The organism is Kitasatospora sp. NPDC057965 (genome assembly GCF_042887135.1).
Taxonomy (GTDB): domain Bacteria; phylum Actinomycetota; class Actinomycetes; order Streptomycetales; family Streptomycetaceae; genus Kitasatospora.
Map to the genome: position 1 here is coordinate 110,562 of NZ_JBHVPZ010000007.1, position 114,106 is coordinate 224,667.

General features: G+C 73.0%; 99 protein-coding genes and 1 pseudogene (2 of these 100 only partly in view). 42 read left to right on the top strand and 58 right to left on the bottom strand.

The features are described 5' to 3' along the window. From ACFVVU_RS11155 to ACFVVU_RS11165, 3 genes are all read left to right on the top strand, one after another. Positions 1-6, top strand: partial view of a BlaI/MecI/CopY family transcriptional regulator gene (locus ACFVVU_RS11155; RefSeq protein ID WP_380684577.1) — the 3' end only. Its footprint begins 375 nt before the window's first position; 6 of the gene's 381 nt are visible here — the last part of the coding sequence; the start codon falls outside the window, past its left edge; the stop codon is at positions 4-6. Then, positions 3-1,163: a M48 family metalloprotease gene (locus ACFVVU_RS11160; RefSeq protein WP_387789369.1), complete on the top strand. Its 1,161-nt coding sequence runs from the start codon at positions 3-5 to the stop codon at positions 1,161-1,163. Before ACFVVU_RS11155 ends, ACFVVU_RS11160 begins: the two co-directional genes overlap by 4 nt. 154 nt (positions 1,164-1,317) lie before the next feature. After that, on the top strand, positions 1,318-2,853 hold the full coding sequence (locus ACFVVU_RS11165; RefSeq protein ID WP_380684575.1) for a GAF domain-containing protein: 1,536 nt from the start codon (positions 1,318-1,320) through the stop codon (positions 2,851-2,853). An 83-nt stretch (positions 2,854-2,936) separates the two neighbouring features. Here the strand turns inward: ACFVVU_RS11165 and ACFVVU_RS11170 are convergent, their stop codons facing one another. Then, a complete protein-coding gene (locus ACFVVU_RS11170; RefSeq protein WP_380684574.1) occupies positions 2,937-3,332 on the bottom strand; it encodes an SsgA family sporulation/cell division regulator in 396 nt (131 codons plus the stop codon). Positions 3,333-3,954: 622 nt separating this feature from the next. Between ACFVVU_RS11170 and ACFVVU_RS11175 the strand changes: the two genes are divergently transcribed. Both ACFVVU_RS11175 and ACFVVU_RS11180 read left to right on the top strand, forming a co-directional pair. Beyond that, positions 3,955-5,370, top strand: coding sequence for a hypothetical protein (locus tag ACFVVU_RS11175; RefSeq protein WP_387789372.1), 1,416 nt, complete (start codon positions 3,955-3,957; stop codon positions 5,368-5,370). 183 nt (positions 5,371-5,553) lie between these two features. Further along, positions 5,554-6,828: a TerD family protein gene (locus tag ACFVVU_RS11180; protein WP_387789373.1), complete on the top strand. Its 1,275-nt coding sequence runs from the start codon at positions 5,554-5,556 to the stop codon at positions 6,826-6,828. Between the two features lie 52 nt (positions 6,829-6,880). On the opposite strand, the gene ACFVVU_RS11185 is transcribed toward ACFVVU_RS11180, so the two are convergent. Then, positions 6,881-7,489, bottom strand: a complete 609-nt coding sequence (locus ACFVVU_RS11185; protein ID WP_387789577.1) for an RraA family protein — start codon at positions 7,487-7,489, stop codon at positions 6,881-6,883. Positions 7,490-7,723: 234 nt separating this feature from the next. Between ACFVVU_RS11185 and ACFVVU_RS11190 the strand changes: the two genes are divergently transcribed. Further along, the gene (locus ACFVVU_RS11190) at positions 7,724-8,317 is read left to right on the top strand and encodes a Uma2 family endonuclease (protein WP_387789375.1); all 594 of its coding nucleotides are present in this window, start codon (positions 7,724-7,726) and stop codon (positions 8,315-8,317) included. 63 nt (positions 8,318-8,380) lie between these two features. Here the strand turns inward: ACFVVU_RS11190 and ACFVVU_RS11195 are convergent, their stop codons facing one another. After that, positions 8,381-9,310: a proline dehydrogenase family protein gene (locus ACFVVU_RS11195; RefSeq protein ID WP_380686780.1), complete on the bottom strand. Its 930-nt coding sequence runs from the start codon at positions 9,308-9,310 to the stop codon at positions 8,381-8,383. A gap of 142 nt (positions 9,311-9,452) precedes the next feature. After that, positions 9,453-11,081 carry an L-glutamate gamma-semialdehyde dehydrogenase gene (gene pruA / locus ACFVVU_RS11200; protein WP_380686778.1) on the bottom strand — a complete coding sequence of 543 codons (1,629 nt, stop codon included), beginning with the start codon at positions 11,079-11,081 and terminating at the stop codon, positions 9,453-9,455. Between the two features lie 244 nt (positions 11,082-11,325). Between pruA and ACFVVU_RS11205 the strand changes: the two genes are divergently transcribed. After that, on the top strand, positions 11,326-12,927 hold the full coding sequence (locus ACFVVU_RS11205) for a PucR family transcriptional regulator (protein ID WP_380686776.1): 1,602 nt from the start codon (positions 11,326-11,328) through the stop codon (positions 12,925-12,927). A gap of 82 nt (positions 12,928-13,009) precedes the next feature. On the opposite strand, the gene ACFVVU_RS11210 is transcribed toward ACFVVU_RS11205, so the two are convergent. Both ACFVVU_RS11210 and ACFVVU_RS11215 read right to left on the bottom strand, forming a co-directional pair. Further along, a complete protein-coding gene (locus ACFVVU_RS11210; RefSeq protein ID WP_380686774.1) occupies positions 13,010-14,491 on the bottom strand; it encodes an alkaline phosphatase PhoX in 1,482 nt (493 codons plus the stop codon). A 265-nt stretch (positions 14,492-14,756) separates the two neighbouring features. Beyond that, positions 14,757-15,992, bottom strand: a complete 1,236-nt coding sequence (locus tag ACFVVU_RS11215; protein ID WP_387789378.1) for a hypothetical protein — start codon at positions 15,990-15,992, stop codon at positions 14,757-14,759. A gap of 234 nt (positions 15,993-16,226) precedes the next feature. Between ACFVVU_RS11215 and ACFVVU_RS11220 the strand changes: the two genes are divergently transcribed. After that, positions 16,227-16,673: a VOC family protein gene (locus ACFVVU_RS11220; protein WP_380687674.1), complete on the top strand. Its 447-nt coding sequence runs from the start codon at positions 16,227-16,229 to the stop codon at positions 16,671-16,673. A 39-nt stretch (positions 16,674-16,712) separates the two neighbouring features. Here ACFVVU_RS11220 and ACFVVU_RS11225 read toward each other — a convergent pair whose 3' ends face one another. Further along, the gene (locus ACFVVU_RS11225; RefSeq protein WP_387789380.1) at positions 16,713-18,332 is read right to left on the bottom strand and encodes a hypothetical protein; all 1,620 of its coding nucleotides are present in this window, start codon (positions 18,330-18,332) and stop codon (positions 16,713-16,715) included. A 333-nt stretch (positions 18,333-18,665) separates the two neighbouring features. On the opposite strand from ACFVVU_RS11225, the gene ACFVVU_RS11230 reads away from it, so the two are divergent. Continuing rightward, the gene (locus tag ACFVVU_RS11230) at positions 18,666-19,997 is read left to right on the top strand and encodes an MFS transporter (RefSeq protein ID WP_387789382.1); all 1,332 of its coding nucleotides are present in this window, start codon (positions 18,666-18,668) and stop codon (positions 19,995-19,997) included. A 55-nt stretch (positions 19,998-20,052) separates the two neighbouring features. On the opposite strand, the gene ACFVVU_RS11235 is transcribed toward ACFVVU_RS11230, so the two are convergent. Beyond that, positions 20,053-20,697 carry a Uma2 family endonuclease gene (locus tag ACFVVU_RS11235; RefSeq protein WP_387789383.1) on the bottom strand — a complete coding sequence of 215 codons (645 nt, stop codon included), beginning with the start codon at positions 20,695-20,697 and terminating at the stop codon, positions 20,053-20,055. Positions 20,698-20,892: 195 nt separating this feature from the next. Between ACFVVU_RS11235 and ACFVVU_RS11240 the strand changes: the two genes are divergently transcribed. The 3 genes from ACFVVU_RS11240 to ACFVVU_RS11250 all read left to right on the top strand — a co-directional run bounded on the left by ACFVVU_RS11240 (position 20,893) and on the right by ACFVVU_RS11250 (position 23,137). Next, a complete protein-coding gene (locus ACFVVU_RS11240; protein WP_380687666.1) occupies positions 20,893-22,104 on the top strand; it encodes a helix-turn-helix domain-containing protein in 1,212 nt (403 codons plus the stop codon). A gap of 254 nt (positions 22,105-22,358) precedes the next feature. Further along, positions 22,359-22,760 (top strand): ATP-binding protein, encoded by a 402-nt coding sequence (locus ACFVVU_RS11245; protein ID WP_387789385.1) that lies wholly within the window; start codon positions 22,359-22,361, stop codon positions 22,758-22,760. Beyond that, positions 22,706-23,137, top strand: coding sequence for an NUDIX domain-containing protein (locus ACFVVU_RS11250; protein WP_387789387.1), 432 nt, complete (start codon positions 22,706-22,708; stop codon positions 23,135-23,137). The genes ACFVVU_RS11245 and ACFVVU_RS11250 overlap by 55 nt, the downstream gene beginning before the upstream one ends. On the opposite strand, the gene ACFVVU_RS11255 is transcribed toward ACFVVU_RS11250, so the two are convergent. After that, positions 23,130-23,957: a hypothetical protein gene (locus tag ACFVVU_RS11255; protein WP_387789389.1), complete on the bottom strand. Its 828-nt coding sequence runs from the start codon at positions 23,955-23,957 to the stop codon at positions 23,130-23,132. The genes ACFVVU_RS11250 and ACFVVU_RS11255 overlap by 8 nt on opposite strands. A 137-nt stretch (positions 23,958-24,094) precedes the next feature. Here ACFVVU_RS11255 and ACFVVU_RS11260 point away from each other — a divergent pair, with 137 nt between their 5' ends. After that, positions 24,095-24,964, top strand: a complete 870-nt coding sequence (locus ACFVVU_RS11260) for a hypothetical protein (RefSeq protein WP_387789391.1) — start codon at positions 24,095-24,097, stop codon at positions 24,962-24,964. A gap of 40 nt (positions 24,965-25,004) precedes the next feature. Continuing rightward, positions 25,005-26,117, top strand: coding sequence for a serine hydrolase domain-containing protein (locus ACFVVU_RS11265; RefSeq protein ID WP_387789393.1), 1,113 nt, complete (start codon positions 25,005-25,007; stop codon positions 26,115-26,117). 60 nt (positions 26,118-26,177) lie between these two features. Here the strand turns inward: ACFVVU_RS11265 and ACFVVU_RS11270 are convergent, their stop codons facing one another. The 8 genes from ACFVVU_RS11270 to ACFVVU_RS11305 form a co-directional block, all read right to left on the bottom strand. Continuing rightward, positions 26,178-26,552 carry a metal-sulfur cluster assembly factor gene (locus ACFVVU_RS11270; RefSeq protein WP_376088450.1) on the bottom strand — a complete coding sequence of 125 codons (375 nt, stop codon included), beginning with the start codon at positions 26,550-26,552 and terminating at the stop codon, positions 26,178-26,180. A gap of 26 nt (positions 26,553-26,578) precedes the next feature. Continuing rightward, a complete protein-coding gene (gene sufU, locus ACFVVU_RS11275) occupies positions 26,579-27,031 on the bottom strand; it encodes a Fe-S cluster assembly sulfur transfer protein SufU (protein WP_355369092.1) in 453 nt (150 codons plus the stop codon). A 17-nt stretch (positions 27,032-27,048) separates the two neighbouring features. Then, a complete protein-coding gene (locus ACFVVU_RS11280; protein WP_380686146.1) occupies positions 27,049-28,296 on the bottom strand; it encodes a cysteine desulfurase in 1,248 nt (415 codons plus the stop codon). A gap of 23 nt (positions 28,297-28,319) precedes the next feature. After that, a complete protein-coding gene (gene sufC, locus ACFVVU_RS11285; protein ID WP_355369094.1) occupies positions 28,320-29,084 on the bottom strand; it encodes a Fe-S cluster assembly ATPase SufC in 765 nt (254 codons plus the stop codon). 6 nt (positions 29,085-29,090) lie between these two features. Continuing rightward, on the bottom strand, positions 29,091-29,408 hold the full coding sequence (locus ACFVVU_RS11290; protein WP_355369096.1) for a non-heme iron oxygenase ferredoxin subunit: 318 nt from the start codon (positions 29,406-29,408) through the stop codon (positions 29,091-29,093). A gap of 5 nt (positions 29,409-29,413) precedes the next feature. Next, positions 29,414-30,661 (bottom strand): Fe-S cluster assembly protein SufD, encoded by a 1,248-nt coding sequence (sufD, locus tag ACFVVU_RS11295; RefSeq protein ID WP_380686143.1) that lies wholly within the window; start codon positions 30,659-30,661, stop codon positions 29,414-29,416. A gap of 62 nt (positions 30,662-30,723) precedes the next feature. Continuing rightward, positions 30,724-32,139 carry a Fe-S cluster assembly protein SufB gene (gene sufB, locus ACFVVU_RS11300; protein WP_380686140.1) on the bottom strand — a complete coding sequence of 472 codons (1,416 nt, stop codon included), beginning with the start codon at positions 32,137-32,139 and terminating at the stop codon, positions 30,724-30,726. Between the two features lie 9 nt (positions 32,140-32,148). After that, on the bottom strand, positions 32,149-32,994 hold the full coding sequence (locus tag ACFVVU_RS11305; protein ID WP_387789397.1) for a helix-turn-helix transcriptional regulator: 846 nt from the start codon (positions 32,992-32,994) through the stop codon (positions 32,149-32,151). A gap of 164 nt (positions 32,995-33,158) precedes the next feature. On the opposite strand from ACFVVU_RS11305, the gene ACFVVU_RS11310 reads away from it, so the two are divergent. Together ACFVVU_RS11310 and ACFVVU_RS11315 are read left to right on the top strand one after the other, a co-directional pair. Then, entirely contained in the window at positions 33,159-34,085 is a 927-nt protein-coding gene (locus ACFVVU_RS11310; protein WP_387789399.1) for an ABC transporter ATP-binding protein, read from the top strand. Beyond that, the gene (locus tag ACFVVU_RS11315; protein ID WP_380686134.1) at positions 34,082-34,852 is read left to right on the top strand and encodes an ABC transporter permease; all 771 of its coding nucleotides are present in this window, start codon (positions 34,082-34,084) and stop codon (positions 34,850-34,852) included. Before ACFVVU_RS11310 ends, ACFVVU_RS11315 begins: the two co-directional genes overlap by 4 nt. A gap of 76 nt (positions 34,853-34,928) precedes the next feature. Here ACFVVU_RS11315 and ACFVVU_RS11320 read toward each other — a convergent pair whose 3' ends face one another. The 5 genes from ACFVVU_RS11320 to ACFVVU_RS11340 all read right to left on the bottom strand — a co-directional run bounded on the left by ACFVVU_RS11320 (position 34,929) and on the right by ACFVVU_RS11340 (position 40,281). Then, complete coding sequence (locus ACFVVU_RS11320; RefSeq protein ID WP_387789401.1) at positions 34,929-35,465, bottom strand: hypothetical protein; 537 nt, start codon at positions 35,463-35,465, stop codon at positions 34,929-34,931. Then, a complete protein-coding gene (locus ACFVVU_RS11325; protein ID WP_387789403.1) occupies positions 35,462-37,162 on the bottom strand; it encodes an alpha/beta hydrolase in 1,701 nt (566 codons plus the stop codon). Before ACFVVU_RS11325 ends, ACFVVU_RS11320 begins: the two co-directional genes overlap by 4 nt. A 3-nt stretch (positions 37,163-37,165) precedes the next feature. After that, positions 37,166-37,603 (bottom strand): hypothetical protein, encoded by a 438-nt coding sequence (locus tag ACFVVU_RS11330; RefSeq protein WP_387789404.1) that lies wholly within the window; start codon positions 37,601-37,603, stop codon positions 37,166-37,168. Positions 37,604-37,775: 172 nt separating this feature from the next. Continuing rightward, a complete protein-coding gene (locus ACFVVU_RS11335) occupies positions 37,776-38,531 on the bottom strand; it encodes an LAETG motif-containing sortase-dependent surface protein (protein ID WP_387789406.1) in 756 nt (251 codons plus the stop codon). A gap of 352 nt (positions 38,532-38,883) precedes the next feature. After that, on the bottom strand, positions 38,884-40,281 hold the full coding sequence (locus ACFVVU_RS11340) for a choice-of-anchor A family protein (protein WP_387789408.1): 1,398 nt from the start codon (positions 40,279-40,281) through the stop codon (positions 38,884-38,886). Positions 40,282-40,526: 245 nt separating this feature from the next. Here ACFVVU_RS11340 and ACFVVU_RS11345 point away from each other — a divergent pair, with 245 nt between their 5' ends. Continuing rightward, entirely contained in the window at positions 40,527-41,516 is a 990-nt protein-coding gene (locus ACFVVU_RS11345; RefSeq protein ID WP_380689426.1) for a heme A synthase, read from the top strand. Between the two features lie 78 nt (positions 41,517-41,594). On the opposite strand, the gene ACFVVU_RS11350 is transcribed toward ACFVVU_RS11345, so the two are convergent. After that, positions 41,595-41,933, bottom strand: a complete 339-nt coding sequence (locus ACFVVU_RS11350) for a hypothetical protein (RefSeq protein ID WP_355369120.1) — start codon at positions 41,931-41,933, stop codon at positions 41,595-41,597. Between the two features lie 72 nt (positions 41,934-42,005). Between ACFVVU_RS11350 and ACFVVU_RS11355 the strand changes: the two genes are divergently transcribed. Next, entirely contained in the window at positions 42,006-42,647 is a 642-nt protein-coding gene (locus ACFVVU_RS11355) for a DUF2461 domain-containing protein (RefSeq protein WP_380688741.1), read from the top strand. Between the two features lie 80 nt (positions 42,648-42,727). Here the strand turns inward: ACFVVU_RS11355 and ACFVVU_RS11360 are convergent, their stop codons facing one another. Further along, positions 42,728-43,669, bottom strand: a complete 942-nt coding sequence (locus ACFVVU_RS11360; RefSeq protein ID WP_380688739.1) for a heme o synthase — start codon at positions 43,667-43,669, stop codon at positions 42,728-42,730. Between the two features lie 499 nt (positions 43,670-44,168). Here ACFVVU_RS11360 and tkt point away from each other — a divergent pair, with 499 nt between their 5' ends. The 5 genes from tkt (at position 44,169) to pgl (ending at position 51,008) form a co-directional block, all read left to right on the top strand. Continuing rightward, positions 44,169-46,271 (top strand): transketolase, encoded by a 2,103-nt coding sequence (gene tkt / locus ACFVVU_RS11365; protein WP_380688737.1) that lies wholly within the window; start codon positions 44,169-44,171, stop codon positions 46,269-46,271. A gap of 91 nt (positions 46,272-46,362) precedes the next feature. Further along, positions 46,363-47,502, top strand: coding sequence for a transaldolase (gene tal / locus ACFVVU_RS11370; protein ID WP_380688775.1), 1,140 nt, complete (start codon positions 46,363-46,365; stop codon positions 47,500-47,502). A gap of 67 nt (positions 47,503-47,569) precedes the next feature. Next, positions 47,570-49,117, top strand: a complete 1,548-nt coding sequence (gene zwf, locus ACFVVU_RS11375; RefSeq protein ID WP_380688777.1) for a glucose-6-phosphate dehydrogenase — start codon at positions 47,570-47,572, stop codon at positions 49,115-49,117. After that, on the top strand, positions 49,114-50,223 hold the full coding sequence (gene opcA, locus ACFVVU_RS11380) for a glucose-6-phosphate dehydrogenase assembly protein OpcA (RefSeq protein ID WP_380688773.1): 1,110 nt from the start codon (positions 49,114-49,116) through the stop codon (positions 50,221-50,223). The genes zwf and opcA overlap by 4 nt, the downstream gene beginning before the upstream one ends. Further along, positions 50,220-51,008 carry a 6-phosphogluconolactonase gene (pgl, locus tag ACFVVU_RS11385; protein ID WP_380688771.1) on the top strand — a complete coding sequence of 263 codons (789 nt, stop codon included), beginning with the start codon at positions 50,220-50,222 and terminating at the stop codon, positions 51,006-51,008. The genes opcA and pgl overlap by 4 nt, the downstream gene beginning before the upstream one ends. Positions 51,009-51,073: 65 nt before the next feature. Here the strand turns inward: pgl and ACFVVU_RS11390 are convergent, their stop codons facing one another. The 11 genes from ACFVVU_RS11390 to uvrA form a co-directional block, all read right to left on the bottom strand. Further along, positions 51,074-51,361, bottom strand: coding sequence for an RNA polymerase-binding protein RbpA (locus ACFVVU_RS11390; RefSeq protein WP_243436955.1), 288 nt, complete (start codon positions 51,359-51,361; stop codon positions 51,074-51,076). Positions 51,362-51,566: 205 nt separating this feature from the next. Next, positions 51,567-51,803, bottom strand: a complete 237-nt coding sequence (secG, locus tag ACFVVU_RS11395) for a preprotein translocase subunit SecG (RefSeq protein ID WP_380685364.1) — start codon at positions 51,801-51,803, stop codon at positions 51,567-51,569. 87 nt (positions 51,804-51,890) lie between these two features. Continuing rightward, entirely contained in the window at positions 51,891-52,676 is a 786-nt protein-coding gene (gene tpiA / locus ACFVVU_RS11400; RefSeq protein WP_387789411.1) for a triose-phosphate isomerase, read from the bottom strand. Positions 52,677-52,683: 7 nt separating this feature from the next. After that, the gene (locus ACFVVU_RS11405; RefSeq protein WP_380685360.1) at positions 52,684-53,886 is read right to left on the bottom strand and encodes a phosphoglycerate kinase; all 1,203 of its coding nucleotides are present in this window, start codon (positions 53,884-53,886) and stop codon (positions 52,684-52,686) included. Between the two features lie 151 nt (positions 53,887-54,037). After that, complete coding sequence (gap, locus tag ACFVVU_RS11410; protein ID WP_355369138.1) at positions 54,038-55,042, bottom strand: type I glyceraldehyde-3-phosphate dehydrogenase; 1,005 nt, start codon at positions 55,040-55,042, stop codon at positions 54,038-54,040. 306 nt (positions 55,043-55,348) lie between these two features. Next, the gene (whiA, locus tag ACFVVU_RS11415) at positions 55,349-56,329 is read right to left on the bottom strand and encodes a DNA-binding protein WhiA (protein ID WP_209411690.1); all 981 of its coding nucleotides are present in this window, start codon (positions 56,327-56,329) and stop codon (positions 55,349-55,351) included. Beyond that, positions 56,320-57,393 carry a uridine diphosphate-N-acetylglucosamine-binding protein YvcK gene (yvcK, locus tag ACFVVU_RS11420; RefSeq protein WP_380685358.1) on the bottom strand — a complete coding sequence of 358 codons (1,074 nt, stop codon included), beginning with the start codon at positions 57,391-57,393 and terminating at the stop codon, positions 56,320-56,322. The genes whiA and yvcK overlap by 10 nt, the downstream gene beginning before the upstream one ends. A 138-nt stretch (positions 57,394-57,531) precedes the next feature. Then, positions 57,532-58,362 (bottom strand): RNase adapter RapZ, encoded by an 831-nt coding sequence (gene rapZ, locus ACFVVU_RS11425; RefSeq protein WP_355369228.1) that lies wholly within the window; start codon positions 58,360-58,362, stop codon positions 57,532-57,534. Between the two features lie 199 nt (positions 58,363-58,561). After that, on the bottom strand, positions 58,562-60,613 hold the full coding sequence (gene uvrC, locus ACFVVU_RS11430) for an excinuclease ABC subunit UvrC (RefSeq protein WP_380685356.1): 2,052 nt from the start codon (positions 60,611-60,613) through the stop codon (positions 58,562-58,564). A 51-nt stretch (positions 60,614-60,664) separates the two neighbouring features. Beyond that, positions 60,665-61,114, bottom strand: coding sequence for a Rieske (2Fe-2S) protein (locus tag ACFVVU_RS11435; RefSeq protein WP_380685354.1), 450 nt, complete (start codon positions 61,112-61,114; stop codon positions 60,665-60,667). A 133-nt stretch (positions 61,115-61,247) separates the two neighbouring features. Beyond that, a complete protein-coding gene (gene uvrA, locus ACFVVU_RS11440; protein ID WP_380688624.1) occupies positions 61,248-64,220 on the bottom strand; it encodes an excinuclease ABC subunit UvrA in 2,973 nt (990 codons plus the stop codon). A gap of 290 nt (positions 64,221-64,510) precedes the next feature. Here uvrA and ACFVVU_RS11445 point away from each other — a divergent pair, with 290 nt between their 5' ends. Together ACFVVU_RS11445 and ACFVVU_RS11450 are read left to right on the top strand one after the other, a co-directional pair. Further along, positions 64,511-65,275, top strand: a complete 765-nt coding sequence (locus ACFVVU_RS11445) for a maleylpyruvate isomerase family mycothiol-dependent enzyme (RefSeq protein ID WP_387789415.1) — start codon at positions 64,511-64,513, stop codon at positions 65,273-65,275. Between the two features lie 58 nt (positions 65,276-65,333). Next, a complete protein-coding gene (locus tag ACFVVU_RS11450; RefSeq protein WP_380688628.1) occupies positions 65,334-65,987 on the top strand; it encodes an MBL fold metallo-hydrolase in 654 nt (217 codons plus the stop codon). An 88-nt stretch (positions 65,988-66,075) separates the two neighbouring features. Here ACFVVU_RS11450 and ACFVVU_RS11455 read toward each other — a convergent pair whose 3' ends face one another. The 6 genes from ACFVVU_RS11455 to zapE form a co-directional block, all read right to left on the bottom strand. Next, positions 66,076-67,059: a TerC family protein gene (locus ACFVVU_RS11455; protein ID WP_387789417.1), complete on the bottom strand. Its 984-nt coding sequence runs from the start codon at positions 67,057-67,059 to the stop codon at positions 66,076-66,078. A 270-nt stretch (positions 67,060-67,329) separates the two neighbouring features. Further along, positions 67,330-67,911, bottom strand: a complete 582-nt coding sequence (locus tag ACFVVU_RS11460) for a TerD family protein (RefSeq protein WP_380684687.1) — start codon at positions 67,909-67,911, stop codon at positions 67,330-67,332. A 282-nt stretch (positions 67,912-68,193) separates the two neighbouring features. Further along, the gene (uvrB, locus tag ACFVVU_RS11465; RefSeq protein WP_380684688.1) at positions 68,194-70,293 is read right to left on the bottom strand and encodes an excinuclease ABC subunit UvrB; all 2,100 of its coding nucleotides are present in this window, start codon (positions 70,291-70,293) and stop codon (positions 68,194-68,196) included. Between the two features lie 44 nt (positions 70,294-70,337). Continuing rightward, a complete protein-coding gene (locus ACFVVU_RS11470; protein WP_380684690.1) occupies positions 70,338-70,646 on the bottom strand; it encodes a helix-turn-helix domain-containing protein in 309 nt (102 codons plus the stop codon). Further along, positions 70,643-71,017 (bottom strand): type II toxin-antitoxin system RelE/ParE family toxin, encoded by a 375-nt coding sequence (locus ACFVVU_RS11475; RefSeq protein WP_387789419.1) that lies wholly within the window; start codon positions 71,015-71,017, stop codon positions 70,643-70,645. Before ACFVVU_RS11475 ends, ACFVVU_RS11470 begins: the two co-directional genes overlap by 4 nt. A gap of 63 nt (positions 71,018-71,080) precedes the next feature. Continuing rightward, complete coding sequence (zapE, locus tag ACFVVU_RS11480) at positions 71,081-72,136, bottom strand: cell division protein ZapE (protein ID WP_387789420.1); 1,056 nt, start codon at positions 72,134-72,136, stop codon at positions 71,081-71,083. Between the two features lie 88 nt (positions 72,137-72,224). Here zapE and ACFVVU_RS11485 point away from each other — a divergent pair, with 88 nt between their 5' ends. From ACFVVU_RS11485 to msrB, 4 genes are all read left to right on the top strand, one after another. Then, positions 72,225-72,992 carry a pyrimidine reductase family protein gene (locus ACFVVU_RS11485; protein ID WP_387789422.1) on the top strand — a complete coding sequence of 256 codons (768 nt, stop codon included), beginning with the start codon at positions 72,225-72,227 and terminating at the stop codon, positions 72,990-72,992. Positions 72,993-73,133: 141 nt separating this feature from the next. Beyond that, a complete protein-coding gene (locus tag ACFVVU_RS11490) occupies positions 73,134-73,595 on the top strand; it encodes an indole-3-glycerol phosphate synthase (RefSeq protein ID WP_355369163.1) in 462 nt (153 codons plus the stop codon). Between the two features lie 136 nt (positions 73,596-73,731). Next, positions 73,732-75,114 carry a UDP-N-acetylmuramate--L-alanine ligase gene (gene murC / locus ACFVVU_RS11495; RefSeq protein WP_387789579.1) on the top strand — a complete coding sequence of 461 codons (1,383 nt, stop codon included), beginning with the start codon at positions 73,732-73,734 and terminating at the stop codon, positions 75,112-75,114. 21 nt (positions 75,115-75,135) lie between these two features. Continuing rightward, a complete protein-coding gene (msrB, locus tag ACFVVU_RS11500; RefSeq protein ID WP_355369165.1) occupies positions 75,136-75,540 on the top strand; it encodes a peptide-methionine (R)-S-oxide reductase MsrB in 405 nt (134 codons plus the stop codon). A gap of 58 nt (positions 75,541-75,598) precedes the next feature. On the opposite strand, the gene ACFVVU_RS11505 is transcribed toward msrB, so the two are convergent. The 8 genes from ACFVVU_RS11505 to ACFVVU_RS11540 all read right to left on the bottom strand — a co-directional run bounded on the left by ACFVVU_RS11505 (position 75,599) and on the right by ACFVVU_RS11540 (position 83,333). Continuing rightward, positions 75,599-76,816, bottom strand: coding sequence for a cytochrome P450 (locus tag ACFVVU_RS11505; protein ID WP_380684693.1), 1,218 nt, complete (start codon positions 76,814-76,816; stop codon positions 75,599-75,601). A 37-nt stretch (positions 76,817-76,853) separates the two neighbouring features. Further along, complete coding sequence (locus ACFVVU_RS11510) at positions 76,854-77,495, bottom strand: ATP/GTP-binding protein (protein WP_380684694.1); 642 nt, start codon at positions 77,493-77,495, stop codon at positions 76,854-76,856. Continuing rightward, entirely contained in the window at positions 77,473-77,835 is a 363-nt protein-coding gene (locus ACFVVU_RS11515; RefSeq protein ID WP_355369169.1) for a DUF742 domain-containing protein, read from the bottom strand. Before ACFVVU_RS11515 ends, ACFVVU_RS11510 begins: the two co-directional genes overlap by 23 nt. Next, complete coding sequence (locus ACFVVU_RS11520) at positions 77,832-78,284, bottom strand: roadblock/LC7 domain-containing protein (protein ID WP_355369171.1); 453 nt, start codon at positions 78,282-78,284, stop codon at positions 77,832-77,834. The genes ACFVVU_RS11515 and ACFVVU_RS11520 overlap by 4 nt, the downstream gene beginning before the upstream one ends. 11 nt (positions 78,285-78,295) lie before the next feature. Continuing rightward, positions 78,296-80,266, bottom strand: a complete 1,971-nt coding sequence (locus ACFVVU_RS11525) for an ATP-binding protein (RefSeq protein ID WP_387789425.1) — start codon at positions 80,264-80,266, stop codon at positions 78,296-78,298. Between the two features lie 80 nt (positions 80,267-80,346). Next, complete coding sequence (locus ACFVVU_RS11530; protein WP_387789427.1) at positions 80,347-81,351, bottom strand: MBL fold metallo-hydrolase; 1,005 nt, start codon at positions 81,349-81,351, stop codon at positions 80,347-80,349. Between the two features lie 132 nt (positions 81,352-81,483). Then, positions 81,484-82,230: a hypothetical protein gene (locus tag ACFVVU_RS11535; protein ID WP_387789429.1), complete on the bottom strand. Its 747-nt coding sequence runs from the start codon at positions 82,228-82,230 to the stop codon at positions 81,484-81,486. Between the two features lie 152 nt (positions 82,231-82,382). Beyond that, a complete protein-coding gene (locus ACFVVU_RS11540) occupies positions 82,383-83,333 on the bottom strand; it encodes a GNAT family N-acetyltransferase (protein WP_387789431.1) in 951 nt (316 codons plus the stop codon). 267 nt (positions 83,334-83,600) lie between these two features. On the opposite strand from ACFVVU_RS11540, the pseudogene ACFVVU_RS11545 reads away from it, so the two are divergent. From ACFVVU_RS11545 to ACFVVU_RS11555, 3 genes and pseudogenes are all read left to right on the top strand, one after another. Continuing rightward, a pseudogene (locus tag ACFVVU_RS11545) lies at positions 83,601-85,066 on the top strand (DUF692 family multinuclear iron-containing protein). A 104-nt stretch (positions 85,067-85,170) separates the two neighbouring features. After that, positions 85,171-86,265 carry a TIGR04222 domain-containing membrane protein gene (locus ACFVVU_RS11550; protein WP_380684023.1) on the top strand — a complete coding sequence of 365 codons (1,095 nt, stop codon included), beginning with the start codon at positions 85,171-85,173 and terminating at the stop codon, positions 86,263-86,265. A gap of 98 nt (positions 86,266-86,363) precedes the next feature. Then, the gene (locus tag ACFVVU_RS11555) at positions 86,364-87,140 is read left to right on the top strand and encodes a TIGR04222 domain-containing membrane protein (protein ID WP_380684025.1); all 777 of its coding nucleotides are present in this window, start codon (positions 86,364-86,366) and stop codon (positions 87,138-87,140) included. 83 nt (positions 87,141-87,223) lie between these two features. On the opposite strand, the gene hemQ is transcribed toward ACFVVU_RS11555, so the two are convergent. Genes hemQ through ACFVVU_RS11570 form a run of 3 tightly spaced genes read right to left on the bottom strand, consistent with a single transcriptional unit; the run spans position 87,224 to position 90,010 of the window. Then, entirely contained in the window at positions 87,224-87,949 is a 726-nt protein-coding gene (gene hemQ / locus ACFVVU_RS11560) for a hydrogen peroxide-dependent heme synthase (RefSeq protein ID WP_355369185.1), read from the bottom strand. Further along, on the bottom strand, positions 87,946-89,379 hold the full coding sequence (gene hemG / locus ACFVVU_RS11565) for a protoporphyrinogen oxidase (protein WP_387789433.1): 1,434 nt from the start codon (positions 89,377-89,379) through the stop codon (positions 87,946-87,948). The genes hemQ and hemG overlap by 4 nt, the downstream gene beginning before the upstream one ends. Before the next feature lie 34 nt (positions 89,380-89,413). Next, positions 89,414-90,010: a Uma2 family endonuclease gene (locus tag ACFVVU_RS11570; protein WP_387789435.1), complete on the bottom strand. Its 597-nt coding sequence runs from the start codon at positions 90,008-90,010 to the stop codon at positions 89,414-89,416. Between the two features lie 54 nt (positions 90,011-90,064). Here ACFVVU_RS11570 and ACFVVU_RS11575 point away from each other — a divergent pair, with 54 nt between their 5' ends. Beyond that, positions 90,065-90,505: a DUF523 domain-containing protein gene (locus ACFVVU_RS11575; protein WP_387789439.1), complete on the top strand. Its 441-nt coding sequence runs from the start codon at positions 90,065-90,067 to the stop codon at positions 90,503-90,505. A gap of 174 nt (positions 90,506-90,679) precedes the next feature. Then, a complete protein-coding gene (locus ACFVVU_RS11580) occupies positions 90,680-91,750 on the top strand; it encodes a DUF4349 domain-containing protein (protein WP_387789441.1) in 1,071 nt (356 codons plus the stop codon). A gap of 79 nt (positions 91,751-91,829) precedes the next feature. Here the strand turns inward: ACFVVU_RS11580 and hemE are convergent, their stop codons facing one another. Beyond that, the gene (gene hemE, locus ACFVVU_RS11585; RefSeq protein WP_387789581.1) at positions 91,830-92,843 is read right to left on the bottom strand and encodes a uroporphyrinogen decarboxylase; all 1,014 of its coding nucleotides are present in this window, start codon (positions 92,841-92,843) and stop codon (positions 91,830-91,832) included. A gap of 259 nt (positions 92,844-93,102) precedes the next feature. On the opposite strand from hemE, the gene ACFVVU_RS11590 reads away from it, so the two are divergent. The 5 genes from ACFVVU_RS11590 to ACFVVU_RS11610 all read left to right on the top strand — a co-directional run bounded on the left by ACFVVU_RS11590 (position 93,103) and on the right by ACFVVU_RS11610 (position 99,864). Then, positions 93,103-93,765 carry a DUF3000 domain-containing protein gene (locus ACFVVU_RS11590; protein WP_355369196.1) on the top strand — a complete coding sequence of 221 codons (663 nt, stop codon included), beginning with the start codon at positions 93,103-93,105 and terminating at the stop codon, positions 93,763-93,765. Positions 93,766-94,083: 318 nt separating this feature from the next. Further along, the gene (locus tag ACFVVU_RS11595; RefSeq protein ID WP_355369198.1) at positions 94,084-94,800 is read left to right on the top strand and encodes a response regulator transcription factor; all 717 of its coding nucleotides are present in this window, start codon (positions 94,084-94,086) and stop codon (positions 94,798-94,800) included. 166 nt (positions 94,801-94,966) lie between these two features. Then, a complete protein-coding gene (locus ACFVVU_RS11600; protein WP_387789443.1) occupies positions 94,967-96,220 on the top strand; it encodes an HRDC domain-containing protein in 1,254 nt (417 codons plus the stop codon). 267 nt (positions 96,221-96,487) lie between these two features. Further along, positions 96,488-97,732, top strand: coding sequence for a thiolase family protein (locus ACFVVU_RS11605; RefSeq protein ID WP_380688540.1), 1,245 nt, complete (start codon positions 96,488-96,490; stop codon positions 97,730-97,732). A 2-nt stretch (positions 97,733-97,734) separates the two neighbouring features. Next, entirely contained in the window at positions 97,735-99,864 is a 2,130-nt protein-coding gene (locus ACFVVU_RS11610; protein ID WP_387789445.1) for a 3-hydroxyacyl-CoA dehydrogenase NAD-binding domain-containing protein, read from the top strand. A gap of 68 nt (positions 99,865-99,932) precedes the next feature. On the opposite strand, the gene ACFVVU_RS11615 is transcribed toward ACFVVU_RS11610, so the two are convergent. From ACFVVU_RS11615 to ACFVVU_RS11625, 3 genes are all read right to left on the bottom strand, one after another. Then, a complete protein-coding gene (locus ACFVVU_RS11615; protein WP_380688196.1) occupies positions 99,933-101,474 on the bottom strand; it encodes an ArnT family glycosyltransferase in 1,542 nt (513 codons plus the stop codon). A gap of 134 nt (positions 101,475-101,608) precedes the next feature. Beyond that, positions 101,609-103,513 carry a 1-deoxy-D-xylulose-5-phosphate synthase gene (dxs, locus tag ACFVVU_RS11620; RefSeq protein WP_380688194.1) on the bottom strand — a complete coding sequence of 635 codons (1,905 nt, stop codon included), beginning with the start codon at positions 103,511-103,513 and terminating at the stop codon, positions 101,609-101,611. A gap of 247 nt (positions 103,514-103,760) precedes the next feature. After that, a complete protein-coding gene (locus ACFVVU_RS11625) occupies positions 103,761-104,945 on the bottom strand; it encodes an ROK family transcriptional regulator (RefSeq protein WP_355369210.1) in 1,185 nt (394 codons plus the stop codon). Positions 104,946-105,401: 456 nt separating this feature from the next. Between ACFVVU_RS11625 and ACFVVU_RS11630 the strand changes: the two genes are divergently transcribed. Together ACFVVU_RS11630 and pepN are read left to right on the top strand one after the other, a co-directional pair. Next, the gene (locus ACFVVU_RS11630; RefSeq protein ID WP_387789448.1) at positions 105,402-107,174 is read left to right on the top strand and encodes a PQQ-binding-like beta-propeller repeat protein; all 1,773 of its coding nucleotides are present in this window, start codon (positions 105,402-105,404) and stop codon (positions 107,172-107,174) included. Between the two features lie 136 nt (positions 107,175-107,310). Continuing rightward, the gene (gene pepN / locus ACFVVU_RS11635; protein WP_380689869.1) at positions 107,311-109,890 is read left to right on the top strand and encodes an aminopeptidase N; all 2,580 of its coding nucleotides are present in this window, start codon (positions 107,311-107,313) and stop codon (positions 109,888-109,890) included. A 130-nt stretch (positions 109,891-110,020) separates the two neighbouring features. On the opposite strand, the gene ACFVVU_RS11640 is transcribed toward pepN, so the two are convergent. After that, a complete protein-coding gene (locus ACFVVU_RS11640; RefSeq protein ID WP_355368356.1) occupies positions 110,021-110,251 on the bottom strand; it encodes a hypothetical protein in 231 nt (76 codons plus the stop codon). 9 nt (positions 110,252-110,260) lie between these two features. Next, a complete protein-coding gene (malQ, locus tag ACFVVU_RS11645; RefSeq protein WP_387789583.1) occupies positions 110,261-112,414 on the bottom strand; it encodes a 4-alpha-glucanotransferase in 2,154 nt (717 codons plus the stop codon). 313 nt (positions 112,415-112,727) lie between these two features. Between malQ and ACFVVU_RS11650 the strand changes: the two genes are divergently transcribed. Then, positions 112,728-114,106 carry the start of a beta-N-acetylglucosaminidase domain-containing protein gene (locus ACFVVU_RS11650; protein ID WP_387789450.1) on the top strand. It continues 2,704 nt past the right edge of the window, so the window shows 1,379 of its 4,083 coding nt (coding positions 1-1,379); its start codon is at positions 112,728-112,730; the stop codon falls past the right edge of the window.

The window sequence follows — 114,106 nt, forward strand, 5'->3', positions numbered from 1 at the left end:
CGGTGATCGTCGCGGTCTGGGCCCCGCTGCTGCTGCCCTTCCTCGCCGTGCTGCCGGCCCGCCGGCTCGCCGAGGCGCTGTCGCCGCGCGCCGCCGTCTGGACGCTGGCCGCCACCTCGGCCGTGCTCGCGGGCGGCACACTGTGCTCGCTGGGCCTGCTCACCGTCGCCGGGCTGCTCCGGCTGCCGCCGGTCGCCGCCCTCGGCCACCTCTCGCCGCACTGGCTCGCCGCCGGGCTGCCCGGCCTCCCGACGGCGGCCGCCGTCTCGGCCGCCCTGGCGCTCGCCGCCCTCGTCGCCCTCGGACTGCGCACGGTGCGCCTGCGCCGACGCGACCTGGACGCCGCCCGCACCGCCGTCGACGCCGCCTCCCCCCGGGCCGCCTCCCCCGGGCCGGCCTCCACCGGGCACGCCGAGGGAACCTCCGCCGACGCCGCCACCCGGACCCCGGGCCCGCCGCACGGCCCGAACGACCACCATTCGGACACGCGCCCCCCGCGCGCACCCATGCGCCGGGCGCGCACCCCGTGGCCCCAGCGCGCCAAGCGACTGCTCACCACCCCGCCCGCCACCGAACTCGCCGTCCTGCCCGACGAGCAGGCCGACGCCTTCGCCCTGCCCGGCCGCCCGCGCCGCCCCGGCCGGCCCGCCGAACCCGGCCGGATCGTGGTCACCGCCGGCATGCTGCGCGCCCTGGACGCCCCCGAACGCGCGGCCCTGCTCGCCCACGAGCGGGCCCACCTGACCGCCCGCCACCACCTGTTCCTCGCCCTGGCCGCCCACGCGGCCGCCGCCCACCCGGCCCTGCGGGCCCTGCGCGCACCGCTCGGCTACCACCTGGAACGCTGGGCCGACGAGTCCGCGGCCGCCCGGGTCGGCGACCGCCGGGTGACCGCCCGCGCGGTGGGCCGGGCCGCCCTCGCCGCCGGCCGCTCCCCCTGGCCGGGGCGCCCCCGGCACGCCCCGGCGGCCCATGGCGGACCGGTCCCCCGCCGGGTCGCCGCCCTGCTCGACCCGCGCCCCGCCGGGGCGGTCGCCTCCCGCCGGACCGCCGCCCTGGCCCTGACCGCCTGCCTCGCCCTCACCGCTGTGACCAGCCTCGACGCCACCGCCGACCTCCACCACACCGTCGAGACCGCCCAGCAGCGGACGCCTTCCCACTAAGACGCACGGGCCACCATTCGTTGGCATGACCACTCTCATACCGTCTGGTATTCCGAGTTGGCAGACCCCATCCCCAGGAACCGGTGGCGCCCGTACGCTTTCGTCAGCGCGTCGGCCCCGGCGCGCCCTCGAACGGCGGCGAGGAGCGACACGAGTGCGGCAGTCCGGACGGCAGACCCGACGACCCGAACGCCGCACCGCGCAGAGCGCGGCCGAACTGGCCAAGGTCCACGAGCGCGCCCTCGCCGAGGCCGCCGCCCGCGCCGCCCACCGGGACGCCACCGCCGCCGACGATCCGCCCTTCCTCCAGCCCCGCCCCGAGATCGGCGACTCCTGGGAGCGCCTGCGCCGCCTCGGCCTCGACCCGGACGCCGGCGCCGCCGCCGTCCACCTCGGCCCCGCCGAGATCGAGCACCGCCGCCGGGCCAGCGGCCTCGACCCGCTGCTCCCGATCCTCCGCGGCACCCTGGTCGAGCAGGTCGAGCAGCCCCCGCTGATCCTCGCGATCACCGACGCCGACGGCCACATCCTCTGGCAGGAGGGCGAACGCGGCCTGCGCCGCAGCGCCGACCGGATCGGCTTCCTCACCGGCGCCCGCTGGGTGGAGGAGCGGGTCGGCACCAACGGCATAGCCGCCGCCCTGCGCGCCGAGCGCCCGATGCACGTCCACTCCGCCGAGCACTACCTGCGCAGCCACCACTCCTGGACCTGCGTCGCCGCCCCGGTGCACGACCCCGGCACCGGCCGGCTGATCGGCGCGATCAACCTCAGCGGCCCGGCCCACTCCGTCCGCCCGTACCTGCTCCAGCTGACCGCCACCGCCGCCAAGCTCGCCGAGACCGAGCTGCGCGCCCGCCGGCTCGAATCCCTGCACCACCTGCGCACCCTGGCCGCCCCGATGCTGGCCCGGGTGAACGGCCCCGCCCTGGTCGTGGACGCGGCGGGCTGGACGGCGGCCGCGGCGGGACTGCCGCCGCCGGCCCGGCTGCGGCTGCCCGCCGAGGGCTGGGACTCGGCCGCCGTGCACTGGCTGCCCAGCCTCGGCGAGTGCGTGATCGAGCCGCTCGCCGACGGCTGGCTGGTCCGCCCGCTCCTGGCGCGGGACACCGCCCCGGCCGCACCGGGCGACCCGGACGGCCCCGGCGGTCCGGGCGGGGACACCGCCGGCCCCGCCGCCGGACTGCTGGCCGAGCAGGCCGAGGGGGCCAGGGTCCGGCTCGACCTGCGCCGCGCGGGCAACCCCGGTCTCTCGGTGCACGGCGCGGCCGGCAGCTGGTCGCACGCGCTCAGCCCGCGCCACGCCGAGCTGCTGCTCCTGCTCGCCACCGAGCGCGAGGGCCTCAGCGCCGCCCAGCTGGCCGACGCGCTGTTCGGGGACCCGGCCCGGACGGTGACGGTGCGGGCCGAGCTGTCCCGGCTGCGCCGCTACCTCGGCGGTCTGCTGGCCCACCGCCCGTACCGCTTCGCCGAGTCGGTGCTGGTCGCGGTGGCCGGCCCGGACGATCCGTACGACCTGCTGCCGACCTCCTCGGCGCCGGCCGTGCGCAGGCTCCGCGCGGGGCTGGTCGGCGGAACGGTCCGGCTGCCCGGGACGCCGCCGTTACCGGACCCGCGCCCCCCGGCCGACGGGTCGGCGCCGCCTCGCCCCCGAACCGGCCGTCTCCCCCTGCCGCCCCCGCAACCCTCGTAACCCTCACCGCCCCCGCGGCCCACCGTCTCCCCGGGGCCACCGCCCCGGGGCCCTCCGTCCGCCGGGCCCGCCGTCCACCGGGCTCAGTGGCCGCCGGCGAGCAGTTCCGAGAGCTCGTCGTCACTCGGCCCATGGGCCTGCTCGGCCGTCTCCGAGACCATCGCGTACGTGCGGTCCAGCCACTCCTGGACCTTCGGCCTGGAGGCCTCCAGCAGGGCACTGCCGTGCGGGGACTCGAGCGCCAGGTGCAACGTCGAGCCGTGGCACGGGCAGTACGCCGGCCACAGCTTGACGTCGCCCTGGCCGCTCAACGAGCGGAGGCCGTCGCGCAGCAGTTCGCGCGAGAACACCCAGTCGGCCTCGTCCGGCCGCCCCAGGTGGAACGTCAGCAGCACCTCGTACGGGCGGGCGGCGTCGAACCGGAACCGCGTACGGACCTCTCCGACCACCTCCTCGCCCAGCGAGATCCGCAGCGTCAACACCTCCTCCACCGCCGCCGGAGCGGCGGTGGAGCCTGCCTCATCGCCGCCCGTGGGGGTAGCGGCGAGGGGGGCACTGAAGGGTGCTGGCAGCGGGTCGGGCGGCATGACGGTCTCTCCGGGACGGCGTGGGATGTCCTCCAGCGTCCTCCGCCGCGCGATGTTCGGGCAAGGGTTGCAAGGGGGTTGCAATAACCCCCGTAGCGCCCGACCATCCCTTACCGGCCTTGTCAGACGGACCGTCAACTTCCGCTGGTCAAAGGGTTGTCCACGGATTGGATCAATTCCGTCCGACCACTGGCCATCGCCCGGGGGCCCGCTGCTACGCTCGTCCCCCTGCCGGCGCACGCCCGCGCGCGTGCCCGGTCGGACTCCGCACGCGCGCCCCCGCACGACCCGGCCGGACCGTGCCCGAACGAATCCTGACGACGTCCCGACCGGACCGGACCAGCCGGTACCGCATCGGACCGGATCGGACCGGATTCGACGGGACCGGACCGAACGCGCCGGCCGCACCGGGGAGCCGGCGGCCGTCCGCCCGGTCCGGCGGCACCGGCACAGCCGTCGGCACGTGGGAGAATGCCACGACCGCAACGGCGACTTCAGGGGAGGGAGGGGTCCGGTGACCTTGTCCGACGACACCGGGCAGGACGCGACGCACGCGTCCGACCGGTACCGCACGCGCCACGGCCGGCACGGTCGTCCCGGCCCGTTCGGGGGCCGGCTGCGGCTGCCCACCCTGCGGTTCTCCGGCGCCGCGATGGCGATGTCGACCGTCGTGGGCATCAGCATCGCCACCACCTTCCTGCTCAACGAGCAGCAGGGCGTGGGCCGCCGGGCCGGGGTCGCCCGGGTCGGCTCCAGCGCGCCGCCGCCCAGCCCGTCCACCTCCCCCGACACCATCGGCGGCAACGGCACGACCTCCGGCACCGGGACCGCCTCCGGCCCGGACGCCGCCGGGCCGAACACGACGGCGGGCCGCCGTTCCGCCGCCCCGGCCACGCCCGCGCCCGGTGCCTCCGGCCCGGCGGCCGGCACCCGCGCCCCCGACTCCGTGCCCGCCCAGCGCTCCGCCGGCCCGGCCGCGCCCCGCACCGAGGGCTCCCCGTCCACCGCGCCGCTCGCCGGGGGCCCCGCGCCCCGACACGGCGTCACCGACGGGCCCGCCACGGAGCAGCCCGGCCCCGGCGGCGCCCCGGAGACCCTGGCCGGCGGCCGGCCGGACCACCCGCAGTCCGCCGACGAGCAGCTCGCGGCGGCCGACGGCGCGCAGACCGCCCGCCGGCCCGCCGAGGACGCGTCACCGACCGGCGCCTCCCCGTCGCCGTCGCCCTCCGTACCCGCGGCCTCCCCCTCGTCGGCCACGCCCCGCCCCTTCGTCCCCGCCGCCCCGGGCCCCGACGCGCCCGCCCCGGCGCCGCGCGAGTGGACCGGCGGGACCCTCGGCACGGCCGACACCGCTGCCGACGGCTCGGCCGAGCCCGCGACCGACAGCGTGGCGCCGGGCCCGACGAAGGGCAGTACGAAGGACACCGGCGTGACCCGTCCGGCCGCCGGCACCGACGCGGCCGACGACCAGGCGCTCGCCGGTGCGGCCGTGGTCCAGTCGCTCGGCCGCGACGGGACCCGGCACGTCCTCGCACTGACCGTCGGCGAGCCGCTCACCGCGCTGCAGGCGGAGTTCCGCCTCGCCCCCGGCACGGCGGCCCCGGGCGTCGGCACCGCGTGGACGGACCTCGCCGGCGCCGTGGTCACCGCACACCAGGAGCGCGGCGCGGCGGTCTACCGCTTCACCACCCCGCCCGGTACGGACGTCCGCCCCGGCCGCTACACCTTCAGCGTGCGCGGCACCCGGTCCACCGGGCAGGCCGGCCCGGCCCGGAGCGTCGGCCCGCGCACCCCCGGGTCCTGGAACGCCAGCGCCTTCGGCATCGGCCGCCCGCGCGCCGTCGCGGCCCTCGGCACCTTCACGGCGCCTCCGGCGGTCCCGGCGCCGGCCCCGCTGCCGGCCCCCCGCGCCGCCGCCCCGACCGGCTGACCGCCGCACCGTTCCCCCGCCGGACCGCGCCCCGCCACCGGTCCGGCGGCCCGGGGCAACCCAACAGGTCAGCGCCCCGTTCGGGCTCATCCGACCGGGCTCGTTCGTTACTGTGGTCGCCAGCCGGCACAGCCGCCCCAACGCCGGGGCCGGCGCCGCACCACCGCATCCCAGGAGGAGTTCGTGTCCACGGTCCTGACCCAAGGCGGCAACGCCCCGCTGACCGCCGCGCGGGTGACCGTCGAGGTCACCGCACCCAAGGCGCTGGATGTCTCGGGCCTGCTGCTGACCGACGCCGGAAAGGTCCGCTCGGACGACGACTTCGTCTTCTACAACGCACCGAACGGGCCCGGTGTGACCCACCGTCCGGCCGCCGCCGGAACGCCGGACGCCATCATCGTCGACACCGCCGCCGTCCCGGCCGGGATCACCAAGATCGTGGTGACCGCGAGCCCCGACGAGGCCGGTGCCACCTTCGCGGGCATCGAGCCGACCGCGACCGTACGGGACGCCGCGACCGGCGCGGTGCTGGTCACCTTCACCCCGCCGCCGCTCGGCCGGGAGACCGCGCTGATCGTGGTCGAGGTCTACCAGCGCAACGGCGCCTGGAAGGTCCGCGCGGTCGGCCAGGGCTATGCGAACGGCCTGGCCGGCATCGCCACCGACTTCGGCGTCAGCGTCGACGAGCAGCCGGCCGCGGCGCCCGTCGCGCCCCCGGCCCCGGTCGCCCCGGCCCCGGTCACCCCGCCGCCGGCGCCCGCCGCCCCGGTCGACCCCCGGCTCGCCATGGCCTCCGCCCCGCCGATGCCGCAGACCGCGCCCCCGATGCCGCCCGCTCCCCCCGCACCGCCGGCCCCGCCCGCCGCTGCCCCGTCCTTCACCAAGGTCACCCTGGACAAGGGCCGGGTCAGCCTCACCAAGGGCGGCTCGGTCTCCCTGGAGAAGAACGGCAAGCCCTTCCTCTCCGCCGTCCGGATGGGCCTCGGCTGGGAGCCCGCCGGCCGCGGCCGCAACATCGACCTCGACGCCTCCTGCCTGGCCTTCGACGCCCAGCGCGAGAAGCTCGACACCGCCTGGTTCATGAAGCTGGGCATCTTCAACGGCGCCATCGCCCACTCCGGCGACAACCTGACCGGTGAGGGCGGCGGCGACGACGAGTCGATCACCGTCCACCTGGACGGCCTCCCTCCGGAGGTCTGCGGCCTGGTCTTCGTCGTGAACTCCTTCTCCGGCCAGAAGTTCACCGAGGTCAAGAACGCCTACTGCCGCCTGGTGGACGCCGCCACCAACCAGGAGCTGGTCCGCTTCGACCTCACCCACTCCGAGCCGCACACCGGTGTGGTGATGTGCAAGCTGATCCGCCAGTACTCGGGCGAGTGGGTGATGACCGCCATCGGCGAGTACGTCGACGCCAAGACCGCCCGTGCGATGGTCAAGCCCGCCGCCGCGATGCTCTGACCCGCCCCCCACGGCGCCCCCGGCACACCACCGGGGGCGCTGTCGTCTCTCCTCACTCCTCGATCGCCCCGCCGATCCGCCGCAGGTGCCGCCGGAAGCTGTACTCCGGGTCGGCCTCGCGGCGCTCCAGGTACTCGTCGAACGCGGTCTGCCGGCGCAGCGTGTCACCCGAGCGGATCCGGTCCGCCTGCGCGCGCTCGGTGCGGGCGATGCCGGCCGCCGCCTCCAGCACCTCGTCCAGCCGGGCCCCGGGCACGAACAGCACGCCGTCGGAGTCCGCGAACACCACGTCCTCGACGCCCACCAGGTGCGGCCCGAACCTCGCACTGGCCAGCGCCTCCGGCTCCCGCCCGTCCAGCCGCAGCGGCCCGGCCGGCAGACTGCCGTAGCTGAACACCAGCACGGCGAGGTCCCCGACGCAGGCCTCGTCCAGCCGTCCGCCGTTGTCGATCACCACGACGTCCCCGGGCTCGGCCGCCCCGTACGCCTCCAGGAAGACGTCCACGCTCCCGTAGTGCCGCACCGGCAGCACCCGCCCCGCCACCCGGCCCCCCGGCACCACCGCCCGGACCCCCGCCGGCGCCGCCCGGACCGCCACCCCCACCCGCACGCACGCGTCCGCCACCAACGGCGTCGACAACTCCGCGAACCGCTTCACCACCACGCCAACTCCTCACCCGGCACCACGAGTTCACCAGCGTGAAGATCCTACGCCGGGCCCCCTCGCACGATCGGGTGAAAACCCGGCGCACCCCGCCCGACCGAGCTACCGTTCCCTGGCACCGGCCGGTCGCCTAAGCCCACCGCCTCACACCATCGGGTGAAAGATCACCGTGCACGGCATAACTCGGCTCAGCCCGGCACTAGCGTGACGTCCACCTGAAGGAGGGGCATCATGAGTGCTGTGGCGCATGAGAAACCGATCACGGATTCCCCGTCGCAGGAGGACATCCTGCTGGAGAGCTTCCTGAGCCTGCACTCCCCCGAAGGCTTCCGGGCCGAGCTCATCGAGGGAGAGATCAGCGTGGCACCACCGCCGGATGGCGATCACGAGGACTACATCGACCTGCTGATCGACCAGGTGAAGGCAAAGTCCCAGGTCCACATGCAAGTGTCAGGGGGCAAGGGCCTCCGACTCGTCAGCGGCGGACTCTGCCCGAAGAACCATGTCATCCCCGACGCCACCTTCGCCCCCAGGGAACTGCGCCTCTTCCGCGGCGCCCCGTCCTGGATGGAGCCGGACGGCGTGGCGATGGTGGCGGAGGTGACGTCGAGCAAGCCGGACCAGGACCGGATCACCAAACGCCACTGCTACGCGCGCGCCAAGATCCCTCTCTACCTGCTCATCGACCGTGACCGATCGCAGGTCAGCCTCTTCAGCAGCCCGCACCGCGAGGAGTACACCGAGGTGCACCTGGCCGCCTTCGGCGAGCCGCTCGCGCTTCCGGCGCCGTTCGACTTCGAACTGGACACCAAGGACTTCCTGTAGGACCCGGACGCGCGACGGCCCGCGCCCCCGGTGGGGGCGCGGGCCGTTCGGCGTTCGCGCGCGTCAGCCGCGGGTGGCCATGGCGCGCAGGAAGAAGGTGAGGTTGGCCGGGCGCTCGGCGAGGCGGCGCATGAAGTAGCCGTACCACTCCTGGCCGTACGGGAGGTACACGCGCATGGTGTTGCCCTCGCCGGCGAGGCGCAGCTGCTCCTCGGGGCGGATGCCGTACAGCATCTGGTACTCGAAGGAGTCGCGCTTGCGGCCGTTCCACTGGGCCAGCTGGCCGGCGATCTTGATCATGTTGGGGTCGTGCGAGGCGATCATCGGGTAGCCCTCGCCGGCCATCAGGATCTTGAGCGCGCGGACGTACGCGAGGTCGACCTCGTGCTTGCCCTGGAAGGCGACCGACTCGGGCTCCTTGTAGGCGCCCTTGCACAGGCGCACGCGCGAGCCGGCGCCGGAGAACTCGCGGCAGTCGTCCTCGGTGCGGCGCAGGTAGGCCTGGAGGACGACGCCCAGCCAGGGGAAGTCCTGGCGCAGCTCGCGGGCGATGCCGAGGGTGGAGTCGGTGGTGGTGTGGTCCTCCATGTCGAGGGTCACCGTGGTGCCGGCCTCGGCGGCGGCCTCGCAGATCCGGCGGGCGTTCTCCAGGGCGATCTTCTCGCCGTCCACCGGGAGGAACTGACCGACGGCCGAGAGCTTGACCGAGACCTCGGCGCCGGCGGCCAGGCCGGTCTCCTTGAGCGCCTTGAGCAGGTACTCGTAGGCCTCGGCGGTGCCGGCGGCCTGGGCGGCGTCGCGGGTGTCCTCGCCGAGGTGGTCCAGGGTGACCTTGCGGCCGGTGGCGACGAGGTCGTCGCAGGCGGTGACGGCGTCGTCGAGGGCCTCGCCGGCGACGAAGCGCTCGACTATCGCGTGGGTCGGCGGGAACTTCTCGACGACGGTGCGGACCTGCGAGGACCGGGAGGCCGCGAGGAGGGCGGAACGGAGCATCGTGACTCCTGGAGCTGGTGCTTCTAAGGGTGGCAGAAAGACGGGCGGCGGACCGGGGAGTGGGGTCCGCCGCCCGTGGGGACGCCGCCCGGCTGCGGGACCGGGGGCGTCAGGGGACCGCGAAGGGGTCCCGGTGGGGCACTCAGCCCATGTGCGGGTAGCGGTAGTCCGTCGGCGGGACGAAGGTCTCCTTGACCGAGCGGGTCGAGGTCCACCGCGCCAGGTTCTGCTTGGCACCGGCCTTGTCGTTGGTGCCCGAGGCCCGGCCGCCACCGAACGGCTGCTGGCCGACGACCGCGCCGGTCGGCTTGTCGTTGATGTAGAAGTTGCCGGCGGCGAAGCGCAGCTTGTGCATCGCGTGCTGCACGGCCTCGCGGTCCTGGGAGATGATCGAGCCGGTCAGGCCGTAGGCCGACACCGACTCCATCTGCGCCAGCATCTCGTCGTACTTGTCGTCCTCGTAGACGTGGACGGCCAGGATCGGGCCGAAGTACTCGTCCTTGAAGTACTCGCTCGCCGGGTCCTCGCAGACCAGGACGGTCGGGCGGACGAAGTAGCCGACCGAGTCGTCGTAGGTGCCGCCGGCCAGGACCTCGACCTTGGCGTCGGCCTGGGCGCGGTCGATCGCGGCCTTGTTCTTGGCGAAGGAGCGCTCGTCGATGACGGCCGACATGAAGTTGTCCAGGTCGGTGACGTCGCCCATGGTGAGGCCCTCGACCTCGTCGCGGAACTCGTCCTTGAGCTCGGCCCAGATCGAGGCCGGGACGTAGGCGCGGGACAGGGCGGAGCACTTCTGGCCCTGGAACTCGAAGGCGCCGCGGGTCATGGCGGTCTTCAGCACGGCCTTGTCGGCGGACGGGTGGGCGACCAGGAAGTCCTTGCCGCCGGTCTCGCCGACGATCCGCGGGTAGGTGCGGTAGCCGGAGATGTTGTTGCCGACCTCGCGCCACAGGTGCTGGAAGGTGGCGGTGGAGCCGGTGAAGTGGATGCCGGCCAGCGCCGGGTGCTTCAGCGCGACGGCGGAGACGTCCAGGCCGTCGCCGGTCACCATGTTGATGACGCCCTTGGGCAGGCCGGCCTCCTCCAGCAGCTGCATCAGCAGGTGCGCGGAGAACTGCTGGGTGGGCGAGGGCTTCCAGAGCACCACGTTGCCCATCAGCGCCGGGGCGGTCGGCAGGTTGCCGGCGATGGCGGTGAAGTTGAACGGGGTGATCGCGTAGACGAAGCCCTCCAGCGGGCGGTGGTCGCTGCGGTTCCACACGCCGTCCGAGGAGATCGGCTGCTCGGCCATGATCTGGCGGGCGAAGTGCACGTTGAAGCGCAGGAAGTCGACCAGCTCGCAGGGGGTGTCGATCTCGGCCTGCTGCGCGGTCTTCGACTGGCCGAGCATGGTGGCGGCGGCCAGCGTCTCGCGCCAGGGGCCGGCCAGCAGGTCGGCGGCGCGCAGGAAGATCGCGGCGCGGGAGTCGAAGGAGAGCGCCTGCCAGGCCGGGGCCGCGGCCAGGGCAGTGTCGATGGCCTCCTGCGCGTCCGCCTGGGTGGCGTTGCGCAGGGTACCGAGCCTCGCCGCGTGGTTGTGCGGCTGGACGACGTGGAACTCGGTGCCGCCGCCCATCCGGCGCTCACCGTTGATCGTCATGGTCAGCTGGACCGGCTCCTGGCCGCCCAGCTCCTTCAGCTTGGCCTCCAGACGGGCCCGTTCCGGGCTGCCCGGGGCGTAGCTGTGGACCGGCTCGTTCACCGGCGCGGGGACCTGGGTCACAGCGTCCATGAGCGCACGCTCTCCTTCGTTTCTTGCGGGGGGATGCCGGCGCGGGTCGCACGCCGGCCACATGACGAACGCTATTCCTGCACCGGGGCCCGCTTGATTGGCCGGACGGCTAAAATCATCCGGACGGCGTTGTTCGCCCGGATGAAGAACCGGGGCCACCAGCCACCGGAGCCCCATCGGACGCCCCGCCGACTCCCAGCCGACGCCCCACCAGCGCCCCGCCGGACGCCCCGAGGAGGCCCGTATGACCACCCCCGGCCTCCCGCTCCGCCAGCTGCTGATGTCCCTGGGCGAGCCGCTCGTCGAGCTCCAGGCGGCCCCGCACGGGCTGGACGTCCCGGTCCGCGACGTCGCCATCCTCGACCCGGAGGACCCGCCGACCGCCGCTCCCGGCGAACTCGTGCTCGCCATCGGCGCCCGCGGCCGGGCCGCGCTCCCCGCGCTGCGCGCCGCCGGCCGGGCCGGGGCCGCCGCGGTGGCCGTCAAGCTGGACGCCCCCGGACAGGCCGACGCGCTGCGCGAGGCGGCCACCGAGGCGGGCGTGGCACTGCTCTCGGTGCGCCGGGAGACCCGCTGGGAGCACCTCGACTCGCTCGCCCGCGCGATCATCGCCGGGCCGGACGCCCCGGACACGCCCGGCACCGCCGAGCACAACGCCGGTGACCTCTTCTCGCTCGCCCAGACCGTCGCCGTCCTCACCAACGGCATCGTCTCGATCGAGGACACCTCCAGCCGGGTGCTCGCCTACTCCCGCTCCTCCGACTCCGACGAGGTCGACGACCTGCGCCGGCTGTCCATCCTCGGCTGGCAGGGGCCCGAGCCGTACCTGTCCAAGCTCCGCGAGTGGGGCGTCTTCCAGCACCTGCGCAGCTCGGACACGGCCATCGCGGTCGACCCGCACCCGGAGCTGGGCCTGCGCCGCCGGCTGGCGATCGGCATCCGGGCCGGCGCGCAGCCGCTCGGCACCATCTGGGTGCAGGAGGGCTCCCAGCCGCTGGCGCCGCTCGCCGAGCAGGCACTGGTCGGCGCGGCCCGGGTCGCCGCGGCCCAGCTGGTGCGCCGGCGCCGGGAGCTGTCCGCGGACGTCCGGCTGACCCAGACCCTGCTCACCGGCCTGCTGGAGGGCTCCACCGGCCCGCAGTCGCTGGCCACCCACCTCGGCCTGGACCTGCGCCGCCCGGCCACCGTGCTGGCGTACAGCGCGGGCACCACCGAGCAGCTGACCCGGGCCGAGGTGACCGGCCTCATCTCGGTGCACACCGCGGCCCGGCACCGCGCCGCGCTGCTCGCGCCGATCGAGTCCCGGGTCTACGTGCTGCTGCCCGAGCTGCCCGCCAACCTGCCGATGGCCACCGTGCGCGGCTGGGCGCAGGAGGCGGTCGAGGCGGCCCGGGACCACCTGGGCGTCCCGCTGCGCGCGGCGATCGGCTCGACGGTGGACGGCCTGGCCAGGGTGCCGGAGTCGCGTGCCCAGGCGGACCGGATCCTGGACGCGATGGGCCGCGGCGGGGTGGACCTGGAGGTCGCGGCGCTGATCGACGTCCAGGCGGAGGTGCTGGTCAGCGAGATGCTGGCGCTGCTCCAGGAGCGCGGCGGCCTGCGCGACCCGCGGCTCACCGCGCTCGCCGAGTACGACCGCCGGCACGGCACCCGGCTCGCCGAGTCGGTGCTGGCCTGGCTGGACGCGCTGGGCGAGGTCCGGGTCGCGGCGGACGCCCTGCACATCCACCCGAACACCCTGCGCTACCGGGTCCGCCGGGCCGAGCAGCTGACCGGCATCGACCTGGCGCAGCCGCAGCAGCGGCTGCTCGCCATGCTCCAGCTGCGGCTGCCCGCCGAGCCCTGACGGCCCCGGTGCGCACGAGGGCCCGATGCGCGAAAGGGGCCCGCTCCGAGGAGCGGGCCCCTGACGATCACTCGCACTCAGCTCACTGGCCGTAGCCCTGGCCGCGCTTGTGCTCGTTCAGGCGGTGCCACGGGCCGGTGATGGCCAGCTGGATGCCCGGGGTCTGGATGTTGGCGAAGAGGGTCTTGCCGTCGTCCGAGAAGGTGACGCCGGTGAACTCGCTGAACTCGGGCTTCTCGGCGGTGCCGATGTTCAGCTCGTTGCGGGCGATGGCGTAGGTCAGGCCGTCCTCGGTGGCGCCGAACAGGTGCGAGACGCCCTCGCCGTCCTCGGCGATCACGATGCCGCCGTAGGGCGAGACGGTGATGTTGTCCGGGCCGTCGAAGTTGTCGTGGTCGCCCCAGACGTCGGTGTTGACGCCCAGCAGGACCTTCAGGGTGATGGTGCGACGGGCCGGGTTGAAGAACCAGACCTGGCCGTCGTGCTGCACCGGGCTCTCCGAGCGGGCGAAGCTGGAGACGAAGTAGAAGCCGCCGTCACCCCACCACATGCCCTCCAGCTTGCGGGCGCGGGTGACCTCGCCGTCCTTGAACTGCTTGCGGATGGAGACGGTCCTCGCGTCGCGGTCCTGGACCTTGACCCAGTCCACGCCGTAGGTGGTGCCGACCTGGGTGGCGCGGGACAGGTCGTCGATGAACTTGCCCTGGGCGTCGAAGACCTTGAAGGCCTCCAGCACACCGGCGTCGGCGGCCAGCTTGCGCAGCTGGTAGCGGCCGTGCTTGAAGCCGGCCGGCGGGGTCCAGCGGAACAGCAGGCCGTTGGGGTTGCCCGCGTCCTCGGTCAGGTAGACGTGGCCGCGCTTCGGGTCGACGACGACGGCCTCGTGGGCGAAGCGGCCGAACGCCTTGACCGGCTGCGGGTCGCGGTTGTAGTCGTCGTCGAACGGGTCGACCTCGAAGATGTAGCCGTGGTCCTTGGTGAAGCCGTTCTTGCCGGCCTTGTCCTCGGTCTCCTCGCCGGACAGCCAGGTGCCCCACGGGCTGACGCCACCGGCGCAGTTGGTGGCGGTGCCGGCGATGCCGACCCACTGCTCGACCTTGCCGTTGGCCTTGGCGTGCACGATGGTGCAGCCGCCGGCCGCGCCCGGGTCGTAGACGTGGCCCTCGGTCAGCGGGACCGGGTTCGGCCAGTTGGCGCGGGCGCCGCCCAGCTCGTGGTTGACGACCAGCAGGTTGCCGCCGCGCTCGTCCTCGAACGCCGAGGTGCCGTCGTGGTTGCTCGGGGTGAACTCGCCGGTGCGCAGCTTGCTGACGCCGGCGCGGTTCAGGACCTTGTACTTGAAGCCCTTCGGCAGGGCCAGCAGGCCCTCCGGGTCGGCGACCAGCGGGCCGTAGCCGACGGCGACGCGCTCGCCCTCGGCGGCCGCGGCGACCGGCACCTCGCCACCGGCCGGGGCGGCGATCGCGCCCGGCGCGCTGGCCAGGGCCTCGGCGCTGCCGGCGATCAGAACGCCGGCCCCGACGATGGTGGAACGGTTGACGAAGTCCCGGCGGGACAGCGACATGGCAGTCACTCCTGAGGGGTGGGCCGCCGACCGGGGAGGTCCCCGGCGCGTGGCGTGCGAGGTGTCGAGAATGGTCGTCGACGCCCAGCAGACTCCGCCCGCGCGGTGAACACCCGATGACGCGGACACCTCGTCGGGGTGGTCATTTGCCGACCTTATGCAAACCCATTGCTCAATTTTTGCCCGGTCACCACAGGTCACACCGCGGGTCGGTGAACCGTCACCCGCCGTACGGCCGCCGACGGGCCGTCGGCTCGGCGCCGGCTCAGCGTCCGCCGGTCCGCGCCGCCCGCCACTGCTCCCAGGCCGCCAGCCACAGCTGCTCACCCATCGGGTGCTCCCCGCGCTCCCCGAGCCGCACCTGCCGCCACGCGCGCTGCGCCGGCACGCTCGCCACCTCGCTGGCGAACACGGTGTACCGGATCGACTCCTCCACCGCCGCGTCGCCCTCCGCCGTCCCGACCACCCAGTGCGTCAACTGGGAGAGTCGGCCGAGCTGTTCCACCATCGCGGCGACCGCCGCGGCGGCCTCCTCGCGGGTCTCCGAGGCGAGCCGCATCTGCTGGCGGACCGCCGCCTCCCAGCGCAGCGCGCCCGCCTCCGCGCGCGCCCCCCGGGGCGGCCGGGGCGGGCGCCCGGAGCGCAGCCGCGCCTCCAGGGCGGCGGCCTCGCTGATGCCGTGCGCGATCACCGCCCGGTGCGCCTCCAGCCCGGTGACCGGGGAGAGTTCGCGCCGCTCCACCGGCAGGTGCCGGCCGCGACGGACCGCCAGCTCGCGCAGCAGCGCGGTGCGGCCGCCCAGATGGCGCTCGTGGTCCCGGATCCGCGCCAGCTCGACGCCGCCCGGCGGCACACCGCGCCCGCAGACCGTGACGGTCAGCCCGTCCACCCGGAAGCGGCCGGCCCAGACCGGCTCGACCCCGCTGATCGGGCAGCAGCCGGGCAGCGCCACGCCGGACCACAGGCCGCGCCGGTCCTCGTGCACCTCGACGGCGCGCGACTCGCCGTCCACGGTGATCCACTCCCGGAGCGCGCGGACCCGGCCGGGCGTGTCGCCCTCGTCGACGCCGAGCTGCTCGTAGGCCCGGTCGCGCTCGTCCTCGACCACGTCCTCCAGCTCGGGCAGCGGCTCGTGGCGGTCGGCGCCGGGCCGGTGGGTGCGCACGGTGACGTACGGGCCGGCGGGCGAGGTCCAGTCGCCGAAGCCGATCTCGATCCAGCCGGGCGCGCCGCCCCCCGCCGCTCCGCCGCCCGCGCCGCCGGCCGCCCCACCGAAGTCCGTGCCGTAGCCGTCGGCTCCGTACCCGTCGTGCCCGTACCCGACCAGTGCGGCGCCGCCCTGGCCCAGCACCGGCACGACGCCGAACACCGGGAAGTCGGCCGCGACGAGACTGCGGCGGGCGAGCGCCTCCTCGACGGCGAGGAACTCCTCCAGGTCGCCGGACGGGTGCCCGTCCGGCGGGCCGTCCAGGGGATCGTCCGGGCGGTCGAACGGATCCACCGTGCCCGCACCATCCCCGAACCGGCCGTCCCGGCCCCCTCCGCTCGCCCGCTTCATCCCGCGCCGCACCCCCTGCCCTCGCCGTCCGCACCGTGCCGTCGGCACCCGGGCAACGATACGTGGCCCGACCTACCGGGTCATCAGGCCCTTTGCCCGCCGGGAGGATCGGCCGCGGCGCTCCGGACGGACCCGTCCGGAGCGCCGCTGTCAGTGCCCCTCCCTAGGCTGGCGGGCATGACAGCGACCTCGCCCTTCCCCGCCCGGCTCAGCATCGTCACCCTCGGTGTGGCCGACCTCGACCGCAGCGCCCGCTTCTACGAGGCGCTCGGCTGGCACCGCTCCGCCGCGTCCAGCCCGAACATCGTCTGGTTCCGCACCGCCGACTCGGTGCTCGGCCTCTTCCCGCACGAGGAGCTGGCCGCCGACGCGGGCGTGCCGTCCGCGGGCGAACCGGCCTTCCGCGGTGTCACCCTCGCCGTGAACCTGGAGTCCCAGGCCCTCGTGGACGCCGCCCTGGAGACGGCGGTGGCGGCCGGCGCCATCGTGGTCAAGGCGCCGGCGGCGACGGACTGGGGCGGTTACTCCGGGTACTTCGAGGACCCGGACGGCCACCTCTGGGAGCTCGCCCACAACCCGTTCTTCGCCTTCACCGAGGACGGCTCACTGGACCTGCCGAACTGACGATCGACCGCCCGGCCCTCAACCCGATCCGTGGCCCGCTCAGCCCCTGGAACGGGCCTTGAACGCCGCCTTGCGGGCCTCCTTGGACACCGCCCGGTCCGGATGCAGCTCGCCGACCGCCTCCAGCACGTCCGCCGTGTACGGGTGCTCCACCCGCCACAGCTCGCCGAAGTAGCCGACCGGGTCGTCCGTCACCGGCAGCTCGGAGACCAGGTCGCGCAGCTGGTCCGGATCGCCGCCGGTGTCCAGCAGCTGGGCCGCGAAGGCGTCCACGACCGTCCACAGCGCCATCGCCCGGTCCGGCACGGGCACGTCCGTCATGCCGAGCGAGACCAGCCAGGCCCGGGCGCCGCCGCCCAGCTCCGGGTCGTCCAGCACCTCCCGGACGGCCGGCTCGGCGGGCGCGCCGAGCAGGGTCAGCGCCGAGTGGCAGAGCAGCCGCCGCATCGGGGCGTACGCGTCGATGCCGCGCGCCGCCGCGAGCAGCTCGCGCGCCGCCGCCACCGGCTCGCGGCCGGCCACCCAGACCTTCAGCTCCTCCTCGGGCAGCACATTGGCGGCCTCGCTGACCCCGCGCAGCAGCTCGGCGGCGTCGCCCCGGGCCAGGTCACCGACCAGCGGGGCGTCGTAGCCGTCCTCCAGCAGCCACTGCCGGATCCCGTACTGGCCCAGCGGCGTGAGCCGGACCAGCCCGAACCGGGCGGACTCCGCCTCGTCCAGCTCCGCCGACTCGGCCTGCGCCGAGCGCTCGGCCTCCCCTTCCTCCTCCTCGTCGAAGAGCTCCGGGTCGATCGGCCGGTACTCCAGCAGACCCAGCTCGGCGAGGTCGGCGAGCATCGGGTCCAGGGCGACCATCACATCGGTGATGTCGCCGAGCAGCTCGTCGCTCGGCTCCTCGCCCTCCGGGACCACCAGCAGCGCCGCCAGCACGCCCAGCGGCACCGTCTCGTTGCCCGGCTCGGCGAAGGCGGTGGTCTCGTACAGCACCTGGAGCGCCTCGTCGAGCAGCTCGGCGGCCTCGTCGCGAGCGTCCTCGACGTCGCTCAGACCGTCCTCGTCCTCCTCCGCCCGCTCCCCGTCCTCCGCCTCCAGGTCCTGCGAGTCCGCCTCCACCGCCAGCTCGCGGACGATCCCGGCGGCCGTCAGCCACAGCTCCAGGACGGTCTCCGCGTCCCCCGCCTCGGCCGCCTCCAGGTCCGGACCGGGGATCGCGACGTGCTCGCCGGCCGCCGTGGTGCCGATCTCGACCAGGTCCAGGTCACAGGCCAGCGACCAGGCGCGCATCGCCTCGACCACCGCCTCCTCCGGCGCGTCCCCCTCCTCGGGGGCCAGGCCCAGCAGCCGGGCCGCCGGGGCCCGGTCGGGGCCGGTGAGGTCGCCGAACTCGTCCACCGCGCGGTGCGGGGCCGTCCAGCGGGCCAGCTTCAGCGCCCACCCGAACATCGGGACGGCCTTCGCCCGCTCGGCCAGCTCCGGCTCGGACGGCAGCGTGACCGGCGGCACCAGCACGGCCGCGTCGTCCAAGTCCTCGTCGTCCAGCCCGTGGGCGGCGAACGCCCCGTACAGGTCCTGCAGCTCCAGGTCGGCGGGCAGCACCGCACCCTCGCCCGGCGCACCCGCCGCCGGGGTGTCCGCGTTCCTACGACGTCGTGCGGCCATCGTTGCGCGTTCTCCCTACGCCGAGCGGTCAGCCGGCCGGGGCCCGCGGAGATCACCTCCGCGTCACCGGTCCACCACCTCAGCGTATAGGCCGGGCACCCCGGACGCCCGGCCTCAAGGGGCGCGCGCCGCAACCGTGCGCCCACCCCTTATCCTTCGAAGTCGGTACCGCGCACAACCCCGCGCGCGCCGACGGGCAACGTAGCCCCCCTTCTCAGCTCACCTGCCCCACCAGGGAGCCCGCACCGAGGCCACCACCACAGCGCCGCCAGGACGGGCGCGCCGGCACACCCCGCCGACCCGGGTGGTGCCCGGCCACAGGAGACCCCTGCCATGGCGGACCTCTCCCCCGCCGGCTCCGGCCTGCGCACCGCGCAGTTCGACGGACGCCGACTGTCGGAGGCCCTGCTTCCCCTGGAGCTCGCGCCACGCGCCCAGCTCCAGCTCTCCGCGATCAGCCGCTGGAACGCGCTGCGCGGAGTCCGCGTCGGCCTCGTCGCCGCCGCCCTGCTGCTCATGCTGATCGGCGCCAACCTGGCCACGCCGATCTACTCGCTCCTCCAGCAGCGGATGCACCTCACCGCGCTGGACACCACGATCCTCTTCGCGTTCTACGTGTTCGCGCTGGTCCCGGTGCTGGCCGTGGTCGGCCACTGGTCCGACCACCTCGGCCGACGTGCCCTGATCCTGCCCGCCGTCGCGCTGTCCGCCGTCGGCGACGTCGTGTTCGCGACCTCGGGCGGCTTCTGGCAGCTCGCGGCCGGCCGCGCCGTCCAGGGCATCGCGGTGGGCCTGACCACCGGCGCCGCCGGGGCCGCCCTCGGCGACCTGATGCCGGACCACCCGACCCGGGCCGCCAAGATCACCCTGGCCTGTTCCGCCGGCGGCGTCGCGCTCGGCCCGGTGGTCGGCGCCCTGCTGGCCGGCGGCTCCGACCCGCTGCTCAGCCCGTTCCTGCTGCACGCCGTCGCCCTGCTCGCGCTCTGCGTGCCGCTCGCGCTGGTCCACCCGCGGATGCCCGGCCGCAACCGTCCGCCGGCCACCCCGCCCCGCATCACCACTCCGGCCCACCTGCGGCCCCAGCGCCTGCGGCTGCCGCGCACCGGTCGCCGTGAGTTCCTGCTCGCCGCCGCGGCCGGGTTCATCTCCTACGCGGTCTTCGGCGTCTACCTCAGCCTGGCCCCGGCCTTCGCCGCCAAGCTGCTGCACACCGACTCCAAGCTGATCGGCGCCGTCGTCGCGGCCCTGCTGCTCGGCTCCTCGGCCGTCGCCCAGCTGCTCGTGCCGCCGACCGCCGACCGCCTGGTCATCGCCCTCGGCATGGCCGGCCTGGCGACCGGCCTGGCCCTGGTCGTCGCCGCCCAGTACACCGGCACCCCGGCGCTGCTCTTCATCGGCAGCGTCCTCGGCGGCGCCTGCCAGGGCATCGCCTTCCGCTCCCTGTTCACCACCACCGTCGCCGCGATGAACCCCGAACGCAGGGGCTCCGAGCTGAGCTCCCTGTGGATCATCATCTACCTCGGCTCCTCCCTCCCCATCGTCGCCGTCGGCGCCGCCGTCCAGACCTACGGCCTCCTCCCCGCCACCAGCGGCTTCACCCTCCTCGCCGCCCTCCTCTGCGCCGCCCTGGCGATAGCCGTCGCCAAGCGCCCCCGGACCGCCTGACCCCCCACACACGCCGCCGCCCCGGAACGGATCTCCGTTCCGGGGCGGCGCCATCTCATCCCCAGGACCTCCAGGCATCCGTCCTGATCTCCGCATCGAACGGCTCCGGCAACCGAACCGCGTCACCGAACTTCCACTCACCCATCACCTGATACGTGGCCTCAGCCTTGTTCGGATCCCCGAACAAGGTGACACCCGGCTGCCGTGGATCCCGATCCACCAGCAGGTAGTACGGCACCCCACACCGCGCATAGCCACTCCACTTGGTGGCCTTGCCGGACACCGGACGCCGGCCAGTGTGTGCGCTGGGGTACGCCGTGACCTCGGCCACCAAGCTGATCTCGTCCGGGCGGAGATACCGGTCCTCCGCCCTTGCCAGCAGATCCACCTCAGCAGTCACCACGACGAGGTCGGGACAGTAGCCGTCCCCGATCTCGGCAAGGTCGACACCGACGCGCTGCACCACCTGCCACGGGAAGCCTTCCTTCCTGAACTCGGCACGGAACAGCCATTCCTTCATGTCCGAGAGCATCAAGGCGTGATTCACCGGTGGATACGGCGTCACGACAAACTCCCCACCGATCACCTCGACCTGCAGCCGCTCTGGCAGCCAGAGATACTCGTCGAGTTCACCCCGAACCCACAACGCATACGGCGACTCGGGCAAGACCCACTGCCCGGACGCAACAACAGACGACATGCCCCCAGCCTGGCCGCCCATTCGCCGATGAACCGCTGCTGCGCAACCGCATCCTTCGAAGGAGCGGTTTGCGCGACAGCAGGTTGACGTTCGGCCCGCCCGCCACAGGTGGCACAACGTGATCGGACCGTCTCCGCCCGTTCATGGGAGCGGGTACCTTCCCAGTACGGCCGTGCACCCGGAAGGGGACCAGGGATGACGCAGTGGACCGACTACACCACTGGCGAGCGCATCAAGCTTCTCCGCGGACCGGACATGACCCAGGAGCAACTCGCCGAAGCGTCGGGCCTGTCCGTGGCGACGATCCGCAAGGCGGAACGCAACCTCGGTGGCAGCCTCCAGACGTTGCTGCGGATCTCAGCCGCGCTGCACACGGACGTGTCGGTGGTCCTCGGCCAACAGGCCCCCCGTCGGGCGATGCAGGGCGCCGACCGGGCAATGATCCGCGAGCTGTCCCGCATCGTTCACGACACCGCCGCCGGTGTCGGCGTCGATGTACAGCCCCCGCCCCCGGCCGAACTCGCGGCCGGACTCGCCGCCGCATGGAAGACCTACCGATCCGGAGACTACGTGGGCGCGGGAGTCCGGGTCACCCCCGCACTGCGTGAAGCCGCCGCCGCCCTGAAGGCAGCTCCGGTCGACCGGAAGAGCACGGCCGCAGGCGTCCTCGCCGACGCGTACCGACTCGCCGCCTACGTGGCGAACCAGTTCGGCGCCCGCGATCTCGCGTACGCCGGGATCGGTCACGCCCAACACGAGGCCGACCGCGCAGGGGACACCGTCCGCTCGGCCATGGTCGCCTCCGGCCGGTCGTGGATCTACCTGCGGGACGCCCGGCTCGACCAGGCCGGGGAGACGGCCCGACTGTCGTACGAGTCCATCGAGCCCAGATACGGAGATCGAGATCTCGGAACGCTCGCCACCTACGGGTGGCACGTGACGTTCGCAGCCGTCGTCGCCGCCCGTCAGGGAGACGTGGACAGCGCCGACGATCTGTTGTCGCAGGGGTATGCGGTAGCGGCCCGGATGGGCCGGGACGTCCGGGTGAACGGCACGGCGTTCGGGCCCACGACGGTCGCCGCCCAGGCTATCGGCATCTCCGTCTCGACCAGCCGGCCGGCACGAGCGCTGGGCCTGTTCGAATCGCTCGCCGGCACGGGTTCACTCACCCCGTCGGCGCGCAACCGGATGATGCTCGACGTGGCACTCGCGCAAGCCGAGACCCGGCAGTCGGACACCGCCTTGGACACCCTGCTTGACGTTTGCTCGGCCGCGCCGGGATGGGCGCGACACCAGGGGCTGCCCGGGGTGATCGCGCAGAAGGCGAGCGCGGGCAGCGCCACCCTGGCGAAGCTGCGCAAGCTCGCATTGATTCTCGGAACATCCGTCATCATCAGCCAGGAGTGATACGAATCGTCTCACTCGACGCCGGTACGACTTCTGGAACTGATATATCCCGTCCGTTCACGAACGGTGACGGCTTCGCGACAGTGGCTGCATGCTGATGCTCCATCACCAACGCCCCGCGCTCACGCGCGCCGGGCCCGGCCACCCTCCGACTGCCGTACAGCCCCGCGTCGGCCGGCACTGCCCGGCTCCTGGTCCGCGCCAAACTCACCGAGTGGAAGCTGCCGCAACTGATCGACGACGCCGAGCTGATCATGTCCGAACTGGTGGGCAACGCGGCGAGGACCGGTTGCCAGACCTCCATGATGGTCGGCATCCGGCGCGCAAGCAGCGACACCGTACGACTGCTGGTCGCGGACGGGTCGGCGATCCTGCCGGTGCTGATCGATGCCGGGCCGGACGCCGAGTCCGGCCGAGGACTCTTCCTGGTCGATCAGCTCACCCGGCAGCGCTGGGGTGTGACCCCCTGGCCGCACGGCAAGGTCGTGCACGCCACTCTCTCCATGTCGGCCGCGTGCACCGGCACGCGGCCGACACCCAGCACCCAAAGCCTCCGGTCCGTTGAGCAGAGGGAACCCGCCCCGCCCAGGAAGAAGGAACCATGCAGCACCGAGTCCGCGCCGTCCTCCTCACCCCGAACGACACCATGCTGCTGATCAAACGCATCCGCCCCGGCGTCGACCCGTACTGGGTGATCGTCGGTGGCAAGGTCGAGCCGACCGACGCCAGCCCCGAGGACGCCCTGCTGCGCGAGGTGCGTGAAGAGATCGCCGGTGAAGCGGAGATCGTCGGCCTGCTCCACACCGTTGAGGGCGACGGCGAGCGCCAGGACTTCTACCTCGCCACCATCGAGAAATGGAGCTTCGAGGACCGCAGCGGTCCCGAGTTCAGTCAGGAAGGGCGGGGTGAGTACCTCCTGGAGGAGATCCCGTTGACCACCGGCGCCCTCGACGCGGTCAATCTCCTGCCGCAGGAGATCTCCACGGTCCTCCGCGCGGCCGTCGCACGCGGGGAGCTCACCACCGTCAGGTAGTCACGAGCTCCTTCACCATCTGCTCCGCCAGTGTGCGGGCCCCGTCAAGGCGAGGGTCCTCGGGATGGGCGTATGGCCCGAGGATCTTCGCTGCGACGAACAGGGTCATCAACTTGCCGTCCCGGGTCGAGAAGTCGGCGGTTCGTTCGGTGCGGACGCGGGCGGCCAGGGCAGGTACGGCGAGGGAAGCGGCCCAGAGGGTGGCGGAGTCCAGGCCGCGCGGGGCCATGCCCCAGTCCTCCCAGTCGAAGAGGCAGAAATCCGGCGCCGTCACGTTCGCCCAGTTCAGGTCCGCGTGCGCCGGGCACCACTCGTCCACCGTCGCGTCGACGTGTGGGTACACCTGATGGATCGTGCGCGTCACCAGGTCCTGCGTGATCGTCTCGGTGTCGGGTGTGGCGATCCGGTACGTCCGCTGTCGCGCCAGCGAATCCAGAGAGGCGTTCAACTGCGCCCACCATCCGGGAGACAGCTCGGGCGCGTCCACCACCACTGCGGACCCCACTGGTTCGGACGGCAGGAGCCGGGTCTCATCGGCTCGCCACATCACCGGCTCGACCTCGTCGCGCCAGGCAACGGCGGCCAGCCAGGCGGGCTTCGCGATGCCACTCAGCGCCTCGGCCGACGGCGTGCCGTCCCCTCCCTGAGTACCAATCCGGTCCAGACCTCGCCGCTCGATCCGTACCCACGTGCCGCGCCCGGTGCGGGCGCCCACGGAACGGCGCTTGCGAACCACCGATGCCCGGTCGAGCCAGGTCCCCAACGCGGTCTCGACCCGTTCCAGCACCTCGTCCACGGACACCCGGCGCAGATCCGTCATGGGGCAAGGGTAGCGGGAGCCTTCAAACAGCTCACGCTGCGTCAAATGTCGTGATACGTTCCGTACTCAAAGAGAAAAGTGCGACCCCGGCGGTGCTACCAACACCCCGGGGTCCGGCAACAGGAGCGAGACTCCCGATGCGCATCCATCGTAGCGCCCACGTGCGCAACTTCACCGTGCTGCCCAACTGCGTGTTGCAGAAGCGGCAGTTGAGCTACACCGCCCGCGGTCTGCTCGCGGATCTGCTCTCCCGGCCCGACGGCTGGCGGGAGGACGGGCGGCACATGGCCGACACCAGTCCCCAGGGGCGTGGGGCCGTCCGCAAGGCCTTGAAGGAACTCACCGACGCCGGGTACTACCGCGTCGAGAAGATCCGCCTCCCCGACGGCACCCTCCGCAGCGAGGCGCACGTCTACGACACCCCCCAGCTCGCGCGGCCGGGTGTCACCCGTCCGGCGTCCGGTGGGCCGCCAACCGGCGTCGCTGGCAGTCCTGTTGTAAAGGACCGGGGCCAAGAACCCACCCTCCCCCAGGAGTCGGCCGACGAAGACGAACGGGAGGCGGTGGACACCCTGTTCCGCGCGATCCGGCCCGAGCCCCGGCTGCGGCTGGGCGAGGCCGAGGCGCGGGAACTGGCGCCGTTGGTGGCGCAGTGGTTGGCGCGCGGCTGCAGCGCGACCGACCTCGCGCACGCCCTGTTGCCGGGCCTGCCGGCTCCGATGCATTCGGCGGCTGCCGTGCTCCGCTACCGGTTGGAGCACAAGATGCCGCCCTCTCGACGGGCGGAAGGGACCCGGAGAGCCGGCTACTCCGAGTGCGCCAAGTGCCACGACCCGGTGCCCGCACCGGGGATCTGCGGGGCCTGCTCGGGCCTCGGTGCACGGCCCGAGTCAGCTGGGGCCGGCGCTTCCGTGACGAAAAGAGGTGTCGCACGCGCACGGGCCGCCCTGCTGGGAGCGAGAGCACCGCATGTCGAGATCTCTCCCCCGGTGGCGACCTACGGGTGAGCGGTGCGCACCGGGCGCCGCAGCCGAGGAGGAGAGCGGGATGCAGGAGCTTGTGCAGCGGGCCGTTGACGAGATGGTGGAGTCGGGGGCCGAGCTGGGGATCCAGGTCGCGGTGTACCGGCACGGGGAGCTGGTGGTGGACGCCGTGGCGGGGGTCGCCGATCCGGAGAGCCGGCGGCTGGTCGCCCCGGACACACCGTTCTACAGCGCCTCCACCGGGAAGGGGGCGACCGCGACGGTGGTGCACGTGCTCGCGGAGCGCGGGGTGATCGGGTACGACCGGCCGATCGTGGAACTCTGGCCCGAGTTCGGGGCGCACGGTAAGCACAAGGCGACCGTCCGCCACGCGCTGACGCACTCGCTCGGCGTCCCGGCGGTGCCGGCCGGGCTCACGGTGCGGGACCTGGCCGACTGGGACGGGATGTGCGCGCTGATCGCCGGCTCCGAGCCCTGGTGGGAGCCCGGGACCAGGACCGGCTACCACGCGATGACCTGGGGCTTCGTGATGGGCGAGATCGTGCGCCGGGCCACCGGCCGGCCGGTCTCGCAGGTGCTCCGGGAGGAGGTGGCGCAGCCGCTGGGCATCGCCGACGAGCTGTTCCTCGGTGTCCCGCAGTCCGAGCTCGGGCGGCTCGCCCGCCTTGAGGACGCGCCCGGTTCCGCCGAGATGATCGCGGCGATGCCCGCCGACCTGCCGCTGTTCAGGGCCACGCCGCCCGCCGTGACCCCCAGCGCCGCGTACGGCAACGACCCCGTGGTGCTCACCTCCGACATCCCCTCGGGCGGCACGATGTCCGCCCGCGCGGTGGCCAGGATGTACGCCGCGCTGCTCGGCGAGGTGGACGGCGTCCGGCTGGTCTCCGACGAGCGGCTGCGCGAGATCACGGCCCTGGCCACGGCCGAGGTCGACCAGCTGATCGGCTTCCCGGTGCCGCGCGCGCTGGGCTGGAACCTCGGCCGGCCCGGGGCGGACCCGCGGCAGACCCTGAGCACCTTCGGCATGCCCGGCATGGGCGGCAGCGCGGCGTACGCCGACACCGCGACGGGGACCGCCTTCGCGCTGACCAAGAACCGGTTCTTCCCCGGCCCCTCCACCGCCGTCGACCGGATCGGCGAGCTGGTCGCGAAGGCCGTGCACGTCACGGAAAGCTGAAAACGCGTGGCCCCTTCCCCCAGGAGGAGGAAGGGGCCACGCAAAAGCGGCGGACAGGCCTCAGACGTTGAAGCCGAGGGCGCGAAGCTGCTCGCGACCGTCGTCGGTGATCTTGTCGGGGCCCCACGGCGGCATCCAGACCCAGTTGATGCGCAGGTCCTGGACGAGGCCGTCGGTCGCGGTCTTGGCCTGGTCCTCGATGACGTCGGTCAGCGGGCAGGCCGCCGAGGTGAGGGTCATGTCGATGGTGGCCACATCGGACTCGTCGATGTGGACGCCGTAGATCAGGCCGAGGTTGACGACGTCGATGCCCAGTTCGGGGTCGACGACGTCCATCAGGGCCTCGGTCAGGTCCTCGACGGAGACGGTGCCGGCGCTGGTGCCGACCGGGCCGGACGCGGTCTCCTCCGCAGGGGAGGTGGTTTCGTCGCTCATGGTGGTGGGTGTCCTCCTCTGCGGTGTCAGTCGGTGACGGTGGGGTGCTCGGCGAGGGCCTTGGCGGTGGCGTCCTTCCAGGCCATCCAGCTGAGCAGGGCGCACTTGACCCGGGCCGGGTACTTGGAGACGCCGGCGAACGCGACGGCGTCCTCCAGCACCTCCTCGTCGCCCTCGCCCTGGCCCTTGCTCTGCATCAGCTCCAGGAAGGCCTCCTGGACCGCCTGCGCCTCGCCCACGGACTTGCCGACCACCAGGTCGTTCAGCACCGAGGCGCTGGCCTGGCTGATCGAACAGCCCTGGGACTCGTAGGAGACGTCGGCGACGGTGCCGCCGTCGAGCTTCACCCGCAGGGTGATCTCGTCGCCGCAGGTCGGGTTGACGTGGTGCACCTCGGCGTCACCGTCGCGCAGCCCCTTGCCGTGCGGGTTGCGGTAGTGGTCCAGGATGATGTCCTGGTACATCGAGTCGAGCTTCATGGTCGCGTGCCCCGTCCTCAGCCGAAGAAGTTCCGGACGTGGTGCAGGCCGTCGATCAGCGCGTCGACCTCGCCCGGCGTCGAGTACAGGTAGAACGACGCCCGCGTGGTCGCCGGAATTCCGTACCGCAGGCAGACCGGCCGCGCGCAGTGGTGGCCGACGCGCACCGCGATGCCCTGCTCGTCGAGCACCTGGCCCACGTCGTGCGGGTGGATGTCGCCCAGCGTGAAGGAGATCGCCGCGCCGCGGTCGACGGCCGTGCGCGGACCGATGATCCGCAGGTCCGGGACCTCCAGCAGCCGCTCGACCGCGTACGCGGTGATGGCGTGCTCGTGGGCGGCGATCCGCTCCATGCCGATGCCGGACAGGTAGTCGATGGCCGCGCCCAGCCCGACCGCCTGGGCGATCGGCGGGGTGCCGGCCTCGAACTTGTGCGGCGCCGGGGCGTAGGTGGACGAGCCCATGGTGACGGTCTCGATCATCTCGCCGCCGCCGAGGAACGGCGGGAGGTCCTCCAGCAGCTCCTGGCGGCCCCAGAGCACGCCGATGCCGGTCGGGGCCAGCATCTTGTGGCCGGTGAAGGCGACGAAGTCGGCCTCCAGCGCCTGCACGTCCAGCACCATGTGCGGGGCGGCCTGCGAGGCGTCGATCACGACCAGCGCGCCGACGTCCTGCGCCTTGCGCACGATGGCCTCGACCGGGTTGACGGTGCCGAGCAGGTTGGAGACCAGGGTGAAGGAGACCACCTTGGTCTTCTCGGTGATCAGCTCGTCGATGTTGGAGAGGTCGAGCCGGCCCTCGTCGGTCAGCCCGAACCACTTCAGCTTCGCGCCGGTGCGCTGCGAGAGCAGCTGCCACGGGACGATGTTGGAGTGGTGCTCCATCTCCGTGATGACGATCTCGGACTCGGCGTCCACCCGGTAGGGCTCGTCGGCCCAGCCGAGCATGTTGGCGACCAGGTTGAGCGACTCGGAGGCGTTCTTGGTGAAGATCACCTCGTCGCGGCTCGGCGCGTTGATGAACGCCGCGACCTTGTCACGGGCGCCCTCGTAGAGCGCCGTGGCCTCCTCGGCGAGCACGTGCACGCCGCGGTGGACGTTGGCGTTGTGCCGCTCGTAGTAGGCGTTCAGCGCGTCGAGCACCTGGCGGGGCTTCTGCGAGGTGGCCGCGTTGTCCAGGTAGACGAGCTGCTTGTCGTCGTGCAGCAGCCGCTGCAGGACCGGGAAGTCCTTGCGGATCGCGTCGGTGTCGAGCAGGCCCGACAGGACCGCCGACTCGTGCGTACGGGTCACTCGGACGCGCCACCCTTCACGTAGGCCTCGTAGCCCTCCTCCTCCAGCTTGTCGGCCAGCTCGGCACCGCCGGACTCGACGATGCGGCCGCCCGCGAAGACGTGGACGTAGTCGGGCTTGATGTACCGCAGGATGCGGGTGTAGTGGGTGACCAGCAGGGTCCCCACCTCACCGGTCTCACGGACCCGGTTGATGCCCTCGGAGACGATGCGCAGCGCGTCGACGTCCAGGCCGGAGTCGGTCTCGTCGAGGATCGCGATCCGCGGCTTCAGCAGCTCCAGCTGGAGGATCTCGTGGCGCTTCTTCTCGCCGCCGGAGAAGCCCTCGTTGACGTTGCGCTCGGCGAAGGCCGGGTCCATCTGGAGGGCGGCCATCGCCTCCTTGACCTCCTTCACCCACAGCCGCAGCTTGGGGGCCTCGCCGCGGACGGCGGTGGCGGCGGTGCGCAGGAAGTTGGAGACCGAGACACCGGGGACCTCGACCGGGTACTGCATGGCCAGGAAGACGCCGGCCCGGGCGCGCTCGTCGACGGACATCTCCAGGACGTCCTCGCCGTCCAGCAGGACGGTGCCGCCGGTGACGGTGTACTTGGGGTGGCCGGCCAGCGAGTAGGCCAGGGTGGACTTGCCGGAGCCGTTCGGACCCATGATGGCGTGGGTCTCGCCCTGCTTCACGGTCAGGTCGACGCCCTTCAGGATCTCCCGGGGGCCGTTCTCGGCCTCGACGGAGACGTGCAGGTCGCGGATTTCAAGGGTAGCCATGTGTACTCAGGACTCCTGGTTGACGGAGACGAGCACATCGTCCCCTTCGATCTTTACGGGGTAGACAGCGACCGGCTTGGTGGCGGGCAGGCCGGAGGGCTTGCCGGAGCGCAGGTCGAAGCTGGAGCCGTGCAGCCAGCACTCGATCATGCAGTCCTCGACCTCGCCCTCGGACAGCGAGACGTTCGCGTGCGAGCAGATGTCGTTGATCGCGAACACCCCCTCGTCGGTGCGGACGACGGCGACCGGGACACCGTTGAGGTCGACGCGCTTGGGCACGTCCTCAGCCAGTTCACTCAGCGCGCAGGCGCGAAGGAAGCTCATGGGTGTCAGACCGCCGCTTCCAGCTCGGCCTCGATCTTCTCCATGAGGTGGTCCTGGATCTCGGCGACGCCGATCTGCTGGACCAGCTCGGCGAAGAAGCCGCGCACCACCAGGCGGCGGGCCTCGTCGGCCGGGATGCCGCGGGCCTGCAGGTAGAAGAGCTGCTCGTCGTCGAAGCGGCCGGTGGCGGAGGCGTGGCCGGCGCCGACGATCTCGCCGGTCTCGATCTCCAGGTTCGGCACGGAGTCGACCCGGGCACCGTCGGTGAGCACCAGGTTGCGGTTGTGCTCGTAGGTGTCGGTGCCCTCGGCGGCGGCGCGGATCAGCACGTCGCCGATCCACACGGCGTGCGCGTCCTGGCCCTGCAGCGCGCCCTTGTAGACGACGTTGGAGCGGCAGTGCGGGGTGTCGTGGTCGATGACCAGCCGGTGCTCCAGGTGCTGGCCGGCGTCGGCGAAGTAGAGGCCGAACAGCTCGGCCTCGCCACCGGGCGCGGCGTAGGCGACCCGCGGGTGCAGGCGGACCACGTCGCCGCCGAAGGTGACGACGACGGACTTCAGCGAGGCATCGCGGCCGATCAGCGCGGTCTGCTGGGCGACGTGCACGGCGTCGCGGTCCCAGTCCTGGACGGAGACGAAGGTGAGCTTGGCGCCGTCGCCGACGAGCAGCTCGACGTTGGCGGCCCGGGTGCCAGTGCCGGTGTGGCCCAGGACCACGACGGCCTCGGCGAACGGCTTGACGTCGATGACCACGTGCGCGAAGCGGGTGCCGCCCTCGCCGTGCACGTCGATCCGCACCGGCTCGGTGAGCACCGTCTCCTTGGGGACGGTGACCACGAGCGCCTGCTCGAAGGCGCTGAACGCCTGCGCGGCGACCCGGTCGACCGGCTTGCCGGCCTTGCCGAGGCGGGCGTCGTCGCGGCCGACGGCCTCGGCGGTGACGCCCTCGGGCAGGCTCAGCTCGACCTTGTCCTCGCCCTTCTCGGCCTCGGCGGCGGTGCCGTCGTGCAGGCCGGCGAGGCGGTGCAGCGGAGTGAACCGCCAGTCCTCCTCGCGGCCGGTGGGCACCGGGAAGTCCGCGACGTCGTAGGACGGCTCGACCGCGACGCGGGCGTCGATCGGCTGCCGGACGCTGTCCCGGCCGGTGCCGGGGCCGGCCAGCTGGGCGCCGGCGCCAGCGGTGCCGACCTCGATCGAACCGGCGGTGGTGGAGCCGGCGTTGTTCGCAGCGACATTCAAAGGCGTGTCAGCCATGGCTGTTCGTTGTGCTCTCTTCCTCAAAATACGTGTCGATGGACGGCGGGGCGGCCGGCGGGTCAGCCGACGGAGCCCTCCATCTGCAGCTCGATCAGCCGGTTCAGCTCCAGCGCGTACTCCATCGGCAGCTCGCGCGCGATCGGCTCGACGAAGCCGCGGACGATCATCGCCATGGCCTCGAACTCGGTCATGCCGCGGCTCATCAGGTAGAAGAGCTGGTCCTCGCTGACCTTGGAGACGGTCGCCTCGTGGCCCATGGACACGTCGTCCTCGCGGACGTCCACGTAGGGGTAGGTGTCCGAGCGCGAGATGGTGTCGACTAGCAGCGCGTCGCAGAGCACGTTGGACTTGGCGCCCTTGGAGCCCTCGCCGATCTCGATCAGACCGCGGTACGAGGTGCGGCCGCCGCCCCGGGCCACCGACTTGGAGACGATGTTGGAGGAGGTGTTCGGCGCCATGTGGACCATCTTGGCGCCGGCGTCCTGGTGCTGGCCCTCGCCGGCGAAGGCGATGGACAGGGTCTCGCCCTTGGCGTGCTCGCCCATCAGGTAGACGGCCGGGTACTTCATGGTGACCTTGGAACCGATGTTGCCGTCGATCCACTCCATGGTCGCGCCCTCGTACGCCACGGCGCGCTTGGTGACCAGGTTGTAGACGTTGTTCGACCAGTTCTGGATCGTCGTGTAGCGGCAGCGGCCGCCCTTCTTGACGATGATCTCCACGACCGCCGAGTGCAGCGAGTCGGAGGAGTAGATCGGCGCGGTGCAGCCCTCGACGTAGTGGACGTAGGCGTCCTCGTCGACGATGATCAGCGTCCGCTCGAACTGGCCCATGTTCTCGGTGTTGATCCGGAAGTAGGCCTGCAGCGGGATGTCGACCTGCACGCCCTTCGGCACGTAGATGAAGGAGCCGCCGGACCACACCGCCGTGTTCAGCGCGGCGAACTTGTTGTCGCCGGCCGGGATGACGGTGCCGAAGTACTCCTTGAAGAGCTCCGGGTGCTCGCGCAGCGCGGTGTCGGTGTCCAGGAAGATGACGCCCTGCTCCTCCAGGTCCTCGCGGATCTGGTGGTAGACGACCTCGGACTCGTACTGGGCGGCGACACCGGCGACCAGGCGCTGCTTCTCCGCCTCCGGGATGCCCAGCTTGTCGTACGTCGCCTTGATGTCCGCCGGCAGGTCCTCCCAGGACTCGGCCTGCTTCTCGGTGGAGCGGACGAAGTACTTGATGTTGTCGAAGTCGATGCCGGACAGGTCGGAGCCCCAGGTCGGCATGGGCTTCTTCCCGAACAGCTTGAGGCCCTTGAGACGCAGGTTCAGCATCCACTCGGACTCGTTCTTCTTGGCCGAGATGTCGCGGACGACGTCCTCGTTCAGTCCGCGCTTGGCGGCGGCGCCGGCCACGTCCGGGTCGGCCCAGCCGTACTCGTAAGTGCCGAGGCCTTCGAGCTCGGGGTGCGAAACGGTGTCAGTCATGCGGGCTTCCTAACGCGCGGACGCTGAATCATCGGTGGACGTACCGGCAGTCGGCGCGGCACCGGTGTCCCGGCCCGCGGCGGTGCGCAGGGCGGGCGACGATGCGGCACCGGGTGCCGGCACATAGGTGGTGCAGACCCCGTCGCCGTGGGCGATGGTGGCCAGCCGTTGCACATGGGTGCCCAGCAGCTGGGAGAAGACCTCGGTCTCCGCCTCGCAGAGCTGCGGGAACTGCTCGGCGATGTGCGCGACCGGGCAGTGGTGCTGGCAGAGCTGGGCGCCCGCCGGGGCCTTCGCCGCGGCCGACGGGACCCTCCGCACCGTGGCAGCGTACCCGTCGGCACTCAGCGCCTGGGCCAGTGCCTCGGTGCGTTCCGCCGCCCCGGTGGAACGCAGGGTCTCCAGGTACTTCTCCGCCTGCCGGCCGAACCGGGCCCGGGCGAAGGCGGCCACCGCCTCCTCCCCGGCCTTGCCGCCGCCGACCGAGTCGGAGATCCAGCGCAGGGCGTCGGCGGCGAGCTGGTCGTACTCCTGGTAGAAGGCGTCCCGGCCGGCGTCGGTGAGGGCGAAGACCTTGGCCGGGCGGCCCCGGCCGCGGCTGCCGTAGACCCGCTGGTCGCGGGACTCGACCAGGCCGGCGGCGGCCAGTCCGTCCAGGTGACGGCGGACGGCGGCGGCGGTGAGGCCGAGCCGGTTCGCCAGGTCGGCGGCGGAGGAGGGACCGTGGTCCAGGATCGAACGGGCGACCCGGTCCCGGGTGGCGCGGTGGCCGTCCAGCAGCACCTCGGCCGCCGTCGCGGGCACGGCGCAGCCAGGGGCCGACTCGGCCTCCTGCTGCGTCGGGTGCTCGCGCATGTTTTTCACAACACCAGTGTTGCGTAATTACTTCCGGCAGGACAAGCCGTGATCCAGGCCTCACCCGTGGCATCTGTCACGCAGGTAAGCCTTACCTGACCAGCGGATGAAGTGATCAAGCCCAGCGTGCAAACGGCCTGTTGGGGCCTCTTAGACTCACCCGTATGCAATCCGAACCCGCGGTCCAGATCACCGGGCTGGTCAAGCGCTACGGGGACAAGCCCGCGGTGGACGGTCTCGACCTCAGCATCGCGCGCGGCGCCGTCACCGCCGTTCTCGGCCCCAACGGCGCCGGCAAGACCACCACCATCGAGACCTGCGAGGGCTACCGCCGCCCGGACGCCGGCACCGTGCGCGTGCTCGGCCTCGACCCGGTCGCCCAGAGCGCCGAGCTGCGCCCGCGGATCGGCGTGATGCTGCAGTCCGGCGGCGTGTACGCGGGCGCCCGCGCGGTCGAGATGCTCCGGCACACCGCCAGGCTGCACGCCCATCCGCTGGACGTCGACGCGCTGGTCGAGCGGCTCGGCCTCGGCTCCTGCGGCCGCACCACCTACCGGCGGCTCTCCGGCGGGCAGCAGCAGCGGCTGGCGCTGGCGATGGCCGTGGTCGGCCGCCCCGAGCTGGTCTTCCTGGACGAGCCCACCGCGGGCCTGGACCCGCAGGCCCGCCGCGCCACCTGGGAGCTGGTCCGCGACCTGCGCCGGGACGGCGTCACCGTGGTGGTCACCACCCACCACATGGAGGAGGCCGAGCAGCTCGCCGACCGGGTCGCGATCGTCGACCGCGGCAAGGTGATCACCGAGGGCACCCCGGAGGAGCTCTGCCGCGGCGGCGCCGAGTCCACCGTGCGCTTCGACGGCCCGCCCGGGCTGGACCTCGCCACCCTGCTCAAGGAGCTGCCCGAGGGCGCCACCGCCGCCGAGACCTCCCCCGGCGGCTACCGCGTCGAGGCACCGGTCGACCCGCAGCTGCTGGCCACCGTCACCGCCTGGTGCGCGGCCGGCGGGATCCTGCCCGAACGGCTCGCGGTGCAGCGCCGCAGCCTCGAAGACGTCTTCCTCGACCTGACCGGACGGGACCTGCGCTCATGACCACCACCGACTACGCCCCGCGGCCGGGGGCCGCACCGGTCGGCCGGATGCTGCTCGCCCAGACCGCGTTCGAGACCCGGATGCTGCTGCGCAACGGGGAGCAGCTGCTGCTCACCGTGGTCATCCCGACGGTGCTGCTGGTGCTCTTCTCCGCCGTGGACATCGTCGCCGTGGAGGGGCCGGGCAAGCGGGTCGACTTCCTCGCCCCGGGGCTGCTCGCGCTCGCGGTGATGTCCACCGCGTTCACCGGCCAGGCGATCGCCACCGGCTTCGAGCGCCGCTACGGCGTGCTGAAGCGCCTGGGCGCCAGCCCGCTCCCCCGCTGGGCGCTGCTGACCGCGAAGACCGGCTGCGTGCTGGTCACCGAGGCGCTCCAGGTGGCGCTGCTGTCGGTGATCGCCCTGGCCCTCGGCTGGTCCCCGCAGGGCAACCCCCTCACCGTGGCCGCCCTGCTCGTCCTCGGCACCGCCGCCTTCTCCGGCCTCGGCCTGCTGATGGCCGGCACCCTGCGCGCGGAGGCCACGCTGGCCGCCGCCAACCTGGTCTTCGTCCTGCTGCTGCTGGCCGGCGGCGTGATCGTCCCGCTCTCGAAGTTCCCCGCCGCCGTCCAGTCCGTCCTGGAGCTCCTCCCGATCGCCGCCCTCTCGGACGGCCTCCGCTCGGTCCTCCAGTCCGGCGCCGGCACCCCCTGGGCCGACCTCGCCATCCTGGCCGTCTGGGCCGTGGCCGGACTCGCGGCCGCCGCCCGCTTCTTCCGCTGGGAGTAGCCGCACGCCTCCGGATCACACGTCCGCCCCTCGCTCGGCCGAGCGAGGGGCGGACGCTTCGAGTCGCTGTCCGACGTCAGGGGGACGGCGTCCCGTTCGGCCAGACACAGGGCGTACTGACGCCCAGTGAGAGATTGTGGCTGCCGTCCGACACCCCGTTGAGAACCGCCACGAACTTGTCCTTGGGGTTCCGCAGCTTCACCCAGTCAAGAGTGGCCTCGGGGGCCACCTCGAATCCCTTGCCCATCAGAAGAGTTCGGAACGCGGCAGCAGCCTCCGCCTTGGTCTGCGGTGGCACGTCCCCGAAACCGTAGTCGCGTGAGGTCTGCTTCCTGCCGTGCGGACCTATGTCATTGGAGTCGCAGAAGGAATCGACGAAGTCACCCGACTGGCTCGCGAGGGGCTGGAGCGGCAGCTTCGCCAGGATCTCTGCCACGTAGCTGTCAACCTGGGCTTTGGCCTGGTCCAGCGTGATCGTGGCCTTCCTCCGCTCCGAAACGGTCTCCACTCCGCAGGAGCTCAGAGCCAGCATCGAGGTTGCCAGTGCGGCGGCGAGGGCCACCCGCCCGGACCGCCCGAAGGTCTCGATGGCACGCCTGGCGATTCCCATCATTTCCTTCCCGCAATGATCTCTCCCATGACCTGCAGGGACTTCGAATGAGGGTTCCAGTAGTCGGAGTGCCCCGTTCCGGGGTCGGTCGGGATCACCCGTGCGCCAAAGTCCGGAATCATGGGATCCCGCCCGTGGATCAAGTGGTGGTTGGGATCCTGGACGACGCCGTACCAGGAGCCGAGGTTGTTGACACCGTTGCTCACCAACTTGTCGGCACTCAGAGCGGGTGCCATGTCGATCTTGTCGATGTCGCCCTTCGCGACAAAGACGTGGGACGGATCGACGCCGAGGTCACGAGCGTGCTCCACACCGGCGCCAGGACTGGCGACCAGGACGACGTTGTCGACGGGCAGACCCTTGTCACGCAGGGCGTAGCCGACAGTCGTGGTCCCGTAGCTGTGGGCAAGGATCGTGTTGTTGGACGGAGTCCCCTCGTGCGTGGCTCGGAGGCCGGTCTCGAAGCTGTGCAAGCTGTTCGACGCGTTTCTCGCGTACGTGTCCTTCGTCGCGTCCGGAACGATCGACTGTGGTGCGTCGTAGCCGACCCAGGTGATGGACGACGTGGTCCTCGGGTCCCCTGCCTTCTTGTTGGCTTCGGTCGCCGAGGCGACCATCCGGTCCGAGCGGATGATGTCCCCCTCGATGCCCCCGAGCCGCGCCCCGGTACCGGGGACGTACGTCGAGACGTTGTCAGCGGTGTCCGGGTTGTTGACGGCGACGATGGCGTGGCCGTTGCCCCTGGTGTCGAAGCCCAGCAGGTAGCTTGGCGGATTCCGCTCGTCGGCCTTGGTCGTCAGCCGCTTGTCGATGGCGTTCGCACCGTTGAGCTGCTCCTGCAGGAGGGCCTTCCTCCTCTCCCACTCGTCGTGGGCGGGGTTCGACACAGCGCCGCTCGCGCCCGCGATCTTCGCGGGCGGCTCGGGACCCAGGTGGTCGAGCTGGGACTGGAGGTCCTGCTTGGCCTGCTGCAGGGTGATGCGATTGGCCCGGTCCCGGGCCACGGCCGGGATGCCGTCGAGGTTGCCGATCCGGTCGGGGTGGGCCTCGATGAACTTCTGCTGCTGAGCCTCGGTGAGGCCGTTCCACCACTGCTTGACACTGTTCGGGTCGGTGCCCGCGACGGGTATGTTCTCGCGGGCGGTCTCGGCGGCCTGGTCCTGTGCCACGGTGGCGGCGTTCAGTCCGGTGCCGTTGCTCGCGTTGGACGCCAGGTGATTCAGCCTCGTACTGATCTCCTGGTCGGCATGGGCCGCCTCGTTGAGCGCGGCGGTGATGCGGCCGCTGACGGCGACTGCGGTCGTCTCGGCGCCGGCGCCGGCGAAGTTCGGGGAGGAGGGCTCGTTGTCCCACGTGATCCGCCCGTCCGGGGCGACGTTGAGCTTCGCGTTCTTGGCGTCGTCCAGGGCGCTGATCAAGTGGGACTGGGCGAGCGCGAACTGTTCGGCGGCATTGGCCAGCGCCTTGCTGACGAACGACAGCTCCTGCCGGGCGGCCTGCAGTTCGCCACCCAGATCCGCGACGCGGCCTTGGGCCACGTTGGAGGTGGGACCGGTCCAGTGCGAGGCGCTCAGCCGGTCGGCGACCTCGTGCTTCCAGGCTTCCACGTGCTGCCCGAAAGCCTTGGCCAGAGCATCGAAGGCGTTCTTCGCCGTAGTGATGTTGTTGATGTTGGCGTTGTAGAGGCTCGTGATGTCCACCGGCTACTGGGCCTTCCGCTCTGCGGCGGCACGCGCCGTGGCGGCGGCAGAGGAGTTCCCGCCCGTCAGGACCGTCCCGAACGGATCGGTCTCCGGCACCGGCGCCGGTCCGGTCCGAGCAGGGCCCGCCGCGCCGCGGAGGTGGGCATAGACGCTCTGCTCGCCCTGCCGGTAGTAGGCCGCCGTCTGGACGAGCTTGGAGCCGGTGTCCGCCATGCCGCCGGAGAGCTTGTCCAGCAGCGTCTTCCAGTTCGTGCCGCAGTTCTGTATCGCGGTTGCCGTGAGCCAGCCCTGCAGCGTGGCGGCTGCCTGATTGCTCGGCGCGATGATCTTCGTCGTGTCCCCCGGCACCTGGCTCGCTATGTACTGGGCACTCTGTCCGCAGCTCGCCAACACTGCCGGATTGACCTTGAACTCCGAAGCAAGATCGGGATTCGGCACGGTTCCCCCCTGTGCGTCGTCTCGGGATCGTGATGCCGCACAGTCTGTCGGGTCCGCCCGGCGGCGTGAATGAGTACTCGTACTCAACCTTCGTGGCCCGCCCCACAGCAGACCGCGAGGGCTCGTCGCTCATCCGAGCGAGGAGCCCTCGCGGCTGCCCGTCGTGTGTGCGTCAGCCCTCGGTGTTGCCGCCGCGGCGGCGACGGGCGAGCAGCAGGAGCGCGCCGCCGAGCAGCACCACGCCGCCGCCGACGGCCGCGATGACCGGGGTGGCGTCGCTGCTACCGGTCTGGGCGAGCGCCGGCGCGACCGGGGTGGGCGTCGCGGTCGGGGTCGGCGTCGGGGTGGGCGTGCGGCTCGGGGTGGGCGTCACCGTGGGCGTCGGACTCGGCGTCGCCGTACGGCTGGGGGTCGGCGTGGGGGTCGGGGTCGGCGTCGGCGTGGGAGTCGGCGTCGGCGTGAGGGTGGGAGTGGGAGTCGGCGTGGGGGTCGGGGTCGGCGTCGGCGTGGGAGTCGGCGTCGGCGTCGGCGTCGGGGTGGGCGTCGGGGTCGCGCAGACCGGGATGGTCTTGGTCTCCGTCTTGTTCCAGTCGTTGTTCTTCGGGTCCTCGGTGGTGGTCACCACGAAGGTGGCGTCGACCGGCACGCTGTGCGCGGCCACCGGGAAGGTCTGGTGGAACTCCTTGCCGAACACCTGCTGGTCGAGCAGCTTCACGCCGTCGATGCTCAGGCTGACGACGTTCTTGATGTTGGCGTCGGGGCTGTAGTTGGTCAGGTCGATCACGATCTTGTCGCAGGTCACCTGCCAGGTCGGCACGTGCGCCGAGGCGCTGGTCGCCAGCACCACCGGCAGCAGGACGGCCGCCGCCGCCGTGCCCGCGATCGCCGCCCCGGTTCCGATCCCTGTCTGCCGCCGCTGTCGCGCCATCTCGTTGTCCCCTCCGAACGGTGTTGTGCAGCAGGCGTATTGAGTGGAACAGCGGTGGCCCGCTACGACTGTCCGGGGGACTCTACCGGCACCCCCGCACCCCTCCACACCCCGCTGCGCGGCCGGATTTCCTCTAGGCGTCCGCACCGGCCTGTGCATCGGCAGCCCATCACACCCGCTGCCTCGGACGACGCCCCTTCGCCCAACGTGAAGTGAACTCTGCCAGAGTGGCCGAAAAGCACGACCCCCGGTGATCGTTTGCGATCACCGGGGGTGCCTGATCGGGCAATCCGGATCAGTGGCGGCCAGGCCGGATCGTTCCGGCCGGAGCCGGAACGATCCCGTGGCGGGCTCAGACCTGGGCGGCCGCCTTGCGCCGACGCGCGACCAGGACGAGCGCGCCACCGGCGGCGATCACCACCGCGCCGCCGATCGCCAGCGGCACGACCGGGCCGGAGCCGGTGTGGGCGAGGTCGCCCCCGGCGTTGGCCTGGGCCGACGGGCTCGCGGCCGCGGCCGGCAGGACCGCCGCGCCGGAGGCGGAGGCCGACGGGCTCGCCGAGGCGCTCGCGGACGGCGCGGCCGCACCCGACGCGGACGGGCTGCCCGAGCCGCCCGGCGTCACGGACGGAGCGGGCGTACCGGTGGTGCCGGGGGTGGTCGGCGGGGTGCTCGGCGTACCGGTGGTGCCGGGCGTGGCCGGCGTCGACGGCGTGGTGGTGGCGGACGGCGTACCGGTCGGCACCACCACCGGCGGCGTGGTGGCCGGGGCGGTCGGCGGCGTGGTGGGCGGCACGACGTTCGGCAGGCAGCCGGTGAACGGGTAGTGGTGCGTCTCCGCACCGCCCTTGCCGCTCAGCGACTTGACGATGACCGAGCCGTTCACCGGGGCGGCCGAGCCGAGGTCGAACGCGGCGTTCGGCGCCAGCACGGTGCCGGACCAGGCGGCCGAGCTGCTCTTGACCACCTTGGTGGCGGTCGGGAAGTTCCAGAGCAGCTTGGAGCGGATGGCACCGCCGTGCGCGCTCTGCACCTTGTCGTCCAGGACGTAGGCCTTCTTGCCCTCGTCCCACAGGTGGAAGCCGGTGGTCTTCGCGGCCGCCTGGTCGTACGAGGCACCGGTCACGGTGACCACGGTGACCGCGCCGGCCGGCACCTTCACGAAGATGTCGGTGGCGCCCTGCAGGGTGGCCGCGGGGACCGTGAAGCTGTTGAACTTGGCGTCGCCGCTGGTGAGGTAGAGCTCCTTGCCCTTGGCCTCGACGGTGGCACCGGCGGTCTGCGGCAGCCCCGCCAGCGTGGTGGCGACGGCGCGCGCCCGGGCGAACTCGGCGCCGAAGTCGATCGGCGAGGCGCCCTGCCCGGTGTTGCCCTGATGGGCCTGGATCACGGCGCCGGCTGCGGCCGAGCCGTAGATGCCGTTACCCTTCATGACCTGGGTGTTGCCACCGGTCAGCTTGCCGGCGACGACCAGGGCGTTGCCGCCCGGCAGCGCCTTGACCTGGTCGGCGGTCAGCTCCTGCCCGACCGAGAAGCCACCGGTGAAGTCGGCGTTGCCGCCGACCGCCACCGCACCCTCGGCGTCCGGCGTGTGGGTGTCGTCGGTCTCGACGAACTCGCCGTAGAGGTTGGCGACCCCGAGGGTCAGGCACTGGTTCGGGTCGGCGGCCTGAGCGGCCGGGGCTACCAGCCCGGCCAGGACGAGAGATCCACCGAGCGCGAGCGCTGCGGCGGGTACGGATATGCGCATGTGCAGGTTCTCCGCTTACGTGCGGGGGTGGGAGGGGTCCACCTGAAAAAGGTATGGACCAAGCCGCACTCTTTCGGCCAAATGGGTGATTGGTCAAGACCAATGACCGGCTTGCCCGAAGAGTCCTTTTTGCCACCCCTTTACGATTGGCGGGTTTGCCGCTATGTCGACACGGGAAGACTCCGCCGTTCGGCCGCCGCGGCCCCGGCCGCCCCGCCCCAAGATCGGCCGTAAGGCCGCATACCATGGACGCCGTGCCTAAGACCACCCCCTTCTCCCTGCTCGCCGAGCGCTGGCAGCCCTCCGCCGCCATGGTCAAGCGCGCCGCGTTCGCCGCGCTGGTGATGAGCGTGGTGATCGTCGTGACCGGCGGCGCCGTCCGGCTCACCGCCTCCGGCCTCGGCTGCACCACCTGGCCCCGCTGCACCGACGAGAGCCTGACCCCGACCGCCGAGATGGGCTTCCACGGCGTCATCGAGTTCACCAACCGGATGCTCACCTACGTCCTGAGCGCCGCCATCGGCTGGGCGATCCTCGCCGCGCGCTGCCACCGCCCCTGGCGGCACAGCCTGACCAAGCTCGGCTGGGCGCAGTTCTGGCTGGTGATGAGCAACGCCGTGCTCGGCGGCATCACCGTGCTGACCGGCCTCAACCCCTACACCGTGGCGCTGCACCTGATCGCCGCGATGGGCCTGGTCTGGGTCGCGACGCTGATGTGGGAGCGCAGCAAGGAGGGGGACGGTCCGGCCCGCCCGCTGGTGGCCGAGCCGATCAGGCGGCTCAGCTACGTCCTGGTCGGTGTGATCGGCCTGCTGGTGGCCGCCGGCACCCTGGTGACCGGCGCGGGCCACCACCCCGGCACGCCCCAGGACAACAAGATGGTCCCGCGCATCCCGGTGGACTACGACCGCCTCGCGCAGGCCCACGCCGACCTGGCCTTCCTCTCGATCGGCCTGTCGATCGCGGTGATCTTCGTGTTCGCGGCGGTCAAGGCCCCGCCGGCCGCCAAGGCCCGGGCCCGCGAGCTGCTGATCGGCCTGCTGCTCCAGGCCGTGATCGGCTTCGTCCAGTACTTCACGGACGTCCCCGAGATCCTGGTCGGCCTCCACATGCTGGGCGCCGCCGTCCTGTGGATCGCCGCCCTGCGCATCCCCCTCGCCCTGCGCGCCCGCGACGACGCCCCCGTCGCGGCCGGCGCCCCGGCCTCCCGCGCCGCCGAGCCCGTGGCCGCCTGACGGTCCCCGGACGCGAACGAAGGGCCCCGGTCGACGAGACCGGGGCCCTTCGGCGTACGTGCGCCCTGCCGGAAGGGGTCAGCCGCCGAGCTGGAGGCCGGCCATCCGCTTCCACTCGTAGGCACCGGTCCGCACCTTCAGGGCCAGCTCGCCCTCGAAGGAGTCGTGCAGGGTGACGCCGGCCAGTTCGGCGGCGCGGCGGCCCACCGCGTAGCTGGGCGCGACCTGGTCGCCCCACGCGCCGTCGGCGCCGACCACCACGATCCGGGTGGCGACCGCGCCGACGTACTCGACGACGCCGTCCGCGCTGCCGCCGTGCTGCGCGGCGAAGGCGGTCAGGTTCTTGGCGATGCGCTTGGCGCGGCGCTCGGCGCGGGCGTCCGGCGCGGCGGGGGTGGCGGTCTCTGCGCTGCTCATGCCCGCATGCTACCGAGCGGTAGCGACGCTGGCGACGGGAGCGCCGTGTGCACCGGGCCACATACTGGAGGGGTGACCTTCGACGGCTGGCCGGCCGAGGCGCTCGACTTCTACGAGCACCTTGAGGCCGACAACTCCAAGACCTTCTGGCAGTCCCACAAGGGCCAGTACGAGCACGCCGTACGGGAGCCCATGGAGCGGCTGCTGGCCGAGCTGGAACCCGAGTTCGGGCCGGGCAAGATCTTCCGCCCCAACCGCGACGTCCGGTTCAGCGCCGACAAGTCCCCGTACAAGACCCACATCGGCGCCCATCTGCGGGCCGGCGGTTACGTCCAGCTCTCCGCCGACGGCCTGGCCTGCGGCAACGGGCTGTACCAGCTCGCCGCCGACCAGCTGGACCGCTACCGGGCCGCGGTCGCCGAGGACGTCTCGGGCGCGGAGCTGGAGCGGGTGGTCGAGCGGGTCCGCGCGGCGGGCCCCGAGGTGGTCGGCCGGGACTCCCTGAAGTCCGCCCCGCGCGGCTACCCCAAGGACCACCCGCGGATCGCGCTGCTGCGCCACAAGGGGCTGATCGCCTGGCAGGAGTGGGCCCCGGAGGCCTGGCTGGGCACCCGGGACGCGTACCGGCGGATCACCGGCTTCCTGCACGCCTCGCAGCCGCTCAAGGACTGGCTGGACGGCCACGTCGGCCCCTCCGGGCTCCCCTCCCGGTAGCGGAACGGCAGAGCGCGGAAGCACGGAGAAAGAAGAAGGCCCCGGTCGGATCGACCGGGGCCTTCTCGGCAGTCAGCGCATCACTTCACGAACGGATCCACCGCGATCACCACGAACAGCAGCGTCAGGTAGGTGATCGACCAGTGGAACAGCCGCATCTCCTTGAGCTTGGCGCCCACCACACCGGCCTTGGCCCGCCCGTACAGCGCGTGCGCCTCCTTGAGCCAGGCCGCGCCGAGCAGCACCGCCGCCACCGGGTAGAGCCAGCTGGTGTCGGCCAGCGGCCACAGCAGCAGGGAGACCGCCACCATCACCCAGGAGTAGGCGACGATCTGCTTGGCAACCGCCAGGTTGCCCTTGATCACCGGCAGCATCGGCACCCCGGCCCGGGCGTAGTCCTCGCGGACCTTCATCGACAGCGGCCAGTAGTGCGGCGGCGTCCAGAAGAAGATCACCAGGAAGAGCACCAGCGCCGACCAGGAGACCGAGTTGGTGACGGCCGCCCAGCCGACGAAGACCGGCATGCAGCCGGCGATGCCGCCCCAGACGATGTTCTGCGCGGTGCGCCGCTTGAGCCCCAGCGTGTAGACGAACACGTAGAAGAGCAGTGCGCCCAGCGCCAGCGCCGAGGACAGCCAGTTGACCAGGACACCCAGCCAGACCGTCGACAGGACGCCGAGCGCGATGCCGAACACCAGCGCCTCGCGCGGCGAGACCATGCCGGTGACGATCGGCCGGCGCTCGGTGCGGGACATCACCGCGTCGATGTCGCGGTCGATGTACATGTTGAGGGCGTTGGCGCCGCCCGCCGAGAGGTATCCGCCGAGGACCACCTTCAGCACCAGCAGCAGGTCCGGCACACCGCGCTCCGCCAGGAACATCACCGGAACCGTGGTGATCAGCAGCAGCTCGATGATCCGCGGCTTGGTCAGTGCGACGAAGGCGCCGACACGGGCCCCGAACGGCCGGTGCGCAGGCCTCGCCCCGGTGACCCCGGCGGGACGGGATTCGACGGCGGTCACTAACACCCCAACTGAAGATGAATCCTCACAGGCGGCCACCGGAACGTTGTCTCCCGAATCGTCCGCTCTGCGCGTACCACGCCACCTTAGACGCTCCATATCTCCCCACCGGCCCCGGGGTGCCCCGGCGAGGCGGAACGCACACCCCCGGGTGAACCCCCACCGCCCCGACCTGGAACGTTGCTGCGGCGGCCCCCGCGGGGGCCCTCGTCCCCCGTCCCGCACCCCGGAGAGGCGAACCGGACGGATCCGGGCGAGGGTGGACAAAGGGGCGGGCCGTGCCGGCGCACGGTCGTCCACGGACAGTCCGGGGAATGACGGCCAACATGCCTGAGTTGTCCCACCACGGAGGGTGAGCCCCGGCCCGGACGGTAGGCTCGCCCACAGAAGCGGGATCTACCCTCCGTGACCGGCACCACCCAGCGTCCGGCCCCAGCGACGTGGCCGACCCGGTCCCTCACGGGGTCACTCTTCACAATGGAAGGAGCCCTGAGACAGGGTGAGCACGACGCCGAATGCATTCGAGTGGTCGGACCTCGACGAGCGGACCGTCGACACGGCCCGTGTCCTGGCGATGGACGCGGTTCAGAAGGTCGGCAACGGACACCCCGGGACGGCCATGTCGCTGGCCCCCGCCGCCTACCTGATCTTCCAGCGCTTCCTGCGCCACGACCCCACCGACCCGTCCTGGGTCGGCCGTGACCGGTTCGTCCTCTCCCCCGGTCACACCAGCCTGACGCTCTACACCCAGCTCTACTTCTCCGGCTACGGCCTGGAGCTCGACGACCTCAAGGCCTTCCGGGTGGCCGGCAGCCGCACCCCGGGCCACCCCGAGCACGGCCACACCGCCGGCGTCGAGACCACCACCGGCCCGCTCGGCCAGGGCATCGGCAACGCCGTCGGCATGGCCATGGCCGCCCGCTTCGAGCGCGGCCTGTTCGACCCGGACGCCCCGGCCGGCGAGTCGCCGTTCGACCACACCATCTGGGCCATCGTCTCCGACGGCGACCTGGAGGAGGGCATCTCCGCCGAGGCCTCCTCGCTGGCCGGCCACCAGAAGCTCGGCAACCTGGTCGCCCTGTACGACGACAACCACATCTCGATCGAGGGCGACACCGAGACCGCCTTCTCCGAGGACGTCCTCAAGCGCTACGAGGCGTACGGCTGGCACGTCCAGCGCGTCACCCCGAAGGCCAACGGCGACATCGACGTCGCCGCGCTGGCCGAGGCGCTGGCCGCCGCGAAGGCCGAGACCTCCCGCCCGTCGATGATCGCGATGCGCACGATCATCGCCTGGCCGGCCCCGGACGCCCAGAACACCGCCAAGGCCCACGGCTCCGCGCTCGGCGCCGCCGAGATCGCCGCCACCAAGAAGGTCCTGGGCTTCGACCCGGAGAAGACCTTCGAGGTCAGCGACCAGGTCATCGAGCACGCCCGGCTGGTCGTCCAGCGCGGCAAGGCCACCCGTGCCGAGTGGCAGCAGACCTTCGACGCCTGGCGCGCCGCCAACCCGCAGCGCGCCGCCGAGTTCGACCGGATCGAGGCCGGCGAGCTGCCCGACGGCTGGAAGAAGGCCGTTCCGGTCTTCGAGGCCGGCAAGGCCGTCGCCACCCGCAAGGCCAGCGGCGAGACCCTCAAGGCCCTCGGCGCGGTGATCCCGGAGCTTTGGGGCGGCTCGGCCGACCTCGCCGAGTCCAACCTCACCACCATCGACGAGGACAGCTCCTTCCTCCCCGACGGCAACCCGCTGAAGTCGGCCGGCCCCTACGGCCGCACCATCCACTTCGGCATCCGCGAGCACGCCATGGGCTCCACCATGAACGGCATCGCGCTGCACGGGAAGACCCGCGTCTACGGCGGCACCTTCCTGGTCTTCGCCGACTACATGCGCCCGGCCGTCCGCCTGGCCGCCCTGATGAAGCTGCCGGTCACCTACGTGTGGACGCACGACTCCATCGGCCTCGGCGAGGACGGCCCGACCCACCAGCCGGTCGAGCACCTGGCCTCGCTGCGCGCCATCCCGGGCCTGACCGTGGTCCGCCCGGCCGACGCCAACGAGACCGCCGTCGCCTGGCGCACCGTCATCGAGCGCCAGACCACCAACCCCGGCCCGGTCGGCCTGGCGCTCACCCGCCAGAACGTCCCGACCTTCGACCGCACCTCCTCGTCCTACGGCAACGCCGAGGACACCGCGAAGGGCGGCTACATCCTGGCCGAGGCCTCCACCGGCACCCCGCAGGTGATCCTGCTCGGCACCGGCTCCGAGGTGCAGCTGGCCGTCAAGGCCCGCGAGGTCCTGGAGGCGGAGGGCATCGCCACCCGCGTCGTGTCGCTGCCGTCCTTCGAGTGGTTCCAGGAGCAGGACCAGGCCTACCGCGACAGCGTGCTGCCGCCGTCGGTCAAGGCCCGCGTCTCGGTCGAGGCCGGCATCGCCCAGGGCTGGCGCGAGCTGGTCGGCGACCACGGCCGGATCGTCTCGCTGGAGCACTTCGGCGCCTCCGCCGACTACCAGGTGCTCTTCGAGGAGTTCGGCATCACCGCCGAGCGCGTGGTCGCCGAGGCCCACAACGCGCTGCGCTCGCTCGAAGCCGTCAACCGCTAGCGGCACCGGGCCGGGGCGCCGACCGCACATCGGCGCACCGGCCCGCCCCCACACCACCCCACAGCAGAAGAAGTAAAGGGACGGAAGCACCATGACTGACGCACTGAAGCGCCTCAGCGACGAAGGCGTGGCGATCTGGCTGGACGACCTCAGCCGCAAGCGGCTGAACACCGGCAACCTCGCCGAGCTGGTGCAGCACAAGCACGTGGTGGGCGTGACCACCAACCCGACCATCTTCCAGAAGGCCATCGGCGGCGGCGACAGCTCCTACGACGGCCAGCTGCGCGACCTCGCCGTCCGCAAGGTCACCACCGACGAGGCCGTCCGCATGATCACCACCTCGGACGTGCGCGACGCCGCCGACGTGCTGCGCCCGGTCTACGACGCCTCCAACGGCCGCGACGGCCGGGTCTCCATCGAGGTCGACCCGCGGCTGGCCCACGAGACCGCCGCCACCGTGGCCGAGGCCAAGCAGCTGTGGTGGCTGGTCGACCGCCCGAACGTCTTCATCAAGATCCCCGCCACCAAGGCCGGCCTGCCCGCGATCGGCGAGGTCATCGGCAAGGGCATCAGCGTCAACGTCACGCTGATCTTCTCGCTGGACCGCTACAAGGCCGTCATCGACGCCTACCTGACCGGCCTGGAGGCCGCCAAGGCCAAGGGCCTGGACCTCTCCCAGATCGAGTCGGTCGCCTCCTTCTTCGTCTCCCGCGTCGACACCGAGATCGACAAGCGCCTGGACAAGATCGGCGGCGAGGCCAAGGACCTCCGCTCCAAGGCCGCCCTGGCCAACGCCCGCCTCGCCTACCAGGCGTACGAGGAGGTCTTCGGCACCGTCGACGGCAAGACCGCCGGCAGCGCCCGCTGGAAGGCCCTGGAGGCCGCCGGCGCCAAGCCGCAGCGCCCGCTCTGGGCCTCCACCGGCGTCAAGGACCCGGCCCTGCCGGACACCCTGTACGTCACCGAGCTGGTCGCCCCCGGCACCGTCAACACCATGCCCGAGGCCACCCTGGACGCCACCGACGACCACGGTGTGGTCACCGGCGGCACCATCGTGCCCAACTACGCCGACGCCAAGGCCGTGATGGACGCCATCGCCGCCGCGGGCGTGGACTACGACGACGTGGTCCAGGTGCTGGAGGACGAGGGCGTGGAGAAGTTCGAGCAGTCCTGGAAGGAACTGCTCGACACCGTCACCGCCTCGCTGGCCTCGTTCGCCGACGAGAAGTGACCCCCTGCTCACAGCGCACGAAAGCGGAGCCCATCAAGTGAGCACTGATTTCCCCGAGTTGACACCGCTGTCGGACGCGGACGATCTCCCGCCGGCACCCGTCAACCCGCTTCGCGACCCCTCCGACCGGCGGCTCCCGCGCATCGCGGGGCCGTCCGGCCTGGTCATCTTCGGGGTCACCGGTGACCTGTCCCGCAAGAAGCTCATGCCGGCCATCTACGACCTGGCCAACCGCGGCCTGCTGCCGCCGGGCTTCTCCCTCGTGGGCTTCGCCCGCCGCGAGTGGGACGACGAGGACTTCGCCCAGGAGGTGCACGACGCCGTCAAGGAGCACGCCCGCACCCCCTTCCGCGAGGAGGTCTGGCAGCAGCTCGCCAAGGGCATGCGCTTCGTCCACGGCACCTTCGACGACGACACCGCCTTCGACAAGCTCCGCGAGACCATCGAGGAGCTGGACAAGGCCCAGGGCACCAGCGGCAACTTCGCCTTCTACCTGTCCGTCCCGCCGAAGTTCTTCCCGACCGTCGTCCAGCAGCTCAAGAAGCACGGCCTGGCCGACCCGCCGAAGGGCTCCTGGCGGCGCGCCGTCATCGAGAAGCCGTTCGGCCACGACCTGGAGTCCGCCCAGGAGCTGAACCGGATCGTCCACGAGGTCTTCCCCCGGGACGAGGTCTTCCGGATCGACCACTACCTGGGCAAGGAGACCGTCCAGAACATCCTGGCGCTCCGCTTCGCCAACCAGATGTTCGAGCCGATCTGGAACCGGTCCTACGTCGACCACGTGCAGATCACCATGGCCGAGGACATCGGCATCGGCGGCCGGGCCGGCTACTACGACGGCATCGGCTCGGCCCGGGACGTCATCCAGAACCACCTGCTGCAGCTGATGGCGCTCACCGCCATCGAGGAGCCGGCGTCCTTCCACCCGAAGGCGCTGGTGGCCGAGAAGCTGAAGGTGCTGAGCGCGGTCAAGCTCCCGGCCGACCTCGGCCGGCACACCGTGCGCGGCCAGTACACGGCCGGCTGGCAGGGCGGCGAGGAGGTCGGCGGCTACCTCGACGAGGACGGCATCGACCCCGAGTCCAAGACCGACACCTACGCGGCCATCAAGCTGGAGATCAACAACCGCCGCTGGGCGGGGGTGCCGTTCTACCTGCGCACCGGCAAGCGGCTGGGCCGCCGGGTCACCGAGATCGCGGTGGTCTTCCAGCGCGCCCCGTACCTGCCGTTCGACTCCTACGCCACCGAGGAGCTGGGGCAGAACGCCCTGGTCATCCGGGTGCAGCCGGACGAGGGCGTCACCGTGCGGTTCGGTTCCAAGGTGCCGGGCACCTCCTTCGAGGTCCGGGACGTCACGATGGACTTCGCCTACGGCGAGTCCTTCACCGAGTCCTCCCCGGAGGCGTACGAGCGGCTCATCCTCGACGTGCTGCTCGGTGACGCCAACCTCTTCCCGCGTCACCAGGAGGTCGAGCTCTCCTGGCAGATCCTCGACCCGATCGAGAAGTACTGGGACACCCACGGCAGGCCCGCCGAGTACGCGGCCGGCACCTGGGGCCCGGCCGAGGCGGACGAGATGCTCGCACGAGACGGCAGGAGCTGGCGCCGGCCATGAAGATCGACCTGATGAACACCACGTCCGGCAAGATCAACGCAGCGCTCATGGAGGCGCGCCGGGCCAGCGGCTCCACCGCCGCCGGCATGGTGCTCACCCTGGTGATCGTGACCGACGAGGGCAGCGCCTACGACGCCCTCAAGGCGGCCAACGACGCCTCCCGCGAGCACCCCTCGCGCACCCTGGCGGTCATCAAGCGCGCCGGGCGCTCGCCCCGGGCCCGCGCCGAGACCCGGCTGGACGCCGAGGTCCTGGTCGGCTCCGACGCCGGCTCCGGGGAGACGGTCGTCCTGCGCATGCACGGCGAACTCGCCGCGCACGCCCAGTCGGTCGTCCTGCCGCTGCTGCTGCCGGACGCCCCGGTGGTGGTCTGGTGGCCGGAGAACGCGCCGCGGCACCCGGCGCAGGACCCGCTGGGCGCGCTCGCCCAGCGCCGGATCACCGACGCGGTCACCGCCGAGTCCCCGGTCGGCCAGCTCGCCCAGCGGGCCGAGAGCTACACCCCGGGCGACACCGACCTGGCCTGGACCCGGATCACCGGCTGGCGCTCCATGCTGGCCGCCGCGCTGGACCAGCGGCCGTCGACGGTCACCGCCGCGGTGGTCGAGGGCGAGTCGTACAACCCCAGCGTCGAACTGCTCGGCCTGTGGCTGCACACCCGGCTGCACGTGCCGGTCGAGCGGGTCGTCACCAACGGCCCGGGCATCACCGCGGTGCACCTGCGCACCAAGGACGGGGACATCACCCTGGACCGCCCGGACGGCCTGATGGGCACGCTCTCCATGCCCGGCTCGCCGGACCGCCAGGTGGCGCTCAAGCGGCGCGAGACCTCGGAGCTGATCGCCGAGGAGCTGCGCCGGCTCGACCCGGACGACATCTACGCGGCCGCCGTGCGCACGCCGGTGGACCGGCTCAAGGAGCCGGACAACGCCGAGCAGGCGGTGGCGAGCCTGGTGGCCGCCGAGGCCGCCGAGGAGGCCGCCACCCACCAGGCCGCCACGGAGGGCGGGCAGGTCGCCAACCCGACCCGGGTGACCGCGGAGGCGGCCCCCGCCACCGCGAAGAAGGCCGCCGGCAAGCGCACCACCAAGAAGGCGGACGCATGACGGCGGCCACCCCGCAGCTGGTCGTCCACCGGGACAAGGAGCTGATGGCCCAGGCGGCCGCGGCCCGGCTGATCACCCGGATCGTGGACGCCCAGGCCGCCCGCGGCACCGCCTCGGTGGTGCTCACCGGCGGACGCAACGGCAACGCCCTGCTGGCCGCGATCGCCGCCTCCCCGGCACGCGACGCGGTCGACTGGGCGCGGCTGGACCTGTGGTGGGGCGACGAGCGGTTCCTGCCGTCCGCCGACCCGGAGCGCAACGCCGTGCAGGCCCGCGCCGAGCTGCTGGACGCCGTCCCGCTCGACCCGGCGCGGGTGCACGAGATGCCCGCCGCGGACGGCGCCGACGGCTCGGACGTCGACGCCGCGGCGGCCCGCTACGCCCAGGAGCTGGCCGCGGCGGCCGGCCCGGGCGACCGGGGCGGCGTCCCGGCCTTCGACGTGCTGCTGCTCGGCGTCGGCCCGGACACCCATGTCGCCTCGCTCTTCCCGGAGCACCCGGGCGTGCGGGAGACCGAGTTGACGGTGATCGGCGTGCGCGGTGCGCCGAAGCCGCCGCCGACCCGGATCTCGCTCACCCTCCCGGCCATCCGCGCCGCCCGCGAGGTCTGGCTGCTGGCGGCCGGCGAGGACAAGGCCGGTGCGGTGGCGGTGGCCCTGTCCGGCCCCGGCGAGCTCCAGGCGCCCGCCTCCGGGGCGCACGGCACCGGTCGCACCCTGTGGCTGCTGGACCGGGCCGCGGCCTCCCAGCTGCCGCCCCAGCTGTACCCCCCGGCCTCGGCCTGAGGGCTCCGGTGAACGTCGAAGGGCGTCACCCCCGCGGGGGTGGCGCCCTTCGTCCTTCGCTGTGCTCAGATCTCGCCGCGGAGCTTGGCCAGCGCCTCGGCGAGGATCGCCTCGCCGTCGGCGTCGGTGCGCCGCTCGCGGACGTAGGCGAGGTGCGTCTTGTACGGCTCGTTGCGGGACGGCGCGGGCGGGTTGTGCTCGTCCTGGCCGGCCGGAAAGCCGCAGCGCGGACAGTCCCAGGTCTCCGGGATCACCGCTTCGGCCGCGAAGCTCGGGCGGGTCTCGTGCTTGTTCGCGCACCAGAAGGAGATCCGGTTGCGGGGGGCGGATTCGCCGCGCTCCGCCTCGCCCATCGGGCCGGCTCCGACCCTGCTGCCACGGATGGCGTTGCCACTTGCCACGGTCTGACTCCCTGCGTGCTGGTGCGCCGACGCGCGTGACGCGCGTCGGGGGCGAAAGTCGTCCTAGTGTAAGCAGGAGTTAAGCATGCGCCACCCACCGGCTCCGCCCCGGACCTTTCCAGGATAGGCCGCGGGGCGACGGGGCGTCAGAGATATGTCAGCCCTTGTACTTCAGGACCAGACCGAGCACCACGAGGGTGGCGAACCAGGCCAGGCCGACGATGATCGTGATGCGGTCCAGGTTGCGCTCGGCCACCGCCGAGCCGCCGCCGGTGGACATCGCGCCGCCACCGAACATGTCCGACAGACCGCCGCCCTTCCCCTTGTGCAGCAGCACCAGCAGGATCATCAGCAGGCTGAAGACGATCAGGGCAATCGAGAACCCGATAACCACGACGGGACCAACTCTCTCGTATCTTCGGCGAAGGGGCCGGACCACGACGGGTGGTCCGGCCCCAAAGCCTACGTTGCTGCGGCGGCGTTAGCCTACTGCCTGCTCACGGTACCGCACGATCTTGACGAACTCCTCGGCGTCCAGCGACGCTCCGCCGATCAGGCCGCCGTCGATGTCCGGCTTGGCCATCAGGCCGGCCGCGCTCGACGACTTCACCGAACCGCCGTAGAGCACCCGGACCTTGCCGGCCAGCTCGGCGTCGTACAGCTCGGCGAGCCGCGCGCGGATGGCGGCGCAGACCTCCTGGGCGTCCTCGGGGGTCGCCACCTCGCCGGTGCCGATCGCCCAGACCGGCTCGTAGGCGACCACGACGGACTCGGCCTGCGCGGCCGGGACGTCCTGCAGGGCGCCGTCGAGCTGGGCCAGGGTGTGCTCGACGTGGGTGCCGGCCTTGCGGACCTCCAGCGGCTCGCCGACGCACAGGATCGGGGTGATCCCGCTGCGGTAGGCGGCCTTGACCTTGGCGTTGACGATCTCCTCGTTCTCGCCGTGGTACTGGCGGCGCTCCGAGTGGCCGATCACCGCGTAGGTGCACTTCAGCTTGGCCAGCATCGGGCCGGAGACCTCGCCGGTGTAGGCACCGCCGTCGTGCTGCGAGACGTCCTGCGAGCCGTACTTGATCTTCAGCTTGTCGCCGTCGACCAGGGTCTGCACCGAACGGAGGTCGGTGAACGGCACGAGCACGGCCACCTCGACCGCCTCGTAGTCCTTGTCGGCCAGCGCGAAGGCCAGCTTCTGGGTGTGCTGGATGGCCTCGAGGTGGTTGAGGTTCATCTTCCAGTTGCCCGCCATCAGCGGGAGACGCTCAGTCATGCGAGATTCAGCCTTCCAGGGCGGTGAGACCGGGGAGCTGCTTGCCCTCCAGGTACTCCAGGCTCGCGCCACCGCCGGTCGAGATGTGCCCGAACTTCGTCTCGTCGAAGCCCAGGATGCGGACGGCCGCGGCGGAGTCCCCGCCACCGACCACGGAGAACGCGTCACTGTCGAGCAGGCCCTGCGCGACGGCCGCGGTACCGGCGGCGAAGTCCGGGTGCTCGAAGACGCCCATCGGGCCGTTCCAGAACACCGTCTTCGCGTCGGCCAGCTTCTCCGCGAACAGCTCGCGGCTCTCCGGGCCGATGTCCAGGCCCAGCTGGTCGGCCGGGATCGCGTCCACGGCGACGACCGAGTGGGGGGCCGGGGCCTTGGTCTTGAGGTCCGGGAACCCGGTGGAGACCACGACGTCGGTCGGCAGGACGAACTCGACTCCCCGCTCCTTCGCCTCCGCCAGGTACCCCTGGACGGTCGGGATCTGGTCCTCCTGCAGCAGCGAGACGCCGACCTCGTGGCCCTGGGCCTTGAGGAAGGTGAACACCATGCCGCCGCCGATCAGGATCCGGTCGGCCTTCTTCAGCAGGTTCTCGATCACGCCGACCTTGTCGGAGACCTTGGAGCCGCCGAGCACCACCACGTACGGGCTCTCGACATCCTCGGTGAGGCGCTTGAGCACGCCCACCTCGGTGGCGATCAGGTCGCCGACCGCGTGCGGCAGCAGCGCCGGCAGGTCGAACACCGAGGCGTGCTTGCGGTGCACCGCGCCGAAGCCGTCGCCCACGTAGAGGTCGGCCAGGGTGGCCAGCTGCTCGGCGAAAGCCCCGCGCTCGGCGTCGTCCTTGCTGGTCTCACCGGCGTTGAAGCGCAGGTTCTCCAGCAGCGTGACCTCGCCGTCGGCCAGGGCGGCGACGGTGGCCTTCGCGCTCTCGCCCACGGTGTCGGCCGCGAAGGCGACCGGCCTGCCGAGGATCTCGCCGAGGCGGACGGCCACCGGCGCGAGGGAGAACTGCGGGTCCGGCGCGCCCTTGGGACGGCCGAGGTGGGAGGCGACGACGACCTTCGCGCCGCGCTCGACGAGCTTGGCGATGGTCGGGGCGACGGCACGGATCCGGCCGTCGTCGGTGATCGTGCCGTCGGAAAGCGGGACGTTGAGGTCCGCGCGGACGAACACGCGCCTACCGGCGACGTCCAGATCTTCGATGGTCTTCACGGTCTTCGGTCTCCTGGCGAGATGGTGGAGCAGGGGACGACACAACGTTGTGCCGTCCATGGGGAGTTGAGGGTGCGCAGACGGAGGGCCCGGTCGGCTTCGCACATGCCTTCCGGGCCCTCCCCCCTACTTCACGTCAGCTCCCGCTACGTCAGAGCCCGGCACCGACGAGGGTGGTCAGGTTGACGAGGCGGTTCGAGTAGCCCCACTCGTTGTCGTACCAGCCGAAGATCTTGACCTGGTTGCCCTGGGCCATCGTCAGCAGCGAGTCGAAGATCGTGGAGAACGGCGAGTTCACGATGTCGGAGGAGACGATCGGGTCCTCGGTGTACTGCAGGATGCCCTTGAGGGTGGTCTCCGAGGCCTTCTTGAAGGCCTCGTTGACCTCGGCGACGGTGACGTCGCGCTCCAGGGTGACGACCAGGTCGGTGATCGAACCGGTCGGGACCGGAACGCGCAGCGAGGTGCCGTCCAGCTTGCCCTTGAGCTCCGGCAGGACCAGCGCGGTCGCCTTGGCGGCACCGGTCGAGGTCGGGATGATGTTCAGGGCGGCGGCGCGGGCGCGACGCAGGTCCTTGTGCGGGAAGTCCAGGGTGACCTGGTCGTTGGTGTACGCGTGGACCGTGGTCATCAGGCCCTTGACGATGCCGAAGCTCTCGTTCAGCACCTTGGCCAGCGGCGCCACACAGTTGGTGGTGCAGGAGGCGTTGGAGATGACCGTGTGCTTGTCACCGTCGTACTTGTCGTCGTTCACGCCCATGACGATGGTGATGTCCTCGTCGGTGGCGGGCGCGGAGATGATGACCTTCTTGGCGCCGGCCGCGACGTGCTTCTTCGCCGCCTCGGCCTTGGTGAAGATGCCGGTCGACTCGATGACGACGTCCGCACCCAGCTCGCCCCAGGGGAGGTTGGCCGGGTCGCGCTCGGCGACGACCTTGAAGGTCTTGCCGTCGACGGTGATGCTGTCCGCGGTGTGCGACACCTCGCCCGGGAAGGTGCCCAGGATCGAGTCGTACTTGAGCAGGTGCGCCAGGGTCTTGGTGTCGGTCAGGTCATTGACACCGACGATCTCGATGTCCGCGCCCTGGGCCTGAACCGCACGGAAGAAGTTGCGGCCGATGCGGCCGAATCCGTTGATGCCTACCCGGATCGTCACGAACCGATCTCCTCGTTAGGTACGCCGGACGCTATGCCGACGGGGTGGAATTTTGGGATGTCCCCGACCGCCTATGACCCTACCCCTCCGAGGCCGGGTAGAGCACATCAGGCGCCCGCGCAACCCCTGGCGTGGCGCGTGTTCACAACAATCCGGGTCGTCCGGCCTTGCCCTCCCGGGCAGTTGGTCCCGACCCCCTCCGGGACCCTCGGCACGGGCCCCGTCCCACCCTCCGGACACGGCTCCGCCGGTGCCCGCGGAAGCGGACACCGGCGGAGGGTTCGGCACCGGACTTGACGGTCGGCGTCAGTTGAGGGCCATCTCGTCGGTGAGGTTGGCCTCGGTGCTCGGCAGGCCGAGCTCGGAGGCGCGCTTGTCGGCCATCGCCAGCAGTCGGCGGATCCGGCCGGCCACCGCGTCCTTGGTCAGCGGCGGGTCGGCGAGCGCGCCCAGCTCCTCCAGCGAGGCCTGCTTGTGCTGCATCCGCAGCTGGCCGGCGGCGGCCAGGTGCTCGGGCACCTCGTCGCCGAGGATCTCCAGCGCGCGCTGCACCCGGGCGCCGGCCGCCACCGCGGCCCGGGCCGAGCGGCGCAGGTTGGCGTCGTCGAAGTTGGCCAGCCGGTTGGCGGTGGCCCGCACCTCGCGCCGCATCCGGCGCTCCTCCCAGGCCAGCACCGACTCGTGCGCGCCGAGCCGGGTGAGCAGCGCGCCGATCGCGTCGCCGTCGCGGATCACCACCCGGTCGACCCCGCGCACCTCGCGGGCCTTGGCCGGGATGCCGAGCCGACGGGCGGCGCCGACCAGCGCGAGGGCGGCCTCCGAACCGGGGCAGGTGATCTCCAACGAGGACGAGCGGCCGGGCTCGGTGAGCGAGCCGTGCGCCAGGAAGGCCCCGCGCCAGGCCGCCTCGGCGTCGCAGGTGGCGCCGGAGACCACGGCCGGGGGCAGACCGCGGATCGGGCGGCCGCGGCCGTCCACGAGGCCGGTCTGGCGGGCGAGCAGTTCGCCGTCCTTGACCACCCGGACCACGTACCGGCTGCCGCGCCGCAGACCGCCGGGGGCCATCACGACCAGGTCCGAGGAGTGTCCGAAGATCTCCAGCAGGTCCTTGCGCAGACGCCGGGCGGCGGCTCCGGTGTCGAGCTCCGCCTCGATCACGATCCGGCCGCTCACGATGTGCAGCCCGCCCGCGAACCGCAGGATCGCCGACACCTCCGCCTTGCGGCAGCAGGCCCGGGTGACCGGGAGCCGGCTGATTTCGTCCTTCACCGCTGGAGTCATCGCCATGGCCCGATCCTTCCATGTGTCCGGAAAATCCGGTCGTACGCGGCTGCCAAGAGCTCCGGGTCGTGTCGCGGCGTGCCGTCGGTACGGGCGACCCGGCCGAGCACCAGGGCTGCTCCCATCCGCTCGGCGGCCTTTTCCAGTCCGGCCAGGTCCGCCTGGCCGAAGGCGCCGCCGGTGACGGCGCGCTCATCCACCAGGATCGCATCCACCGCAAGGGACGGAGCGTGGTCGGCGATGACCTCCAGGTGACGCTGCGGGGTGAAGCCCTCCGTCTCGCCGGGCTGGGGGGCCAGGTTCAGGGTGAGCAGGCGGCGGGCGCGGGTCTCCACGAGCGCCTTGGCCAGCTCGGGCACCAGCAGGTGCGGCAGCACGCTGGTGAACCAGGAGCCGGGGCCGAGCACCACCCAGTCCGCCTCGCGGACGGCGGTGACCGCCTCCGGCACGGCGGGCGGCTCGTCCGGCAGGAGCCGGACGGACTGCACGGTTCCGGGGGTGACCGCGACATTGGCCTGGCCGCGGACGGCGGCCAGCTCGGCCGGGAAGGCCGGGTCGTGGCCGCGGACCACCGCCTCGATGTCCAGCGGCACCGCCGACATCGGCAGCACCCGGCCCTGCACGTTGAGCAGCCGGCCGACCCAGTCCAGGGCGGCGACCGGGTCGCCGAGCTTCTCCCAGAGCGCCACGATCAGCAGGTTGCCGACGGCGTGGCCGCCCAGCTCGCCAGTACCGGTGAAGCGCTGCTGGATCACCTCGGACCAGGTGCGGCCCCAGTCGTCGTCGCCGCAGAGCGCGGCGAGCGCCTTGCGCAGGTCGCCGGGGGGCAGCACCCCGAGTTCCTCGCGCAGCCGGCCGCTGGAGCCGCCGTCGTCGGCGACGGTGACCACGGCGGTGAGGTCGGTGGTGAGCCGGCGCAGCGCGGACAGCGAGGCGGACAGGCCCTGGCCGCCGCCGAGCGCGGTGATCCGCGGGGCCTGGTTGGTCCTGGCCGCCTGGCTGGTCCGCGGCGCCGGATGTGGACGGGACGGGCCGGTGCGGGCCGACCCGGAGCGGGGCCGGCCGGTCACGATGGACCGGGCCGTGGCCCCACTCCGGTCGGCGGTCCTGTTCTGGAACTGCCGCCCGGGCACGTATCCCGTCACACCTACCTCGCGTTCCTGTTGCCCGCCGCCGGCCTCCGCCGGCGGCCCGGCAGGGCGAGGCGGCTACTCCCGTCCCATGTCACGGTGGACGAGCACCGTTTCCACACCGTCGGCGATGAGACGCTTCGTCAGGCGCTCGGACATCGCGACGCTGCGGTGCTTGCCACCGGTGCAGCCTACGGCAAGGGTCATGTAACGCTTCCCTTCGCGACGATAGCCCTCGGTGATGATGCGCAGCAGCTCGGCGTAGCCGTTGAGGAACTCGTTGGCCCCGGGCTGCTGGAAGACGTAGTCGGCGACGTCCGCGTCGGTGCCGGTGCGGGCCCGCAGTTCGGGCACCCAGTGCGGGTTGGGCAGGAAGCGGCAGTCCACCACGAGGTCGGCGTCGACCGGCAGGCCGTACTTGAAGCCGAAGGACATCACGGTGGCGCGCAGCTCGGGCTCGTCGTGGTCGGCGAACTGGGCGTCGAGCTTGGCCCGCAGCTGGTGGACGTTGAGGTTGGAGGTGTCGATCACCAGGTCGGCCTCGCCGCGCAGCTCGCGCAGCAGGTCGCGCTCCAGGGCGATGCCGTCGACGATCCGGCCGTCGGCCTGCAGCGGGTGCGGGCGGCGGACGCTCTCGAAGCGGCGCACCAGCGCCTCGTCGGAGGAGTCCAGGAAGACGACGCGCAGCCGCACGCCGCGCTTCTCCAGCTCGTCCAGCGAGGTCAGCAGGTCGTCGAAGAACTGCCGGCCGCGGACGTCCACCACGGCGCCGATCCGGGCGACGTTGCCCTGGGAGCGGGCGCCGAGGTCGACCATGGTGGGGATGAGGGCCGGCGGCAGGTTGTCCACCACGAACCAGCCCAGATCCTCCAGGCACTTGGCGGCGGTGGAGCGGCCCGCTCCGGACATGCCGGAGATGATCACCAGCTCCGGGGTGTTCTCGCCGCCGGCCTCCGGCCTGGCGGTCCCCCCGTAATCGGACACGGTCACTTCGGTTCCCCGCTCTCGGTGGTTCTGCTGTGGGAAACGCTCGTCGCGCGGGCGTGCTTCCCCGGCTCACTCGGACGAGTGGGTCCGGGGCGCGCCGGCTGACGGGCGGCGTCGGCCGTCATGGCGTCTCCTGGATGGGTGCGGTCTCGGGCTCGGGCGCCGCGGGCGCCGGCTCTTCGGCGCCGTCCTCGATGATCTCGCCCGTGGCGGTGTTCACGGCGGGTGCGGCAGGTGTACGGGACGACAACGCCGCCGCAACGGTCTCCGCAGTCCGGCGGCCGATGCCGGGGACGGCGCAGAGTTCGTCGACGGTGGCCGCCCGGAGCTTCTTCAGCGAGCCGAAGTGCTTGAGCAGCGCCTGACGGCGAGTCTCGCCGAGGCCGGGGACGGAGTCCAGTTCTCCGGCGGTGAGTCGCTTGGAACGCTTGCCGCGCTGGTAGGTGATCGCGAAGCGGTGGGCCTCGTCGCGGACCCGCTGGAGCAGGTAGAGGCCCTCGCTGCTGCGCGGGAGCACGACCGGGTCGTCCTCGCCGGGCAGCCAGACCTCCTCCAGGCGCTTGGCCAGGCCGCACAGGGCGACGTCGTCGATGCCGAGTTCGTCCAGGGCCCGCCGGGCGGCGGCGACCTGGGGCTGACCGCCGTCGACGACGAGCAGTTGGGGCGGGTAGGCGAAGCGCTTGGGGCGGCCGTCCTCGGTGCGCGGCCCGTCCTCGGGGTGCCGGCCGTCCTCCGACGCCTCCGGCTCCTCGGGCACGGCCCACTCGCCGGTCTGCTCGCGCTCCTGGAGGTAGCGGCGGAAGCGCCGGCTGATCACCTCGTGCATCGAGCGGACGTCGTCCTGGCCCTCGAAGCCCTTGATCTGGAAGCGGCGGTACTCGCTCTTGCGGGCCAGGCCGTCCTCGAAGACGACCATCGAGGCGACCACGTCCTCGCCCTGGAGGTGGGAGATGTCGAAGCACTCGATGCGCAGCGGGACGCTGTCGAGTTCGAGCGCCTCGGCGATCTCCTGGAGGGCGCGGCTGCGGGTGGTGAGGTCGGAGGCGCGCTTGGTCTTGTGCAGCGCGAGCGCCTGCTGGGCGTTGCGCTGCACGGTGGCCATGAGGTCCTTCTTGTCGCCGCGCTGCGGGATGCGCAGGTCGACCTGGGCGCCGCGCAGGCCGCTCAGCCAGTCGCGGACCGGCTCGACGGGCTCGGGCAGCGCGGGGACGAGCACCTCGCGGGGGACGGACTCGCTGCCGCCGCCGTAGAGCTGCTGGAGGGCGTGCTCGACCAGGCCGGCGGTGTCGACGTCCTCGACCTTGTCGGTGACCCAGCCGCGCTGGCCGCGGACCCGGCCGCCGCGGACGTGGAAGATCTGGACGGCGGCCTCCAGTTCGTCCTCGGCGACGGCGAGCAGGTCGGCGTCGGTGGCGTCGGCGAGGACGATGGCGTTCTTCTCCATGGCCCGCTTGAGCGCGCCGATGTCGTCGCGCAGCCGGGCCGCCTTCTCGTACTCCAGGTCGGCGGCGGCCTCCTGCATGTCGGTCTCCAGCCGGCGCAGGTAGTTGCCGGTGCGCCCGGCCATGAAGTCGCAGAAGTCCTCGGCGAGGGCGCGGTGCTCCTCGGCCGAGACCCGGCCGACGCAGGGCGCGGCGCACTTGCCGATGTAGCCGAGCAGACAGGGGCGGCCGACCTGGCGGGCGCGCTTGAAGACGCCGTTGGAGCAGGTGCGGACGGGGAAGACGCGCAGCAGCAGGTCGACGGTCTCGCGGATCGCCCAGGCGTGGCCGTAGGGGCCGAAGTAGCGCACGCCCTTCTTGTGCGCGCCGCGCATCACCTGGACCCGCGGGTACTCCTCGTTGAGCGTGACGGCGAGCTCCGGATAGCTCTTGTCGTCGCGGTACTTGACGTTGAACCGGGGGTCGAACTCCTTGATCCAGGAGTACTCCAGCTGGAGCGCCTCGACCTCGGTGGCGACGACGGTCCACTCCACCGAGGCGGCGGTGGTGACCATGGTGGCGGTGCGCGGGTGCAGCCCGGCGAGGTCCTGGAAGTAGGAGGAGAGCCGGGGCCGCAGGCTCTTGGCCTTGCCGACGTAGATGACCCGCCCGTGGGCGTCGCGGAACTTGTAGACACCGGGCGAGGCGGGGATCGCACCCGGCGCCGGGCGGTAGGTGGACGGGTCAGCCATGGGTCCACCGTACCGACTCGGGCCGGGGGCGCGTGCGGGAGATCAACTGCTTCAGCGGGGGGTCACCTTGAGGTTGCCGCCCTCGACCGCCACGGTGTACTCGGGCAGCGGGGTCGGGGCCGGACCGTCCAGCACGGCGCCGTCGGCGATGCCGAACAGGCTGCCGTGGCAGGGGCATTGGATCTTCTGGTTCTTGACCTGGTCGACGATGCAGCCGGCGTGGGTGCACTTGGCGCTGAACGCCTTGTACTGGCCCTCGCTGGGCTGGGTGACGACGATCTTCTTCTCGCGGTAGACGGTGCCGCCGCCGACCGGGACGGCGGAGGCGGGGCCGACGTCGACCGGGGTCTTGGCGGTGGAACCGGAGTCGGAGGCGGAGGAGGAGCAGCCGGAGACGGCGAGGGTGCCGCCGGCGGCGAGGACGGCCGCGGCTCCGCAGAGCAGGGTGCGGCGGGTGGGGGCGGGGCCTTCGGGGGCCTGGCTCTCGGGGGCCTCGGACATGGCGGGGAGCTCCTGGTTCGACGGCGGCGCCGCGGCTGCGGGCCGCCCGGAAGTCTATGCGTCCTCATCCGCCCGCCCCCGGGGGTGCCGGGGGCGGGCGGACGCGGGCGCGGCGGGTTCCGGGCGCCGTGGGCTACTTGCGCGCCGCCGTGGTGCGCTTGGCGGGGGACTTCGCCTTGGCCGGCGCCTTCGCCGCGGTCTTGGCCGGGGCCTTCGCCCGGGCCGGGGCCTTGGCCTTGGCCGGGGCCACCGGTGCGTCGGCGAAGTCGCCGGGCAGGATGTCGCGCAGGAACTTGCCGGTGTGGCTCTCCGCCACGGCGGCGATCTCCTCGGGGGTGCCCTCGGCGACCACGGTGCCGCCGCCGGAGCCGCCCTCGGGGCCCATGTCGACGATCCAGTCGGCGGTCTTGATGACGTCGAGGTTGTGCTCGATGACGATCACCGTGTTGCCCTTGTCCACCAGGCCGGTGAGCACCTTGATCAGCTTGCTGATGTCCTCGAAGTGCAGACCGGTGGTGGGCTCGTCCAGCACGTAGACGGTCCGGCCGGTGGAGCGCTTCTGCAGCTCGGAGGCGAGCTTGACGCGCTGGGCCTCGCCGCCGGAGAGGGTGGGCGCGGACTGGCCGAGGCGGACGTAGCCGAGGCCGACGTCGTTGAGCGTCCGCAGGTGGCGGGCGATCGCCGGGACGGCCTCGAAGAAGCCGAGCGCCTCCTCGATCGGCATGTCCAGCACCTCGGCGATGGACTTGCCCTTGTAGTGGACCTCCAGCGTCTCCCGGTTGTACCGGGCGCCGTGGCAGACCTCGCACGGCACGTAGACGTCCGGCAGGAAGTTCATCTCGATCTTGATGGTGCCGTCGCCGGAGCAGTTCTCGCAGCGGCCGCCCTTGACGTTGAACGAGAACCGGCCCGGCAGGTAGCCGCGGACCTTGGCCTCCTGGGTCTCCGCGAAGAGCCGCCGGACGTGGTCGAACACGCCGGTGTAGGTGGCCGGGTTGGAGCGCGGGGTACGGCCGATCGGCGACTGGTCGACGTGCACCACCTTGTCCACCAGATCGGTGCCGGTGATCCGGGTGTGCCGGCCGGGCACCGTGCGGGCGCCGTTCAGCTCCCGGGCGAGGTGGGTGTAGAGGATGTCGTTGACCAGGGTGGACTTGCCCGAGCCGGAGACGCCGGTGATCGCGGTGAAGGTGCCCAGCGGGAAGCCGACCGTGACGTCCTTGAGGTTGTGCTCGCGGGCGCCGTGCACGGTGAGCTGGCGCTTCCTGTCGCGCGCGCGCCGCTCCTGCGGGATCGGGATGAAGCGCTTGCCGGAGAGGTACTGGCCGGTCAGCGACTCCTTGTTGCCGAGCAGCTGCTTCAGCGAGCCGGAGTGCACCACCTTGCCGCCGTGCTCACCGGCGCCGGGGCCGATGTCGACCACCCAGTCGGCCATCTTGATGGTGTCCTCGTCGTGCTCGACGACGATCAGCGTGTTGCCGATGTCGCGCAGCCGCACGAGGGTCTCGATCAGCCGGTGGTTGTCGCGCTGGTGCAGGCCGATGGACGGCTCGTCCAGCACGTAGAGCACGCCGACCAGGCCGGAGCCGATCTGGGTGGCGAGCCGGATGCGCTGGGCCTCGCCGCCGGATAGCGTGCCGGCCGCGCGGTCCAGCGAGAGGTAGTCCAGGCCGACGTCGACCAGGAAGCGCAGCCGCTCGTTGACCTCCTTGAGGACGCGCTCGGCGATCTGCTTGTCCCGGGCGTTCAGCTTCATCGCGCCGAGGAAGTCCGAGCAGTCGCTGATCGACATCGAGGAGACGTCGGCGATCGAGCGGTCCTCGACGGTGACCGCGAGCACCACCGGCTTGAGCCGGGTGCCCCGGCAGGTCGGGCAGGGCACCTCGCGCATGTAGCCCTCGAAGCGCTCGCGGCTGGAGTCGCTCTCGGCCTCCTGGTGGCGGCGCTGGATGAACGGCACCGCGCCCTCGAAGCCGGTGCTGTAGGACCGGTCGCGCCCGTAGCGGTTGCGGTAGCGGACCTGCACCTGGTGCTTGTGCCCGTACAGCAGCGCCTTCTTGGCGCGGGCCGGCAGCCCGGCCCAGGGGATGTCGGTGCGGAAGCCCAGCTCGCCGGCGAGGGCGTCGATCAGCCGCTGGAAGTACTCCTTGGTGTGGCCGCCGGACCACGGGTGGATGGCGCCCTCGTCCAGCGAGCGCTCCTCGTCGGGCACCACCAGCTCCGGGTCCACCTCCATCCGGTTGCCGAGGCCGGAGCAGTCCGGGCAGGCGCCGAACGGCGAGTTGAAGGAGAACGAGCGCGGCTCCAGCTCCTCGAAGGACACGTCGTCGTACGGGCAGTAGAGGTGCTCGGAGTACATCCGCTCGCGCTCGGGGTCGTCCTCGGGGAGGTCGACGAAGTCGAGCACGACCATGCCGCCGCTCAGCCGCAGGGCGGTCTCCACCGAGTCGGTCAGGCGGCGCTTGGCGCTCTCCTTGACGGTGAGGCGGTCGATCACCACCTCGACGGTGTGCTTCTCCTGCTTCTTGAGCTTGGGCGGCTCGGCGAGCTGGACCGTCTCGCCGTCCACCCGGGCGCGGGCGTAGCCCTTGGACTGGAGGTCGGCGAAGAGGTCGACGAACTCGCCCTTGCGCTCCCGGACCACCGGGCTGAGCACCTGGAAGCGGGTGCCCTCGGCGAGTTCGAGCACCTTGTCGACGATGGCCTGCGGGGACTGCTTGGCGATCGGGCGCCCGCAGTGCGGACAGTGCGGCTTGCCGATCCGGGCGAACAGCAGGCGGAGGTAGTCGTAGACCTCGGTGATGGTGCCGACGGTCGACCGCGGGTTGCGGTTGGTGGACTTCTGGTCGATCGAGACGGCCGGGGAGAGGCCCTCGATGAAGTCCACGTCGGGCTTGTCCATCTGGCCGAGGAACTGGCGGGCGTAGGACGACAGCGACTCGACGTAGCGGCGCTGGCCCTCGGCGAAGATGGTGTCGAAGGCGAGCGAGGACTTGCCGGAGCCGGAGAGGCCCGTGAAGACGATGAGGGAGTCGCGGGGCAGGTCGAGCGAGACGTTCTTGAGGTTGTGCTCGCGAGCACCGCGGACGATGAGGCGGTCGGCCACTGCTTCTGGCGCCTTTCTCCGGGGCGAGAGGGCTGGGGGAAACGAAGGTGTGCTTCTTCCAGGATGCGGCAGCCAGCCTACTAGCTCACGCGTTCGATTAACGACCTTGTCCAGCCGGGTCCACCCGAACGAGTGAGGACGGCTTGCGGAGCCTTGCCGTGCGGTTCGCAAAAGCCCCTGCTCAGCGCCAGGGAACGGGGGTAGCGTCGTCCCCGGCGTCCCCGGCGTCGCCCCCTTCAACGAGCGGAGCCCCGCGCGGGCAACGCGCCGTCCCCACGGAAGGCCGATCCATGACCGACCCGCAGTCCGCCGCGGCCCCGTCCGCCGCGGCCGCCTCCGCCGCCGCCCGCGCCGCGCGCCACCTGGCGCAGGTCGAGGAGAGCACCCGGCACCTGCTGCACACCGTCGCCGAGCTCGGGCCCGGCGCCGTCGCCGAGCCATCCGCCCTGCCCGGCTGGACCCGCGGCCACGTCCTGGCCCACCTCGCCCGCAACGCCGACTCCCTGGTCAACCTGCTGGACGGCGCCCGCACCGGCACCGACATCCCCCAGTACCCGAGCGAGGAGGCCCGCGACCTGGGCATCGAGGAGGGCGCGCCCCGCCCGGCCGACGTCCAGCTCGCCGACCTGAGCGCCACCGACGGGCACTTCACCGCGGCCGCCGCCCGGCTGCCCGCCGACGCCTGGGCCGCCGAGGTCCGGCACCGCCACGGCTACCGCTTCCCCGCGTACGAGATCCCCTGGAGGCGCCTGATGGAGGTCGAGTACCACCACGTCGACCTGGACGCCGGCTACACCCCCGCGCACTGGCCGGCCGAGTTCGCCGCCGCCGAGTTCCGCCGGCTCGCCGGCAAGCTGTCCGGCGCCGACCTGCCCGCCGTCGAGCTGTTCGCCGACGACACCGCCGAGCGCGCCGTGATCGGCACCGGCACCCCCGCCCTGACCGTCGAGGGCCCGGTCCGCGCCCTGCTCGCCTGGCTCTCCGGCCGCGCCGACGGCGACGGCCTGCGCCGCACCCCCGACACCGCGCTGCCCACCCTGCCCCCGCTGGGCTGAGCGGCCCGCCAGGCGCGAGGATGACCTCGAACCCTGTAGCCCGACAAGGAGCGGACGGATGACGTACCACGGAGCGGTCAAGGTCGGCGGGCCGCCGGACGTGCGCGAGCTGGCGCATCTGATCATCACCAAGGTGGCGGTCGGCCCCTACGACAACAACGCCTACCTGCTGCGCTGCCGCGACACCGACGAGCAGCTGCTGATCGACGCCGCGGCGGACGCGCCGGTGCTGCTGGAGACGGTCGGCGAGAACCTGGCCACCGTCGTCACCACCCACCGGCACCGCGACCACTGGAACGCGCTGGCCGAGGTGGTCGCCGCCACCGGCGCCCGCACCGCGGCCGGCGAGCACGACGCGGAGGGCATCGACGTCCCCACCGCGCTGCCGCTCGCGGACGGCGACACCCTCGCCGTCGGCCGCTGCGCGCTGACCGTGCGGCACCTGGTCGGCCACACCCCCGGGGCGATCGTGCTGGTCTACGACGACCCGCAGGGCCACCCGCACGTGTTCACGGGCGACTGCCTGTTCCCCGGCGGGGTCGGGAACACCTGGGGCGACCGGACGGCCTTCGAGAGCCTCTTCCGGGACGTCAACGAGAAGATCTTCGACGCCCTCCCGGACGAGGCCTGGGTCTACCCCGGCCACGGCAACGACACCACCCTCGGCGCCGAGCGCCCCCACCTCGCCGAGTGGCGCGAGCGCGGCTGGTAGTCGCGGCCGGCAGTCCCCCGGACACGCAAGGGGCGGGCCCGCGACCGCTGCTCGGTCGCGGGCCCGCCCTGTTCCGGGGGGTGCGGGGTCAGGCGTCCAGCTTCTGGGGCTCGTCCTGCTCGGCCAGGGCGGCCTTCCTGGAGGCCATCAGGCTGGTCACGGTGGTGACGGCGAGCACGACCACGATGAAGCCCAGCGAGAACGGGATGCCGATCTCCGGCACGTGCACGCCCTGCTCGTGCAGCGCGTGCAGCACCAGCTTCACGCCGATGAAGCCGAGGATCACCGACAGGCCGTACGAGAGGTGGACCAGCTTCTTCAGCAGGCCGCCGATCAGGAAGTACAGCTGGCGCAGGCCCATGAGGGCGAAGGCGTTGGCGGTGAAGACGATGTACGGGTCCTGGGTCAGGCCGAAGATCGCCGGGATCGAGTCCAGCGCGAACAGCACGTCGGTGGTGCCGATCGCCAGCATGACGATCAGCATCGGGGTCATCAGCCGGCGGCCGTTCTCCCGGATGAAGAGCTTGGTGCCGTGGTACCTGTCGGTCGACGGGAAGCGCTTCTCGATCGACTTGAGGAGGCGGTTCTCCTCGAACTCCTCGTCCTCCTCGTCGGCCCGCGCCTCCTTGATCAGCTTCCAGGCCGTCCAGATCAGGAAGCCGCCGAAGATGAAGAACACCCAGGAGAACTGGGCGACCAGCGCGGCACCGCCGGCGATGAAGACCGCGCGCAGCACCAGTGCGATGATCACACCGAACATCAGCACGCGCTGCTGGTAGATCTTCGGCACCGCGAACTTGCCCATGATCAGGATGAAGACGAAGAGGTTGTCGACACTGAGCGACTTCTCGGTGATGTAGCCGGCGAAGAACTCACCGGCCGGCGTCGAGCCGGAGTGCCACCAGAGGAAACCGCCGAAGATCGCCGCCAGCACCACCCAGACCGTGGTCCAGATGCCGGCTTCCTTGATCGACACCTCGTGCGGCTTGCGGCCGCCGATGAAGAAATCGGCCACGATCAGGGCCAACAGCACCGCGATGGTGCCGACCCAAAGGCTTACGGAAACGTCCACTACTGCTCCTCCGGCAGGTAGGCGAGACAGTCATCGTCACTTGCCGGAGGTCTCTTCCGCCCGTCGGACGCGCGTCGGCGCACCCGCGGACCAGCGCCCCGGGGCGCCGCGACGGGCGCCCGTGATGACGGGACGGCTGCGTGGGAATACTCCCCTCCGCTGCAAGAAGGGTAACAGCATCCCCAAAGAAAGGTAAAGAAGGTAAAGACCCGTCAGGGCCGCGACCGCGGAAGGGGCGCAGCGGGGGTCAGCCGAAGGGCCGCAGCGGGGTCAGAGGAACGGCTCGATGGCCGGCAGCAGGTCCTGGAAGGTCCGCCCCTTGGCCGGGGCGCCGATCGCCTGCATCTCCCAGCCGCCGTTGCCGTCCCGGAACACCTTCGCCATGACCTGGCCGGTGTGCGGGCCGCCGCCGGTCAGCTCGTAGCGGGCCAGCTCCAGCCCGGTCGACTCGTCCACCAGCCGGCAGTGCGCGTTCTGCACCTCGGCGAAGGTCTGTCCAGTGTACGAGCTGACCGTGAACACCACCTGGGTGATCTGCGGCGGCACGTGCACCAGGTCCACCAGGATCGACTCGTCGTCCTCCCCCGCGCCGGATCCGCCGACGAGGTTGTCCCCGGTGTGCCGCACCGAGCCGTCGGCGCTCTGCAGGTGCTGGAAGAACACCACGTCGGACGGGGTCCGCTCCTCGTACAGCAGCGCCGAGGCGTCCAGGTCGATCTGCCGGGTCCGGCTGCCGAACAGGCCCCGCCGGGGCGCCGCCTTCCAGCCCAGGCCCATCCGGACGACGGTGAGCGTCTCCCCCGGCCCCTTCTGCAGACTGACCCGCTGGCCCTTGGCAAGGTTCACCGACACGGCGCATGTCCTCTCTGCCCGGCCGCGCGGGCACCCGCGCCGGCCCCACGGTGGAACACCCCGTTGCCGTCCCCCGGCTGAGGCCCCCTCTTCCGGCCCACCCGTCCCGGAGCGGCGCCGCAGGCCAGCCTAGAGCCTGCGATCGGGCGAGCTGTCCGCCCTGTACCCGTTTGTGGCAGGGCTGAGACACCGCCGGGCTTGACCGGGGACGTAACCGGCCAGGCCCGGCGGGCGCCGTCGTGGAGGGGGTCGCGGACGGGGTCGCGAGCCGTTCCGCGGCCGCTACGCGATACCGGCCTCGCGCATCTGCCGCAGCTCCTTCTTCAGCTCCTTGACCTCGTCGCGCAGCCGGGCCGCCACCTCGAACTGCAGGTCGACCGCGGCGGCGTGCATCCGCTCCGTCATCGACTGGATCAGCTCGGCCAGCTCGGCCGCCGGCAGCGACTTCGCCGGCTTGCGCTCGGCGCCCAGCGCCGGCACCGGGGCCTTGCCGCCCTTGCCGCCGCCCGAGCCGCGGTAGCCGCTGGACAGCAGCTCGCCGGTGTCCACGTCCTCGCGGGCGAGGGTGTCCAGGATGTCGCCGATCTTCTTGCGCAGCGGCTGCGGGTCGATCCCGTGCTTCTTGTTGTACGCCTGCTGCACCTCCCGGCGGCGGTTGGTCTCCTCGATCGCCTTCTCCATGGCCGCGGTGATCCGGTCCGCGTACATGTGCACCTGGCCGGAGACGTTGCGGGCGGCGCGGCCGATGGTCTGGATCAGCGAGGTGCCGGAGCGCAGGAAGCCCTCCTTGTCCGCGTCCAGGATCGCCACCAGCGAGACCTCCGGCAGGTCCAGGCCCTCACGGAGCAGGTTGATGCCGACCAGCACGTCGTACTCGCCGGCCCGCAGCTCGCGCAGCAGCTCCACCCGGCGCAGCGTGTCGATGTCGCTGTGCAGGTACCGCACCCGGATGTCCAGGCCGAGCATGTAGTCGGTGAGGTCCTCGGCCATCTTCTTGGTGAGCGTGGTGACCAGGACGCGCTCGTCCTTCTCCACCCGCTTGCGGACCTCGTGCACCAGGTCGTCGATCTGGCCCTCGGTCGGCTTGACGATCACCTCGGGGTCGATCAGGCCGGTCGGGCGGATGATCTGCTCGACCTGGCCGTCGCCGCGCGACAGCTCGTACGCGCCCGGGGTCGCCGACAGGTAGACGGTCTGGCCGATCCGCTCCAGGAACTCCTCCCACTTCAGCGGGCGGTTGTCCATCGCGGACGGCAGCCGGAAGCCGTGCTCGACCAGGGTGCGCTTGCGCGAGGCGTCGCCCTCGTACATCGCACCGATCTGCGGGACGGTGACGTGCGACTCGTCGATCACCAGGAGGAAGTCCTCCGGGAAGTAGTCGAGCAGGGTGTTCGGCGGGGAACCGGGCTCGCGGCCGTCGAAGTGCATCGAGTAGTTCTCCACGCCGGAGCAGGTGCCGATCTGGCGGAGCATCTCGATGTCGTAGGTGGTGCGCATGCGCAGCCGCTGGGCCTCCAGCAGCTTGCCCTGCTTCTCCATCCGGGCGAGGGTCTCCTCCAGCTCCTTCTCGATGCCGTTGACCGCGCGCTCCATCCGCTCCGGGCCCGCCACGTAGTGCGAGGCCGGGAAGACGTACACCGAGTCGTCCTGGCTGATGATCTCGCCGGTGAGCGGGTGCAGCGTGTACAGCGCCTCGATCTCGTCGCCGAACATCTCGATCCGGACGGCCAGTTCCTCGTAGACCGGGAAGATCTCGATGGTGTCGCCGCGCACCCGGAAGGTGCCGCGGGTGAAGGCGAGGTCGTTGCGGGTGTACTGGATGTCGACGAAGCGCCGGAGCAGGACGTCCCGGTCGATCTCCTCGCCGACCTTCAGCCGCACCATCCGGTCCACGTACTCCTGCGGCGTGCCGAGGCCGTAGATGCAGGACACGGACGCGACCACGACCACGTCCCGGCGGGTGAGCAGCGAGTTGGTCGCCGAGTGGCGCAGCCGCTCGACCTCCTCGTTGATCGAGGAGTCCTTCTCGATGTAGGTGTCCGTCTGCGGGACGTACGCCTCGGGCTGGTAGTAGTCGTAGTACGAGACGAAGTACTCGACCGCGTTGTTCGGCAGCAGCTCGCGGAACTCGTTCGCCAGCTGCGCGGCCAGCGTCTTGTTCGGCGCCATCACCAGGGTGGGCCGCTGCAGCTTCTCGATCATCCAGGCCGTGGTGGCCGACTTGCCGGTACCGGTGGCACCGAGCAGGACGACGTCCTTCTCCCCGCCCCGGATCCGCCGCTCCAGCTCCGCGATCGCCGCCGGCTGGTCACCGTTGGGCTGGTAGGGACTGACGACCTCGAAGGGCGCCACTGACCGCTCAATACTCGTGATGGGTCGCACGCCTCCACCGTACGACCCACCACCGACAAGCGAGCACCGGTCACTCAGGCCGCGTGGGCCTCGAACCTGATGGCGGGCTCCCCCGCCGGGTCGATGCGGACCGCCGAGTCGAAGGCGGCGGCCAGCCGCTCGATCAGCGGCAGGGTGGGGTCGACCCCGCTCTCCTCGATGCTCTCGACGGTCTCCTCGTCCAGCCCCGCCCGCCCGGCCAGCTCCGCGAGGGTCCAGCCGAGCGCCGAGCGGCGGGCGTGTACGGCCTCGGCCAGCGCCATCCGCCGCCCGGCCGCCCGGTACTCCTCGGTCTCCCGGTGCTCCGGCGGCACGACCCAGCGGGTGTGGTAGCCGCTGCTCATCGCTCCTCCTCGTCCCTGTCGTAGACCTGGTGGTCACCGGCGGGGCCGTGCTCGGCCTCGCACACCTTCTGGGCCCGGTGCGCCCGCCCGACCTCGTCGGTCTCGCGGCTCCTAGTCTTGCGGAAGACCGTCAGCAGCACAGCCCGCCGACCGGGGGCGAGCCAGTACGTGATGCGCATCGACCCGATGCGCAGTTCCCGCAGCGGGCCCCCGAGGTGGCTCGCCAGCGGGAACGGCAGCAGTTCGCCGTCCTCGGCCAGGCGGTCGGCGGCGCGTTCGGCCGCCCGGTACTCGATGGTCGAGCAGGTGCGCAGCCAGGCGCGCACCTCGGGCTCGACCTCGATCGTCCAGACGGCCTTCTTCCCAGTCATGTTCCTCCTTTCGCGACCCATTGCCGCAGGGAGAAACGCCCGACCGGGGCGCCGGTCACGGCCTCAGGTGCGGGCGCTGTCCCGGGCGAGGGCGACCAGGCGGGAGATGGCGCGCAGGTACTTCTTGCGGTAGCCGCCGCGGAGCATCTCCTCGGGGAAGACCTGGTCGAAGGGGAGGCCGGAGGCGGTGATGGGGAGTTCGCGGTCGTACATGCGGTCGGCGAGGACGACCAGGCGCAGGGCGGTGGACTGGTCGTCGACCTGGCGCACATCGCGCAGGCAGACGGCGGTGACGTCGTCCAGTAGGGCCCCGTAGCGGCTGGGGTGGACGGCGGAGAGGTGGGCGAGCAGGGCCTCGAAGTCGTCGAGGGAGGCACCCGGGGTGCGGGCGGCCACGGCGTCGACCTCGGCCGGCAGGTAGGGCGGCGGGGCGTCCGGCAGGCCGCGGTGGCGGTAGTCCTGGCCGTCGATCCGCATCGGGCGGAAGTGCGCGGACAGGCCCTGGATCTCGCGCAGGAAGTCGGCGGCGGCGAAGCGGCCCTCGCCGAGCTTCTCCGGCAGGGTGTTGGAGGTGGCGCAGAGCTTGACGCCGTTCTCCACCAGGCGGCCGAGCAGGGTGGAGACCAGGACGGTGTCGCCCGGGTCGTCGAGCTCGAACTCGTCGATGCAGAGCAGCTTGTGCCCGGACAGGGTCTGCACGGCCTGCTGGAAGCCGAGCGCGCCGACCAGGTTGGTCAGCTCGACGAAGGTGCCGAAGGCCTTGGGGCCGGGGGCGGCGTGCCAGAGCGAGGCGAGCAGGTGGGTCTTGCCGACGCCGTAGCCGCCGTCCAGGTAGATGCCGGCCGGGCCGGCCGGGGCCGGGGCGGAGCGGCGGAACCAGCTGCGCTTGGGGGCGGAACCGTTTCCGCTGTTGAGCGTGCCGGCGAACTCCTCCAGGACCTGCACGGCCTCGTACTGGCTGGGCTGGGCCTGGTCCGGGATGTACGTCCCGAAGCTCACGTCGGAGAAGCGCGGCGGCGGCACCATCTCGGCGACCAGGCGCTCGGCGGGGACGACGGGGCGCCGGGCGGTGAGGGCTATCGGCGCGGTCGCGGTGGCGGGGCGGGAAGCTGCGGACACGGTGAATAAGGGTACGCCCGGTCGGGAGGCCCCCGGGACGAGCACCCGGTGGACCTCCCGGGGCGGCCCCCGGTGGAAGACTGGGGGCATGCAACAGCTGATCAGCCCGGTGGCGGAGACCTTCGACGACCCGAGTTCGCTGGAGGCGCTGGCCGCCGTCTACGCGTACCCCGGGCAGGTGAACCACGGGAGTCCCTGGCTGCGCGCCAACATGGTGGCCGGGCTGGACGGCGGGGCCCGGCTGGACGGGCTCTCCGAGGGGCTCTCCAGCGAGGCCGACAAGCGGATCTTCGGTGTGCTGCGGGCGCTGTCGGACGTGGTGCTGGTGGGTGCCGAGACGGTGCGCGCCGAGGGGTACCGGCCGGCCCGGGCGCGGGCCGACTTCGCCGAGGCCCGCCGCGCGGCCGGGCAGGCGCCGGCGCCCGTGATCGCGATCGTCAGCCGCTCGCTGGGGCTGGACCTCGCGGCGCCGCTGTTCACCGAGCCGCTGGTGCGCACCGTGGTGATCACCACCGAGGACGCGCCGGTGCGCAGCCTGGCGGCGGTGACCGAGGTCGCCGACGTGATCGCGGTCGGGCGCGGCGCGGTGGACCTGCGGGCAGCGGTCGCGGCGCTGGCCGACCGGGGCTGGACGCGGCTGCTGACCGAGGGCGGGCCCCGGCTGCTGGGACAGCTGGCCGCCGAGGACCTGCTGGACGAGCTGTGCCTGTCGCTGGCGCCGCTGATCACCGGCGGCGACGCGCCGCGCATCCTCAACGACGCGCGCATGCCCGACGTGCAGCGGATGCGGCTGGTCTCATTGATCGAGCAGAAAGGATTCCTCTTCACCCGCTACCTGCGTCCGCCCACCCCGTGACCTCCGAACCGTGATCCCGCTCCCACTTGCGGCCTCCTCCGCGTGGCCCGTGTGCCGGGTGGGCAGCGTGCGGAAAGCTTCCGCCGGGCAGTATGGGATGCGAAGCCGGAGCCCGGGGGCCGGCGACTGGAAGGGATTCACGTGTTCAAGACGGTACTGATGATCGAGAAGGCTCTCTCCGACGCGGACGTGGAGCTGGTCACCACGCTCCACAGCGAGGAGAAGGTGTCCTTCGTCGTCCTGATGCAGCCGCGCGGCAAGCAGGACGAACTGCTGCGGGCGCTGGACGACGTCGCCCTCGGCCACCTGGACAAGGTGGTGCGCGAGCACGACGAGTCGGAGAGCGGGCCGACGGTCGCCACCGAGTCGCTGGAGCACAGCCTGCGCCACCTGCGGCGGGCCGGCGCCGAGGCGGTCGGCGAACTGGTCGAGGAGTCGCCGCTGGAGCGGCTGCGCGCCGTGGTGGAGGAGCACCAGGCCGACGAGGTGGTGGTGCTCACCTCCCCGCACTTCGTGGAGGAGTTCTTCCACCGCGACTGGGCCTCCCAGGCCCGCCACAAGGTGGGCGTGCCGGTGCTGCGGCTGTTCGCCAGCGACTCCTGACGCGACCCCGGAGTGGTGCAGAATCGTCCTTGCGGTCCGGCGCGGTCCGGCCCGCGAGGACGATTCGCACGCCGTCCGCCCCTCCCCTGACCCCCCGCCCGTACGGAGCCCCGCCTTGAACGACGCCGCGCACGACCTGCACGCCCCGCACTTCATCGGCATCGGCGGCGCCGGGATGTCCGGCCTGGCGAAGATCCTCGCGGTGCGCGGGGCCGGCGTCTCCGGCAGCGACGCCAAGGAGTCCGAGACCGTCCGCGCGCTGCGCGCGCTCGGCGCCACCGTGCACATCGGGCACGCCGCCGAGCACGTGCCGGACGGCGCGAGCAGCATCGTCGTCTCCAGCGCCATCCGCGCCGACAACCCGGAGCTGGCCGCCGCCCGCGAGCGCGGCATCCCGGTCGTCCACCGCTCGGACGCGCTGGCCGCGCTGATGGGCGGGCGCCGGGCGCTGGCCGTGGCCGGCACCCACGGCAAGACCACCACCACCAGCATGCTCGCCGTCGCCCTCGGCGAGCTGGGCCTGGACCCGTCCTACGCGATCGGCGGCGACCTCGACGCGCCCGGCTCCAACGCCCACCACGGCACCGGCGAGATCTTCGTCGCCGAGGCCGACGAGAGCGACCGCAGCTTCCACAAGTACGCGCCCGAGGCGGCGATCGTGCTCAACGTGGAGCTGGACCACCACGCCAACTACGCCTCGATCGACGAGATCCACGAGTCCTTCGAGACCTTCGTCGGCCGGATCGTCCCCGGCGGCACCCTGGTCGTCTCCGCCGACCACGACGGCGCCCGGGAGCTGACCGCCCGCGTCCGCGGCCGCGCGGACCTGAACGTGGTCACCGTCGGCGCCGCCGAGGACGCCGACCTGCGCGTCCTGTCGGTCGTCCCGCGCGGCATGACCAGCGAGGTCACCGTGCTGCTGGACGGCACCGAGCTGGGCTTCACCGTCTCGGTGCCCGGCCGCCACTACGCCCACAACGCGGTCGCCGCGCTGGCCGCCGGTGTCGCCCTGGGCGTGCCGGCCGCCGACCTGGCCAAGGCGCTCGGCGCCTACACCGGCGTGCGCCGCCGCCTGCAGCTCAAGGGCGAGGCGGGCGGGGTCCAGGTGATCGACTCCTACGCCCACCACCCGACCGAGATGACCGCCGACCTGGAGGCCATCCGGGAGGCCACCGAGGGGCGCGTGCTGGTGGTCTTCCAGCCGCACCTGTTCAGCCGCACCCAGCAGCTCGCCGAGGAGATGGGCGCCGCGCTGGCGCTGGCCGACGCCTCCGTGGTGCTCGACATCTACCCGGCCCGCGAGGACCCGGTCCCCGGCGTCACCAGCGAGCTGATCATCGACGCCGCCCGCCGGGCCGGCGCCGAGGTGACCGCCGAGCACGACTTCGCGGCCGCCCCCGCGGTGCTGGCCGCCCTGGCCCGCCCGGGCGACCTGCTGCTCACCATGGGCGCCGGCGACGTGACCAACCTGGGCCCGGAAATCCTGGAGCACCTGTCGAACGTTGCCACCAACGTCTGAGTCACGCGACCGGGAGCCGTCATGAGCTACGAGATCGAGAAGACCGACGCCGAATGGCGCGCCCAGCTCTCCCCCGAGGAGTACCACGTCCTGCGGGAGGCCGGCACCGAGCGCCCGTTCACCGGCGAGTACACCGACACCAAGACCGTCGGCGTCTACAGCTGCCGGGCCTGCGGCACCGAGCTGTTCAGCTCGGAGACCAAGTTCGACAGCCACTGCGGCTGGCCGTCCTACTACGCGCCGCTCGCCGGGGACCGCGTCCAGTACATCGAGGACACCTCGCTCGGCATGCGCCGGGTGGAGGTCCGCTGCGCCCGCTGCGGCGGGCACCTCGGCCACGTCTTCGAGGGCGAGGGCTACGGCACGCCGACCGACCAGAGATACTGCATCAACTCGGTCTCGCTCACGCTGAAGCCGGCGGAGTGACGAGGAGCGCGTGAACGCGTGGAGGGCCCGGACACCCGTGGGGTGCCCGGGCCCCGCGCTATCCGGCGACCGGGGTGAAGCGGACCGGGAGGCGGACCAGGGCGCGGTGGAAGGGGCCGGGGCGCCAGTGCAGGGCGTCGGCGGGCTCGGCGAGTACGAGGTCGCCGATCCGGCTGGTCAGCTGCTCGATCGCGGTGATGGCGATCAGCAGGGCGGGGTCGCGGGCCGGGCAGGCGTGCGGGCCGGCCGCCCAGGCCAGATGGGCGGAGCCGCCGCTGCGCAGCCCGGCGGTGTCCACGCCGTCGGCGGTGGCGGCGGGCGGGGCGGCCTGGGAGTTGGCGGCCGCGTAGGAGACCAGGACGAGCGAGCCCGCCGGGATGGCGCGGCCGTGGAAGGTGACGTCGACGCGCGGGTAGTGGGCGGAGAGGTTGGCCAGCGGCGGCTCGTGCCAGAGCACCTCGTCGATCGCCTGGTGCGCCGTCATCGCCCCGCCGAACAGCGAGCCGGCGTAGCGGGCGTCGGTGAGCAGGCGCAGCAGGGCGTTGCCGATGAGGTTGGTGGTCGGCTCGTTGCCGGCGATCATGGTGAGGGTGATCTGCCGGACCACCTCGTCGTTGTCCAGCCCGGCCGGGTGGGTGAGGAACCACGAGGTGAGGTCGTGCCGGGGGCGTTCGCGGCGCTCGGCGACCATCCCGGTGACCACCTCGACGAGGTCCGTGTACGCGGCCACCGCGTGCCGGGTGGACTCGATGGAGCCGACGATGCCGGCCACCAGCCGTTCCCGGTGCTCGTCGGGCACGCCGAAGCCGGTGGTGAGGACGTGCACGGGCAGCCGGCGGGCGTAGTCGGCGATGAGGTCGGCGGAGCCGGTCTCGCCGAAGGCGCCGATCAGCCGGTGCGCGACCTCGGCGACCCGGCGCTGCAGCAGGTGCGGCTCCAGCAGCGCCAGGCCGTCGGTGATCACCTGCCGGTAGCGGGCGTGCGTCGCGCCGTCGCTGAACAGGGCGGTCGGCCGGTAGCCGAGCACCGGCAGCAGCGGGGAGTCCGGCGGGACGGTCCGCTGCCAGGCCCGGGAGTCCTTGGAGAAGGTGTCGGTGTCGCGCAGCAGGTCCAGGGCGGCCTGGTAGTCGGTGACCAGCAGGGCCGTGACGCCGGGTGCGATCTCCACCTCGGCGACCGGGCCCTGGCGGCGCAGCCGCTCGTAGACGGCCTGCGGGTCGGCGGCGAAGGCCGGGCCGTGCAGCGCGGCCGGGGGGTGCGCGGGGTCGGTGGTCATGGCTGCTCCGGGGCCGGGGGGTGCGCGGGGTCGGTGGTCATGGCTGCTCCGGGGCCGGGGCGGAGGCGGGCAGGCCGTGCAGGACGTGCTCGGTGAGCGCGATCAGGGCGTCCAGGCTGGAGCCGCGCTCCCGGGCGTCGCAGAGCACCAGCGGGGTGCTGGGGTGCAGGTCGAGGTGGCTGCGCAGGACCGCGGCCGGGTGCACCGGCGAGTCGGGGAAGCGGTTGACGGCGACCGCGTAGGGCAGGCCCTGCTCCTCGACCATGTCCATGATCTCGAAGGAGTCGGCGAGCCGGCGGGTGTCCGCCAGGACGAGGGCGCCGATGGCGCCGCGGGCGATGTCCTGCCAGAGCGGGAAGAACCGGCGCTGGCCGGGGGTGCCGAACATGTAGAGCACCAGTTCGCCGGGCAGGGTGAGCCGGCCGAAGTCGACCGCGACCGTGGTGGTGGTCTTGCCGGGCAGGCCGGCCACGTCGTCGACGGGGGCGCCGGTCTCGGTCATCGCCTCCTCGGTGTGCAGGGTCGGGATCTCCGAGAGGGTGCGGATGAAGGTGGTCTTGCCGACGCCGAACGGGCCGGCGACCACCAGCTTCATCAGCGTCTGTTCGGGGTCGGGCAGGTAACCCACCCGGTCCGGCCGCCCCGGGCCGGGCGGGTTACCGGAGAGTGCGGAGTCCAACGAGGAGCCTCTCGACGAGGGAGCGGTCGGTCTGCTGGGCGCGGGGGATCGGCGCGCGGGCGTGCAGGCAGCCCGCCTCGACCAGATCGGCCGCGAGGAAGACCGTGGCGCTGACCGGCAGCCGCAGGTGCGCGGCGGCCTCGACCACGGTGAGCGCGCCGGGTCGTAAGAGGTCCCAGAGCCGGTGGTGCTCCGCCTCCAGCTCCGCGAGCGCCGCCGGGCGGTCGGCGCCGGTCGCGAACAGCACGGTGAGCCGTTCGAAGCCGTCGCCGCCCGGGCGGGTCCGGCCGCCGGTGACCAGGTAGGCGGGCACCATCCGCCTGCGGGGAGTGGCGGTCATGACCGGGCGGGGGCGTCCTGACGCCGGGCCGGGCTGGCCAGTGCCCGGCCCAGGGCGGCGACCTGGACCTGCATCTGGTAGGCGACGTTGCCGAGTTGGGCGTCGGGGGTGGTGAACACCGCGAGCGAGGTGTTCTCGCCGGCCGGGACGACGACGGCGAAGCCCAGCTCGGACTCGACGACGGTCTGCGCCAGCCGGGGCTGCTCGGCGTCGGTGAAGGCGGTGGTGAACGCCCGGGCGGCGGCGTGCACGGTGGCGGTCATCGCGGCGACCCGCTCGGCGGAGGCGCGGGCGAGGCCGTCGGAGGCGGCTTCGACCAGGCCGTCGCCGGTGGCGATCAGCGCGTGCACGACACCGGGCAGCTCCAGGAGCGGGGTCAGCACCCAGGCGATGCCGTCGGTGTCGGACGGGCTGGGCGTGGTGCGGGTGGGGCTGGGCGTGCTGCTCACGGCGCGGCTCCTCAGAGGTTCTGGGTGGTGCGGCGGCCCGATGCGTCCGCGGGACCGGCGCCGGTGCGGTCGGCGTCGGGGCGGGGCGGGGCCGCCCGGTCGGCGCCGGCGGGGCCGGTCGCCGCGGGGGACGGGGGGTGGGGGGCGGATTCGGTACGGGTGCCGGTGGCCTCGGTGACGGTCGCGTCGGCGGTCCGCTCGGTCTCGGCCTCGGCCTCGGCCTCGGCGGTCCCGGACTCGGCGGTCCCGGACTCGGCGGCCGCGGCCTCGGCGACCGCGGCGCGGCCCGAGCCGGTGCCGTGCTGGAGCGCCTGCCAGCGGGCGGCGGCCTGCTCGGGCGTCCGCAGCGGGCGGACGGTGGCCGGCCCCCGGTCCGGTGCTCCGGCGGAGGCGGCCTGGGACTGCGGGCCGGGCGTCAGCGGCCGGCGCCGGCGGCGGCTGGGCAGGCCGCTGCCGTCGTCCTCCGGGGCGGGCCCGTCCGGGACGGCCCGCACCGGCGGGACCGCGCGCACCGGCGGCTCGCCCGGCGCGTCCGGCACCGGCGGCACGCCCGGCGCGTCCGGCACCGGCGGCTCGCCCGGCGCGTCCGGCACCGGCGGCACGACCCGAATGGCCGGGACGCCGTCGCGGACGCGGCCGCCCGTCGGGCCCGGGGCGGGCGGCGCGGCGGGCGCGGGCCCGGGGCGCAGCGGCAGCGGGGTGAGCACCGAGAGCGGCTGCTCCTCGTCGACCACGGTCAGCAGCCCGGCCGGGATCCGCACCAGCGCGCGCATGCCGCCGTACGGGGAGGGCTCGACGTGGCAGGAGAAGCCGTACTGCCGGGCCAGCTTGCCGACCACCGCGAACCCGGTCCTGGGCGGGTTGCCGAGTTCGGTGAGCAGCACCTCGGGCGGGCCGGCCAGCAGCCGGCGGGCCCGGCGCAGCTGGTCCTCCTCCATGCCGATGCCGCTGTCGTCGACGATCACCAGGGCGCCCCGGCCGCCCTGCTGGACGGTGACCGGGACGTCGGTCTCCGGGTGCGAGTACGCGGTGGCGTTGGCGAGCAGTTCGGCGACGGCGATGGCCACCGGCTCGGCGGCCCGGGCGACCACCGCGAGCCGGTCCTCGCGCAGGTGGTTGGCCACCTTGATGCGGGCGTAGCCGGGCACCCGGGAGAGCGCGCCGACCACCACCTCGGCGAGCGGCGAGTCGGTGCGGGCCAGGCCCGGCCAGGCCTCGCAGAGCACGGCGACGGTCTGGATCCGGCGCAGCGCGACCTCGTTGCGGAAGTCGACCTCCAGCAGCCGGGGGTCGTCGTTGTCGTCCTGGAGCTGCTGGACCAGGCTCTGGATCTGGTAGAGCAGGGTCTGGATCTTGGAGGTGGCGCCGCGCATCGCGGCGCGGGCGGCGGCGTCGACCCGCTCCCGCTCGTCGGTGACGGCGGCGGAGGCGGCGTCCAGCACGGCCTGCAGGGCCTGGACGGCGTCCGGGCCGACGGCGGCGGCGTCGAGCGGCCCGGCGATCGGCGCGTTGGGGTGGCTCAGCCGCAGGGCGGCGGCGACCACGCGTTCGGTGGCGAGGTGGCCGATCTCGGCGAGCAGCGCGGCGGTGCGGCGTTCGGCCGCCGCGGCGGCCCGCTCGGCGCCGGTGGCGCGCTGCCGCGCCTCGGCGGCCACCTGGTCGGCCTCGGCGGCCCGTTGCCCGTCCTCGGCCGCCCGGTGCTCGGCCCGCCGGGCGCGGTCCTCGGCGGCGAGCGCGCTCTCGGCCGCGCCGCGGGCCTGCTCGGCCGACCGCTGCTCCTCGGCCCGCGCCTCGCGGGCCTGCTGCTCGGAGCGGCCGGCCCGGCCCTCGGCCACCCGGGCGCGCTCCTCGGCCAGGCCGGTCGAGGCCTCGGCGGCGGCGGCCCGGGCCAGCGCGTGGGAGCGGCCGCGGGCCAGCCACCCGGCCGCGGCGAGCGCGGCGAGCGCGATCAGCGCCAGGGCCGGGACCAGCAGCTGCGTCATCGGCGTCCTCGGAGTTTCCTTGTACGAAGAACGGACTCGGGGCGGGGGCGGTACGGGCGGTTCGGGGGGCGGCGGCCGGCTCAGGCGCGTGGGCGGGGGGCGCGCCGTTCGGCGTCCTGCTCCAGCTCCCGGGCGACCAGGGCCACCTGGCTCATCGCCTCCAGGATGTTCGGCACCGCGCTGTCCTCCAGGTGCCGGTACTCGGCGGCGACGGTGAGCACCAGCCGCTCGGGCAGGCCGAGTTCGGGGTGGCGCTGCTCGGCGATGATCCGCCGGGCGGCGTCCAGGGCGGGCAGGCCGGCCCGGTGCAGGGCGTGCGCGCGCTCGCGGACGTGGTCGAGGTAGGCGATGTGCTCGCGCACGCCCGCCCGGTCGAGCACCGGGCCGTGGCCGGGGACGATGATCTCGGCGCCGGTGGCCAGGATCTGTTCGCAGGCGGCGATGATGTTCTCCAGCGGCCCGGCCCAGTGCGAGGGGTGGTCGCCGGGCTGCGCGGCGGTGGAGCCGAAGATGACGTCGCCGCTGAACACCGCGCGCTGCCGCGGGAGGTGGACGATGAGGTCGCCGCCGGTGTGCGCGGCGGGCAGGCCGGTGATCTGCACGGGGTACTCCCCGACGCGCAGCTCCAGCTCGCCGTGGAAGACGGTGTCCGGGTGGACGGGCTCGGTGTGCGACCAGTCGAACCGGCCGAAGTGGCGCCGGAGGTAGTCGCCGAGCGGCGAGTCCGGGTCGCTGCCGACGACCAGGCCGTGGGTCTGCTGGGGCGTCGGCTCCCAGTGGATGTGCTCCAGCGCCTCGCGGGTGGCGATCACCTCGGCGTCCGGCAGCACGCCCGCGCCCCAGAGGTGGTCGCCGTTGGCGTGGGTGACGACGATCCGGTCGACGGTGACGCCGTCGGCCAGCCGCTTGCGGCTCTCGGCGAGGAACTCGGCGGCGAGCGAGGGGTCGTACGGCGTGTCGATCCACAGCGCCGTCCGCGGGCCGGCGAGCAGTCCGCAGTTGGCCAGGCCCCATCCTCGCTTCGGCGGGAGCCAGACGTAGAGGTCCTCGGCAATCGCGCTCACGTTCGCACGGTTGATCGTCATGGGCGCGATTATGCCGATGATGTGACAGTAGTGGAGCAAAAGCCTGATGAATCCGGCCACTTCCTGTCCCAGAGTCTCCCGGACTGTCCCGTTTGCCCGGATCCGCGGCGGCCGAATCCTGCCCCCGCGCACTCAGGCCGAGGGCAGGATGCGGCAGACCTCGACCGTCACGTCCACGGTGTCCAGGCCGATCACCCGGCCCTCGACGGCGACGAACCCCTTCTCCCCGGAACGGAACAGCACGGCCAGCGGGGACTGCCGGCCGGCCGCCGCCAGGGCCTCCACCGCCATCGCCGACCCGAACGCGAAGACCCCGCAGAGCACCACGCAGGGCGCCTGCCGGCCGGTCCGGGTGACGAACACGAAGCCGTGGTCGCGGACCAGTTCGTCGGCCGCGTTGTACTGCGCCTCGAAGATCATCCCGCCCCAGCGGGCCCGGGCCGCGTGCGGGTGCTCCAGCCGGAAGTCCGGGAAGCCGGCCGCCAGGACGCCGGCCGAGTAGGCGTTGACGGCCGGCCCGCCGATCGAGAAGGTCGGCATCCTCGGGTCCTGCGCGCCCGCGGTGACCAGCTCGATGGTGGCCTTGCGGTTGATCTTCCGCAGCAGGTCGATGAGCTGGGCGATGGCCCGGGCCTCGGCCATCGGCATGAAGAGCACGTTCCGCGGCCCCCGGCTGGTGAGCCGGCAGCCGTCCTTGGCGTAGGCGAACTCGGCGGCCTCGACGCTCGGGGTGACGATCTGCACCCGGCCGTACGGCCCGAGCAGCACCCGCAGGAAGCCGTAGCGCAGGAAGAGCCTGGTGCGGGCGAGCGAGCGGGCGGCGAGAAAGCCGATCACCGCCGGGACGAACCCGACCAGGATCTGGAGCAGGATCTCCATGGCACCCCCGCGCGGAAGCCCGACGACTCGGGCACGAACAGACTGCGCGGAGGTGATGCCCCGTGAGGCCCCGGGAACGCACGCGTTCCGGGCCCCATCCAGCGCCCACGCGGGTGGACGCCCCGAATTCACCCGGACGGCTCAGCGTCTCGTCACGCTCCGTCACCACCTCCGGCCGCGCCGCCGTCCAGGCGCTTGATGTACTTCCGCTCGCTCGCGCAGCGCTCGTAACCCAGCCAGGCGTTGATCGCGAGCATCGGCGCATTGGTGGCGTCGTTGGAGGTGTAGGCCCGCCGCAGACCGGCGGCGCGGGCGCGGCGCAGCGACTCCAGCTTGGCGAGCTTGCTCAGCCCCCGCCCCCGGTACGCCCGGCGGCAGGCGGTGAACGCCGACCAGTAGCGGTCCGCGCCGTCGGTGCTGACGGCGCTGAACGCGACGGGCAGGCCGTCGGCCACGGCGACCACGGTCAGCTCGCGGTCGAGGTCCGGACGGTTCCACTCCCCTGCCAGCCACGCGTCGTACTCGACGGCGTCCAGCACGATCTCGCCCGGCTCGTCCCGCGCCGCGTCCACCTCGATCTCGTAGACCGGGCGGGGATCGGCCGCGAAGTCGCTCGCCGGGCGCAGCTCCACACCGGCCGGCAGCGGCGGGGCCGGCGGCAGCGGCTTGGCGAGGTCGCGGCCCGCGAAGTGGGCGGTGCGGCCGGCGGTGAAGCCCCGGGCCTCGGCGAAGGCGCGCGAGCCGGGCTCGTCGTCCACCCAGCTGTGCAGCTCGACGACGCCGTGCCCGCCCAGGTGCCGCTCGGCGGCGGCCAGCAGGGCGGTGAAGGCTCCGCGCCGCCGGTACCCGGGCAGGACGCTGCCGTTGGCGTGGCCGACGCCGGTGGTCGTGGTGCCGACGACCACCCCGCAGCGGACCGCGCCGACCACCCGGCCGTCCAGTTCGGCGACGAAGGTCCGGTAGTGGGAGCCCTTCGGCGGCCGGGCCTCGCGCCAGACGAACATCTCGGGCGTCTGCACCAGGTGCTCACGGCCGGCGCGGTGGGCCGCCGCGACGGCCTCGGCGTCCTCCGGTCGGAAGTCACGAATCGTCAGAAGTGTCATAGGGAGGTCACGGTAGCCCCACAGCCGGACCGTCCGCCCCTGGTTTTTCCGGCCGGGACCGCCCCGACCTGCGGCGATGCCGCGGCCCGGCGGTACGGATCGCTCATTGACGCCACGCCAAGCTCAAGTAATGCTCTGAGATGACCGGACCAGGCTTGGCAGCCGAGCCGCCCGGGGACATGCTCACCAGCACGGCCCGGCGGCCCCGGCGACGAGGCCCGGCCGACCGACGGCCTTCCCACCCGGCCCTCCGAAGGGGGCGCATCGATGACCTCCCCTGCCCTGCACCCCGCACCGCCCACGCCCGCACCCCGTACGCCCGCACCGACGACGGGCAGCGCTCACACCACCGGTACCACCCACACCACCCACACCACCGACGACGCCCGCCGGCTCGGCATCGGCCTCGGCTGGCGCAGCGAGATCGACACCGTGGTCGAGCGCCAGCCCGGCCTGGACTGGGTCGAGGTGGTCGCCGAGAACCTCTGCGCCGGCCACCTCCCGGAGTCCCTGCGGATCCTGCGCGAGCGCGGCCTCACCGTCGTCCCGCACGGCGTCGGGCTCGGCCTCGGCGGCGCCGACCGGCCCGACCCGGCCCGTCTCGACCGGCTCGCCGAGACGGCCGGCGCGCTCGGCTCGCCGCTGGTCACCGAGCACCTGGCGTTCGTCCGGGCCGGCGGCCTGGAGGCCGGCCACCTGCTGCCGGTGCCCCGCTCGCGCGACGCGCTGCGGGTGATCGCCGAGAACGTCCGGATCGCCCAGGACCGGCTGCCGGTGCCGCTGGCCCTGGAGAACATCGCCGCCCAGCTGGCCTGGCCGGACGACGAGCTGACCGAGGGCCAGTTCCTCGCCGAGCTGGTCGAGCGCACCGGCGTACGGCTGCTGATCGACGTCGCCAACCTGCACACCAACCGGGTCAACCTCGGCATCGACCCGGCCGCCGAGCTGGACCGCCTGCCGCTGGAGGCGCTCGCCTACGTGCACGTCGCGGGCGGCACCCTGGTCGACGGCGTCTGGCACGACACCCACGCCCACCCGGTCACCGAGCCGGTGCTGGAGGTGCTGGCCGAGCTGTGCGCGCGGGTCACCCCGCCCGGGGTGCTGCTGGAGCGCGACGCCGCGTTCCCGCCGCCCGCCGAGCTGGCGGCCGAGCTCGACGCCATCCGGCGGGTGCTGGACGGCGGTGCCGCCCGATGACCGCGGCTCCGCACACCGGCACCGACCCGGGCACCGACACCCGGCCGGGCGCCAGTACCGACCGGGGCACCGACGCCGCCCGCGCCCGGCTGGCCGCCCGGCAGACCGAGCTGCTCACCGCCCTGGTGGCCGGCGGCCCGGTGCCGCCCGGCTTCGACCCCGCGCAGGTGCGCGCGCAGGCCGCCGGTCTGGCCGCCAAACGGCGGGACACCGCCGCCAAGGTCGCCCCGGCCCTGCCCCGCCTGCTCGGCGCGCAGTACGGCCCGCTGTTCCTCGCCTACGCCCGCAGCCGTCCGCAGACCGGCGGCTACCGCGCCGACGCCCGGGCCTTCGCCGCCTGGGTGCTCGCCGAAGGCCCGGGCCCGGAAGACCCGGGCACGGGAGGCCCAGGCCCGGAAGACCCGGGCACCGGCGGCGCGGGACCGGACGCCGACGTCCGCCGCTCGCTGGCGCGGTGGCTCGACCCGGCCCCGGAACGCCCGCCGGGCCCGCTCGCCCGCCTGCGGCGAGCGCTGCGCCCGGGCCTCGACACCTGAGCGGCCTCCCGCCGCACCGCACCCCGCACCCCGCACCCCAGAACCGCCCGAACCACGGCGCCGCGCGCGCCCGGACCACGTCTCACCGACCGGGGGAACCGCCCATGTGGCACGACGCCTACTACCTGATCCCCGCCGCCGTCCTGGCCGCCACCGTCCTGTGGGCCTCACGGGCCCGGCAGGCCGCCCTGCGCGTCCCCAACCCCCAGGGCCTGCCCGGCCGCGGCCTCCACCTGCTGCACGCCGCCTTCCTGGCCGGCGGCCCCGGCCGGGTCTTCGACACCGCGCTGGTCCGGATGCACCGGGCCGGCCACGTCGTGGTCAGCCGCTCCCGGCTGGTCACCGTCACCGCCGACCGCCCGCAGGACGCCGTGGAGCGCGCGATCGTCGAGGCGGTCGGCCCGTCCCGCAGCCTCGACCTCGACCCGCTGCGCCTCGCCGTGATGCGCTCGCCGGGCGTCCAGGCGATCGGCGACGAGCTCGCCGGGCGCGGTCTGCTGCGTAACCCCGTCCGGCTGCGCCGGGCGAGGACCGCGCACCGGTCCATCTGGCTCGCGCCGCTGCTCACGGTGGCCCTCACCGCCCTCGCCTACCCGCTCGCCTCGCACGACGGGTCCGGCGACGACGGTCCCGCGCTGTGGATCCCGCTGCTGCTGCTCGCCGTCGGCCTGCTCTCGCTGCTCGGCACCCGGCCGCCCAAGGGCCGGATCACCCCGGCCGGGCGCCGCCAGCTCGGCCTGATGGACAACGGCACGCCGTGGCGGCCCCGGCACGGGGCCCGCAACGCCGACGCCGCGCTGCTCGGCGCCATCGCGCTCGGCGGCCTGGTCGCCGTCGAGTTCGCCGACGAGGAGCTGCGGCAGGCGCTGCTCGCCTCGGCCGCCGCCGACCAGACGGTCGGGGCGGCCGGCTGGTCCGCCGCCGGCTCGCCGTCCGCGTCCTCCTCGTCCTCGTCGTCCTCCGGCTCCTCGTCCTCCGGCTGCGGCAGCAGCCCGGCGGTCTGGTGCGGCTCCTCCTCCGACTCCAACTCCGGCTCGTCCGACTCCGGCTCCGGTTCCTCGGGTTCGAGCTGCGGCGGGAGCAGCGGCTGCGGAGGAAGCTCCTCGTCGTCGTCCAGCTGCTCCTCGGGGTCCTCCGGCTGCGGGTCCTCCTCCTCGTCCAGCTGCGGTTCCAGCTGCGGCGGCGGCTGCGGCTCCTGACCACCGCCCCCGCCCGACGCCCCGCCGGACGTCACAGTTCGGTATCGCGGTCCGGGAACACGTACCGCGTGCGGCGCGGCCGGGTCTACAACAAGCCCATGTGGTTGCTCTTCCTGCTCCCGGCCTGCGTCGCCGCGGTGCTCTCCTGCATCCGGCTGGTCCGGATGACCGCCGCCGCCGACGCGTTCTCCGGGCAGGAGGGCCCCCGACCGCCCGAGGCGGTCGGCATCGGGCTGTACGAGACGGCCTACCTGGCCGGCGGACCGGACCGGGTCGTCGAACTCGCCCTCGTCCTGATGGCCTCCCGGGGCCGGCTGCACCTCGCCCACACCGGCTGGACCACCGTCGTCGACCCGCGCGGGCGCAGCCGGCTGGAGCGTGCGGTGATCGCCACCGTCGGCCCGGAGGGCCAGTGCCGCACCGACGACCTGCGGGCCGCGATGGCCGCCCACCCCACCGTGCTGGAGATCGGCAGCCGGCTGTCGCTGGCCGGACTGGCCACCCCGGCGGCCGTCCAGCGGCACACCGTGCTGGTGGTCCGGCAGGTCCGGCAGGCGCTGCTGCTCTCCCTGGTGCTGCTGGTCCTCGCGCTGGTCGCCGGCGGTCTGCTGGAGGGTGACGCGCTGACCCCGCTGGCCTGGTTCTCGCTGCCGCTGGTGCTCACCTCGGGCACCCTGCTGATGGCCCGGGTCGATGTCTACCCCTACACCCGCTGGGCCTCGCCGGTCGGCCAGGAGGTGCTCCGCGAGGTGCGCCCGCCGCGCCAGCACGGGCTGACCGACGACGACGAGCGCGAGCTGCTCACCGCCGTCGCCATGAACGGCCCGGCCGCCCTCCCGGACGCCCGGCTGCGCGCCGCCCTGCGCCGCCACTGACGCCGGACGCCGGACGCCGCCACTGACGCGGGAAGGGGCCCCGTCCGATGTGGACGGGACCCCTCCTTCGCCTGCCGCGCCGCTCAGACCAGGCCGTTGAGCAGCTCGGCGACCGGCTTGCGGCGGCCGGTGAAGAACGGCACCTCCTCGCGGACGTGCAGCCGGGCCCGGGACGGGCGCAGGTCGCGCATCAGGTCCACGATCCGGTGCAGCTCGTCCGCCTCGAAGGCGAGCAGCCACTCGTAGTCGCCCAGCGCGAACGAGGCGACGGTGTTGGCCCGCACGTCCGGGTAGCCGCGCGCCATCTGGCCGTGCTCGGCGAGCATCGCACGCCGCTCGGCGTCCGGCAGCAGGTACCACTCGTAGGAGCGGACGAACGGGTAGACGCAGACGTAGTCGCGCGGGCGCTCGTCGGCGAGGAACGCCGGGATGTGCGACTTGTTGAACTCCGCCGGGCGGTGCAGCGCCATGTTCGACCAGACCGGCTCCAGCAGCCGGCCCAGGCCGGTGCGGCGGAAGCGGTTGTACGCCTCCTGCAGGTCGTCGGAGTCCTCGGCGTGCCACCAGACCAGGATGTCGGCGTCGGCGCGCAGACCGGACACGTCGTAGGTGCCGCGCACCAGGACGTCCTTGGCGGCGAGCTGCGCGAACAGCTCGTCGACCTCGGCGGCCAGCCCGGTGCGGTCCTCGGGCAGGGCGCCCTTGAGCTTGAACACCGACCACATGGTGTAGCGGATGACCTGGTTCAGGTCGCGCGCCTTCTTCTTCGCGGGCTGCTCGGCGGCCTGCTGCTCAACGGTCTCAGTCATGCGCCCATTGTCCTCTCCGTGACGTTCGCCCCGGTCAGCGGGGTCAACACTCTGTCGAGCCCGGCGACGGCCACCCGGGCACTCGCGATGCACGCCGGGATGCCCACGCCGTCGTACGCCGCCCCGCACAGCGCCAGCGCGCCGACCCGGTCCGCGGCCGCCCGGATCCGGGCCACCCGGTCCAGGTGGCCGACCGGGTACTGCGGCAGTCCGGCCCGCCAGCGGGTGACGGCGGTGTCGTAGGGGCGGGCGGTCAGACCGATCGCCTCGCCCAGGTCGGCCAGCGAGCGGGCGACCAGCTCCCCGTCGTCCAGCTCCAGCGGCTCCTCCTCGTGCAGCCGCCCCAGCGAGGTGCGCAGCACGAAGGTGTCCGGGGCCGAGCGCTCCAGCCAGCCCCACTTGTTGGAGGAGAACGTCGACGCCTTGATCCGGCGGCCGTCCACCGGCGGGACGAGGAAGCCGCTGCCGGCCGGCGGCTCGGACAGGTCGGCGCGGCGGAAGGCCAGGGTGACCAGCGCCATCCCGGCGTACTCGACGCCGTCCAGCTCGGCGGCGGCGGCCGGCGCGTCGGCGCGCAGCAGCCGGGCGGCGGCGGGCGCCGGCACGGCCAGCACGACGGCGTCCGCGTGCAGGGTGTCGCCGTCGCCGGTGGTCACCCGCCAGCCGTCGGCGGTGCGGCGCAGCGCGGTCACCCCGGTGCGGGTGCGCAGCTCGACGCCGGCCTCCGCGCAGGCCGCGGCGACCGCCGCCGGCAGGGTGCCGAGGCCGCCGCGCAGGCCCTGGAAGACGGGGGTGTCGCTCTTCGGCCGGCCGGCCAGCTCGCGCACCCCGTCGAGCAGCGACCCGCCGCCCCGGGCGAGCGGCAGCAGCGCGGGCACCGCGGCCCGCAGCGAGATCTCGTCGGCGTGCCCGGCGTAGACGCCGCCCAGCAGCGGCTCCACCAGCCGGTCCACCACCTCGCGGCCGAGCCGGTCGGCGACGTAGCGGCCGATCGCGACGTCGTCCGCGACCGCCTCGCCGGCCGCCTCGTGCCGGGCCCGCTCAAGCCCCTCGGGGCTCAGCACCCCGGAGTCCGCCAGCGCGGCGAGGTCCCCGGGAACGCCCATGACCTGCCCGCCGGGCAGCGGACGCAGCGCGCCCCTGGTCCAGATCGCGGCCTTGGCGGTGGTCGGCGGCTCCAACTGCTCCGCGAGTCCGACCGCCCGCGCCAGCTCGACCGCCTCCGGCCGCCGCGCCAGCATCGACTCGGCCCCGAGGTCCACCCGGACCCCGCCGACCTCGCCGCCCCACAGCTTCCCGCCCAGCCGCTCCGACGCCTCCACCAGCGTCACCCGCGCCCGCGCGGGCTCCCCCGCACCCCCACCGAGCACGGCGGCAGCGGTCAGTCCCGCGATACCGCCGCCGATCACCACGACATGTGCCTGCGCCATGGTTCGCAGTCTCGCAGGTCTTTACACCTTTGCCTCAATCCGCTGCACGCTTCGCCCCGGGGGCGGGGACGAGCGCGTCGAGGTCGATGTCCAGCGGGAACGGCACCGGCCGCTCCAGCCGCTTCCGGAAGATCCCGGCCGGGGCGTAGGCACGGACCGGCCGCTCCAGCTCGAAGGCGTGCACCACTGGCAGTCCCTCCTCCTCCTCGATCACCCAGTAGTGCGGGATCCCGGCCTCGGCGTACTTCTGGAGCTTGACGCCCCGGTCACGGTGAGCGGACTCGGGGGAGACCACCTCCACGACGAGCGCCACGTCGGCCGCTGCGAAGTACGTACGGTCGGGGTCGTAGTCGGTTGTCGCGACCACCAGATCGGGCTCGGGCCGATTACGCGCGTCCAGCTTGATCGTCATCTCGCGCTCGGCCAGGAAGCCTTCCGGCACGAGTTCCTCCAGGATTGCGGTCAGGCCGGTGACCGCTCGACTGTGCCACGACCGCTGCGGGGACATCATGAAGACCAGCGCTCCGTCGATCAGTTCGGTGTGGCGCGGCGCCTGCGGCAAGTGGTCGAGGTCGTCGGCGAACCAGCCCTCGACTCGGGGTGCGTACATCCACTCCGGCAACTCACTCATGGGCCCACGGTAGTGAGTCCTGGGCGGGTGCGGGACCTCGTTAGGCTCGGCGGCATGGAGAAGGTGCTGGTGAGTGCGTGTCTGGCCGGGGTGCCGTGTCGGTACGACGGGCGGGCGAAGACGGCGCGGGCGGCTGCCGAACTGGTGGCCGAGGGGCGCGGGGTCGTGGCGTGCCCGGAAGGGGCGGGCGGGCTGCCGACGCCCCGGCCGGCGGCGGAGATCGTCGGCGGGGACGGGGCGGACGTGCTGGACGGCCGGGCGCGGGTGGTGGACGCGACCGGTGCGGACTGCACCGAGGAGTTCGTGGCCGGGGCGCGGGCGGCGCTCGCCGCGGCCGAGGCGTCGGGGGCGCGGCGGGCGCTGCTGATGGCCCGCAGCCCGTCCTGCGGGTGCGGGCAGGTGTACGACGGCACGTTCGGCGGGACGCTGCGGCCGGGGGACGGCGTGACGGCGGCGCTGCTGCGGCGCGCGGGGATCGAGGTGGAGGCCGTCTGACGCCTTGTCCGGCCCGCAGCCGATACGTGATCAACCCGCGATGTTCCGGCGGGATCCGATCCGGGCCGCTTCCCGTCGAATGGTCCGAGCGTCCCGAGGGGGGACGCCGGACGGTCGACGCGGGAGGGCCGCACGGTGGGAAGAGGACGGCGAAGAGCGGGGACACTGGCGGCGGTGGCGGTGGCCGCGGCGCTGGCGGCGGGGTGCAGCGCCGGCTCCGAGAACGGCGCCGCGGACCGCGCGGCGGCGGCCCCGGCACAGGCCGCGGCCGGGGAGGCGGCCAAGGGGGACGCCCCGCCGGGCGGACCGGGTTCGGCCGCCTCGGCGGCGGCTCCCAATGCCGCCGCGACCGGGCAGCCCGCCGCGGCCCCGGTGGTGGACGCCCGGCAGATCGCGTACTCGGCGCAGCTGACGGTGCGGGTGGCCAAGGTGGACGAGACGCTGGACCGGGCCCGCGCGCTGGCGCTCGCCGCCGGCGGCTACGTGGCGAGCGAGACTGCGAGCGGCACCGGTCCCGGCACCGGCCCCGAGCCCGCGGCGACCGGTGTGCAGAGCGGGCAGCTCACGGTGAAGGTGCCGTCGGCGGCGTTCCAGCAGACGCTGGACCAGCTGGCCGCGCTCGGCGAGGTGGTGTCCCGGCGCAGCCAGGCGGAGGACCTGACCCAGCAGGTCGCGGACGTCAACAGCCGGATGCAGAGCCAGCAGGCGAGCGTGGACCGGGTGCGGGCGCTGATGGCGCAGGCGAAGTCGCTGGCCGAGATCGTCAGCCTGGAGAGCGAGCTGAGCCGCCGGGAGGCGGACCTGGAGTCGCTGCAGAAGCAGGTGAAGGAGCTGTCGGCGCGGACCTCGCTGTCCACCGTCACGCTGGACGTGCGCCCGAAGCCGGACACCGCCCGACCCGAGGCGCCGGCTCCGGAGGACGACGACGGCTTCTGGGCCAAGGTCGGCTCGGCGCTGGGCGGCGGCTGGCACGTGCTGTTCCTGATCGTGCGCGGGCTGTTCGTGGCCGTGGCCGCGCTGCTGCCGTTCCTGCTGGTGGTGGTGCCGGTGGCGGCGGCGGTGTGGGCGGTGCGCCGCCGGTGGGCGCGTACGCCGCGCGAACGCGGTCGAGGTCGGGACCAGGAGCCGATCCCGGGCTTCGCGCCGCCGCCGCCGTCGTCCCCGCCCGGTGCCGAACAGGAACCGGGGCAGGGAGCGGCGCAGGACGACGAGCAGGATCAGGACGAGGGGTCACGGACGCCCTGACACCCGGTACGACGACGGCGGCGGTCCCCCTCCGGTCTCCCGGACGGGGCCCGCCGCCGTCGCGGTGGGTCGCGGTGGGTCAGCGGGCGCTGGCCTCGTGCACGAAGGCGACCAGGCGGGAGAGCGCTTCCGGGTCCATGGTGGGCAGCACGCCGTGGCCGAGGTTGAAGATGTGGCCGCTGGTGCCCAGCGCCTGCGCGGCGTGCAGCACCTCGCGGGCCTTGGTCTCGACGGCCCTGGTCGGCGCGAACAGCACCGCCGGGTCGAGGTTGCCCTGCAGGCCCTTGCCGGGGCCGACCCGCTCGGCGGCGACGTTCAGCGGCACCCGCCAGTCGACGCCGACCACGTCCGCGCCGGCCTGGCCCATCAGGCCGAGCAGCTCGCCGGTGCCGACGCCGAAGTGGATCCGCGGCACGCCGTAGCCGGCGACCGCGTCGAACACCTTGGTGCTGGCCGGCATGACCGAGCGGCGGTAGTCGTCCGGGGCGAGCGAGCCGACCCAGGAGTCGAACAGCTGGACGGCGGAGGCGCCGGCCTCGATCTGCACCTTGAGGAAGGCGGAGGTGATGTCGGCCAGCCGGTCGACCAGGGCGGCCCACAGCTCGGGCGCGCCGTACATCATGGCCTTGGTGTTCTCGTGGTTCTTGGACGGGCCGCCCTCGACCAGGTAGCTGGCCAGCGTGTAGGGGGCGCCGGCGAAGCCGATCAGCGGGGTGGAGCCGAGTTCGTCGACCAGCAGGCCGACCGCCTCGGTGATGTAGGGGACGTCGTCCGGCTCCAGCGGGCGCAGCCGCTTCAGGTCCTCGGCGGTGCGGATCGGGTCGGCGATGACCGGGCCGATGCCGGGCTTGATGTCGACGTCGATGCCGATCGCCTTGAGCGGGACCACGATGTCGCTGAAGAAGATCGCCGCGTCCACCTTGTGCCGCCGCACCGGCTGGAGGGTGATCTCCTTGACCAGCTCGGGCCGCATGCAGGACTCCAGCATGGGGATGCCCTCGCGGACCTTCAGGTACTCGGGCAGCGAGCGGCCGGCCTGGCGCATGAACCACACCGGGGTGTGCGGTACCGGCTCGTGCCGGCAGGCGCGCAGGAACGCCGAGTCGTACGCGGCGCCGCGGCGCGCGTCGGGCTGCTGACCGGGGGTGGCACCGGTCGGGGGGACTGCCGGGGTGGCTGCCGTGGTGTCTGCCGTCGTCTCGCTCACGCTCCAAATCTTCGCACGCGGCCCGGACCCGTCCGCCCCGTCGGCCTCGTCGGTTCCTCCAAGATCTGGCCGGTTTGCCGCTCCGGCGCGCCGCGCGGGAAGAAGTTGCGGCGATTACCCGCGTTTTCGACCTAGTCTTCGGGTCATGGCAGCGGTCGGAGGGCACCCCGCACAGGGTGGCGGAGCAGGTGGCGGAACGGGTCGGGAGGCGGCGCCGAGCGAGTTCCGGGCTGCCGTGGAGGCGTTCTCCGAGGCCCGGCTGCGCCCCGAGGTCGTCCTCTCCCCCGCCCCGGCGCCCCGCCGGCTGGCGCCGTTCTCCTTCGCGCTGACCGCGACCGTCGAGGTGGACGGCGAGGAGCTGGCCGACGGCCGGCTGGTGCTGCTGCACGACCCGGCCGGGCAGGAGGCCTGGAACGGGGACTTCCGGGTGGTCACCATGACCCGGGCCGAGCTGGAGCCGGAGATGGCCGGCGACCCGATGCTCTCCGAGGTCGGCTGGGCCTGGCTGCTGGACGCGCTGCAGGCGCACGGCGCCGGGTACGCGGAGCCGTCCGGCACGGTGAGCCTGTGCGCCTCGCAGTACTTCGGCGGGCTGGCGGACCGCGCTTCGAGCACCGAGATCGAGATCCGGGCGTCCTGGACGCCGGCCGACGGCCGTTTCGAGCGGCACCTGGCGGCCTGGGGGGACCTGCTCTGCATCAGCGCGGGCCTGCCGCCGGCCTCCCCGACCCCGTACTCCCCCGCGGACGTCACGTCACTCGGTGGAGTGGTTCCGATGCCGGCGCGGCGACGCCCCCGTTCGCACTGAGGAGTGGCGCCCGGCCCGGGCGTCATCGGTCGGCGCGCCGCCACCCCCAAGGCTGACAGAGTGTGACTTCAGGGCGGCTCTCCGTCAACAAATCGTTCGGAACTGACCGCTTTGCGCTGGATCTGATCGATTTTGTGCGATTTCCAAGCATGTCGCATCAGTCATCTGCGCGATTTGTCCGTATTGTGACTCACTAGATCGTGATCTTTCGCTAAAGCCGGGCACGGATGCTGCCGAAGCAGACTGTGACCCTTTCCGAACGCGGAACACTCCGACCGCCCCCTCGGGGTTCCGTCCGCCACTCCCGCAGGAGGCCTGGTGTCGGTCCTTCTTGAGCACCCCGCAAACGTGGTCGCCTACCGCCCGACCAAGCCCACCGCCATGGTGGTCATCGCCGATCCCCGCGTCCGAAACACCGTCACCCGTCACCTCTGGGCGCTCGGCGTCCGGGACGTGATCGAGGTGTCCTCGATCGCCGAGGCCCGCCCCCGGGTCTCCACCCCGCGCGACATCTGCGTCGCCGACGTCCACCTCCCCGACGGCTCCGGACTCACCATCCTGGCCGAGACCCGTGCCGCCGGCTGGCCCAACGGCCTGGCGCTCTCCGCCGCCGACGACATCGGCGCCGTGCGCAGCGCGCTGGCCGGCGGCGTCAAGGGCTACGTGGTCACCGGTACCCGCACCAATGTCGCCATGCCGGGCCGTCCCGGTCTGCCGCTCGGTGCCGCCGGCCTGGCCGGGCGGATGCGCCGGCCCGGCATGCCGGGCATGCCGGGCGCGCACGGTGCGCCGGGCGCTCCCGGGGCACACGGCGCGCCGGGTGCGCAGCAGGCCGCGTACCGCGAGCTCTCCGGCCGCGAGGTGGAGGTGCTGCGGCTGGTGGCCGAGGGCCAGTCCAACAAGGCGATCGGCGTGGCGATGGGCCTCTCGGCGCTCACCGTGAAGAGCCACCTCGCCCGGATCGCCCGCAAGCTCGGCACCGGCGACCGCGCCGGGATGGTCGCGGTCGCGCTGCGCACCGGCATCATCCACTGAGCGGTCCGCCGCTGCGGCGGCCATGGAGGAACGTTTCCTCCGTGGCCGCCGCGGCGCGCTGAGGAGTGCTCGGTTCGCCGCCGCGGCGGCGAACCGGCGGCCCCCGTCATCGGTCTGACCAGTCCGACAACACTCCCGGTCGCGGGGACCGTCGTACCCTTGGGGGGTGACCGACGCCGTAGCAGCCATCCCAGAAGAAGCAGCCCCGGTCCCGCTCCTCGAACCGAAGGAGGGGATCCCTCCGGTCGTGGCGGACGAGCAGGCGCTGGCCGCCACCATCGCCGCCTTCGCGGCGGGAACCGGACCGGTCGCCGTCGACGCCGAGCGGGCCTCCGGCTACCGCTACGGCCAGCGGGCGTACCTCATCCAGCTGCGCCGCGCGGGCGCCGGTACCGCGCTGATCGACCCGATCGCCTGCCCCGACCTCGGCGCACTGGGCGCGGCCCTCGCGGACACCGAGTGGGTGGTGCACGCCGCCACCCAGGATCTGCCCTGCCTGGCCGAGGTGGGCATGAGACCGGGGCGCCTGTTCGACACCGAGCTGGCCGGACGGATCGCCGGCTTCGCCCGGGTCGGACTCGGGCCGATGACCGAGAGCGTGCTCGGGCTGAGCCTGGCCAAGGAGCACTCCGCGGTCGACTGGTCCACCCGCCCGCTGCCCGAACCGTGGCTGCGCTACGCCGCTCTGGACGTCGAGGTGCTGGTCGAGCTGCGCAACGCACTCGAACGGGAGCTGGACGCCCAGGGCAAGCTCGACTGGGCCCTGGAGGAGTTCGCGGCGATCGCCGCGGCCCCCCGCCCGGCACCGCGCACCGACCCCTGGCGGCGCACCTCGCAGCTGCACAAGGTGCGCCGCCGCCGCCAGCTGGTCGTGGTGCGCGAGCTGTGGCTGGCCCGCGACCGGATGGCGCAGGACCGCGACGTCTCGCCGGGCCGGGTGCTGTCGGACGCCGCGATCGTCAACGCCGCGCTGGCCATGCCGCTCAACATCGCCGCGCTGCAGTCCGTCCAGGGCTTCGGGCCGCGGGTGCACCGGCGCCAGCTGGAGCAGTGGCTGGCCGCCGTCCAGCGCGGGCGGGAGGTGCCGGAGAACCAGCTGCCGCCGGCCGCCGCACCGCACGACGGCCCGCCGCCGCCGCGCGCCTGGGCCGAGAAGGACCCGGTGGCGGCCGCCCGGCTGAGCGGGGCGCGCGCCGCGGTGAGCGAACTGGCGGAGCGCCACCACCTGCCGGCCGAGAACCTGATCACCCCGGACCTGGTCCGCCGGGTGTCCTGGGAGCCGCCGGCCGACGCCTCCGCGGCGAACGTGGCCGCGGCGCTGCGCCGGCTGGGCGCCCGCCAGTGGCAGGTGGACCTGGTCGCCCCGGTGATCTCCGCCGCCTTCGCCAAGGCGGCGGAGACGGCGGCGCAGCAGGGCTGAGCGGCGGAGGAGCAGGAGGAAGGGGATGTCGCCCGGTCGGGCGGCATCCCCTTCGGCGTTCCCCGCGGCGTTCCGCTCGGCGCCCCGTTCGGCGCTCGCCGAGCGGAACGTGTCCGGGGACACATCGCGAGAGTCGCCGGACAGGCCTGGGCAGGGTGGTTACCGGCGGGTAGCATAGCGGGGAAGCGGCGCCGCTCACATCCCCTCGTGCGATGGTGAGCGGCAGCCTGCCCACCTGAACCGTTGGTCCCTGGGAGGAGAGCCCCCGTGCCTCGTACCGTGAGGGACGTCGTCTTCGTCGATGGCGTCCGCACCCCGTTCGGCAAGGCCGGCCCGAAGGGCATCTACCACGAGACGCGCGCCGACGACCTGGTCGTCAAGTGCATCCGGGAGCTCGTGCGCCGTAACCCGAACCTGCCCGTCGAGCGCATCGACGAGGTCGCCATCGCGGCCACCACGCAGATCGGCGACCAGGGTCTGACCATCGGCCGCACCGCCGCGCTGCTGTCCGGCCTGCCGAAGTCCGTCCCCGGCTACGCGATCGACCGCATGTGCGCCGGCGCGCTGACCGCCGTGACCACCACCGCCGGCGGCATCGCCTTCGGCGCCTACGACGTGGTCGTGGCCGGCGGCGTGGAGCACATGGGCCGTCACCCGATGGGCGAGGGCGTCGACCCGAACCCGCGCTTCGTCTCCGAGAAGCTGGTCGACGAGTCCGCCCTGTTCATGGGCATGACCGCGGAGAACCTGCACGACCGGTTCCCGCACCTGACCAAGGAGCGCTGCGACGCCTACGCCGTGCGCTCGCAGGAGAAGGCCGCCAAGGCGTACGCCAACGGCGACATCCAGCCCGACCTGGTGCCGATCTCGATCCGCAACACCAACCCCGAGGTCGGCGAGACCGGCTGGGGCCTGGCCACCGTGGACGAGCCGATGCGCCCGGGCACCACGATGGAGAACCTGGCGGGGCTCAAGACCCCGTTCCGCCCGCACGGCAACATCACCGCGGGCAACTCGGCCGGCCTCAACGACGGTGCCACCGCCTCGCTGCTGGCCGCCGAGGACGTGGCCGAGGAGCTGGGCCTGCCGGTCAGGATGCGCCTGGTCTCGTTCGCCTTCGCCGGCGTCGAGCCCGAGGTGATGGGCATCGGCCCGGTGCCGGCCACCGAGAAGGCGCTGGCCAAGGCCGGTCTGACCATCGACGACATCGGCGCGTTCGAGGTCAACGAGGCCTTCGCCGTCCAGGTGCTGGCGTTCCTGGACCACTACGGCATCGCGGACGACGACGAGCGGGTCAACCCGTACGGCGGCGCGATCGCGTACGGCCACCCGCTGGCCTCCTCCGGCGTGCGCCTGATGAACCAGCTGGCCCGCCGCTTCGAGCAGCGCCCGGACATCCGCTACGGCCTCACCACGATGTGCATCGGCTTCGGCATGGGCGGCACGGTCATCTGGGAGAACCCGCATTGGAGCGGAGCGGAAGAGTCGTCTGCGTTCGAGGGCGGTAAGTGAACATGAGCACCACGACTGAGCTGCTGACCCGCGGCGCCGAGCTCTTCCCCGGCGAGGTCGTCACCACCGCGCACGTGCGGCACCTGGACCTGCCGCTGCAGGCCGGCCGGCTGGCCCTGATCACCCTGGACAACGGCTTCGACCACACCAAGCCGACCACCTTCGGCCCGGGCTCGCTGCTCAAGCTGGACGAGGCGCTGGACCAGGTCGAGGCGGAGGCCGCCGAGGGCGCCATCGTCGGTGCCGCGATCACCGGCAAGCCGTTCATCTTCGCGGTCGGCGCCGACCTCAAGGGCGTCGAGCTGCTCAAGGAGCACGCGGACGCGCTGGCCATCGGCAAGGGCGGCCACGAGGTCTTCAAGCGGATCGCCGCGCTGCCCGTCCCGACCTTCGCGTTCTACAACGGCGCGGCGATGGGCGGCGGCGTCGAGGTCGGCCTGCACTGCGACTACCGCACGGTGTCGGCGGGCGTCCCGGCGTTCTCGCTGCCCGAGGTCTTCCTCGGCCTCGTCCCCGGCTGGGGCGGCTGCAGCATCCTGCCGAACCTGATCGGCCCGGCCAAGGCCGTCAAGGTGATCATCGAGAACTCGATGGCGCAGAACAAGCAGCTCAAGGGCAAGGACGTGTTCGAGCTGGGGATCGCCGACGCGATCTTCGAGCCGGCCGACTTCCTGGAGCAGTCGCTGTTCTGGGCGGCCCGGGTGCTCAAGGGCGACCTGGTCGTCGAGCGCGAGGCGATCGACCGCGGCAAGGCCTGGGACGACGCCGTCGCCTGGGGCCGGCTGGTCGCCGACGCCAAGGTGCACGGGGCGGCCCCGGCCGCCTACCGGGCGCTGGACATCATCGCCCAGGTCAAGGACGAGAACCTGCAGGCCGGCTTCGACGCCGAGGACGCGGCGCTGGCCGACCTCATCATGGGCGGCGAGCTGCGCAGCGGCATCTACGCCTTCAACCTGGTGCAGCGCCGCGCCAAGCGCCCGGTCGGCGCCCCGGACAAGTCGCTGGCCCGCCCGGTCACCAAGGTCGGCGTCGTCGGCGCCGGTCTGATGGCCTCGCAGCTGGCGCTGCTGTTCGCCCGCCGTCTGGAGGTGCCGGTGGTCCTCACCGACATCGACCAGGAGCGCGTCGACAAGGGCGTGGGCTACGTCCACGCCGAGATCGACAAGCTGCTGGAGAAGGGCCGGATCGGCAAGGACAAGTCCAACCGCCTCAAGGGCCTGGTCTCCGGCTCGCTGGACAAGGCCGTGGCCTTCGGCGACGCCGACTTCGTGATCGAGGCCGTGTTCGAGGAGATGGGCGTCAAGCAGACCGTCTTCGCGGACCTGGAGAACGTGGTCTCGCCGACCTGCGTGCTGGCGACCAACACCTCCTCGCTGTCGGTCACCGAGATGGCCTCGAAGCTGAAGCACCCGGAGCGGGTCGTCGGCTTCCACTTCTTCAACCCGGTCGCGATCCTGCCGCTGCTGGAGATCGTCCGCGGCGAGCAGACCGACGACGCCTCGCTGGCCACCGCCTTCGGCGTCTCGAAGAAGCTGCGGAAGACCTCGGTGCTGGTCAAGGACGCCCCGGCGTTCGTGGTCAACCGGATCCTGACCCGCTTCATGGGCGAGATCCAGAACATCATCGACGAGGGCACCCCGATCGCCACCGTCGAGAAGGGCGTCGAGCCGCTCGGCCTGCCGATGTCCCCGATCGTGCTGCTGGAGCTGGTCGGCCCGGCCATCGCCCTGCACGTCTCGGAGACCCTGCACGGCGCGTTCCCGGAGCGGTTCACCGTCTCCGAGAACCTCGGCAAGGTGGTCAAGGCCGGCAAGCGCGGCTTCTACACCTGGGTGGACGGGCAGCAGGTCCTCGACCCCGAGGTGCTGGAGCTGCTCTCCTTCGGCGACACCGTGCTGACCGAGGAGCAGGTCCTCGGCCGCGCCCTGGAGGCCGTCGCGCAGGAGATCGGCCTGATGCTGGAGGAGGGTGTCGTCGCCGAGGCGCAGGACATCGACCTCTGCATGATCACCGGCGCCGGCTGGCCCTTCCACCTGGGCGGGATCACCCCGTACCTGGACCGTGAGGGCGTCTCGGAGCGGGTGAACGGCAAGCGCTTCCTCGCCCCGGGTACGGCCTCCGTGCCCGCCTAGGCGAACGACGGAGGGCCCCGGTGACCGGATCCGGTCACCGGGGCCCTTTGTGTCGGGCACGGGGCGGCTCAGCGCTTGAGGCGGTAGACGACGGTGTCGGCGAAGACGCCGACCATCTCGTAGTGGGTGTCCAGCAGGTTCTCGATCTTCGGGATCATGCCGGGCTGGTACGGCGCGAGGCCGGAGTCGTCGACGACGACCTCGGGCAGGCTCTTGGCGATCTCCTGGTCGAAGGTCTGCCAGGCGTTGGCCATCGAGAACTGCTCGCCGACGTTGAGGCTGCCGTCCTTGCCGCCGCTGTAGTTGGTCAGGAAGCCCGCGGTGAGGTAGCGGGTGGCGGGCTTGCGGTCGGCCAGCCAGTACAGCTCCGGGTGCATGCCCCAGACCAGCACGGTGTCCTTGGGGGTGGTCTGCGCGGCGACCGCGGTGGCGACCTCGGTGGTGCGGTCCAGCCGCTCCCCCGGCCAGGCCAGCGCCAGGCCCCAGAAGACGGTGGCGGCGGCCGTGGTGTACAGCAGCACGGGCTTCCAGCGGACGGCCGAGGTGGCGATCGCCCCGGTGCCCAGCAGCACCAGCGGGGGCATCAGCTGGAGGTAGTAGTGGCCGAAGAAGTGGAAGCCCATGCTGACCGCCACGACCGAGGAGAGCAGCCACACCCACAGGTCGGTGGTGGAGCCGTGCTCCTCGCCGGCGACCGGCAGCGGGCGGTGCCGGTGCTTCAGCCAGAGCCGGCGGCCGACCGGCAGCAGGAAACCGAGGCCGGCGCCGAGCAGGATCGCCGAGTTGCCGAGCGCCCGGCCGAGCATCTGCAGCCAGGCGCCGCCCACGGTGGCGTAGTCGCCGCTGCCGGTGACCACCCAGAACAGGAAGCCCTTGGGCTTGGTGAGGATCACCGCGACCAGCGCTATCGGCAGGGTGAAGCCGAAGCCGATCTTGAGCAGCGCGGGGATCCAGCGCACGCCGCGCCGGCGGGCGTCCTGGAAGAGCATCCAGAGCACCGGCAGCAGCACCGCACCGCCGGTCTGCTTGGTCAGCGAGCAGAGGGCCACCGCGATGCCGGCGGCCAGCCAGCGGCGGCGCTCGGCGTAGCGGAAGGCGGCCACCATGGCGGGCAGCATGAAGACCTCGAAGGTCGCCGCCTGGGTGTCCTCCGGGGAGAGCCCGATGGAGACCAGCAGGTAGAGCAGGCCCGCGCCGACGCCGGCCCGGTTGCCCCAGCGGCCGCGGGCGATCGAGGCCAGCAGGATCGCGGTGACCAGGTGGGCGACCACCGCCAGGGTGCGCAGCGGCCAGAGCGAGGCGGAGCCGAAGACGGCGAAGCAGGCCTGGTAGAGCCAGGGCAGCAGCGGCGGCTTGCGGTCCACCACGGTGTCGTAGAGCACGCCGCCGTCGGCGAGCATCCGGGCCTGGGTGGCCAGGAAGCCCTCGTCGGGGCTCCAGACCGGGCGGATGAAGGACGGCAGGTGGGTGAGCAGGGCGACCAGCGCCAGCAGCGGCACCAGGCGCGTCCAGTAGCCGGCCTTCACGCGCTCCCAGCCGTCGGCCGGGGGTACCCCCAAGGGAAGGCGCTCGGCGAGCGCGGTCAGGCGGGATCGGGTGGGGGTCGGCACGGATGACAACCTACCGGGCGGGATCGGCGCCGGCAGCGCCGGTCCCGCCTTTGGTGCGATTATCAGCCCCCACCGAGTGTGACTGTTGCAGAGCTGTCACACACGGGTCGGGGGTGACGTGGTGCGGGAGACGGTCAGGCGTCGACGGCGACGTCGAGGCGCGAGACCAGGGTGGCCACCCGGCGGGCGAGGTCCGGGGCGGTGAGGCCGATCTCGGCGAGGATCTCGGCCCGCGAGGCGTGGTCCAGGAACTCCTGCGGGATGCCGAAGTCGCGCAGCGGCAGGTCCACGTCCGCGTCGCGCAGCGCCTGGGCGATCGCCGCGCCGACGCCGCCGGCCCGGCCGTTGTCCTCGACCGTGACGACCACCCGGTGCTCGGCGGCCAGGCCGGGCAGCGCCGGGTCGACCGGCTTGACCCAGCGCGGGTCCACCACGGTCGAGCTGATGCCCTGGGCGGCCAGCAGGTCGGCCACCTCCAGGCACATCGGGGCGAGCGCGCCGACCGAGACGATCAGCACGTCGGCCCGGCGGCCCTCCTCGGCGTCCGGGCTGGTGCGCAGCAGGTCCATGCCGCCGACCTTGCCGACCGCCGGGACGGCCGGGCCGACCGTGCCCTTGGAGTAGCGGACCACGGTCGGGGCGTCCTTGACCTCGACGGCCTCGCGCAGCTGGGCGCGCAGTTGGTCGGCGTCGCGCGGGGCGGCGAGCCGCAGGCCGGGGATCACCTGGAGGATCGACATGTCCCACATGCCGTTGTGCGAGGCACCGTCGTCGCCGGTGACGCCGGCCCGGTCCAGCGTGAAGGTGACGCCCAGCTTGTGCAGGGCGACGTCCATCAGGACCTGGTCGAAGGCGCGGTTGAGGAAGGTCGCGTAGACCGCGAAGACCGGGTGCAGCCCGCCGGTGGCCAGGCCCGCGGCGCTGGTGACGGCGTGCTGCTCGGCGATGCCGACGTCGAAGATGCGGTCCGGGAAGGCCTCGGCGAACGGCGCCAGGCCCACCGGGTGGAGCATCGCGGCGGTGATGCCGACGATGTCCTCGCGCTCGTGGCCGAGCGCGACCATCTCCTCGGCGAAGACCGAGGTCCAGCTCCGGCCGCCGGAGCTCTTGATCGGCAGGCCGGTCTCCGGGTGGATCACGCCGACCGCGTGGAAGCGGTCCTCGTCGTTGTTCTCGGCGGCGTGGTAGCCGCGGCCCTTCTCGGTGAGGCAGTGCACGATCACCGGGCCGCCGAAGCCGCGCGCCTTGGTGAGCGCGGACTCCAGGGCGGTGAGGTCGTGGCCGTCGATCGGGCCGATGTACTTGAGGCCGAGGTCCTCGAACATGCCCTGCGGGGCGATGAAGTCCTTCAGGCCCTTCTTGGCGCCGTGCAGGGTCTCGAAGAGCTGCTGGCCGACCACCGGGGTGCGCTGCAGCGCGTCCTTGCCCCAGGACAGGAAGCGCTCGTAGCCCTGGGTGGTGCGCAGGGTGGCGAGGTGGTTGGCCATGCCGCCGATGGTCGGCGAGTAGGAGCGCTCGTTGTCGTTGACGACGATGACGAGCGGGCGGTCCTTGGCGTCGGCGATGTTGTTGAGCGCCTCCCAGGCCATGCCGCCGGTCAGCGCGCCGTCGCCGATCACGGCCACCACCGGGTCGTTCTTCCCGAGCAGCTCGTTGGCCTTGGCCAGGCCGTCGGCGTAGGAGAGGACGGTGGAGGCGTGCGAGTTCTCGATCACGTCGTGCTCGGACTCGGCGCGCGAGGGGTAGCCGGACAGGCCGCCCTTCGTCCGCAGCCCGGAGAAGTCCTGGCGGCCGGTGAGCAGCTTGTGGACGTAGCTCTGGTGGCCGGTGTCGAAGAGGATGCGGTCGCGCGGGGAGTCGAACACCCGGTGCAGCGCGATGGTGAGCTCCACCACGCCGAGGTTCGGGCCGAGGTGGCCGCCCGTCTTGGAGACCTCGGTCACCAGGAAGGTCCGGATCTCCTCGGCCAGGGTGGCCAGCTGTCCGGGCGTGAGCCGGTCGAGATCGCGCGGTCCCCGAATGCGGGTCAGCAGGGCCACCCGTTCCTCCTCGTTCAGTGTTCGCGGACCGCGGGGGCCCGACGGGCGTCGCCGCCCGGTGTCGACCGGTCGAGTCTAATGTCCGCCTACCGAACACCGGGCGGGGTGTCCGGTACCGACGGCCGGTACGCGCCAGTCACCTCGACGGTCACTCCTTCGAGTGGACGGGCACACCCGGCGTGTCGGTGCGCCGCGGACGGACCGGACGGCGGGGCCCCGGGACCGGCCCGCGGCGGCCGGGGCGTGCCTACGGGCGGGCGATCGCGAGCGCGCTGGAGTCGCCGGCCTCGCTCATCACCAGCGCGAGCGCGCCCAGCACCTCGGCGCGCCCGCCCAGGGTGCCCGGGACCACCGACAGCTGGCGGGCGGCACTGGGGATCGCGTAGCGGGCCACCGAGTCGCGGATCGGCGCGAGCACCAGCTCACCGGCCTCGGCGAGGTCTCCGCCGAGGATCACCCGGCGCGGGTTGAGCAGATTGCACAGGGTGGCCACACCGGTGCCGATCTGCCGGCCGGCGTCGGCGATCACCCGGCGGCAGCCGAGGTCGCCCTCGTGGGCCAGCTCCACCACCCGGGGCAGGGTGAGCCCGGTGCCGAGGGTGGGGGTGAGCAGGTTCAGGAGGTAGCGGGATCCGACGAAGGTCTCCAGGCAGCCCCGGTTGCCGCAGCGGCAGACCGGGCCCGCCTCGTCCAGGGTGATGTGGCCGATCTCTCCGGCGGTGCCGCCCGGCCCCCGGTAGATGTGCCCGTTGACCACCAGGCCGGCGCCGACTCCGCTGGCCACCTTGATGTAGGCGAGATCGTTCAGGCCCCGGCCGGCGCCCCAGACCAGCTCGCCGAGCGCGCCGAGGTTGGCGTCGTTGTCGACGTGCACCGGCAGGCCGAGCCGCTCGGCCAGCTCGCGGCCGGGGGCGATGCCGGTCCAGCCCGGCAGGATCGCGGTGGAGCCCAGCGCGCCGGTCTCCACGTCGATCGGGCCGGGGACGCCCAGGCCCACGCCGATCACCTTGTCGGCGCGGAAGCCGGCCTCCGCGAGCAGCCGCTCGACCAGGGCCTCGGCACGGTCGAAGCCCTGCGCGGCGGAGACGTCGACGTCCATCGGGGCGCTCTCCTCGGCGAGCACCCGGTGGGCGAGATTGCCGACGGCGACCCTCAGATGGGTGTGGCCGAAATCGATCCCCACCACGATGCCCGCGTCCCCGCTGAGCGAGACGCTGCGGGCACGCCGGCCGCCGGCGGAGGTGTCGGCGACCACGACGGTGCCGCTCTCCTTCAGTTCCCGGACGATGTTGGACACGGTGGCCGCCGAGAGGCCGGTCCCGCGGGCGATCTCGGCCTGCGTCAGCGAGCCGGCCATCCGCACCGCGCGGAGCACCCGCTCCAGGTTGGCCCGGTGCAGCGAGGACTGCGAACCCGGAGTGTCCGTCGACATGATCCACCCTCCCAAGGGCGCGGGACCCCTCCGCCGGGCGTCCCCTTCAAGTCCTGAAGCCTAGGGCCTGCCGGATGGTGAAGGCACGGGGGAGGGACGGCGAAGGGCCGGTGAGCACACCCGGGAGGACGGGACGGCCGGCGGGGGCGGAGGGCGGCCGCGGGCCAGGTCGGCGGGGGTGCCGGAGGGTTGACATCGCCCCAGGTCGGCGCGGAGGCGGACGGGGTCGCGGGTTCCGCCGCCCGTCCGAAAACCGGCCCCCCGTACGATGGTGCCCAATCTCACCCGTCCCGCCGGACACGGACGTGCGCCGGTCACGGGACGCTTCCAGACAAGACGGGGCATCAGATGGCAGGGGATCACCCCATACCGGGGGCTGGCGAAGCTCCGGGCGGCGGACCGGACAACCGGGGCGTCTCGTTCGGACGCAAGCCGGGCGGCGTCGACCCGGCGGCCGTGGCGGACCAGCAGACACAGCTCGACGGGGCGGCGGTCCCCGGCCAGGCCGCGCCGCCGGCACCGGCCGCTCCGCCCGCCCCGCCGGCGGCTCCGCCCGCTCCGCCGGCCCCGGCGGCGGGCGGGTACGCGTACGCGCCCACCGCCCCCGCCTTCCCCGCGCAGGGAGCCGCCCAGGGACCGGCGCCGGTCGGCCCGTACGACCCGGCGCCCGGCCAGCCGCAGTTCGGCGCCCCGGCCGCGGGCCAGCAGCCGTACGGCTACGCCGCCCCGCCGCCCGCCGACGGCGGCGCGGCCGGGTACGGCTACCCGCAGCAGGGCGGCTACGGCTACCCGGGTGCCCCGGTACCGGCCCCGCCGAAGCAGCGCAACCCCGTGATGGTCTGGGGCGGCATCATCGGCGGCGTACTGGCGATCGCCATCGTCGCCGCGCTGGTCGTGCTGTTCACCGACAACAAGAAGACGGACGACCCGCCGGCCGCCTCCGGCGGCACCACCGGCGGCCAGGTCACCGGTGGCGGCGGAACCACGCCGGACGTCAGCAACAGCGTCAGCGCACCGCCGACGACCGCCGGCGGCACCGGCGGCACCACCGGCGGCGGGGGCGGTGGCAAGGCCGGCGCCTACAACCTGGGCTGGGCGGCCGACAAGCCGGCCAGCTCGGTCAGCGGCTCCACCCGGCTGCTCGCCATCTGGGGCGCCGACAAGATCGCCGTGCGCGCCGACACCACCGGCATCCGCGCCGTCAACACCGCCGACGGCAAGGAGGCCTGGAGCATCCCGGTGCCGTCCGGCGCCAAGGAGTTCTGCAGCGCCTCGTACAGCGCCAACTCCAAGCACGTCGCCGCGGTCGCGCTGAACACCGGTGACAGCGACTGCTCCACCATCGCCGCCGTCGACCTCACCACGGGCAAGCTGTCGTGGAGCGCCAAGGTCGGGCAGAACAAGATGGTCGCCCCCACCCTGAGCATCACCGACAAGGTCATCGGCATCGGCGCCAACACGGCCGCCGCGGTGAACGTCTCCGACGGCTCCGCGGTCTGGGCGTTCCAGCCGCGCGAGAAGAACTGCAGCGTCTACGGCACCGCCGCCGGCGCGCAGATCGTGGTCACCGACAGCTGCTACGGCGTCAACACCACCGTCAAGTCGCAGCTGGTGATCCTGGAGACGGAGACCGGCAAGGTCGCCTCGCCCGCGCCGATCACCCTGACCGGCAGCATCGAGCGGGTCGACAAGGTCCTCTCCGACCAGCCGCTGGTGCTGTCGATGGCCAACGGCTCGAACGGCGACTACGTGCTGCCGTTCGACAAGACCAACAAGCCGGGCACCCAGATGCCCGTCAAGGAGCCCGGCTACGACAGCCTGCGGCTCAGCGGCCTGGCCGACGCCTTCACCCAGAGCGTGGTCAGCGGCAGCACGCTGTACGTGCAGACCAACCCGACCAAGCTGGCGATCAACGCCTACGACCTGAACAGCGGCAAGCGGCTCTGGTCCACCGACGGCAAGGCCAAGGACGGGATCCGGCTGGTCTCCGGCACCGACAAGGACGGCCGGGTCCGGGCCATCCTGGACATGGGCTACGGCAACGACGCCAAGCTGGTGACGCTGGCCGCCGCCGACGGCGCGGTGAGCGAGCTCGGCAACGTCACCGTCAACTCGACCTTCACCATCGGCATGAGCAGCAACGAGTTCGTCCTGAACTCGGACGGGTCGCTGTACGGGTTCTCCCGCGGCAGCTTCGACTCCCCCGTGTTCAAGTACGTCAAGAAGTAACGGGTCCGCGGGCGGGGCGGCGGGGACCGACGAGTCCCTGCCGCCCCGCCCGTCCCGTATCCGGGCACATTCCGGCGGACCGGGCGGACCGGCATGGCAGGATGCCAGACATCAGCCTGACGAAGGAGTCCTGCGAGTGCCCGGCACCAACCTGACCCGCGAGGAGGCCCGCACCCGGGCCGACCTCCTGCACGTGGACGCGTACGACATCGAGCTCGACCTGAGCTCGGCCCGAGAGGGGGGCACGTTCCGGTCCACCACCGTGGTCCGGTTCACCGCCACCACCCCGGGCGCGGCCACTTTCATCGACCTGGTCGCCCCGAGCGTCGAGGAGATCGTCCTCAACGGCGAGCGCCTCGACACCGCCGGCTTCGCCGACAGCCGGATCGCGCTGCCGGGCCTCGCCGCCGAGAACGAGCTGCGCGTCGTCGCGAACTGCGCCTACACCAACACCGGCGAGGGCCTGCACCGGTTCGTCGACCCGGTCGACGGCGAGACCTACCTGTACACCCAGTTCGAGGTGCCGGACGCCCGCCGGGTCTTCGCCAACTTCGAGCAGCCCGACCTGAAGGCCGCGTTCACCTTCACGGTGACCGCGCCCGCCGGCTGGAGCGTGATCTCCAACTCGCCCACCCCCGAGCCGGAGGGCGAGGGGGACGCGCGGGTCTGGCGCTTCGCCCCGACCGGCCGCATCTCCTCCTACATCACCGCGCTCATCGCGGGCCCCTACGTCGGGGTCTTCGACGCCTACGAGAACGGCGAGCAGAAGGTGCCGCTGGGCATCTACTGCCGGCCCTCGCTGCGCGAGTTCCTGGACGCCGAGGCGATCTTCGAGGTCACCAAGCAGGGCTTCGACTACTTCCAGGAGAAGTTCGACTTCCCCTACCCGTTCCCCAAGTACGACCAGCTGTTCGTGCCGGAGTTCAACGCCGGCGCGATGGAGAACGCGGGCGCCGTCACCCTGCGCGACCAGTACGTGTTCCGGTCCAAGGTGACCGACGCCGCGTACGAGGCCCGCGCCGCGACGATCCTGCACGAGCTGGCCCACATGTGGTTCGGCAACCTCGTCACCATGGAGTGGTGGAACGACCTCTGGCTGAACGAGTCGTTCGCGACCTACGCCGAGGCGGTCTGCCAGGCCGAGTCGCCCGCCTCGCGCTGGCCCAACTCCTGGACCACCTTCGCCAACCAGATGAAGACCTGGGCGTACCGGCAGGACCAGCTGCCGTCCACCCACCCGATCATGGCGGAGATCAACGACCTGGAGGACGTCCAGGTCAACTTCGACGGCATCACCTACGCCAAGGGCGCCTCGGTGCTCAAGCAGCTGGTGGCCTACGTCGGCCAGGACGCCTTCTTCGAGGGCGTGCGCGCCTACTTCAAGCGGCACGCCTGGGGCAACACCCGGCTCGGCGACCTGCTCGGCGCGCTGGAGGAGGCCAGTGGACGCGACCTCAAGGCCTGGTCCGCCGCCTGGCTGGAGACCGCCGGCATCAACGTGCTGCGCCCCGCGCTGACCCTGAACACCGACGGCGAGATCGAGTCCTTCGCCGTGCTCCAGGAGGCCCCGGCGCTCCCCGCCGGCGCCAAGGGCGAGGCCGTGCTGCGCCCGCACCGGATCGCCATCGGCCTCTACGAGCTGACCGACGGCGCGCTGGTGCGCACCGACCGGATCGAGCTGGACGTCGACGGCCCGCGCACCGAGGTGCCGCAGCTGGTCGGCCGGCACCGCCCGGCCGTGGTCCTGCTGAACGACGACGACCTGTCCTACGCCAAGGTCCGGCTGGACGAGGACTCGCTGGCCGTGGTCACCGAGCACCTCGGCGGCTTCACCGACGCGCTGCCGCGCGCGCTGTGCTGGGCCTCCGCCTGGGACATGACCCGCGACGGTGAGCTGGCCGCCCGCGACTACCTGACCCTCGCCCTCTCCGGCCTGCCGCGCGAGAGCGACATCGGCGTCGTCCAGTCGGTGCACCGCCAGGTCAAGCTGGCGCTGGACGCCTACGCCGACCCGGCCTGGCGCGAGGTGGGCCTGGCCCGCTGGGCCGAGGCCGCCGAGGAGGCGCTGCGCGCCGCCGAGCCGGGCAGCGACCACCAGCTGGCCTGGGCCCGCGCGCTGGCCGGCGTCGCCCGGACCGAGGGTCAGCTCGACCTGCTCGCCGGTCTGCTGGACGGCACCGCGCAGATCCCCGGCCTGGCCGTGGACACCGAGCTGCGCTGGACCCTGCTGGGCCGGCTCGCCGCGACCGGCCGGGCCGACGAGGCCGAGATCTCGGCCGAGCTGGAGCGCGACAACACCGCGGCCGGCCAGGAGCACGCGGCCAGCTGCCGCGCCGCCCGCCCGACCATCGAGGCCAAGGCCGCGGCCTGGAGGAGCGTGGTGGAGTCGGACGAGCTGACCAACTACGTGCAGGCGGCGGTGATCGGCGGCTTCCAGCAGGCCGACCAGCGCGCCCTGCTCGCGCCGTACGCGGAGAAGTACTTCGCCGCGGTGAAGGGCGTCTGGGAGAGCCGCAGCCACGAGATCTCGCAGCAGATCATCGTCGGGCTGTACCCGGCGCTGCTGGTCGAGCAGGCCACGCTGGACGCCACCGACGCGTGGCTGGCCTCGGCCGAGCCGGCGCCGGCGCTGCGGCGCCAGGTCGTCGAGGCGCGGGCCGGCGTGGAGCGGGCGCTGAAGGCGCAGGACGCCGACCGGGCCGCCGCGGAGCGCTGATCCGGCCGTTCCCTCCCCCCTCCGCGCGTCCCCGTGCGGAGGGGGGAGGGAACGAGCGAGGGGGCGCCGGACCTGGTCCGGCGCCCCCTCGGGGTCTGTGCGCTCGTGGGTGGAGGAAGGAGCCGCCCGGCTACTTCTTCTTGTCCTTGTCGCCGAACGGCAGCGCGGCCAGGCCGCCGATGATCACGAAGGCCGCGATCGGGATCAGCACGTAAAGGCCGAGGGTCTGGGCGACGCTCAGGCCGCTACCCGGGTCGTCGCCGTCGTCCCGGGTGAGGGCCATGGCGGGCGACGACAGCAGCATCATCAGCGTGACCGTTGCGGTGACCGCGCCGGCTCGCAAAGCGTTCCTCTTGTCCACGATGCCAACTTACCCGTCACTTACGCCGGGCCGCTCGGCGGGGTCGGCCTTTGGGGCATGTCCGACGATTCCCCGCCCGGCGCCCAGCGGGCGCAGCAGATCCGCGAGGACGCGGACGTCCGGGGCCGCGGCCAGGGCGTCCAGGGTGACCGGCGTCCCGGAGCCGTCGGCGACCGGCAGGCGCCAGTTCGGGTACTGGTCCCAGGTGCCCGGGAGGTTCTGCGGGCGCGGGTCCCCGACCACGTCCGGCAGCCAGACGCCGACCAGTCCGGCCGGGGTGGCGGCCAGGAAGCGGTGCAGCGCGAGGGCCGACAGCGGCTCCTCCGCGCCCAGCAGGCCCAGCCGGACCAGCTCGGCCCGCCAGTCGGCCAGCTCGGCGGCGGCCTGCGCCTGCTCCTCGCCCAGCGGGCGGGCCAGCAGGCCCAGCCGGTGGCGCAGCTCCACGTGCTCGCCGGAGAGCCGGGCGGCGGTGGACGGCAGGTCGTGGGTGGTCAGGGTGGCGAGGCTGCCCGCGCGCCACCGCGGGGGCGGCAGGATCCCGCCCCCGGCCTGCCAGTCCCGCTCGAACCAGAGCACCGAGGTGCCGAGCACGCCGCGTTCCGCCAGCTCCTCGCGGACGCCGGGCTCCACGGTGCCGAGGTCCTCGCCGATCACCGCGGCGCCGGCCCGGTGCGCCTCCAGGGCGAGCACGGCGAGCATCGCCTCGGCGTCGTAGCGGACGTACACGCCCTCGGTCGGGGCGTGCCCGGCCGGCACCCACCAGAGCCGGAAGAGGCCCATCACGTGGTCGATCCGCAGCGCGCCGGCGTGCCGGGCGGCCGAGCGGATCAGCTCGGCGAACGGCGCGTAGCCGGCGGCGGCCAGCGCGTCCGGGCGCCAGGGCGGCAGGCCCCAGTCCTGGCCGTGCGCGTTGAAGGCGTCCGGGGGCGCGCCGACCGAGATGCCGGTGGCCAGGGCGTCCTGCAGCGCCCAGGCGTCGGCGCCGTCCGGGTGGACGCCGACCGCGAGGTCGTGCACCAGGCCGAGCGGCATCCCGGCGGTGCGGGCGGCCCGCTGGGCCCGGTCGAGCTGGCGGTCGGTCTGCCAGGCCAGCCAGCGGTGCAGGTCGACCCGGTCGGCGAGCTCGGCGGCCTGCTGCCGCACGTGCGGGGAGCCGGGGTGGCGCAGGCCCTTCGGCCAGTGGTGGTGGTCGGCGCCGTGCCGTTCGGCCAGCGCGTTCCAGACCGCGTACCGCTCCAGCCACTCGCCCTCGCGCTCCCGGTAGGCGTCGAACGCGGCGGTTCGGACGGCGCCGTGCCGGGCCGCGTGGCGCCGGTACTCGGCGTGCAGCAGCTCCAGGGCGCGGCGCTTGAGGGCCCACACCTCGTCGCGGTCGATCAGGCCGTCGTGCTCCAGCACCTCGGAGCGCAGCCGGGCGGCGCGGGCCAGCAGCTCGTCCGCCTCCTCGCGCGCGGCGCCGGTCAGGTAGGCGTACTCGGGGACCTCCTCGACCCGCAGGTGGACCGGGTCGGCGAAGCGGCGGGAGGAGGGGCGGTACGGGGACGGGTCGGAGGGGACGGCGGGCAGGGCGGCGTGCAGCGGGTTGATCTGGAGGAAGCCGGCGCCCAGCGAGCCCGCCCAGGTGGCGAGGTCGGCGAGGTCGGCGAGGTCGCCCATGCCCCAGGAGCGGTCGGAGAGGACGGAGTAGAGCTGGGCGAGGAAGCCCCAGCTCCGGCCGGGGAGGGCGGGCAGGCGCTCGGGGGCGACGATCAGGTGGGCGGTGGCGGCGGGGCGGCCGGGGAGGTCGGCGTGCAGGGTGTGCCGGCCGGGCGGGAGGTCGGCGGGCAGCCAGTGGGCGTGGCCGCGCGGCAGCTCCCAGCGGCCGCCCTGCTCCAGGGCGACGGCGAGCCGGGTGTCGGCGGGCAGGTCGAGCGCGGTGCGGCGGCCGGCCCGGGCCACCACGGTGGGGGGCAGCAGCCGGGCGCGCTGCTCGGCCCGGTGCCGGGCGAGCGCCGCGCGGGCGGCCTCGGGGGCGGCGGCGTCCACACCGAGCGCGGCGAGCACGGCGACCAGGGTGCGGGCGCCGGCCGGCACGCCGCCGGGGCCGCAGCGGGTGTCCACCCCGTGGGCCCGCGCCAGGGCCACCAGTTCGGGCGGGGGCGGCGGCGCGTCCTGCGCCGGCACGTCCAGGCCGTCGGCTCCGTCACGGTCGAGATAAGCGGCCACTCGCGGCTCCTGCGATGTCTCGGCAACGCCCAGTCAGGACAGCCACAGTCCTACCCGGGTGACGGCCCGGTGACCCGGTGGACACACGCGGCCGAAGGGGTGGGACACGGCGGAGGGGAGCGGCCCGGGAGGGCGGAGAGTCCTCTTTAAAGGGGTCTTAAGTCCGGCGTAAATCGGACAAAATCGGCATACCCGTCGACGGCGTTGACACCGGGAAACGTAGCTGGTGGGCTTTGGCGCGATGTGGTTCCGGCCTGGCGAGGAGGCTCCTGTGCAAGCCCGAGTGTCCGAGGTGGCCGGGCGGCGGCTCCGTCAGCAACTGGAGCAGAGCCCGTCGCTGCGCGAGGTGCTCCAGCACCCCGCCGCCCTCGCGGCACGGCGGGCCACCGCGCGGACGTGCCGTCAACTCGCGCCCAGGACGGCGGACCGGCTGATCGCGGACCTCAAGGGCACCGAACCGCTGCTCCGCTCCGTGCGGGTCGAGCGCGAGCTGGCCGCCCGTCCCGGGGCGCCGAGCCGGCGCACCCTCCAGGTGGCGGCCACCCTGTCGGCGGCGGCCGTGGTCGGCGGCCTGCTGGTGAGCGGACCGGCCGCGTACGCGCAGGCTCCCGGGTTCGCCCCCGGGCCGGACGTGGTGAGCAGCGCCCCGCAGACCCCGCTCGGCAGCGTGAGCGACCCCCAGGTCTTCCCCCGCCCGCAGGAGCAGCGGGTGGCCGGCAAGCCGGTCACCGTGCCGGGCTCCGTCATCCTGGTCGCCGCGCCCCGGGCGGACCGCGGCGCGGTCGCCGCGGTGCACGAGGTGCTGGGCGTCGCCGGGGCGGCCGCCGTGACCCCGCTGCCGCCGCCCGCGGCGCCGGTCGCCGGCTCGCTGGTGGTGTACGTCGGCGGCGCCGGTGAGGGCGCGGGCGGCGAGACCGACCGGATCCTGCGCGAGCTCACGGCGGCGGCCGGCGGCAAGGAGGGCACGGCGCCGAGCACGGCCGGAATGCCGTCCGGCGGCTACGTACTGGCGGCCGGTCAGCTGCCGGTGGCGTCCGGCGGCAGCTACGGCGCGGTCGTCCTGGCCGGCGCCGACGCGACCGGCACCTTCTACGCGGCGCAGTCGCTGCGCCAACTGCTGGCCGCCGTCCCGGCCGAGCAGGGCCAGGCGCCGGGCGCCGCCGGTCTCGGCCTGCCCGGGATCACGCTGCGCGACTGGCCCTCGGGCTCCCCGGTGCGCGGCACCGCCGAGGCGTTCTACGGCACCCCGTGGACCCAGCAGCAGCGGTTGGACCAGCTGGACTTCCTCGGCCGCTCCAAGCAGAACCTCTACCTCTACGCCCCGGGCGACGACCCGTACCGCACCTCCCGCTGGCGGGACGCCTACCCACGCGCGAAGGCCGACGACCTGCGCGCGCTGGCGGACCGCGCCACGCGCAACCACGTCGCGCTCGGCTACGCGATCGACCCGGGGCAGTCCTTCTGCTACAGCTCCGGCAAGGACGCGGACGCGCTGGTCGCCAAGCTGGACGGGCTGCGCGGGCTCGGCTTCACCGCGTTCCAGCTGCAGTTCCTGGACGTCTCCTACGACGAGTGGCACTGCTCCGACGACCGGGCCAGGTACGGCACCGGCCCGGCCGCCGCCGCCAAGGCGCAGGCCGAGCTGGTCGC

Bases quoted from the DNA above. Each gene is read 5' to 3' on its own strand.
- ACFVVU_RS11190 (WP_387789375.1), top strand. From the start codon at position 7,724: ATGAGTGCTGTGGCGCATGAGAAACCGATCACGGATTCCCCGTCGCAG.
- ACFVVU_RS11195 (WP_380686780.1), bottom strand. From the start codon at position 9,310: ATGCTCCGTTCCGCCCTCCTCGCGGCCTCCCGGTCCTCGCAGGTCCGC.
- pruA (WP_380686778.1), bottom strand. From the start codon at position 11,081: ATGGACGCTGTGACCCAGGTCCCCGCGCCGGTGAACGAGCCGGTCCAC.
- ACFVVU_RS11205 (WP_380686776.1), top strand. From the start codon at position 11,326: ATGACCACCCCCGGCCTCCCGCTCCGCCAGCTGCTGATGTCCCTGGGC.
- ACFVVU_RS11210 (WP_380686774.1), bottom strand. From the start codon at position 14,491: ATGTCGCTGTCCCGCCGGGACTTCGTCAACCGTTCCACCATCGTCGGG.
- ACFVVU_RS11220 (WP_380687674.1), top strand. From the start codon at position 16,227: ATGACAGCGACCTCGCCCTTCCCCGCCCGGCTCAGCATCGTCACCCTC.
- ACFVVU_RS11225 (WP_387789380.1), bottom strand. From the start codon at position 18,332: ATGGCCGCACGACGTCGTAGGAACGCGGACACCCCGGCGGCGGGTGCG.
- ACFVVU_RS11230 (WP_387789382.1), top strand. From the start codon at position 18,666: ATGGCGGACCTCTCCCCCGCCGGCTCCGGCCTGCGCACCGCGCAGTTC.
- ACFVVU_RS11235 (WP_387789383.1), bottom strand. From the start codon at position 20,697: ATGTCGTCTGTTGTTGCGTCCGGGCAGTGGGTCTTGCCCGAGTCGCCG.
- ACFVVU_RS11240 (WP_380687666.1), top strand. From the start codon at position 20,893: ATGACGCAGTGGACCGACTACACCACTGGCGAGCGCATCAAGCTTCTC.
- ACFVVU_RS11245 (WP_387789385.1), top strand. From the start codon at position 22,359: ATGTCCGAACTGGTGGGCAACGCGGCGAGGACCGGTTGCCAGACCTCC.
- ACFVVU_RS11250 (WP_387789387.1), top strand. From the start codon at position 22,706: ATGCAGCACCGAGTCCGCGCCGTCCTCCTCACCCCGAACGACACCATG.
- ACFVVU_RS11255 (WP_387789389.1), bottom strand. From the start codon at position 23,957: ATGACGGATCTGCGCCGGGTGTCCGTGGACGAGGTGCTGGAACGGGTC.
- ACFVVU_RS11260 (WP_387789391.1), top strand. From the start codon at position 24,095: ATGCGCATCCATCGTAGCGCCCACGTGCGCAACTTCACCGTGCTGCCC.
- ACFVVU_RS11265 (WP_387789393.1), top strand. From the start codon at position 25,005: ATGCAGGAGCTTGTGCAGCGGGCCGTTGACGAGATGGTGGAGTCGGGG.
- ACFVVU_RS11270 (WP_376088450.1), bottom strand. From the start codon at position 26,552: ATGAGCGACGAAACCACCTCCCCTGCGGAGGAGACCGCGTCCGGCCCG.
- sufU (WP_355369092.1), bottom strand. From the start codon at position 27,031: ATGAAGCTCGACTCGATGTACCAGGACATCATCCTGGACCACTACCGC.
- sufC (WP_355369094.1), bottom strand. From the start codon at position 29,084: ATGGCTACCCTTGAAATCCGCGACCTGCACGTCTCCGTCGAGGCCGAG.
- ACFVVU_RS11290 (WP_355369096.1), bottom strand. From the start codon at position 29,408: ATGAGCTTCCTTCGCGCCTGCGCGCTGAGTGAACTGGCTGAGGACGTG.
- sufD (WP_380686143.1), bottom strand. From the start codon at position 30,661: ATGGCTGACACGCCTTTGAATGTCGCTGCGAACAACGCCGGCTCCACC.
- sufB (WP_380686140.1), bottom strand. From the start codon at position 32,139: ATGACTGACACCGTTTCGCACCCCGAGCTCGAAGGCCTCGGCACTTAC.
- ACFVVU_RS11305 (WP_387789397.1), bottom strand. From the start codon at position 32,994: ATGCGCGAGCACCCGACGCAGCAGGAGGCCGAGTCGGCCCCTGGCTGC.
- ACFVVU_RS11310 (WP_387789399.1), top strand. From the start codon at position 33,159: ATGCAATCCGAACCCGCGGTCCAGATCACCGGGCTGGTCAAGCGCTAC.
- ACFVVU_RS11315 (WP_380686134.1), top strand. From the start codon at position 34,082: ATGACCACCACCGACTACGCCCCGCGGCCGGGGGCCGCACCGGTCGGC.
- ACFVVU_RS11320 (WP_387789401.1), bottom strand. From the start codon at position 35,465: ATGATGGGAATCGCCAGGCGTGCCATCGAGACCTTCGGGCGGTCCGGG.
- ACFVVU_RS11335 (WP_387789406.1), bottom strand. From the start codon at position 38,531: ATGGCGCGACAGCGGCGGCAGACAGGGATCGGAACCGGGGCGGCGATC.
- ACFVVU_RS11340 (WP_387789408.1), bottom strand. From the start codon at position 40,281: ATGCGCATATCCGTACCCGCCGCAGCGCTCGCGCTCGGTGGATCTCTC.
- ACFVVU_RS11345 (WP_380689426.1), top strand. From the start codon at position 40,527: ATGGACGCCGTGCCTAAGACCACCCCCTTCTCCCTGCTCGCCGAGCGC.
- ACFVVU_RS11350 (WP_355369120.1), bottom strand. From the start codon at position 41,933: ATGAGCAGCGCAGAGACCGCCACCCCCGCCGCGCCGGACGCCCGCGCC.
- tal (WP_380688775.1), top strand. From the start codon at position 46,363: ATGACTGACGCACTGAAGCGCCTCAGCGACGAAGGCGTGGCGATCTGG.
- opcA (WP_380688773.1), top strand. From the start codon at position 49,114: ATGAAGATCGACCTGATGAACACCACGTCCGGCAAGATCAACGCAGCG.
- pgl (WP_380688771.1), top strand. From the start codon at position 50,220: ATGACGGCGGCCACCCCGCAGCTGGTCGTCCACCGGGACAAGGAGCTG.
- ACFVVU_RS11390 (WP_243436955.1), bottom strand. From the start codon at position 51,361: ATGGGCGAGGCGGAGCGCGGCGAATCCGCCCCCCGCAACCGGATCTCC.
- tpiA (WP_387789411.1), bottom strand. From the start codon at position 52,676: ATGACTGAGCGTCTCCCGCTGATGGCGGGCAACTGGAAGATGAACCTC.
- whiA (WP_209411690.1), bottom strand. From the start codon at position 56,329: ATGGCGATGACTCCAGCGGTGAAGGACGAAATCAGCCGGCTCCCGGTC.
- rapZ (WP_355369228.1), bottom strand. From the start codon at position 58,362: ATGTCCGGAGCGGGCCGCTCCACCGCCGCCAAGTGCCTGGAGGATCTG.
- uvrC (WP_380685356.1), bottom strand. From the start codon at position 60,613: ATGGCTGACCCGTCCACCTACCGCCCGGCGCCGGGTGCGATCCCCGCC.
- ACFVVU_RS11435 (WP_380685354.1), bottom strand. From the start codon at position 61,114: ATGTCCGAGGCCCCCGAGAGCCAGGCCCCCGAAGGCCCCGCCCCCACC.
- ACFVVU_RS11445 (WP_387789415.1), top strand. From the start codon at position 64,511: ATGACCGACCCGCAGTCCGCCGCGGCCCCGTCCGCCGCGGCCGCCTCC.
- ACFVVU_RS11450 (WP_380688628.1), top strand. From the start codon at position 65,334: ATGACGTACCACGGAGCGGTCAAGGTCGGCGGGCCGCCGGACGTGCGC.
- ACFVVU_RS11470 (WP_380684690.1), bottom strand. From the start codon at position 70,646: ATGAGCAGCGGCTACCACACCCGCTGGGTCGTGCCGCCGGAGCACCGG.
- ACFVVU_RS11475 (WP_387789419.1), bottom strand. From the start codon at position 71,017: ATGACTGGGAAGAAGGCCGTCTGGACGATCGAGGTCGAGCCCGAGGTG.
- ACFVVU_RS11485 (WP_387789422.1), top strand. From the start codon at position 72,225: ATGCAACAGCTGATCAGCCCGGTGGCGGAGACCTTCGACGACCCGAGT.
- msrB (WP_355369165.1), top strand. From the start codon at position 75,136: ATGAGCTACGAGATCGAGAAGACCGACGCCGAATGGCGCGCCCAGCTC.
- ACFVVU_RS11505 (WP_380684693.1), bottom strand. From the start codon at position 76,816: ATGACCACCGACCCCGCGCACCCCCCGGCCGCGCTGCACGGCCCGGCC.
- ACFVVU_RS11515 (WP_355369169.1), bottom strand. From the start codon at position 77,835: ATGACCGCCACTCCCCGCAGGCGGATGGTGCCCGCCTACCTGGTCACC.
- ACFVVU_RS11525 (WP_387789425.1), bottom strand. From the start codon at position 80,266: ATGACGCAGCTGCTGGTCCCGGCCCTGGCGCTGATCGCGCTCGCCGCG.
- ACFVVU_RS11530 (WP_387789427.1), bottom strand. From the start codon at position 81,351: ATGACGATCAACCGTGCGAACGTGAGCGCGATTGCCGAGGACCTCTAC.
- ACFVVU_RS11535 (WP_387789429.1), bottom strand. From the start codon at position 82,230: ATGGAGATCCTGCTCCAGATCCTGGTCGGGTTCGTCCCGGCGGTGATC.
- ACFVVU_RS11540 (WP_387789431.1), bottom strand. From the start codon at position 83,333: ATGACACTTCTGACGATTCGTGACTTCCGACCGGAGGACGCCGAGGCC.
- ACFVVU_RS11550 (WP_380684023.1), top strand. From the start codon at position 85,171: ATGTGGCACGACGCCTACTACCTGATCCCCGCCGCCGTCCTGGCCGCC.
- ACFVVU_RS11555 (WP_380684025.1), top strand. From the start codon at position 86,364: ATGTGGTTGCTCTTCCTGCTCCCGGCCTGCGTCGCCGCGGTGCTCTCC.
- hemQ (WP_355369185.1), bottom strand. From the start codon at position 87,949: ATGACTGAGACCGTTGAGCAGCAGGCCGCCGAGCAGCCCGCGAAGAAG.
- hemG (WP_387789433.1), bottom strand. From the start codon at position 89,379: ATGGCGCAGGCACATGTCGTGGTGATCGGCGGCGGTATCGCGGGACTG.
- ACFVVU_RS11570 (WP_387789435.1), bottom strand. From the start codon at position 90,010: ATGAGTGAGTTGCCGGAGTGGATGTACGCACCCCGAGTCGAGGGCTGG.
- ACFVVU_RS11575 (WP_387789439.1), top strand. From the start codon at position 90,065: ATGGAGAAGGTGCTGGTGAGTGCGTGTCTGGCCGGGGTGCCGTGTCGG.
- ACFVVU_RS11590 (WP_355369196.1), top strand. From the start codon at position 93,103: ATGGCAGCGGTCGGAGGGCACCCCGCACAGGGTGGCGGAGCAGGTGGC.
- ACFVVU_RS11610 (WP_387789445.1), top strand. From the start codon at position 97,735: ATGAGCACCACGACTGAGCTGCTGACCCGCGGCGCCGAGCTCTTCCCC.
- ACFVVU_RS11625 (WP_355369210.1), bottom strand. From the start codon at position 104,945: ATGTCGACGGACACTCCGGGTTCGCAGTCCTCGCTGCACCGGGCCAAC.